Below are 111,124 nucleotides of genomic sequence, written 5' to 3'. Positions count from 1 at the left end.
GCCGACACCGGCCTGGCGCCGGCCGGGCCGGCACCGGGAGACCGCCGCCCGCCGGCCCGGGGTGGCGTCAGCGGCTGAGCCGCTGCCAGCGGCGTACCGCCAGGGGCAGGAACACCGCGACGAGCACCAGCGGCCAGGCCACCGCGAGGGCCACGCTGTGCTGGGCGGGCCAGGAGGTGGCGTCCCAGCCGGGGTTGCCGAACAGCTCCCGGCACGCGCCGACGGTGGCCGACAGCGGGTTCCAGGCGGCGATCGTGGCCAGCCAGTCCGGCATGGTGGCCGGCGCCACGAACGTGTTGGAGGCGAAGCCGAGCGGCCAGACCAGGGTCTGCAACGCGGTCACCGCCTCGGGGCGGCGCAGCAGCAGCGCCAGGTACACCCCCAACCAGATCATCGCGAAGCGCAGCAGCAGGAGCAGCCCGACCGCCGCCACGGCCAGCGCCGGCCCGCGCCGCGGCTGCCAGCCGATCAGCACGCCGCAGCCGAGCACGACCGCCAGCGCCATGGCGCCGTGCAGCAGGTCGGCCAGGGCCCGCCCGGTCACCACGGCGGCGCGGGCCATCGGCAGCGCGCGGAGCCGGTCGGTGACGCCCCGGGCGGTGTCGGTGGCCACCGCCGTGTAGGTGGTCTCCACCCCGAAGAGCATGGTCATGGCGACCATGCCGGGCAGCAGGAACTCCCGGTAGTCGGCGCCGTCGGGCACGGCCATCGCCCCGCCGAACAGGTAGCCGAACATCAGCACCAGCAGGACCGGGAAGAGCAGCACGACCAGCAGGTCACCGGGGCGGCGGGCCCAGTGGGCCAGGGCCCGGCCGGTGAGGGTGGCGGTGTCGGTGAACGCCCAGCGGGCGCGGTGCATCGGCAGGCTGGTCACGCCGCCACCTCCTGGCCGGCGCCGGTGAGCCGCAGGAAGACCTCGTCGAGGGTGGGGCGGCGCACGGCGACGTCGCCGACGGACAGGCCGGCGGTGTCGAGCTCGCGCAGCACGGCGGTGAGCGCCGCGACCCGGTCGGTGACCGGTACGGACAGCCGCAACGCCGCTCGGTCGGTGGCCGGGACGGCGCCGGTGGCGGTGGTGACCGCCGCCACGGCGGCCGGCAGGTCGCCGGCGTCGTGCAGCAGCACGTCGACCCGGTCGCCGCCGAGGGTGGACTTGAGCGCTTCCGGGGAGCCGGCGGCGGCGACGCGCCCCTGGTCGAGGACCCGGACGGTGTCGGCGAGCCGGTCGGCCTCCTCCAGGTACTGGGTGGTCAGCAGCACGGTGGTGCCGCCGGCGACCAGGTCGCGGACCGCGTCCCACACGGCGGTGCGGGCGCGCGGGTCGAGTCCGGTGGTCGGTTCGTCGAGGAACAGCACCGGCGGGTCGACGATCAGCGCGGCGGCCAGGTCCAGCCGGCGCCGGGTGCCGCCGGACCAGGTGCCCACCGGGCGGTCGGCGACCTCGGTGAGGCCGAAGCGGTGCAGCAGCTCGTCGGCGCGGGCGGCGGCCCGGCCGGGGGAGAGGTGGTGCAGGCGACCGAAGAGGATCAGGTTCTGCCGGCCGCCGAGGATCTCGTCGACGGCGGCGTGCTGGCCGACCAGGCCGATGTGGGCGCGTACCCGGTCGGCCCGCCGGCGCACGTCGAAGCCGGCGACCCGGGCGGTGCCGCCGTCGGGTCGCAGCAGGGTGGTCAGCACCCGCACCAGGGTGGTCTTGCCGGCCCCGTTCGGGCCGAGCACGGCGCAGACCGTGCCGGGCGGCACGCTCAGGTCGATCCCGTCCAGGGCGGCCCGGCCGCCGTAGCGTTTGCGCAGGTCGTGGGTTTCGATCGCCGGTGTCTCCGGTCGCATCTCGCGTCTCCCTCGGGGTGGTACGACATACCGTACGCCGTACGGCGAGCTACCGTACACCATACGGCAACCCGCTCGGTACAGTCGGGCGCGTGACCACGGAGTACAGCGGCACCGGCGACCCCGCCCGCAGCCTCGCCCTGCTCTGGCGGACCCGCGACAAGCCCAGCCGCAAGGGCGGCGACCTGTCCGTCGGCCGGATCGTGCACACCGCCATCGAACTGGCCGACGCCGAGGGCCTGACCGCGCTGTCCATGCGCCGCGTCGCCGAACGCCTCGGCGCCGGCACCATGAGCCTCTACACCCACGTGCCCGGCAAGGGCGAACTGCTCGACCTCATGCTCGACACCGTCTACGGCGAGACCGCCCGCCCCGACGACGTGCCCGGCGGCTGGCGCGGCCGCCTCGAACTGGTCGCCCGGGAGAACCGCGCGCTGTACCTGCGCCACCCGTGGCTGCTGCAGGTCGCCACCACCCGCCCCCCGCTGGGCCCGAACCTCATCGCCAAGTACGAGTACGAACTGCGCGCCGTCGACGGCATCGGCCTGACCGACCTCGAGATGGACGCCGTGGTCACCCTCGTCGACAACTACGTGCACGGCGCGGTGCGCGCCGCCGTCGAAATGGCCCAGGCCGCCCAGCGCACCGGCCTGACCGAGCAGCAGTGGTGGCACGCCCACGCCCCCTACCTGGAGCGGGCCCTGGACGCGCGGCGATTCCCCCTGGCCGCCCGCGTCGGGACCGCCGCCGGCGAGGAGTACCAGGCCGCCGCCGACCCGCAGCGGGCCTTCGAGTTCGGGCTGGCCCGCCTCCTCGACGGCGTACAGACGCTGATCGGACAGCGCCACGCCGGCTGACCCACGGGTGCGCACCCCGCCCCGGGTAACGGACGGATAGCCTTCCGGGCATGACTATGCGCCCGATCCGGATCATCGGCGACCCCGTGCTGCGTACCCCCAGCGAGCCGGTGACCAGCTTCGACGCCGACCTGCGCGCCCTGGTGCAGGACCTGATGGACACCCTGCTCGGCGCGCCCGGCCGCGCCGGAGTGGCCGCCCCGCAGATCGGGGTCAACGCCCAGGTGTTCGTCTACGACGCCGACGGCCACCGCGGCCACATGATCAACCCGACGCTGGAGCTGTCCGAGGAACGCCAGGACGACGACGAGGGCTGCCTGTCCATCCCCGGCCTGTACTTCCCGACCCCCCGCGCCCTGCAGGCCACCGCGCACGGCTTCGACCAGCACGGCGAACCGCTGACCATCTCCGGCCGGGGATTCCTGGCCCGCGCCCTGCAGCACGAGACCGACCACCTGCACGGCCGCCTCTACGTCGACACCCTGCGCGGCGACACCCGCCGCCGGGCGCTGCGCGAGATCCGCGCCGGCCGGTTCCACTCGCCCAGCCGCGGCCTGTGACACGCGGGCGGGGGTGACCGGCGCCGCCGGCCACCCCCGCGTCAGCGCGCAAACCTCACTTCGGCGGCGGAGCCACCAGGCAGATCGCCGTCGAGGCGTTACCGAAGTTGTCCACCGCGGTGATCACCGCGTCGCCGCGCAACGTCACCTTGTAGTCGATGTCGCCGGTGCCGTCCTTGACCCGCGACTGCGCACCCGGCGCCTGCACCAGCTTGATCTTCGTACCGGCCGGGAACGGCCCGAACCGCACCGACGGGTCCGCGGCGTCACCGATGAACACGTCCACCCGGGTGTCGACGACGTCCGTGGCGGTGAGCTGGTAGAAGCCGTCCGGGTTGTAAGAGCCGGGCTCGTTGTCGCCACCGGGGTTGTTCGTCGGCACGCACGCCGTGCTCGGCGCGGTGGTGTCGACCACCCGCATCACCGCGGTGTCACTGCCGGTGTTGCCGGCGGCGTCGGTGGCCGTGCAGGTGACCGTGGTGGCGCCCAGCGGGAAGGTGCTGCCGGGCGGCGGCGCGCAGCTCGGGGTGAGCGGACCGTCGACGTTGTCGGTCGCGCTGGCCGGGTAGGCGATCACCGCGCCGGCCGGGCTGGTCGCCTCCACCGTCCGGTCGTCGACAACCACGGTCGGCGGGGTGACGTCGTTGACCGTCACGGCGATGTGCTCGACGAACGCGGCCCCGCCGGACAGGCCGTTGAGCAGGAAGTCGACCGTGCAGTGCAGGGTGGCGCCCTGCGGGGCGTCCCCGGCCACGGTGATCGTCTCGGCGAACGGCACGTCCGTGCCGCTCTGCTGCGTCCTCGACGCCGCGTCGAAACTCACCGACAACCCGGCGTCGCAGACCACCTGCGGGGTGACCGTGACGTCGAGGTCCCGCAACCCGGACAGGATCGCCGCGGTGACCGTGTCCGGGGCGCTGCCGACCACCTGACCGCCGGTGGCGGCGACCACGTCGGTGGCCTGGCCGGACGCGTCCAGGCCACCGCCCCCGCCGCTGACGTCGACCGCGAGGACCCGCGCCTCGTCGGCCAGCAGCGCGGCGCTGGCCTGCGCCAGGGTGTGCCCGGCGCTCGGGTCGTGGCTGGGAGCGTCACCGACCAGCACCACCAGGCGGCTGCTGCCGGACCGGTAGGTGATCGCGCCGTCGGAGACCTGGAACAGGGCGTTCACCCAGGCCTCCGGGGTGTCGCCACCCCCGGCGGCGTCCAGCCCGTCGACCGCGTTCTGCAACGCGGTCGCGTCGCCGGTGAGGTCCTGCCGGACCCGGAACAGCTCCGACCCGTCACCCTCGTCCCGGTACGAGGCGACCGCGAACTCGGCGCTGGGCTGCGCCCCGCGCACATTGTTGATCACCTGTTGCAGGTTGGTGCGGACGTTGGCGATGGCCGGGCCCATGCTGCCGGTCGTGTCGACCACCAGCACCACGTCCGGCTTCGGCGGGATCGGCGGCGTCGAGACCACCTTGCTGATCGCGATCGTGCTGCCCGGGTCGGCGGACCGGTCCACCGTGGCCGGGTCAACGCCCGGCGCGGCCCACGCGGGCGCCGCCACCGCCGTCGTCAGCGCGGTCACGGCGGCGGCCACGGTCACCGCCCTTCGTCGCCCTCGGGGCACTGCTGTGAAACCCATCGTGTCTCCTCCAGCTCCGCCGCGCCCGCCCCGGGCGCGGCCTCGGAGGCTGACGCTAAGGGCCCGGCCGGCCCCGGCCGGTCCGACATCAGCGCAGCTCACGGTCGGGTTGTTGACCCGGCGTGGCGGCTGGACAAGACAGACTGACCGATCAGGCCGTCACAGTCGGCGACGCAGCCCGCACTCGGTGAACTCGGCGACCCGGGTGAAACCCAGCCGCTCGTAGAGCCGCACCGCCGCGGTGTTGTCGGCCCGCACGTTGAGGGTGACATGGTCGACCGTGTCCGCCAGCCGGGCACACAGCGCGGCCACCACGCCGGCGGCCAGGCCCCGGCCGCGCACCCGCGGATGGGTGGTGACGTTGCCCAGCGCGGCCACCCGCCAGGTCGGCGACCACACGTGCACCCCGGCCACGGCCACCAGCTCACCGCCGTCGTCGACGCCCACGTACTGACCGGTGTCCACCATCCGCGGGTCGAACCAGTTACCCGGATACCCGGCGGCGTAGAGACGGCGCAACGCCGGCAGATCGCCGCGATCCAGCGGCCGCCCGAGCGGGCTGGTCCGGGCCAGCCGGGCCCGATCGGTCAACGCCATCCGGTGATGCGCGGCGGCGTCGGACAACTCGTACCAGCGCGCCACCGTGGCGTCCAACCGGGGGGACAGGTGCGCCCACAGCCGCGCCGGCAACACCGGCGCCAACTCCGTCACCAGCTCCGCCAACTCCCCGGTACGCTCCGGCGCCGCGAACGCCAGCAGCGTCGGCAGGTCAACGCCGTGATACAGCAGCGCCACCTCCTCGCCGCGGCGGAACCACGACGTGAACGGCCAGAAGAAGTCGTCCAGATCCCCGAGCTGGTAGGCGTGCAGCACCGGATCCCGGCTCAGCAGCCCGGCCAGGACCGACCGGTCGTGTTCGGCGCGTACGGGCACCCGCTGATGATCACACAGCCGGCCGTCGGCCCACCGTCAGCCCGCCAACCACTGGTCGTAGCCCAACTTGGCCACCAGCGCCGCCACCACCACCAGCAGCACCACCCGCACGAAACCCGAACCCCGCCGCAACGCCATCCGCGCGCCCACCGCCGCCCCCGCCACGTTGCACACCGCCATCGCCGCCCCCAACAGCCACCACACGTGCCCCGTCGCCGCGAACACCACCAGCGCACCCAGGTTCGTACCCGCGTTGACCACCTTCGCCATCGCCGAGGCATGCACGAAATCCGCCCCCACCAGCGCGGTGAACGCCACCACCAGGAACGTGCCGGTGCCCGGACCGATCAACCCGTCGTACAGGGCGATACCCAACCCCGCCACCGCCACCGCCACACCCACCCGCGCCGCGGTACGCCGGTGCGGCCGCGCCACCACCCCCAACCGCGGCCGGGTCAACACGAACACCGCCACCGACAGCAACACCACCAGCACCACCGGCCGGTACGCACCCGCCGGAACGGCCCCCGCCAACGCCGCGCCCAACCCCGCCGTCAGCACCGCCAACCCGGCAGACGGCCCGGCCACCACCCAGTCCAGCTTCGTGCGCCGCGCATACGTCACCGCCGCCGTGGACGTACCGAAGATCGCCGCCAACTTGTTCGTGCCCAACGCCGTGGCCACCGGCACCCCCGGCGCGGCCACCAGCAACGCCGGCAGCAACAACAACCCGCCACCGCCGACCACGGCATCCACCCAGCCCGCCAGGGCGGCCGCGGTCAACAGGGTGCTCAGCGACAGAGGATCCACGGGCCGCCATTCTGCCCACCCACACCGGCCCACCGAGCCGCCCTGTGGCCAGCCTCACCGCCCCCCACCAGGACGGCGACCCCACTCACCAGCGGCGCCGACGCCGCAACCACAGGCCCAGCCACGCCACCGCCACGAACACCAGCATCGAACAGACCAGCGCCTTCAGCACCCGGCAAGCCTGCCACAGCGACGTAGGGTGTCCAGGTGCGCCTGGCCACCTTCAACCTGCTGCACGGCCGCTCCCTCACCGACGGGCTCGTCGACCCCGACCGGCTCGCCGCCGCCGTCACCACCCTCGACGCCGACGTCCTCGCCCTGCAGGAAGTCGACCGGGACCAGTCCCGCAGCGGCAACCTCGACCTCACCGCCATCGCCGCCCGCGCCCTCGACGCCCCCGAACACCGCTTCGCCGCCGCCGTCGTCGGCACCCCCGGCGAACGATTCCGCCCCCTCACCCACGACGACGACGGACACGGCGAACCCCTCTACGGCGTCGGCCTGGTCAGCCGCCACCCCGTACGCACCTGGCAGGTCACCCGACTGCGCCCCGCCCCGGTCCGCTCACCGATCTACGCCCCCGGCCCCGGCGGCGGACTGGTCCTGCTGCGCGACGAACCCCGCGTCGTCCTCGCCGCCGTGCTCGACACCCCACACGGCCCACTCACCGTCGCCGCCACCCACCTGTCCTTCGTCCCCGGCTGGAACATGCTGCAACTACGCCGCGTCGTGCGCGCCCTGCGCGCCCTGCCCGCCCCACGCATCCTCCTGGGCGACCTCAACCTCCCCGCCGGCGCCGCCCGCCTGCTCACCGGCTGGCGGCCGCTCGGCCGCCGCCCCACCTACCCGGCCGGGCAGCCCCGCGTCCAACTCGACCACGTCCTCGCCGACCGCCGCGGCCTCGACCGGCTGCCACCCGTCACCGCCGTACACACCCCGCTGTCGACCATCTCCGACCACCGGCCCCTCATCGTCGACCTCGGCTGACGGCACCACGGGACCCACCCGGGCCGGCCCCGTGGCCTCGCCACCTCAGCCCAACCCGGACGCCCGCTGCGCCGCCCGCACCGCGTTCCGGAACAACATCGCCACCGTCGTCGGACCCACCCCACCGACCCGCGGCGTGATCGCCCCCGCCACCTCGGCACACGACTCGTCCACGTCCGGCAACAACCGCCGCCCCTCGTACCGCACCCCACCACCGACCACCACCGCACCCGGACGCACATGCTCCGGCTGGACGATCCCCGGCACCCCCGCCGCCGCCACCAGGATCTCCGCCCGCCGCGTGTACCGCGGCCAGTCCGCCACCCCGGTGTGCACCACCGTCACCGCGGCGTTCGCCGTCGGCCGCTTCTGCGCCAACAACATCGCCAACGGCCGACCCAACGTCGCACCCCGACCCAGGATCACCACCTCGCGCCCCGACACCGGCACCCCGTGGAACGCCAGCAACGCCTCGATCCCCGCCGGCGTACACGGCAACGGACCCGGCAGCCCCAACGCCAGACGCCCCATGTTCACCGGGTGCATCCCGTCGACGTCCTTGTCCGGATCCAGCACGGCCAACCCCCGGTCATAGTCCAGGTGCCCCGGAATCGGATACTGCACCAGCACCCCGTGCACACCCTTGTCCGCGTTGAAATCCTCCAGCACCGCGTGCAGATCCGCCTGCGACGCCGACCCCGGCAGATGCACATGCGGCGACGCGAACCCCAACTCGGCCGCCTGCCGCTGCTTGATCCGGATGTACCCGGCGCTCGCGTCGTCGTCACCCACCAGCACCGTCGCCAGCGCCGGCGTCACCCCCGACGCCCGCAACCCGGCCACCGCCTCCGCGACCTCCGCCAGCACCTGCTCCGCCACCGGCCCACCCGGCAACAACCGAGCCGTCGTACCCGAAGAAGACATGCCACACCCCCCGCGGAGGCCCAGGCGGTCGACCCCCACGACGAGCTCCCCGATGGTTGCTGCCATCCCCGTGCCGCCAGTCGCGTCCGCCCTCAGCCTGCCACAGCCCGCCGCGCCACCGCATCCGCCACCACCTGCCACCGCGGCAACGACCCCAGCAGCGCATCCGCCCGCCGCCGCCGCGCCACCGCCGACCCCACCCCCAGATCCGCCACCGCCGCCGCGAACCGCGGCCGCAACACCCGCTCCCGCCCCGGCGCCACCGCCGCCAACACCGCATGACACCGCGCGTACGTCACCACGATCCAGAACATCGCCTCCCGGTGCGCGCCCGCACCGATCAGCTCCGCGCTGCCGTCCACCACCACCGGCCGCCCCGCCGCACTCAGATCCGCCCTAAACGCGAACCCGGTACCCGCCGCCACCCGCGCCGCCTCGTCGAACGTCCCCGCCAACCCCGCCAGGTGCTCCCGCACCCGACCCGCACCCACCCCGCCCCCGTCCAGCGACGCCAGCAACTCCTCGTACCGGTCGGCGAACCCGTACCCGGCCAACACCTCCCGCGCCCGCACGTACCGCCGCCGCACCGTCGGATCCCGCAACCCCGCCACCACCGGCAGCAACGCCAACACCGACGTCGGGAACACCCACGCCAACACCTGACCGTGCAACGGCCCGTCGCCGTCCAACCGGGCCAGCCCCTCCTCGACGCGCCGCCGCACCCCGGCCACCCGCCGCCGCACCCACACCGGATCCGCGAAGGCCGCCGACACCCGCTCCCGCAGCACCGCCAGCCGCCCCGTCGGATCCACGATCACCGCATCGGTACGGAAGAACGGTGCGAACACCCACGACCCCAGGACGTCCTGCGGCGAACCCAGCTCACTCCAGCCGACCGTACTGACCTCCAGCAGCACCCCCCGATGCCGGAACTTGCCCAGCTTCCCGCCCGGACCGTCCCGCACCAGCAACACGTCCACATCCGACGACTCCGGCAGCACCGCGTCATCCGGCAACCCCACCGTCGAACCCGAGAAGAACGCCCCCTCGATCCCGCCGTCCCGGCGGACCTGCTCCCGCACCCAGTCGACCGCCACCGCCCGCGCCTCACCCACCCGCACCTGACCATGCTGCCAATCAAGACGGCCGACTCGCCACCGACTATCACCGATACGGTCATCCGCCGGCTACCCGGCGTTCACCCGTCCGGCCGATTACACACAGAAAGCCGCCATCAACACTGGGTGCATGAGTCCTGAGGTGAGGACCGCCGGCGAGCAGTACGACGAGTTGCTCGCTGGCTACCTGGACAACGACCGGCCCACGCTCTACGAGAACCTTGCCGCCCTAGATTTCGCACTGCGATTCGTCATGCTCTGCGCCGCCGCCACCATGAACGACCGCGACCCCCAACAGGTCAACATCGCCCGCGCTCCCGGATTCGGCGGCTATCTCGCCTACCTCAAGACAGCACACTCCCTGCTCGGCAGCACCGCCGACCCGCAGTATGCGTCCACCCTGGAACTGCTCCGGCACACCCTTGGCGTCGTCCGCGCCTACCGAAGCGGCAGCCCTGAGTTCGCCACCCTCGAACAACTTCGCAACCACACCAGTCACGGTGGGCCAATCCCCACTGGGCCGAGGAGGGACGAGCTCACCAAGCAGGTCGAGGAGGTACTCCTAGCCGTCAACGTCGCTGTACGTGCCTTCCTCGACAGGGCCACGATCGACGTGGATGCTCACGCCACCGAGCGTGCGTTCCGGCGACTCGCCCTCCGCTGGCCAGATCGGCGACTGGCACTGTGGCCATTCATCGTTGCCGACCACCTCGGCCGCTGGTGTCTGTATGCCCAGTACACCTCCCATCACCCGGTCTATATCCGTCCCGGCCGCAGCGATGTCCGCGTGCCCGGACGCGACGACGACCTCGTCAACGGACTGAACAATGCCCGCACGCCCCGGCCAGAGGACAGCGCGTTCGCCGCGTTCGTGGAGGGTTTGCGCCACGACCTTTCCGGATTCAGGGACCCCGACTTCGAACTGCATCACTACGAGAGCGGCGGCATTGTCACCTTCTTCTGGATGAAGCGGCGCGAAGCCGGTGTAGAAGAACGCGTCGACAGCTTCCGGCTCGGTCCGGGCGAGGTTCCCCAGTGGCGTGCAGAGGACACCGTCTGGCTGCCCTACGCCTCCTTCCTGCGGCACATCACCAACTGGCCGATGGTGGCCAAACGCATCCGCCAGTACTTGCAAGGCCTGGAACGGCAGATGCTCACCGAGGAGCAGGCCCTGCTCGGCTGGTCCCGGCCATCGACCACCCAGATCGAGCCTTGGGTCCAGATGACTGATCTCGGGGGATCGGCTCTGCCCGACCGCTCCAAACCCTTCACCGCACTTATTCAAGACATCGACGACCGACTGGACGTCCGCGGCCCCCAGACCGAGGTTTTCTTCGTGGCCGGCGAGGCCGGCATTGGCAAGACCCGTGCCCTGCTGCGAACGACCTTGGAACGCGCCAGGCTGGTCGAAGGTGAGGCCGACGACCCCGCTTCGGGGGAACAGATGCCCCTGTTCCTCTACGTCCGATCGACCGGCCTGGACGACCTCCAGAAGGCGGTGGGCTCCGCCGTCGTGGACGTACCGAACGTCAACGACGAAGCGGTCCGCGCCCTCTGCCGCAACGGCTTGATGGCCGTGTTCATCGACGGCTTTGATGAACTGCGCGGCGGCATCGGGTACGGCGACGCCCTGAGTTCACTGCGCGCTTGGATCGCCGACCTCGGCGGCCGCGGCGTCCTCGTCGTCTCGGCACGCTCCTCCTACTACCTGAGCCAGTACCGCTTCGACCTGCAGAACAACGCCCAGAACCTCGACCTGGCCGTCACCCACCGGGTGGCGCTGGTTCAACGGTGGACCGACGAACAACTACAGGAGTTCCTGGTCCGACACGAGGTCGCCCCGCAGGTGCTCGACGGGATTCCGCCCGACGACCGCGATCTGCTGTATCTGCCATTCTTCGCCAAGGTTTACGTCGAGGCGTATCGGCCGCGGCTCCGGTCCGGAGCCTCGACAGGCAAGGGCATCGCCGACGAGCTTCCTGACCTGGTTCTCGACCAGTACATCAGCCGCGAATCACTCAAGCTTTCCGCCGGCGGGGACCAGGGCTCCCTCATGTCCATGGCCGAACTTCGGTGCCTATTTCAGACTCTCGCCGAACTCATGGCAGTCGAGCACGAGCGACTGGTTACCACCACGGAGCTGGAGCTGGCAGCCACGATCGCGATTGGTGACGAGGACCTCGACCAGCGCCGTGGCCTCCGACGACGACTCACCGCGCTGTGCGGCATGGCCGTCACCTCCGCCGGCAGCGAGCGCCGCTTCGCCTTCTCCCACGAACTGTTCTACGACTACTTCCTCGCCGACGCCATGCTCGCGTCCCTCCAAGAGGGCAACATACGACAGGTCGTCGGCGCACTCGGCGCCTCACAGTGGCGAACCGCCACCATCAAACGCATCGTCAGACGGGCGCCCGACGCGGCCCTCCAGACGCTGCGCGTGGCCAACGGCCAAGCCGGGACGCTCAGCGAACAGCGCGCCGCCGCATTCCGTGCCAACATCGGCGCACTCTGGACCTCCCTCATCGACCAGACCGGTCAACTACGCAACGAGACCATCCACGACGCCGTCTTCGACGTGCTCGACCTCACCGCGGTCGACTGTAGGTTTTCCCGCTTTCAGAACTGCCACTTCCAGAAGCTCTCCATGCCGCCCAGCGGCACCTGGGATATCGGGCTGGAAGGGTGCAGGCTGGAGATCCTCGATATCCGCTCTCGCAACGCCGACCTCAGCGGCCTCAGAGGTGCCGCCACATCTACCATCGTCCAGGTCGTCGCTGCGGGAGGGCAACTAAGCGACACTCCGCGCGAGGTCAAGGCCGCGCTGCGCACCCTCGGCGTCGAGCTCCCAAGCCAACCGGAGAGCGAAGTGCTCAGCCCGTTGACCGAGGCCGTGCTCTACTACCTCGGCCGGATCGTCGAGCGCGGCGACACCATCGTCGTCAAACAGGACTACTCCGTGGTCAACGAGCACGTCACCTGGACTTCCAAGTACGGATACTGGTCGGAGTTCGTCAAACTACTTGAGCGCTCCGGCGTCGCCGTCCTGACCCAGATCCAGGCCGGCGGCTCCCGCAAATTCCGGCTGCGCTTCCAGACCCTCCCCATCGCCTTGCTGCAACGGGACCCGGAACTGGCGCCCGTCACCCGGTTCTGGGCACTGGTCGATACCTCGTCCTCGCGATAAATCAGACCGGTCGCCCCTTAACAAGCATGGCCAACGCCTGATTGGTGCGGTTCGACCGCACCGCCGCGCGCTGCTGACCCGCCGTCACCTCGATGTACGTCTGCGACGACGCCAACGACGCGTGCCCCAGCAACCGCATGATCTCCGCCGCGCTCGCCCCGTCCTCGGCCAACCGGGTGGCGAACGTGTGCCGCAACGCGTGCAGCCGCGCCCCCTTCGGCACCCGGTCACCGATGCCCGCCCGCCGGTAGCACGACTCCACCAGGTACTGCAGACCGCCCCGGCGCAGCGGCTCACCCCGCCGGTCCACCAGCAGCGGCGAGTCCGGGCGTACGCTGCGCGCCCCGAAACGCCGCCGCCGGCTCTCCACATACTCCGCGAGCACCCGGTCCACCCCGGCCTCGATCGGCACCGTACGCGGGCGCCCGCCCTTGCCGGCCACGTCCACCCGCCGCTCACCGTCCCGGCCGGCCACCGACGCCACCCGCAGCGCCAACAACTCGGACAGGCGCAGCCCGGCACAGAGCGCCAGGGCCAGCACCGCCAGGTCCCGCTCCGGCCACGGGTCACGCTGCCGGCCCGGCTCGCGCGCGACGGCGGCCAGCAGTTCCTCCGGCGTGTCCTCGCCGCGCAGCGGCTTCGGGCGGGGGAGCGGCGCGCGCGGCCGGCCCACCGCCGGCATCGGATTCCCGGCTACGACGCCCTCGGCGACCAGGAACGTGAAGAAGCTGTTCCAGGTGGACCAGGCCCGGTGCACCGACGCGATGGCGCGGGGCACCGCGAACCGGGCGAACGCCCGCCGCATGACCTGGGGGGAGAGGGCGGTGATCGACACCCGGTCGAGGGGGAGGGGAGTGGTGCCGTCCGGGCCGGTCAGCGCCGCGACGATGGTCAGGTCCCGCCGGTAGGCCGCGAGGGTGTGCGGGGAGGGCTTGCGGGTGGCCCGGTCGGTCAGGAACTCCTCGATGAACCTGGCTACCGATCCGTCCACGATATCGTGCATAAGGGACATTATGCACGAATATTCATATTCACGTAGGGCTGGGTGGCAGGGGAGCGGTCACAACCGGTAGAACCGGCGCTGTGATCACGTTGCGGCCGGGCATCGAGGCGGTAACCGGAGGATGGCTGACGCTGGGACCGCAGTGCCCGACGCAGGAGATCGAACTGTTCCTGGCAAGCCTGGCCGCCCAGCTCGACGTCGAGCCGCCCGGCGGCCGGGACCAGGTGGTGGACACCCTGCTGGGCGAGGAACTGCTGCTGGCCGCCGGCGGACTACGCCTGCATGACACGGCCACCGGGGCGTCGGTGACACCCGGCTGCTGCGCCGGGCTGGAGGACTGGCGGGAGTGGGCGTCCGTCCTGGACGGCGGCCAGCCCTGGCTGGGACACGATCCCGGCCCGGAGGTCGAGGTGTGCGGCGCGCTGATCCGCGTATGGCAGCACGGCGGCCCGCGCCGGAGCGGACCGGTTGTCGAGTTCGCGGGGGCCGACCTGCCGGGACTGCTGGCGCGCGTCCACGCCGACCTCGTGGGATTTCTCGACCGGCTCGACGCGTGGACGCGTACCGCCGGCCTGGACGCGAGAGGGACGGCTCTCGCCGCGGCCATCGACCGGGACTTCCAGATCTCCGCCCCGCTGATCCTGCCGGAGGAGGGTCGGTTCCTGGTTACTTGACATAATGTACATTATCGAATCACTGGTGGGCCGCCTGTTCGCCGACGTCGTGCGGCACGGCACGTGCATCTCGGGCCCCTGCCCAATCGGCACCGCGCAACGGATGTCGAGGATTCGACGGCGCCGCACCGACCGACTTATCCGGCTTCTACGGGTCGCTGCAGCGCGGGCTTGCGCGCCGAATCCCCAGGCCCCCGGGCGGGCCGGTCCAGTCGGAGGCTCCCTCCTGGCCGGCCGCGCTCGTCCCGCCGCTCTCCAAGGTCAACCACTCCCCCCGTGGCGACGTCGCGCCTGCCTCGTCTCGTCCTTCCGGTGGCTGCTCGAGCCGGCGGGCAGATGGCAGGTGCCTGGCTGGCGATCTCGCCGTCGTCGTTGCGGAGCCGGGCGGGTCGGACGCCGCCCATCCGCTCGCGGTATAACTGGCCTATCGGGTCCATTCTTGCGGTCAGGCGGATGCTACGCTCGGGGCGGCCCTGCTAGGCTCACCTGCTGCGACGGCATAGGGAGCGGACGTTTGCGGAGGATCTTCGACGGACCGTATGGTCCACGTAGTGGAGATCCCCGCGGGAATGCAACCGGCTCGCAGGGCGTCTATAGATGTGTCACGACGGCGCCGTACGGGCTGGTCGCGCTTCACCGAAGCCGGTCGCCACGACGAGCGTCGCCGAGGGCGAAGACTCTGGCCGCCGGATGATCGGGACTGAGGCCTGCCCCCCCGCACGGAGGCAGCCACCTCGGGCACGTCTCCAACGACGGTCCCCGGCACGGGGTGGACTGCGTTACCGCATCGACTCCTGAGGCGGTGCGGTTGCTCCACCTCGACGACCTGAAGGACGCAGGCCACGGCGAATACCGGGCCTGTTCACGAGTGACACCGACAACATTCAAGGGGGACGGCGTGAGCACTGAGCGGGCGATTCTGGCCGGGGGCTGTTTCTGGGGTATGGAGGAGTTGTTCCGGCACCAGCCCGGCGTGGTGTCCACGCGGGTCGGTTACAGCGGTGGTGACGTGCCGAACGCGACCTACCGCAACCACGGCGGCCATGCGGAGTCGATCGAGGTGGTCTACGACACCGGGAAGACCGACTTCCGGGCTCTGCTCGAGTTCTTCTTCCAGGTCCACGATCCGTCGACGAGGAACCGTCAGGGCAACGACATCGGTACCAGTTACCGCTCGGCGATCTTCTACACCAGTGACGAGCAGAAGCGGGTCGCCGAGGACACCATCGCCGACGTCGACGCCTCGGGCCTGTGGCCCGGCCCGGTCGTCACCGAGGTCACCCCGGCGGGTGACTTCTGGCAGGCCGAGCCCGAGCACCAGAACTACCTGCAGACCTACCCGCACGGCTACACCTGCCACTTCCCCCGCCCCGGCTGGAAACTCCCGAAGCGGACGACGGCCTGACACCGGCGGTGCGCGGACCCCGGGTCCGCGCACCGGCCCGGGCCGACGTGGGTCGGGCCAGGACGGCCGCTTATCAATGAAAGTTGACGCGCGCTGGTCTCCGGCGCGCTGCTCACCATGCGCGGCTCCGGTGCGGCAGCGCTGGCACGGCGGGGACGAGATCCCGACTCTGCTGACGCACTGCCTCGACGACGTGCACCTGACCGCCGTCGATGTTCCGGTCCCCGATCTCGCATCAGCGCTCAGCGACCTTGCGAAAACAGCGGCTTGGCCGGTCGGCCCCGCGCCCTGATCGACCGCACTGGAAGGAACGACATGCCCGGTTCTGAGCTCTACGAGACGTTCATGGCCTTGCACACCCGAGACGGGGGCCTGGTCATGCCGAACGCCTGGGACGGCGTGTCGGCACTGGTGCTGGCGGCTGCCGGCTTCGAGGCCATCGGCACGTCGTCGGCGGCACTGGCGGCCGCGCTCGGGCGGGTCGACGGACGCCACAGCGTCACCCGTGACGAGCACCTCGACCACGCGCGGTTGCTCGGCCGGGTCACGGGGTTGCCCGTCAACGGTGACTTCGAGGACGGCTACGGCCGCACCGCCGAGGACGTCGCCGTGACGGTGCACCGCGCCGTCGCGAACGCGCTGGCCGGCATCGGGATCGAGGACACCACCGGGAATCCCGACGACCCGATCCGCGACTTCGACGACGCGGTGGGACGGGTTCGCAGTGCGGTCGGCGCGGCGAAGCGACGCATCGTCGTCACCGCTCGCACCGACAACTTCATCCAGGGGCGGCCCGACCTCGACGACACCATCCGACGGCTGACGGCGTTCGCCGAGGTCGGCGCCGACGTGCTGTACGCGCCGTTCCCGCCCGACCTGGAGTCCCTGGTCGCGATCGTCACCGCCGTCGCGCCGACACCCGTGAACGTTCTCATCTCACCGGCGGACCAGGTGCTGACCGTCTCGGACCTGCAGAAGGCCGGGGTCAAGCGGATCAGCCTGGGTCCTGCGCTCTACACGCATGCGATGGGTGCTCTCGAACAGGCGGCCATCGCGCTCAAGGCCGGCGACATCGCCTCGGCCACGACAGGCATCAGCTTCGACCGGGTGAGTGAACTCCTCGCCCGCAAGCCGTAGCCGACTCCACCATCGACAACCCGCCAATCCGTCACGCACAGAAAGCACGATGACATGGATCTCGACAAGCTCATGAGCAAGCACCTCAGCCGGTATTTCGACGGCAGCAGGACGATCCCGGAGGAGACTCTTCAGCAGCTGCTGAGGTTCCTGCGCTCGGCTCCCACGTCGACGAACATCCAGCCGAATCACTTCTACGTCGTGTCCACGCAGGAGGGCAAGGAGCGGCTGGCGACCAACCTCGGCGAGCGGTTCCAGGACAACGCCGAGAAGATCCTCAAGGCCTCGCACACCATCATCCTCACCACTCGGGCCGATGTGCCCGAGGACCACCTCGAAGCGGTGTTCGCCAAGGAGCGGGCCGACGGCCGGTTCGCCGACGCGGCCAAGCACGAGCGGTGGGAGTCGATGACCCGTGACTTCGTGAGCTTGCGCAAGTACAGCTACAAGGACACGTACCACTGGATGGAGAAGCAGACCTACATGGTGATGGGTCTGACGATGATGGCCGCCGCCGAGCTCGGCGTCGAGGCCATGCCGCTGGAAGGGTTCGACCCGATCACCGTGGACAGGGCCTTCGACATCCGCGCGACCGGATACACCACCACGGTGCTGCTCGCGCTCGGCTACCCCGACGAGGCGAAGCAGTACAAGACCCCGGTGTCCCGGTTCGAGCCCGAGCGTTTGTTCACCTTCGCCTGAGCGGCCCGGGCGGCGAACGGTCGCGGTGCGGGTGGCCCGGATGCCACGCCGGTGTCCGCACCAGACCGCGCCTCGCCGGAGCGCCGCCTCGGCTCGACCGCCGGTATGAAACCTGTGAAACAGACCCGGGAGGGGTTGATCAGCGATGGACGGACAGGAACTTCAGAAGGTCGCGAACGAGTACGCGACGGGGCTGCCGGACGTGACGTTCGAGCATCGTGTCGGCCCGAACTGGGAGCTGTACAAGGTGGGCGGCAAGGTCTTCATGCTCATGACCGACCTGCCGGGACACCCCGTCGTGATCCTCAAGGCCGATCCGGACGAGGCCGTCGGGCTGCGCGAGCGGTACGCGGAGATCACGGCCGGCTACCACATGGACAAGAAGCACTGGATCACGGCAGCGGGTGGGCCCAGCCTCGACGAGAACCTGGTGAAGGAACTCGTCACCGACTCCTACCGGCTCGTGGTCGACAAACTCCCGACGTCCAGGCGGCCCGGGGGCCCGGGCCCGGCCGCCTGACACCCGCAATCGCCAGGACGACAGGAAGGCGTGCTCGATGCTCGACACGGCGCCGGTGACCGACGTGGCCGGCCGGGGCGGAATGCTCCGGCTGGCCTTCATATCCGCGGTGGTCTCCCTGGTGGCCGCGTTCGCCGCGGTCGGCTCGACGATCCCGCTGTTCAACATCTATCGGGCCGAGGACGGGTTCACCAACGCCGGTATCTCGATGACCGTCGTCGCGTACTCGGTCGCCACCCTGGCCACGCTGCTGCTGCTGGGGAGGCTGTCCGGTCATCTGGGCCGGCGGCCCACCTCGATCGCCAGCCTCGTCCTGCTCCTGTTGGGCTGTGTGCTGCTGTTGAGCGTGCACGACATCGGCACTCTGATCACCGGCCGTCTCCTGATGGGTCTTGGTGCCGGGCTGGCCAGTAGCAGCCTCACGGCGTACATCGTCGATGCCGCGCCCGCCCGGCCCGCCTGGTTGGCCGCTGTCGCCTCCAGCCAGACGGTCATGCTCGGCCTCGCCGTCGGCGCGGTGGCCTCTGGGGCCCTGGTTCAGTTCGGGCCGTGGCCACGCGACCTGGTCTTCCTGGTGGTCATCGGTCTTCTCCTGCTGTCCGTCGGTCTGCTGGCCGTCAGTCCGGAGACCGTGGCGCGGATGCCGGGTGCTTGGCGATCGCTGCGCCCCCGCGTCCACGTGCCGGTCCGGGTCAGGCATCGGCTCCCCGTCGCGGCGGCGGTGTTCCTGGCCACCTGGGCGGCCGGGGCCTTCTATCAGGCGTTCGTGCCGGCGCTGGTCGAGGATGAGCTGCACACCAGCAGCCCCCTCATCGTCGGGTTGGTGTTCGCCGCCTACCTGGCTCCCGGTGTTCTCGGCGCTCCCCTCGGCGGCCGGTTCACCACGACGGCAGGCCAACGTCTCGGCATGGTCGCCTTCCTGGCCGGAATGATCGGCATCAGCACCGCGATCGCCACCGGCGCACTGGTGTTGTTCGTCGCCGCGACGGTCGTCGCCGGTGTCGCGCAAGGGATCGCGGTCAGCGCCGCCACCCGCGCTCTGCTGCACGGCAGCACACCGGCCGACCGGGCATCGATCTTCAGCGTGATCTATCTGCTCTGCTACAGCTGCGCCACGGTCCCGGCCCTCATCGCCGGCGAGCTTTCCCACACCTTCTCGCTGCCGCAGATCGCGCTCGGTTACGGTGCTCTTGCCCTCGTCGCCACCCTGTTCACCGGCATCGCCCTGCGCGGCGCGCGGACCGACCCGGCCGGGAACGGCCGGCACGGTGAGTGATCATGGGACGACGGACCTGATCGCCGTCCCGACCTCACCGGGCCGTGGGCGCGGCGCTGACCGTTTTCGTCGACACCCACCCTCGGGTGGGTCGGCGTGCTGGCACAGACCCGGGCCGGCGCCCTGTTCCTGCCGTACGCGCGGTGCGCGACGGCGGCCGCGGCCAGTCACCGGCGCCGTGGCCACCCTCGATGATGCCGTCGCGCCCTCAGCGCGACCGAGCGCGTCAAGGGGAAAGACGATCATCATCCGGGTACGCCCATGAGAAGGCGGCACGCCGGGACGCAAGCGGGCCGATCCGATGACCATCAACGAAGGGACACCCACATGACCAGCTCAGCCGAGCCGACCCGTTACGCCTCCGAGCACCCCGACGAGGCCGTGCACCCCGACGGGAAAGGCACCCTCAGCCAGGACCAGGCCGTCGTCATCGACGAGGTCCTCGATGATCCCCACGCCCCCGCATTCGACTTCACCGTCGTCAAGGACGAGGAGAAGGGCATCTACGACGCCGTCGCCGGCGATCGTGAGATCGGCGGGCTGACCTACAACGTCGCCGGCGATGACCGACTCGTGCTGCTGGCCGCTCTGGTGTACCCCGAGTTCCGCAAGAAGGGCATCGCCACCGAACTGATCCGACGGGTGCTGGACGACGTGCGCGCGCAAGGCAAGACCGTCACCATCCTGTGCCCGATCGTGCGCACCTTCATCGAGCACTACCCCGAGTATGCCGACCTCATCGATCCGGAGCACCCGGGAGTGACCAAAGGGTTCACGCCGGTCCCGAACCCAGGTGTCAGCTCGCCGAAGGGGGCGCGACGATGACGATCGATCGTGCGGTCGGGGCGGCCGCCCGTGCGGAGAACAACGCGGCGATCATCGCCGCTCTCGGCAGGTCCGGTCTCGGCGAGAAGGAGTCCAGTTGGGAGCTCGATGTCGTCAACGACGCGGAGCACGGGCGATGGGTCGCCGCCCTCGGTGCCGAAGCGATCGGCGAGCTGTCGTACCGGTTGGTGGGCGGCCGGGTCGTTCTCCTGACGACCTGGGTGGATCCCGCCTACCGCAACCATCGGGTAGCCACGGAACTCGTCTCTCGCGTCCTGGACGAGATCCGCGAGAGCGGGAAGAAGATCACGATCAGCTGCCCGGTCGTGGGTGAGGTCATCGCCCGCAACCCGGAGTACGCCGACCTCATCGACAAGGTTCATCCCGGCTCCGGCGCCCCACGCTGAACGCGTCCCGGATCACGGTGGTGATCCGGGACGGAGGACCGGATCACCACCCGGCCCGGCAGGGGCGACCGTGCGGGCGCCCGCCCTGGGCGCCCGCACGCGGTCGGTTACGCCCGCTCAGACCCGCTGCACGTAGGCGGCCCGCCACTGCGGCGACGGGTCCGAGCCCAGGCACGTCCAGTACTCGCGACCGTCGACGACCTTTCCGTCCCGTACGGTCCAGAACGAGGCGACCCGGTGGACTCCCATGGTGTCGTGCGGGACCTCCACCTCGGAGACCACCACCTCACCGTCTGCCACGATCCGGAGCACCCTGATCGACCACCCCTCCGGATACTCCGCGTTGATCATCACGTAGTTCTCGCGGCCCACGATCCGCTCCGCGCTGACCGGCCACTCCACCACCAGGTCGTCCGCCAGCAACTCGCCGAGCCCGGGCCAGTCCCGGGCCTGCATGCGGTCCCACAACTGTTGAACGATCTCTGTCGGCTCCATGGGCGCATCCTGGCAGGGGCCACTGACAAGACACCCGCGAGCAACCGCACCAGGAACATCACCCCGCCGGGCGTGGAGGTCCGCTGCCGTCCGGGCCGGGGCAGGTCCGCGCGCGGAAGGTGCGGCGGTAGGTGTCCGGGGGTACGCCGACCGTGCGGTTGAAGTGTCGGCGCAGGGTGGTGGCGGTGCCCATGCCGGTGGCCGCCGCGATGCTGTCGATGCTGTCGTCGCTGCTCTCCAGCAGTTCCTGGGCGTGGCGGATCCGCTGGGTGAGCAGCCATTGCAGCGGGGTGGTGCCGGTCACCGACCTGAAGTGGCGGCCCAGGTTGCGGGAACTCATCCGGGCCTGGCGGGCCAGGTCCTCGACGGTCAGCGGGTGGTCCAGCCGCTGCATCACCCAGGGGAACAGGTCGGCGAGCGGGTGGTGATCCGGGGCGGGCACGGGGGTGGTGACGAACTGGGCCTGGCCGCCGTCGCGGTGCGGCGGCACGACCAGGCGACGGGCGACCGCGTTGGCGACCGAGGAGCCGTGGTCGAGGCGGACCAGGTGCAGGCACAGGTCCATGGCGGCGGCCTTGCCGGCGGAGGTGAGCACGCGGCCGTTGTCGACGTACAGGACGTCCGGGTCCACCTGCACGTGGGGATAGCGGGTGGCGAGGTCGCGGGCGTGGGCCCAGTGGGTGGTGGCGCGCTTGCCGTCGAGCAGGCCGGCGGCGGCGAGCACGAACGCGCCGGTGCAGAGGGAGGCGACCCGGGCGCCGGCGTCATGGGCGGCGCGGACGGCGTCGACCAGGTCGGCGGGTGGGGCGACGTCCACGTCGACCCAGCCGGGGACGATCACGGTGTCGGCGTGCGGGAGATGGTCGAGGCCGTGATCGGGTTCCACCCGGAACCGGCCGGCGCGTACCGGGCCCGGACCGCAGACGACGAGGCGGTACCAGTGGTCGACGATGCCGGCGGCGGTGAGGTCGGCGCCGAAGACCTCGTAGGCCAGGGAGAGCTCGAAGTGCAGCATGCCGTCGGTGACGGCCAGCGCGACGGTGTCCACGTCCGGAATTGTACGGGTGATGGCGTTCCGGACACTCGTGGGGATCGTCGCCGGCCGCGAGGATGGTGGGGACGGTTGATCTGAGCACAGGAGAAGACGATGACTTCGGGGCTTGCGGTGGCGGTGTTCGGTGCGTACGGGCACACCGGGCGGTTCGTGGTGGCGCGGTTGCGCGAACGCGGCTTCGTGCCGGTGCTGAGCGGACGGGACGCGGACAAGCTGAAGGCGCTGGCGTACGAGTCCGGGCTGGAGGCCCGCCCGGCGTCGGTGGACGACCCGGCGGCGCTGGACCGGGCGCTGGCCGGCACGTCGGCCGTGGTCAACTGCGCCGGGCCGTTCGCGACGACGGCCGCGCCGGTGATCGAGGCGGCGCTGCGGGCCGGCATCCCGTATGTGGATGTGGCGGCCGAGATCGAGGCGAACCTCGACACGTTCGCGCACTTCGGCGAGCGGGCGCGGGCCGCGGGGGCGGTGATCGTGCCGGCGATGGCCTTCTACGGCGGTCTGGGCGATCTGCTGGCCACCGCCGCGCTGGGTGACTGGTCGGCGGCCGACGAGGCGCACGTGGCGTACGGGTTGAGCAGTTGGCACCCGACGCCGGGGACGCGGGCCGCGGGCGTGGTCTCCCGGCAGCGCCGCGACGGGCGGCGCGTCCGGTACGCCGGCGGGCGGTTGGAGTACCGCGACGACGCGGCGCCGACGCTGGACTGGTCCTTCCCCGACCCGCTGGGTTCCCGGGCCGTCATCGGGGAGTTCTCGATGGCCGACGTGGTCACCATTCCCAGTCACCTGGCCATCCCCGAGGTGCGGACCTACATGACGGTGGAGGCGGCCCGGGACCTCGCGGCCCCGGACACGCCGGGGCCGGCGCCGGCCGACGAGAGTGGGCGGTCCGCGCAGACGTTCCTGGTCGACGTGGTGGTGCGCGCCGGCGGCCGGGAACGGCGGGCGGTGGCGTCCGGGCAGGACATCTACGCCGTCACGGCGCCGTTGGTGGTGGAGGCGGTCGAGCGCATCCTCACCGGGCGGACCAGGACGGTCGGGGTGGCCTCCGCCGGGGAGATCTTCGACGCGGCCGACTTCCTGCGGGCGCTGTCGCCGACCGTGTCGGTGGACCTGCGTCCGTAGCGCGGTGTGCCGGGGGCCGGTTGCGGGGCGCGGGTGAGCCGCTCCCCCGGCCGTGCCGGTGCGGGTGGCTCCCGACCGCGCCGGGTGTGCGGGGTCGCCTGCTGCTAACCGGGTGTGCGGGGGTCGCCCGCCGGGAGCCGGGTGTGCGGCACCCCGGAGGGGCGCCGCACACCCGCTCGTCTCAGGCGCGGTTGCCGACGTAGGCCGCGAGGTGTTCGCCGGTGAGGGTGGCGCGGGTGGCGACGAGGTCGGCGGGGGTGCCTTCGAAGACGACCCGGCCGCCGTCGTGGCCGGCGCCGGGGCCGAGGTCGATGATCCAGTCGGCGTGCGCCATGACGGCCTGGTGGTGCTCGATGACGATGACCGACTTGCCGGCGTCGACGAGGCGGTCGAGCAGGCCGAGCAGTTGCTCGACGTCGGCGAGGTGCAGGCCGGTGGTGGGTTCGTCGAGGACGTAGACGCCGCCCTTGTCGGCCATCCGGGTGGCCAGCTTGAGCCGTTGCCGTTCGCCGCCGGAGAGGGTGGTGAGGGGCTGGCCGAGCCGCAGGTAGCCGAGACCGACGTCGGCGAGCCGGTTGAGGATGGCGTGTGCGGTGGGGGTGCGGGCCTCGCCGTCGGCGAAGAACTCCTCGGCCTCGGTCACCGACATGGCGAGGACCTCGCTGATGTCGCGGCCGCCGAGGCGGTATTCCAGCACGGAGGCCTGGAACCGCCGGCCCTCGCACTCCTCGCAGGTGGTGGCGACCCCGGCCATCATGGCCAGGTCGGTGTAGATGACGCCGGCGCCGTTGCAGGAGGGGCAGGCGCCCTCGGAGTTGGGGCTGAACAGGGCGGGCTTGACGCCGTTGGCCTTGGCGAAGGCCTTGCGGACGGGCTCGAGCAGGCCGGTGTAGGTGGCCGGGTTGCTGCGGCGGGAGCCGCGGATCGCGGTCTGGTCGACCGACACGACGCCGTCGCGGCCGGCGACCGAGCCGTGGATCAGGGAACTCTTGCCGGATCCGGCCACGCCGGTGACCACGACGAGCACGCCGAGGGGGATGTCGACGTCGACGTCGCGCAGGTTGTGGGTGTCGGCGCCGCGTACCTCGAGCGCGCCGGAGGGGGTGCGTACCGCGGGCTTGAGGGCGGCCCGGTCGTCGAGGTGCCGGCCGGTGCGGGTGCCGCTGGCGCGTAGGCCCTCGATGGTGCCCTCGAAGACGACTTCGCCGCCTTCGGTGCCGGCGGCGGGGCCGAGGTCGACGAGGTGGTCGGCGATGGCCATGACTTCCGGTTTGTGTTCGACCACGAGGACGGTGTTGCCCTTGTCGCGCAGCCGCAGCAGCAGGTCGTTCATCCGCTGGATGTCGTGCGGGTGCAGGCCGATGGTGGGTTCGTCGAAGACGTAGGTGACGTCGGTGAGCGCGGAGCCGAGGTGGCGGATCATCTTGGTGCGCTGGGCCTCGCCGCCGGAGAGGGTGCCGGAGGGCCGGTCGAGGGAGAGGTAGCCGAGTCCGATCTCGACGAACGAGTCGAGCAGGTGTCGCAGGCCGGTGAGCAGCGGGGCCACCGAGGGTTCGTCGAGGCCGTGGACCCAGTCGGCGAGGTCGCTGATCTGCATGGCGCAGGCGTCGGCGATGTTGATGCCCTTGATCTTCGAGGAGCGGGCGGTCTCGTTGAGCCGGGTGCCGGCGCAGTCCGGGCAGGTCGTAAAGGTCACGGCCCGCTCCACGAAGGCGCGGATGTGGGGTTGCAGGGTGTCGACGTCCTTGGCCAGGAACGACTTCTGGATCTTGGGGATCAGGCCTTCGTACGTCAGGTTGATGCCCTCGACCTTGATCTTGGTCGGTTCCTTGTGGAGCAGGTCGTGCAGTTCCTTCTTGGTGTAGGCGCGGATCGGCTTGTCCGGGTCGAAGAAGCCGCAGCCGCGGAAGATGCGCCCGTACCAGCCGTCCATGCTGTAGCCGGGGATGGTCAACGCGCCCTCGTTGAGCGAGAGGCTGTCGTCGTAGAGCGCGGAGAGGTCGAAGTCGGTGACCGAGCCCATGCCCTCGCAGCGGGGGCACATGCCGCCGGTGACGGTGAAGCTGCGCCGCTCCTTGACGGTCTTGCCGCCGCGTTCGACGCTGACCGCGCCGGCGCCGCTCATCGAGGCGACGTTGAAGGAGAAGGCCTGGGCCGAGCCGATGTGCGGCTGGCCGAGGCGGCTGAACACGATCCGCAGCATGGCGTTGGCGTCGGTGGCGGTGCCGACCGTGGAGCGGGCGTTGGCGCCCATCCGTTCCTGGTCCACGATGATCGCGGTGGTGAGGCCGTCGAGGACGTCGACCTCGGGCCGGGCCAGCGTCGGCATGAAGCCCTGCACGAACGCGCTGTAGGTCTCGTTGATCATCCGCTGGGACTCGGCGGCGATGGTGCCGAACACCAGCGAACTCTTGCCCGAGCCGGAGACCCCGGTGAAGACCGTGAGCCGGCGCTTGGGGATCTCGACGCTGACGTCCTTGAGGTTGTTCACCCGTGCGCCCTGCACGCGGATCAGGTCGTGGCTGTCGGCGGCGTGCCGGGCGGGCGACCGCTCGGTCCTCGTGGCGCTGCTCATTCCGGTCTCCCTGTGTGCGGCGGGCCTGCGGCTTCCCGGGCGGGGCCCGGGACGGTCCGGAGTCAGGCTAGTCGCGGCCCCGCGGCCTGCGCTTCTCGATTCCTGACCGGCCGGGTGACCTGCTTGGCCAGGCACGCCGGCAGGCCGGCGGTGGCGCGGGCGGCGTCGTCGCGGTAGACGCTGGGCGGCACGCCGACCAGCTCGCTGAACCGGGTGCTGAACGTGCCCAGCGAGGAGCAGCCGACCGCGAAGCAGACCTCCGTGACGCTCAGGTCACCGCGGCGCAGCAACGCCATGGCGCGCTCGATGCGCCGGGTCATCAGGTACGAGTAGGGGGACTCCCCGTAGGCGGCGCGGAACTGGCGGCTGAGGTGCCCGGCGGACATGTGCACCCCGCGGGCGAGCGCCTCGACGTCCAGCGGCTGCGCGTACTCCCGGTCGATCCGGTCGCGGACCCGGCGCAGCCGCGCGAGGTCGTGCAGGCGCTGCTCGGCGTCGGGTCTGCTGGTCACCTTCGTGATCGTGCCACGGCGGGCCCGGGTTGCCCACCACCGGGCGGGCCGCGTCGACCGTCGTGTCCGGCGTGCGGCGGCCTGTCCGGTTCGCCGGGGTGCTAGCGCAGCCGGCGGGCGGTGAACCGGGTGGGCGGGTCGGCGATGGCGTCCTGGGCGGCGACCAGTTGCAGCTCGCGGGTGCCCGCCGCGAGCGTCGCGTCGAGCACCGCGAAGATCGAGTTGGTGGTCTTCTCCAGCGCCGCGGCCGGTGACCCGGTGCTGCACAGGTGGGCCAGGTACAGCGCGGCGGTGACGTCGCCGCCGCCGTTGGGGGTGATCGGCAGCAGCGGGGTGGTGACCGCCCAGGCGCCCTCGTCGGAGACGGCGACGACCTCCAGGTGGCCGGCGGGCAGGTCGCCGTGCAGGACGCTGGTGACCAGCACGTGCCGCGGGCCGGCGGCACGTACGGTGTCGACGGCGGCGAGCAGGTCGGCGAGGGTGTCGGTGCGGCGGCCGGCGAGGAACTCCAGCTCGAACTGGTTGGGGGTGACGATGTCGGCGCGCGGCACGACGGTGTCACGCAGGTACTCGGGGATGCCGGGGCGGACGAACATGCCGCGGCCGACGTCGCCCATCACCGGGTCGCAGCAGTAGACCGCGTCGGGGTTGGCGGCCTTGACCCGGTCGACGGCGTCGAGGATGACCGCGCCCACCGCCGGGTCGCCCTGGTAGCCGGAGAGCACCGCGTCGGCGGTGCCGAGGACGCCCCGGTCCTCGATGCCGGCGATGACGTCGGCGACGTCGGCCGGGGCCAGCAGCGGGCCGCGCCAGGCGCCGTAGCCGGTGTGGTTGGAGAAGTGCACGGTGAGCACCGGCCAGACCTCGTGCCCGAGTCGTTGCAGGGGGAACACGGCGGCGGAGTTGCCGACGTAGCCGTAGGCGACCGAGGACTGCACGGACAGGATCTTCACCCGCTCATCGTCGCATCCCGCGGTTTCCGGGTCGCGCGAGCGGCAGGGTTGCCGGGATCACGTGTCGGTGCGCAGGCGGGCGTGCAGGTGCATGTCGTGCCAGCCGTCGGCGTGCCGGGCGCCGCCGCGGTTGGTGCCCTCGGCGGGCAGGCCGGCCAGCTCGGCGACCCGGCAGGACGCCGGATTGGCGGTGGAGTGGCGCAGCCAGATCCGGTGCAGCCCGAGCCGGTCGAAGCTGAAGGTGGTCAGGGCGCTCAGGGCGCGGGCGGCGACGCCCCGGCCGCGGGCGGCGGGCAGCACCCAGTACGACACCTCGCCCTGCGCATCGTCGAGGTCGATGGCGCGCAGGCTGATCTGGCCGAGCACGCCGGAGTCGTCGGTGACGGCCCAGCCGGCGCCGGTCTCCTGCTGCCAGCGGCCGGGCCAGGCGGCGATCCAGGCGTGCGCCTCGTCGTCGGTCAGGGTGCGGCAGTGCCAGCGCTGCACGGCCGGGTCGGCGTAGGCGGCGACGACGGCGGGGTGGTCGGTGGGCTGCCAGGGCCGCAACCGCAGGTCGCCGGCGTCGATGGTGGGTTGCGGGTGGCGGGCCAGGGCGCCCCGGGCCAGTGCCGGGGTGGTCAGCAGGGGCATGGGTCGATCATCGCGGACGTCGGCGGGCCGGTGCCGGTCAGAGGCCGCCGGCGATGCGCAGCACCGCGCCGGTGGTGTAGGAGGAGTCGGGGCCGAGGAGGAAGGCGATGGCGCCGGCGATCTCGTCGGGCTCCCCGGCCCGGCCCAGCGGGATGCGGCCGGCGGCGGTGTCGGGCCGGTCGGGCACCCCGGAGAGGGCGTGGATCTCGGTGCGGATGATGCCGGGGGCCACGGCGTTGACCCGGATGCCGCGGGGGGCGAGTTCCTTGGCGAGGCCGACGGTGAGGGTGTCGGTGGCGGCCTTGACGGCGGCGTAGTGGACGTATTCGCCGGGGCTGCCGAGGGTGGCCGCGGCGGAGGAGACGTTGACGATGGCGCCGCCGTCGGCCATCCGGCGGGCCGCCTGCTGGGCGCAGAGCACGTACCCGACCAGGTTGACGTCGACGACGCGGCGCAGGTCGTCGGCGCGCAGGTCGGTGAACGGGCCGATCGGGCTGGTGATGCCGGCGTTGTTGACCAGGCCGGTGAGGGGGCCGAGGTCGGCGGCGGCGTCGAAGAGACGCCGCACCTGGTCGGGGTCGGTGGTGTCGGCCGCGACGGCCACCCCCCGGCCGCCGGTGGCCTCGATGTCGGCCAGCACCGCCCGGGCGGCGGCGTGGTCGCTGCGGTAGCCGATGGCGACGCGGTGGCCGGCGGCGGCCAGCCGCCGGGCGGTGGCGGCGCCGATGCCACGGCCGCCGCCGGTGACGATGGTGACGGACGTCAATGCCCTCTCCCCTGCCCCGATGGTGGAGGTGACGTTACCGTGGCCGGGACGGGACACGGGTGGAGAGGACGGTCACACCATGACGCGGGCGTTGGTGCTGGGCGGTGGCGGGGTGACCGGCGTGGCGTGGGAGTTGGGGCTGCTGGCCGGGCTGGCCGAACGGGGGCTGGACCTGGCCGGCGCGGACCTGGTGGTGGGCACCTCGGCGGGCTCCGTGGTCGGGGCGCAGGTGTGCTCCGGCACCCCGCTGGCCGAGCTGTACGCGGCGCAGTTGCGCCCGCCGCGCGGTGACCCGGCGGCCCGGCTGGGGGTGGCGGTGCTGCTGCGCTGGGCGTGGGCGGGCGGCCGGGGCGGGGACCCGGCGCGGGCGCGGGCCCGGGTCGGTGCGATGGCGCTGGCGGCGCGTACCCCGTCGGAGGCGTCGCGGCGGGCGGTGCTGGAGGCCCGGTTGCCGGTGCGTGACTGGCCGGCGCGGCGGCTGCTGGTGACGGCGGTCGACGCGGCCTCGGGTGAGTTCGTGGTCTTCGACGCCGACGCCGGGGTGTCGCTGGTGGACGCGGTCGGGGCCAGCTGCGCGGTGCCCGGGGTGTGGCCGCCGGTGACCATCGGGGCGCGCCGCTACGTCGACGGCGGCGTGCGCTCGTCGGTGAACGCGGACCTGGCGGCCGGCGCGGCGGCGGTGCTGGTGCTGGCGCCGGTGACGGCCGGGTTCGGTCCGGGGCCGCGGCTGGCGGCGCAGGTCGCGCAGCTGCGGTCGGCCGGGTCGCGGGTGGCGGTGGTGACCCCGGACGGCGGGTCGCGGCGGGCGATCGGGCGTAACGTGCTGGATCCGGCGCGGCGGGCCGGGGCGGCGCGGGCCGGGCACGCGCAGGCGGCGGCGGTGGCCGCCGAGGTGGCCGCGATGTGGGGTTGATCGCCTAGGCTCACCGGGTCGGCGCGACGGCGGAGGTGCCAGGTGGGTGTGGGTGTCGGGGATCAGGTGGCGGATTTCGCGCTGCCGGACGAGACGGGCACGCTGCGGCGGTTGTCGGAGTTCCTGGCGGCCGGCCCGGTGGTGCTGTTCTTCTACCCGGCGGCGATGACCCGCGGGTGCACGGCGGAGAGCTGCCACTTCCGGGATCTGGCGGCGGAGTTCGCCGCGGTCGGCGCGCAGCGGGTGGGGATCAGCCGGGATCCGGTGGACCGGCAGGCGGAGTTCTCCCGGCGGCACGGCTTCGACTATCCGCTGCTGTCCGACGTCGACGGGACGGTGGCGGACGCGTTCGGGGTGCGCCGGCGGCTGCCGCTGGGGGCGTTGAGCACGCGGCGGATGACGTTCGTGATCGGGCCGGACCGGCGGGTGCTCGCCGTGGTGCACAGCGAGCTGAGTATGAACGAGCACGCCGACGCGGCGCTGCGCGCGCTGGGGGGTTGATCTTCCGGTTGTCGCAGCTGGCTGGTATCAAGGCTGCAATCAGACAGGTGTACGGAAGAGGGCGTGATGGCGGGTCAGGGTTTGTCCACTGACGAGGTGCAGGGCATCCGGGAAGCGTTGGCGGCGGGCCGCAAGCCGCGGGTGGTGTTCACGGCGGCGGCGGGTCAGATGGCCGGGCAGCTCGGGCAGGTGGTGGAGCTGACCGACCCGGAGCTGTCGGAGGAGTTCGTGGTGGTGCGCTTCGGCCGCGACGAGTTGCCCTTCTCCCCCGCCGACGTGGCGATCGCGCCCAAGGGCGCCGGGCGTAAGCCGGCCGAGGCGAAGCCGCCGGTCGAGGAGCCGCCGGCGCCGGCGGAGCCGGAGTTCGTGTTGGACGCGCCGCCGGTGCCGGCGCCGCGCCGGGAGGAGCCGAGGGTGGAGCAGCAGCAGGCGGAGCCGAAGCCGGCGCGGCGGGCGGTGAAGGCGGCGAAGCCGAAGGGCCCGGCCGGGCTGACCGTGACGCTGGCGTACGCCGAGGGCGAGTGGACGGTGGCCGCGCAGCAGGGCGCCAAGGCGCTCGCCAAGCCGTACGTGGTCAAGCCGGCGGAGGCGCTGCGGATGGTGGCGCTGGTGGACGTGCCGGGGGTGCAGGAGGCGGTGGAGCAGATCCTGGCCGCCGAGCGCGCCGAGGCCGAGCAGCAGGCGGAGAAGCTGCGCGCCGAGCTGGCCGAGATCGAGGCCCGCCTGGCGGAGCTGCGCGAGGCCCACTGAGGGCCGGCGGAGCGGGGCCGGCGCGAGGGATCGCGCCGGCCCCGCCTTGTCGTGGCCGCGGGTCGGATCAGTGTTGCGGGATGTGCCGCACCCCGATCCGCTTGCGGAACACCCAGTAGGTCCAGCCCTGGTAGGCCAGCACGATCGGGGTGAAGATCACCGCCACCCAGGTCATGATCTTCAGGGTGTAGGGGGTGGAGGCGGCGTTGGTGGCGGTCAGCGTGCCGGCGGCGTCGAGGGTGGACGGCAGCACGTTCGGGAACAGCGCCGCGAACAGGGTCGCCACGGCCAGCGCGATGGCCAGGGCGGTGCCGGTGAACGCCCAGCCCTCCCGGCGTGCCGCGGCGGCGGCCAGACCGCCGAGCAGGGCGAGCGCGGCGGCGACGGCGAGCACGACGGCGGCCGCGCTGGACCGGATGGTCAACGTCCAGGTCAGGAACGCCACCGCGATCACCGCGGTGCCGACGCCGAGCTTCACGGCGAGGGCGCCCGCGCGCCGGCGGATGTCGTCGGTGGTCTTGAGGGCGATGAACACCGCGCCGTGGGTGAGGAACAGGCCCAGGGTGGTCAGGCCGCCGAGCAGGGCGTACGGGTTGAGCAGGTCGGTGAGGCCGCCGACGTACTCGTGCTGGGCGTCGAGCGGCACGCCGCGCAGGATGTTGGCGAAGGCCACGCCCCACAGGATCGCCGGGATCAGCGAGCCGAAGAAGATGGCCTGGTCCCAGCGGCGTTTCCAGGACGCCTCGGGGCGCTTGTGCCGGTATTCGAAGGCCACCCCGCGGGCGATGAGCGCGAGCAGGATGAGCAGCAGCGGCAGGTAGAACCCGGAGAACAGGGTGGCGTACCACTCGGGGAAGGCGGCGAACATGGCGCCGCCGGCGGTGATCAGCCAGACCTCGTTGCCGTCCCAGACCGGGCCGATGGTGTTGATCAGGACGCGGCGTTCCCGGTCGTCGCGGCCGAGCACGGGCAGCAGCATGCCGACGCCGAAGTCGAAGCCTTCGAGGATGAAGTAGCCGGTGAAGAGCACGGCGACGAGGAGAAACCAGATGGTGGTCAGTTCCACGATGGGCTCCGGGGGTCAGTAGGCGAAGGCGAGCGGGCGCTCGGCGTCGTCGGTGTCGTCGTCGGTCGGTTGCGGGGCGTCGTCGGGCACGCCGGCCTTGGCGTAGCGGACCAGCAGTTTGAACTCGATCACCGCGAGGGTGGCGTAGATCAGGGTGAACGCGGTGAAGGAGGTGAGCACCTCGGTCAGCGAGACGCTGCGGGACACGCCGTTGCGGGTGAGCATCTCGCCGAAGACGATCCACGGCTGGCGGCCCATCTCGGTGAAGATCCAGCCGAAGGAGTTGGCCAGCAGCGGCAGCACGGGCATGACCAGGCCGGCGCGCAGCAGCCACCGGCTGCGCGGGGTGCGGCCCCTGCGTTGGCTCCAGAGCACCAGCAGCGCGATCGCGGCGGCGGCCAGCCCGAAGGCGATCATGAAGCGGAAGCTCCAGTAGGTGACCGGGATGATCGGGGTGTAGCTGCCGGCGCCGTACTGGCTGGCGTACTGGGCCTGCAGGTCGTTGATGCCCTGCACGGTGCCGTTCGGGTCGCCGGTGCCGAGGAACGACAGCAGGTACGGGATCTTGATGGCGAACAGCTCGCGGCTGCCGTCGAGGCTGCCGACGGTGAGCACGGAGAACGAGGCGGGGCTCTCGGTGGTGTAGAGGCCCTCGGCGGCGGCCATCTTCATCGGCTGCACGTCGGTCATGATCTTGCCCTGGATGTCACCGGTCAGGATGACCAGCGCCGAGGAGATCAGCACCACCCAGGAGCCGAACCGGGTGGCGAAGCGGTAGCCGCCGGTGTCGGCGCTGCCCCGGTTGCGGATGACGTGCCAGAGCCCGACGGCGACGATCAGCGACCCGGCGACCAGGAACGACCCGGCCAGGGTGTGCGGGAAGGTGATCAGGGCGACCTTGTTGGTGAGCACCGCGACGAAGTCGGTCAGCTCGGCGCGGCCGGTGTCCGGGTTGATCCGGTAGCCGACCGGGTTCTGCATGAACGAGTTGGCGGCCAGGATGAAGTAGGCGGACAGGTTGGTGCCGATCGCCGCGGCCCAGATGGCGGCCAGGTGCAGCCGCTTGGGCAGCCGGTCCCAGCCGAAGATCCACAGGCCGATGAAGGTGGACTCGAGGAAGAACGCGACCAGCGCCTCGATCGCCAGCGGCGCGCCGAAGATGTCGCCGACGAAGCGCGAGTAGTCCGACCAGTTCATGCCGAACTGGAACTCCTGCACGATGCCGGTGACCACGCCCATCGCGAAGTTGATCAGGAAGAGCTTGCCGTAGAACTTGGTGAGCTTGAGGTAGCGCTCGTTGCCGCTGCGGTGCCAGAGGGTCTGCAGGATGGCCACCAGCACGGACAGGCCGATGGTCAACGGTACGAAGAGAAAGTGGTAGACGGTGGTGACACCGAACTGCCAGCGGGCGACGTCCAACGCGTCCACCTGAAACCCCCAGCTGTGCATACTACGAGACGTAGTAAATACTACTCGCCGTCGTAGAAGAATCGGCAGGGCCGTGGGGCCCGATCCGACCCGGGACCAATGACCCTGATCACCCGGGGCCGGTGGACCAACCGGTCAGGATTCGAGAAGCGCGGTTCCCGGGCCGCTCCGTAGCGTGACTGACGTCTGGATGATCAGAAAGCACGGAAAAGGAGACAAGGTATGAAAGCGCACGTGAGCGCGATCCTCCTCGGCGTCCGGGACATGGAGCGGACCAAGCGGTTCTACACCGAAGGCCTCGGCTGGCAGGTCGCGCAGGACTACGGCGTCTCGGTGTTCTTCGCCTCCGACGGCGGCTCGCCGGTCGGCTTCTACGGCCGCGACGGCCTGGCCGAGCAGGTCGGCACGAGCCCGCAGGGCAGCGGCTTCAGCGGGCTGGTCCTCACCTACGTGGTCCGCAGCGAGGCGCGGGTCGACGAGGTCATGGCGGAGGCCGAGAAGGCCGGCGCCACGATCCTCAAGCCCGCCGGCCCGCTGCCCTGGGGCGGCTACGGCGGCTCCTTCGCCGACCTCGACGGCTACATCTGGAGCCTCGGCTACAGCGCCCAGGGCGAGAACCAGCCCTACGCGGAGTGACCCCGGAGACGAGGCGGTCGGCGCGCCCTCGCGGCCGCACGCCGACCGCCTCGCCCGCCGCGAGCCCCGCGGGTGACCGGGATCGGGTGCCCCGCTCACCCCGGCGCGTGCGACCATCCAGCACTGATGAACAGCACCCCATGGCAGCCACCCCTGGTCTGGCGCGCCGCCCAGGCACTCGCCCGCGCCGTCGTCGGCCTGCTCGGCCGGCTCGAGGTCACCGGGGACGTGCCGGACGCGCTGCGGCGCGGACCGCTGATCCTGGCCGCCAACCACATCAGCCCGTTCGACCCGGTGGTGCTCGCCGCCGCCTGCCGGGCCCGCCGCGTCGCCCCGCGGATCATGGCCACCGGCGGGCTGTTCCGCGCCCCCGTCGTCGGGCCGCTGATGCGCCGCGCCGGACACATCCGGGTCGACCGGGGCACCGACGCCGTGCACCACTCCCTGCCGGCCGCCGCCGACGCGGTCGCCGCCGGGTCGGTGGTGCTGGTCTACCCCGAGGGGCGCATCGGGCTGGATCCGGGCATGTGGCCCGAGCGCGGCAAGACCGGCACCGCCCGCCTCGCCCTGGCCTGCGGCGCCGCCGTCGTACCGGTCGCCCAGTGGGGCTCGCACGAGGTGCTGCCGTACCGGACGCCCAAGGGGATGCTGCGCGGGCTCGCCCGCGCCGTGGCGCGGCGGCCGGTGATCCGGGTGCACTTCGGCGCCCCGGTGCCGCTGCGGGACCTGCGCCCCGACACCCCCGGGGCCGCCCGGCGGGCCACCGACCGGATCATCGACGCGATCACCGACAGCCTGGCCCCGCTGCGCCTCGACGAGCCGGACCGGCCCCGCCACGTCGACCCCGGCCGCCCGGTCGACACCAGCCGCAGTCACCGCCGCCGACCGGCCTGAAATCCGCCGGTACGGCCCGCGCCGACGCCCGACCGGCGCCGGGGTGCGCCGAGGGTCAGCGCCAGGCCCACCAGTCCCGCTCCGGCAGCCGCACCCAGACGTCGGGCGGGCCGGTGACCGCCCGCGCGTCGGTCAACCGCAGCCCGGCGTACGCGCAGCTGTAGGCCTCCGCCCGGTGCCGGTAGAGGTAGGAGGCCAGCACCAGCTCCGGCGGGTCGTCCTCGCCGGCCCAACCACCGGGGTGCAGGTCCCAGCCCTCGATGACGCCGTCCACGGCGATGCTGCCCTGGTTGCCGCTCTTCGGGTTGGCGTACAGGCCGTAGCAGCGAGTGCCCACCGAGAGGGCCCCCAGCACGCCCGGCTGCTGCGGGGCGTAACCCCACGGCTGAGTGACCACACAGCCGCCCGGCACGTCGGTGACCCCCACGATGTCCAGCGTGGCCGCGTCGGTCGCCTCGGCCTCGGGCACCGGGGTCGCATCGAGCCGGCGCACCGCCTCTGCCGCGTCGAGCCGCGCCACGCAGGCCAGGCCAATGCCGTCGTACCAGATCTCGCCCATGGCGGCGGTCAGCCGGCGGGCCTCGACCACGGCGTCGCGCTCGGCGTCGGTCAGCCCGGCGCCGGGCGGCGGCGGGCCGAACAGCTCCGGCTCCGGGCCGGCCAGCGCCAGCCGCCCCGGCGACCAGCCGGCCATCATCGGCAGCCACGGATCCGCGCCGGCCGCGGCCAGGGCGCGGGCGTTGTCGTGGCGGCCGTCGTCGACCGCCTGCCACAGCGCGGTCCGGCCGGCGCGCAGGGCATCGACGTCGCGGACGCGGGCGGCCAGCAGCGCGATCACCTCCGGCGTGCCCGTGACGGCGGCCCGGTGCAGCGGCGTGTCGCGCCAGTCGAGCTCCGCGTCGGGGTCCGCGCCGGCCGCCAGCCGGTCCCGGACCTGCGCCGCGTCCGCCCAGGACCGGTAGCCGAGCCCGGTCCAGCCCGGTCCGTCCACCATCGTGTCGCCTCCCCGTCCGGTGGGTTCGGACCGTACCGCCCGGGGGTGACATCGTGGGGTCAGCCCGGAGCCCGGAGCCGCCCGTCGAGGGCGGCCAGGTCCGGCACGAACCAGACGTGGTCGTGCCGGTTGGACTCGGCGACCAGGGCGCGCAGCGCGGCGCTGGCCGCCAGGTGGGTGCTGATGTCGCCGACGACGACCAGCCGCAGCCGGTAGTTGACGAACTTCTGCATGATCTCCCCGGCGAACCGGTTGCCGAGGGAGAAGAAGGCCGGATCGAGCCGCTCGGCGGGCACCACGACCACCTCGGCGCCGGCGAAGGCCGCGCCGATCAGGTCCAGGGCGTCGCGCTCGGTGCTCAGCGGCGGGCCGGCCGGGTCGCAGACCAGCACCGGCACCCCGGCGCGCTCCTCGATCAGGTCAGGCATCGCGCACCGTCGCGGTGAGCAGGCCGCCGTCGCGCAGCACGGCGTCGACCAGCCGCAGCAGGTCGGCGGTGGCGACGGCGTCGCCCAGGATCACGATCGTCATGCGGTGGCGCTCCTCGTCGTGGACGGTCTGCACGCGTAGCGGGTGGGCGGGGTCGTGGCCCGTGTTGGCGGCGGCGTGCACCAGGGTGGTGATCCGGTCGACGGTGCGCCGGTCCACGCCGTCGACCCGCACGACGCTGGACACCTCCAGCGCGGCGGTCCCGGCCGGCGGTCCCGGCCGGCCGGTCAACGCGTCGAGGTCGGCCCGGGCGATCCGGTACTGCTTGCCGATCCGCACCGCGCGCAGCCGGCCGGTGCGGATGTAGCCGCGCACGGTGCGTACGTGCAGGCCGAGCAGGTCCGCCACCTGCTCGGCCGAGTACAGGTCATCACTCATTGCTCCCTATCCTAGGCAGGATAGGGAAGGATAGGGAAATTGGTTCGGGTGACACCGGCCGGTCACTAGCGGGCCACCCGGACCCGGCATACTTCCGGCGTGCAGCCCCGTCACGGCTACCTCGACGCCCCGCCGCCGCTGGCCTTCGCCCACCGGGGCGGCGCGGCCGACGGGGACGAGAACACCGCCGCCGCGTTCGCCCGGGCCATCGACCTGGGCTACCGGTACGTGGAGACCGACGTGCACGCCACCGCCGACGGGGTGGCGGTGATCTTCCACGATCCGACCCTGCGCCGGGTCACCGGCGAACCCGGCCGCATCGCCGACCTGCGCTGGTCCGACCTCGCCTCGGTACGCGTCGGCGGCGCCGCCGTCGTCCCCCGCCTGGACGAGGTGCTCGCCGCCTGGCCGGAGGTCCGGTTCAACGTCGACGTCAAGGCCGACGGCGGCGTCGAGCCGACCGTCGACACGATCACCCGCACCGGCGCCGCCGACCGGGTGCTGCTCGCCTCGTTCAGCGACGCCCGGCTGGCCCGGCTGCGCGCCCTGGCCGGCCCGAAGGTCGCCACCAGCCTCGGCATGCGCGGAGTGGCCCGGATCCGGATGGCCAGCCTGCACGGGCGCTCGCTGCGGCTGCCCCCGTCCGTGGTGGCCGCCCAGGTGCCGCCCCGGTACGGGCGCATCCCGGTGGTGGACCGGCGGTTCGTCGCGTACTGCCACCGATTGGGGTTGCAGGTGCACGTCTGGACGATCGACGAACCCGCCCAGATGCACCACTTACTTGATCTTGGTGTGGATGGCATCATGACCGATCACGTCGGCGTGCTGCGCGACGTCTACCGCAGCCGCGGCCACTGGGCCGCCTGAGCCCCGAGGACCCTGATGGCCGAAACGGTCACCCCCGCCGTCGCCGAGCCCGCCCGCCCGGGCAGTACCCGCCGCGAACGCACCGGCTGGTACCTCTACGACTGGGCGAACTCCGCCTTCCAGACCACCGTCATCACGGTGTTCCTCGGGCCGTTCCTCACCACCGTGGCCGAACTGGCGGCCGGTTGCGAGCTGGGCGCGGACAGCTGCGACGGGTCCGTGCACCCGCTGGGCATCCGGGTCGCCGCCGGCTCCTACTACCCGTACCTGATCTCGCTGTCGGTGTTCCTGACCGTGTTCGTGCTGCCGGTGGTCGGTGCGGTCGCCGACCGCTCCCGGCACAAGAAGCGGCTGCTGGCCCTGGCCGCGTTCACCGGCGCGGCGGCCACCATCGGCTTCGCCTTCGTCACCGGCGAGCGCTACCTGCTCGGCGGCGTGCTGTTCCTGATCGCCAACATCTCCTTCGGCGCGGCCGTCGTGGTCTACAACTCGTTCCTGCCGCAGCTGGGCGGCCCGGACGAACGCGACGCCATCTCCAGCCGCGGCTGGGCCATCGGCTACCTCGGCGGCGGCCTGCTGCTCGCGCTGAACCTGGTGGCGGTCACGCTGCTCAGCGAGGAGGGCAACGACCAGCGCACCCTGGACCTGGCCCGCTGGTCGATCGTGTCGGCCGGGGTGTGGTGGGCGGCGTTCACCCTGCTGCCGCTGCGCTGGCTGCGCGAGCACCCCACCGCCGCCGCGCTGCGCGGCGGCGGCAACGTGCTCACCGACGGGTTCCGCCAGCTCGGCCGCACCCTGCGGGAGATCAAGGCGTACCCGCTGACGCTGTTCTTCCTGCTCGCCTTCCTGGTCTTCAACGACGGCATCCAGACCGTCATCACCCTGGCCAGCCAGTACGGCACCGAGGAACTGCGGCTGGAGCAGAGCACCCTGATCGTGACGATCCTGCTGGTGCAGTTCCTGGCCTTCGGCGGCGCGCTCGCCCTGGGCGCCCTGGCCCGGCGCATCGGCGCCTGGAAGACCGTGCTGCTGTCGCTGGTGCTCTGGACCGGGGTGATCATCGCGGCGTTCCGGCTGCCCGCCGAGGCGCCGGTGCCGTTCATGATCCTCGGCGGCTGCATCGGCCTGGTGCTCGGCGGCAGCCAGGCGCTGAGCCGGTCACTGTTCAGCCAGCTCATCCCCACCGGCAAGGAGGGCGAGTACTACGGCTTCTACGAGATCAGCGACAAGGGCACCAGCTGGCTCGGGCCGCTCGCCTTCGGCCTGGTGTTCCAGCTCACCTCCTCCTACCGGGTGGGCCTGGTCTCCCTGCTGATCTTCTTCGTGGTCGGGTTCGCGCTGCTGGCGGCCGTACCGATCCGCCGGGCCATCATCGCGGCCGGCAACACCCCGCCCCGGGTGCTGTAGCCGGACGCCGCGCCCGCAAGATCCTCTCGCGTCGATGGGCTAGGCTGCCCCGACGTGACCGACGACGCCGCCCCGATCTGCCTGGCCCGGCCCCTGCCCCGTTCCGGTGGCGACGGTGCCGGCGGCTGCGCCGCCGCGCGCGGCGTGCACGGGCGCCCGCTGCACGCCGCCGCGTTGAAGTTCTTCTGGGGGCCGATGGACTGCGGCAAGTCCACCATGGCCCTGCAGATGAACTACAACCACGGCCGGCAGGGCCGCCGGGGGCTGGTCACCACCCGCATCGACCGCTCGCTGGGCCCGCAGGTCACCACCCGCATCGGGCTGGCCCACTCGGCCATCGAGGTCACCGACGAGCTGGACCTGCGCGACCTGGTCCGCGACGGCCTCGCCGACGGGGTACGCGTGGACTACCTGATCTGCGACGAGGCGTCCTTCTACAACCTGGAGCACATCGAGCAGATGGCCGAACTGGTCGACGAGTACGACGTCGACGTGTACGCGTTCGGCCTGGCCACCGACTTTCGCTCCTGCCTGTTCCCGGCCGCGCAGCGGCTGTTCGAACTCGCCGACGAGGTGGCCCGCATCCAGGTCGAGGTGCTCTGCTGGTGCGGCCGGGAAGGGCTGCTCAACGCCCGGGTCGTCGACGGGCGGGTGGCCCGCGAGGGCGAGCAGGTGGTCATCGGCGACACGGTGGACAGCGCCGACGTGCGCTACCAGGTGCTCTGCCGCCGGCACTACCGCTCCGGCGACCTGGGCCCGCGCGGCTGAGCCGTCCCGCCCTTCAGAACGGATCCCCGCAGACCCGCCACCGGCCGTCCTCCTGCACCACCGGCAGGTCCCGCTGCTCGCTGGCGCCGCCCTCGCGGGTCAGCCGCACGGTGACCGTGCCGCGCGGGCGCCCGCCCCGGGTGGCGACCGACACGTCGACGATCTCGTAGCCGGTGACCTGCGGCGGGGTGCGTACCCAGCTGGCGAAGCCGACCTGGCTCCACTTGCCGCGCGCGTCGCGGCACAGCTTTCCGTACGCCTGGTCGGGGTCGCCGGTGACGATCTCCTGGAAGAACGTGTCGGCGGTCTCCCGGACCGGGCCGTGGGCCTGCAACACCAGCTGCACGTTCCACAGCCCGAGGCCGGCCACCCCGACCAGGCAGGTGCCCAGCCCCAGGCCGGCGACCAGCACACCGCCGCGTACCGGCCGGCGACGCCGGGCCGGCCGGTGGTACGCCCGCTCCCTGCCCATCACCTGTAGACGGTAGAGACCCGAACCGGGTGGGCGCAGGAACTTGCCGCCCAGGTACCTGCCACAGGGTGTCAGGTACCGCCGGGAGGATGGCGGCATGACGATGCACGCCGACCTCGCGATGGTCAACCTCGACAGCTCCGACCCGGCCGCCCACGCCAGGTTCTACTCCCGCGTCCTCGGCTGGGAGGTCACCCACAGCCACGCCGAGTACGCGATGATCAGCAAGGACGGGACCTCGATCGGCTTCGGCCTGGTGCCCGGGTACGCGCCGCCGGGCTGGCCGGACGAGGCCGCCGGCAAGCGCTACCACCTCGACTTCCACGTCGACGACGTGACCGTCGCGGAGAAGGAGTTCCTGGCCGCCGGCGCGACGAAGCCGGAGTTCCAGCCGGGCGGCGAGCGGTGGACCGTGCTGCTCGACCCGATCGGCCAGCCGTTCTGCCTCTGCCCCCGCCCGCAGGGCTGAGCGCCGACCGGGCACGCCGGCGGCCCTGGCCCCCGGCGTGCCCGGCATCGGGCCTGGCCCGCTGAGCGTCCCGGCCGCCGCCAGCCCCCCAGGTACCGGCGCCCGGCGCGACGGGCGTGCGACAGGATCAGCCGCGCCGGCGGGCCCGGGCCGCCCAGATGGCGTACGCCGGGTCGCGGTCCAGGTTGTGCCGGTCCCGGTCGTAGCGGCGGGTGGTGCGCGGGTCGGCGTGCCCCATCGCGTCCTGCACGTCCTCCAACGGCACCCCCTCGGCGCGCGCGGTGGTGGCGAACGCGTGCCGCAGCGAGTGCGGCGACAGCTTCGCCCAGGCCGCGATGCCGGCGGTGCGGGCCAGCCGGCGTACCAGCCGGAACACCGAGTGCCGGTCCAGCCGGGCGCCGGTGGCGGTGACCAGCAGCGGGCCGGTCAACTCCGGCACCGTCACCCGCTGGGCGGCGGCCCGCGCGGTCAGGTAGGCGTCGACCGCGTACGCGGTGCCGGGGGTCAGTGCCCGGCGGCGCACCTTGCCGCCCTTGCCGACGAACCGCACGCTGCGGTGCCCGCGTTCCGTCCCGAGGTCGGCCACGTCCAGCGAGATCAGCTCACCGACCCGCAGCCCCAGGTCGGCCAGGAGCGCGATGGCGGCACGGTTGCGCGCGGCCGTCGGGCCGGTCTCCGCCTCGGCGGCCGCCAGCAGCGCGTCCACCTCGTCGGGGGTCAACCCGACGGTGGCCGAGTGGTCCCGGTCGACCCGGGGCCGGTCGGCGGCGGTGACCGGGTTGGCGTCCACCGCGCGCAGCTTGACCAGGAAGTCGTACCAGCTGGACAGGGCGGACAGCCGGCGGGCCACGGTGGCCGGGGTGAGCGGCCGGCCGCTGCGCGCGGCCACGGTGGCCTCCAGCGCCCGGCCGTAGGCGTTGACGTCCAGGAAGGTGGCCCGCAGCGGGTCGACCTCGTGCCCCGCGCACCAGGCCAGCCACCCGCCGACGTCCCGCCGGTACGCGTCGCGGGTGTGCTCCGACAGCCGGCGGTTGCGCAGCCACGCCTCGGTGAAGTCGACCGGGCCGCCGGGCAGGGCGGGCCGCGCCGACCCGCGGGGTAGCACCTCGGGACGCAGCATGTGAAAAAGGCTCTCAGTCGGCGGGGCGATTCGCGACGAGGCGCGCCCGACGGAATGCGACAGCCGGCACACCGACTCGTCCGGTACGGCAGCGGATCAAGGGGCGCCGGCGCGGACGGCGGTGGTCGCCAGAGTGGTGTAGTGCATCGTGAAGCGGCCGCCCAGCGCGTCGACGGCGGCCCCGACCGCGCCTAGTATCTCGTTCAGCTGGTCGGACCGCAGTCGGGTGAGGCCGCCGGTGGTGGGGAGCAGTTCCAGCCACTGGTCGCGGGTGTAGGACCGTTCCCAGTCGACCTGCCACTGCTCCGGGTCTTCGAACCGGCCCGTCTCGCGGATCTGGTCGGCGATCTGTGCGTACCCCGCTTGGTAGATCTCCAGTGGACGTCGCGCCGGCTGCCTGCCGAACGGGGAGTCGGGCGCCACCCGCCGGTAGGCGGCGGCGAAGGGCTCGGCCACCTCCACAGGCGGTTCGAATACGTGCCCGAAGATCGCCAGCCGCCCGTTCGGACGCAGCACCTGGGCCGCCTTCACCGCGCCGACGACGGGATCCACCCAGTGCCACGACTGGGCGGCGATCACCGCGTCGAACGTCCGGCCGGCCGGCTCCCAGGCTTCGAAGGTCGCCACCTCGACCGGCAGGCCGCGGGTGTGCGCGAGGTCGGCCATCCGCGCATCCGGCTCGATGCCGAGCACGGCGCAGCCGGCGGCCTGGAACTGGCGGGCCGCGATGCCGGTGCCGCAGCCGACGTCGAGCACGTCCGGCCCGGGACTCCCGGCGACGATCCGGGCCACCAGGCCCTCGGGGTAGCCGGGTCGGGCCTGGTCGTAGCGGCGCGCGTCGGTGCCGAACGATTCGGCCGTCTGCCGGGCCTGATGCGGCTGCGCCGGCTCCGGCTGCGTCCCCGGTAGAGTGGGCATGCGTTCACTTTAGTGGGCAAGCGCCCACTACGGCAACCGATGCCGGGCGCCGCACGGGACGAGAGGATCTGACAGTGCCGACCGGGATGCACCTTCGCGACGCGCGGCAACAGCTGTTCGACGCCGCCGAGCGCGTGCTGCTGCGCGCCGGCCCGAACGGGCTGACCAGCCGGGCCGTCACCGACGAGGCGGGCTGCGCCAAAGGCGTCCTGCACCGGCACTTCACCGACTTCGACGCCTTCCTGGCCGAGCTCGTGCTCGACCGGGCCGCGCAGCTGGAGAGACAGGCGGATGCGCTGCGCGCGGCCGCCGGCACCGGCACGGTGGCCGACAACCTGACCGGCGCGCTGACCACCCTGTTCGGACCGGTTCCGGTGGCGATCATCCCGCTCATCACCTTCCGGGACGAGCTGCGCGCCCGGCTGCGGCAAGCCCGGCCCGGAGGCGGCATCGCGATCCTCGCCGAGGTCACGACCGCGGTCGCCGCCTACCTGGCCGACGAGCGCGAGCTGGGCCGGATCGCGGCCGACGCCGACCTCGACTCCCTCACCCTCTCCCTGGTCGGCGGCGGGCATCTGCTGTTCGCGGACCGCGACCCGGACCCGCCGACCACGGCCACCGTCAACAAGCTCGTGACCACGGTGCTCGCCGGTGTCCTGCCCCGGCGGCCACGCCGAGCTTGAGGGGTAGCCGAAACACCGCCGCCCGTCCGCGGGCCGGACCCCGACCGGTGTTCCTGGCGCGTTACCGTCGGCGGGTGCGTGCCAGCCGCCTGGTCTCCCTGCTCCTGCTCCTGCAGACCCGGGGCCGGATGACCGCCCAGGAGCTCGCCGACGAGCTGGAGGTCTCCGTCCGGACCGTCTACCGGGACGTGGAGTCGCTCGGCGCGGCCGGGGTGCCGGTGTACGCCGACCGGGGACCGGCCGGCGGCTACCGGCTGCTCGACGGGTACCGGACCCGGCTGACCGGGTTGACCGCGCCGGAGGCCGAGGCGCTGTTCCTGGCCGGCATGCCCGGCCCCGCGGCCGAGCTGGGGCTGGGCCCGGTGGTGGCGGCGGCCGAGCTGAAGGTGCTCGCCGCGCTCCCCGACGAGCTGGCCGACCGGGGCGGCCGGATGCGGCAGCGGTTCCACCTCGACGCGCCGGGCTGGTTCCGGCACCCCGAACCCACCCCACACCTGGCCGCGCTGGCCCGCGCCGTGTGGGAGGACCGGCTGGTGCAGATGCGCTACCGGCGGTGGCGGGCGCCGCGCGAGGTGACCCGGGTGGTGGCCCCGCTGGGCGTGGTGCTCAAGGCGGGCCGCTGGTACCTGGTGGCTCGCTGCGACGAGCAGGTCCGCACCTACCGGGTCGGCGCCGTGCTGGACGTGCTGCCGCGCGACGAGCGGTACGAGCGGCCGGCCGACTTCGACCTGGCCGGCTACTGGCGGGACTGGACCCGCCGCTACGAACAGGACGTCTACCGCGCCCGGGCGCGGATCCGACTGACGGTGGCCGCCCTGGAGTTCATGCCGTACGTCTTCCCGCCGGAGATGAGCCGCGCGGCCCGCGCGGCGGCCGGCCCGCCCGACGAGCACGGCTGGCTGGAGACCACCGTGCCGATCGAGTCGGTCCGCCACGCCCACACCGAGCTGCTCAAGCTCGGCGCGGAGGTGGAGGTGCTGGAGCCGGCCGAGCTGCGGGACCAGCTGGCCAGCACCGCGCACGCGCTGGCCCGGCTCTATCCGGCCGCCCCGGACCCGGCGGTGGGGACGTCCGTCGAGGACGCCCCCACCGGTCCCGCCGTCGGGCGCTGATCCCCCGGCGGCGCCCCATCGGCGCTGCTGCTCCTGCCCGCGCCCTGGCGGCGCCGCGATCCGGACCGGCGCCCGGTCAGGTGCGATCTCCCAGCCGGCGCCCGGTCGGGCGCCGGTCTCCCGGCCGGCGCCTGGCCCGGCGCTGAATCACCCGACCGGCGCCTGGTCAGGCGCTGATCTCCCGGCCGGCGCCCGGTCAGGCGCTGATCTCCCGGTGGCCGTTGCCGGTCGTGGAGACGCTGATCCGGCGCGGCTTGGCGCGTTCGGCGATCGGGATGCGCAGGGTCAGTACGCCGTTCTCGTAGCCGGCCTCCAGCTTCTCGGTGTCGAGGGTGTCGCCCAGGAACAGCTGCCGGGTGAAGGTGCCCATCGGCCGCTCGGCCGCGACCAGCTCGACACCCTCGCCGCTGGGCCGGCGCCGCTCGGCGCGCACCGTCAGCACGTTGCGCTCGACCGTGCAGTCGATGCTGTCCGGGTCGACGCCGGGCAGGTCGAAGGCGGCGTAGAAGAAGTCCCCGTCGCGGTAGGCGTCCAGGTGCATGACCGCCGGCCGCGCGGTGGTGCCGAAGAGCTGCTCGGCGAGCCGGTCGATCTCACGGAACGGGTCGGTACGCATCAACATGGCGGTGCCTCCTCGGTTCTCCTCAACCCAGGGTGTCAAGTTGAGTCTGGTTGACTCAAGTTCCCGATTTCTTGTTTAGCGCGCCCGGACGGCGTCGTCAACCCGGGCCGGCGGGAGCGGCTGCCGGGCGTACCGGGAGCGGCTGCCGGGCGTACCGGGAGCGGGCCGGATCCGGCGTCCGGGGCGGGAGGCCGCCGGGCGGGGCGCAGGCGGGACGGCCGGTCCTCGCCGGACGGTCAACGGGCCGGCGGGGGGTCAGGGCCGCCAGTAGACGCCGTGGTCGCGGCTGAGCAGCCGCTCGTCGACCAGGTAGCGGCGCAGCGTGACGTGGTCGGCCGCACCGCCTTCGCACCAGCCGCGCAGCGCGTCGTCGACGGCGCGTTCCGGATACCGGACGCCGGGTTCGAAGGACCGCTCGGTGATGTGCTCCAGCAGCACGCGGCGGCGGCCCCGCTGGGCGGGCAGCCGGGTCAGCGCCCCGTCGCGCAGGAAGGTGCGCAGGATCGACTCCCGGGGATTCGCGGCGGGTGCGGCGGTCGCCGGCGCGCTCGCCCTGGCCTGCTCGCGCAGCCACCGCCCGTCGACGCGCAGCCCGGTGCCGTTGTCGGTCACCACGCCCAGGTCGGCCAGCCGGCGAACGGCGGTGGCGGCGTCGCGGGTGGACAGCTCGGCACGGGACGCGACGGCGGGCAGGTCGGCCGCGCCGAGCACGATGGCGGCGAAGACGGCACGGCGGCGGTCGTCGGCGAGCGCACCCGCCAGGGCCTGTGAACTCATACGCCGCAGCCTGGCAGCCGCGCCCGCCACCGGCCAGGCAATTTCGCCGGCCGGTCAGGTCCGGGCCGGGACCGCGAAGTCGACCTCGGCGGTGTCGACGGTGCCGGCGGTGCGCCCGGGCGCGCGGTGCTCTCCCCAGTACAGGTTGGTGTGGGCGATGACCTGGTCCGGCGGCGGCGCGCCGTAGTCGCTGAGGTCCTCCGTGGTGTGCGCGTCGGCGACCAGGGTGGCGTCGTAGCCCCGGGCGATCGCGCCGTGCAGGGTCGATCGGATGCACGCGTCGGTCTGCGCGCCCGCGACGACGAGCCGGCCGATCCCCCGCTCGGCGAGCACCCGCTCCAGGTCGGTCTCCTCGAAGGAGTCGCCGTACGCCTTGTGCACGAGCGGCTCGGCGTCGCCCCGCACCAGCTCGGGTACGTATTCCCAGGGTTGGCTGCCGGTGGGCAGGTCGTCGCTGCGGTGCTGCACCCAGACGACCGCGACGCCGGCGGCGCGGGCCCGGTCGACGAGGGTGGCGATGTTGGCCACGACCCGGTCCCGGTCGTGGGCGTGGGCCACCACGCCGTTCTGGACGTCGATGACGAGTAGGGCGGTGTGCGGCCGGTCGGCGAGTGTGGTCATGGCGACTCCTCGGACGGGACGGCTGGGCCTGCCAGGGCCAATCTAGACCCGGCCGCCGACACTTCCCGGCCCCGGCGCGCCCTCGGCGGCCCGGCAGACCCGGCGCAGCAGGTCGGCCAGGAGACGCCGCTCGTCCGGGCTGAGCACGCCGAGCACCCGCCACTCCTCGTCGCCGACCACCTCCATGCCGCGCCGCCAGGCGTCCCGCCCGGCGGCGGTCAGCTCCACGTCGATGCGCCGCCGGTCCACGGTCGAGGGGATCCGCCGCACGTACCCGCGGCGCACCAGCGCGTCGACCCGGGCGGTGATCGAGGCGGGCGCCATCCGCAGGTCGTCGGCGATCTCGGAGGGCGCGGCCCGGCCGCCCCGACCGGCCAGGGCGTGCAGGGTGCCGTACTCCTTCTCCTGGAGGTCCAGCTCGGCCAGCGCGCGGTCCTTGACCTCGCGCAGGTGGCGGGTGAGCACCGACATGCGGGTGACCGCGCCCTCGACGTCCGGGTCCAGGTCGGGCAGGACGGGCAGCCAGCGTTCGACGTGTCGGTCGGTGCGATCACGGGCGGTCACCCGACCACCGTACGCGCACGTGCAATATTTCGTTGACGAAATATTCGACGTCGAACTAGCCTCCGGTCATGACGTCTCCCCTCCGACTACCCGCCTTCCGTCTGCTCTTCCTCGGCCGCACGGTCTCCGCCGTCGGCGACGCGGTGGTGCCCACCGCGCTGGCCCTGGCGGTGCTGCGGGCCACCGGCTCCACCGCCGCACTCGCCGTGGTGCTCGGCTGCGCCATGCTGCCCCGACTGCTGCTGCTCCCGCTCGGCGGGGTGGTCGCCGACCGGTTCGACGCCCGCCGGGTCGCCCTCGTCACCGACCTGGTGCGCTGCGCCGCCCAGCTGGTCGTCGGCGCGGAGCTGCTCGGCGGCGCGCCCGCCCTGGCCCACCTCGCGGCGGCCTCCGCCCTCGGCGGCGCGGCCTCGGCGTTCGCCATGCCGACCGCGTCCCCGCTGGTCGCCGGCACCGTCGACGCCGCCGGCCGGCAGCGAGCCAACGCCCTGATGGGCGTCACCGCCAACGCCAGCCGGCTCGCCGGTCCGGGCCTGGCCGGCCTGCTGATCTGGACCGTCGGCCCGGGCTGGGCGTTCGTGATCGACGCGGCCACGTTCGCGGTCAGCGCCGCGGCGCTGTCGCTCATCCGGGTCCGGCACGTGCCCGTGCCGCGCCGGTCGCTGCGCGCCGACCTGACCCTCGGCTGGCGGGAGGTGCGGTCCCGGGACTGGTACTGGAGCAGCCTGCTGGCCCACGGGGTGTGGAACGGCGCCGCCGCGGTGCTGCTCACCATCGGTCCCGTGGTCGCCGTGCAGCGGCTCGGCGGCGAGGGGGTGTGGGTGCTGCTGCAGCAGGTGGGCGCCGTCGGCATGCTCGCCGGCTCGCTGCTGGCCGCCCGGCTCCGCCCACGCCGGCCGGTGCTGCTGGGCAACCTCGCGCTGGCCGCGTACGCGGCCCCGCTGCTGCTGCTCGCCGGGGCGGCACCCGCCCCACTGGTCGTCGCCGCCTACTGCCTCGCGTTGACCGCCCTCGGGTTCCTCAACCCGGTCTGGGAGACGGTGGTGCAGGGACAGTTCCCGCCGGCGGTGCTCGCCCGGGTCACCTCGTACGACTGGCTGATGTCGCTGGGCGCCATGCCGCTCGGGTACGCCCTGGCCCCGCTCGCCGCCCGCGCCTGGGGACCGCCGGTTCCGCTGGCCGTCGCCGGGGCGCTGGTGCTGGTCGCCTGCGCCGGCACCGCCCTGGTGCCCGGCGTACGGCGGATCGGCTGGCCGGCGCCCGCGCCGGTCACGTCGCCGACGCGGGCGCCGGCGGCGCGCTGAGCCCGCTGGTCAGAGCCGGTGCCCGGTGGTGGCGTCGACGTGCCCGGGCACCTCCTCGTGCCGGTCCCCCACCGAGGAGGTGCCGGACGGCTCGAACATCAGGATCGAGGCCCCGTCCGGCGCGGACGGCCGGTGCTCGACCCCGCGCGGCACCACGTACACCGCACCGCGGGGCAGCACCACCTCCCGCTGCCCGCCGTCGGCGCCGTCGCGCAACGCGATGCGCAACTGCCCGTCGAGCACCAGGAAGAACTCGTCGGTGTGCTCGTGGGTGTGCCAGACGTGCTCGCCGGCCACCTTGGCGACGCGGACGTCGTAGTCGTTGACGGTGGTGACGATGCGCGGACTCCACAACTGGTCGAAGCGCGCCAGGGCGGCGGCCAGCTCGATCGGTTCACTGCTCATCCGCCCATGATCGCCCATCCTGGCCAGTCACAGCCGACGGTGCAGCACGTGCAGCCCTACCCGGCCCTCGACCGGATGCGTGAACGCCTCGGGCACGGTGCCGACCACGGCGAACCCGACCGAGCGGTACAGCGCCACGGCCGCCACGTTCGTCTCCGCCACGGCGTTGAACTGCATGGCCGCGTAGCCCTCGCGGCGCGCCCAGTCCAGGGCGTAGCCGACCAGGGCGCGCCCCACGCCGCGCCCCCGGGCCGTGCCGGCCACCATGAAGCTGGCGGTGGCCACGTGCGAGCCCGGGCCCGGCCGGTTCGGGCCCATCTTGGCGGTGCCCAGAATCGTCCCGTCCTCCTCGGCGACCATGGTGTGCCCCGGGGCCCGCTCCACCCACACGTCGTGCAGGACGTCGGCCGGCCAGGCCGGGTCGTACGGGAAGGTGTCGCCGGCCGCGACGACCGCCTCGACGATCGGCCCGACCTGCGCCCAGTCGGCCTCGGTGAACGCACGCATCCGCATCCGGTGCAGGCTAGTGCGGCGCCCGCCCGCCGGTCACCGGGTTTCCGGCGCCGGCGTGCCGCACCGCCCGGTGCCCCCCACGGGCGGCGCCGGAGGGCCATGATGGACGGCGTGGCCGAACCCGTCACCGACCTCGACCGCCCCGCCCCGGCGCCGTCGTCCCCGACGCCACCGCCGCCGGCCGGGCCGCGCACCGTCGGGCCGTGGCTGCTCGGCCTCGCCGCCAGCGCCGTGCTGCTGCTGCTCGCCGGCCGGTACGGCTACCACCGCGACGAGCTGTACTTCCTGCTCTGCGGCCGGCACCTCGACTGGGGCTACGTCGACCAGGGGCCCCTGGTGCCGGCGCTGGCCCGGCTCGCCGACACCGTCGCACCCGGCAACCTGGTGGTGCTGCGTACCCCGTCGGCGCTGCTGGGCGGGGCCGCGGTGGTGCTGGTCGCCGCGATCGCCCGCGAACTCGGCGCCGGCCGGGCGGCCCAACTGTTCGCCGCGTTCCTCGCCGCCACCGCCGGCATCGTGCTGGCCGGCGGGCACCTGCTCAGCACCACCACGGTCGACCTGCTGGTCTGGCTCGTCGCGGCCTGGTGCGCGATCCGGATGCTGCGCACCCGGGACACCCGGTGGGCCCTCGGCATCGGCCTCGCGCTCGGCGTCGGCCTGCTCAACAAGCTGCTGCCCGGGCTGCTCGGGATCGGCCTGCTGGCCGGGGTGGCGATCGCCGGCCCGCGCCGGCTGCTGCGGGACCGCTGGGTGCTGGCCGGCGCCGCCGTGGCCGCCCTGTTCGCCGTGCCCTACCTGGCCTGGCAGGCCGCCCACGGGTTCCCGCAGCTGTCGGTGGCCGCGTCGATCGCCGGCGGCGACAGCTCCTACAGCGGCCGGCTCGACGCGGCCGTGCTGCAACTGATGATCATCAGCCCGTACGCGACGCCGATCTGGATCGCCGGGCTGGTGGCGCTGCTGCGCCGGCCGGCCTGGGCGGCGTACCGGGCGCTGGGCTGGGCCTGGCTGGTGGTCTTCGCGCTGGTGCTGCTCGTCGGCGGCAAGGGCTACTACGACGCCCCGCTGCTGCTGGTGCTCACCGCCGCCGGGGCCGTGGTGACCGTCGACTGGGCCGCCCGGCGCGGCGCGCCCCTGCGGCGAGCCCTGCTGGCCGTGGGCGCCGCGGTCACCCTCGCCGGCAGCGCGGTGCTGCTGCTGCCCACCCTGCCGGCGCAGCGGCTGCCCGGCTTCGTGGTCGACGTCAACTACGACGCGGGCGAGACCATCGGCTGGCCGGCGTTCGCCGACTCGATGGCCGCCGTGCACCGCGCCCTGCCGCCGGCCGAGCAGGCCCGGGCCGTGCTGCTCACCGGCAACTACGGCGAGGCCGGGGCGCTGGCCCGGTACGGGCCGGCCCGGGGCCTGCCACGGGCGTACTCGGGGCACAACAGCATGACCCGCTTCGGCCGGCCCCCGGACGGTGCCGACGTGGTGATCGCCGTCGGCTGGGAGCGCCCCGACCAGCTGCGGACCTGGTTCACGGAGGTCACCGAGGCCGGCCGGGTCGACCAACGGGTGGCGGTCGACAACGACGAGAACGGCCTGCCGATCTTCGTCTGCCGGGGCATGCCTCGACCGTGGTCGCAGATCTGGGACACCGAGGTACGGCACGCTTCCTGATCATGGTGGTCGGCCGCCGCCGGCGCTCCGCGCCGCCGCGCGATACTTGGCGCCATGCTCTGGGGTGTCAGCGGACCGCTCTTCCTGCTCGACTACGTCACGGCGGTCGCCGCGGCGCTGGCGATCGCCCTGGCGGTACGCGAGCTGACCGGCCGCCGCGCCCGGGGCGAGCGGCCGGACACCATCGAGCTGGCGTACCTGACCGACCGGGCCGGCCTGGCCTGCCAGGTGGGCGTCGCCGTGCTGCGCCGGGCGGGAGTGGCGCAGCTCGGCGAGCTGGGCACCCTGTCGGTGGACGGCCCGCTCCCGCCCCGCTCGGCGGCGCTGGTCCGGGCCCTGCACGCCGCGCTGCGCCGGCCGCAGACCTGGGCCGCGACGCTGGCCGACCCGCACGTCGGCCGGGCGCTGCGCCGCCTGGTCGGTCGGCTGGTCCGCGACGGCTGGCTGCTCACCCCGGCGCAGCGGCGGCGCGTCGCGCTGGGCACGCTGCCGCTGTTCGCGGTCGCCGCGGTCGGGCTGACCCGGCTGGTGGACAGCGCCGTCGAGGGCCGTGACGCCGGCGGGCCCGCCTCGGTGGCCGGCCTGCTGCTGTGCTGCCTGGCCACCGCGCTCGGCGGCTGGTGGCTGTGCGAGGTGCCGGAGACCGGGGCGGCGGCCCGGCGGCTGCTGCGCCGGATGCGCCGGGCGCACGCCGACCTGGACCCGGAACTGCGGCCGGCGTGGAGCGAGCGCGGCACCGACGAGTTGCTGACCGCGATGGCGCTGTTCGGGCCGCGCCCGCTGCTGGCCGTCGATCCCCGGTTCGCGGTGCGGGTCGGCGTCGATCCGGAGGGCACCCGGCCGAGGCAGCCGCCGAAGCTCGCCCGGCGCTGACCGGCCGCTGTCCGGCGCACCTGCCGCCCGCGTCGGGTCCGCCGCCGTACCCGACGGTCACCAGCCGATTCTCGCGGCCACCGGCAGGTGGTCGCTGCCGGTGGCCGGCAGCACCCACGAACTGGTCGGCGTCACGCCGCGGACCAGGATCTGGTCGATCCGCACCACCGGGAACCAGGCCGGCCAGCTGAAGCCGAAGCCGTCCCCGGCCGCGTCCTGGACCGGGCGCAGGTGCCCGGTGATGCCGGCGAACGCGCGGTCGTCCGTGGTGCCGTTCAGGTCGCCGAGCAGCACCACCCGCTCGCTCCGCTCGGCGGCGAGGGCCTCGCCGAGCGCCTGCGCGTTGCGGTCCCGGTGGGTCGTCCAGAACCCCGCCCGCGGATTGACCCGGGCCGAGCCCAGGTGGGCCACGTACACCGTCACCGGACCCCGGCCGGTGTTCACCGTGGCGGCCAGCGCCCGGGTGTAGGACATCGTGACCTCGGCCGGCTTGGTGGCCGCCAGCGGCCCGTAGTCCATCTTGATGTCGACCGGCCGGGTGTCCGACAGCGGCAGCCTGCTCCACAGCCCGACCGTGCCCTGCACCGTGTGGTACGGGTACGCGGCCGCCAGCGCCTCCTCGTACGTGCCGCGGGCCTGCTCGGTCAGCTCCACCAGGGCCAGCACGTCCAGCCCGGAGGCGGCCAGGTCGCGGGCGGTGCCGGCCGGGTCGGGGTTCTCCGCGCCGACGTTGTGCTCGCCCAGCGTGAGATAGCCGCCCGGCCGGGACCGGTCGCCGAGCAGCCCGCCGAAGAGGCTCAGCCACACCAGGGCCGGCAGCAGCAGCGCGGCCACCGCGGCGGCGGACCGGCGCCACAGCGCCCCGGCCAGCAACACCGGGATGAGCAGGCCGAACCACGGCAGGAACGTCTCCACCAGGCTGCCGAGGTTCCCGATCCGGTTGGGGATCCTCGCGTGCAGCAGCAGGACCAGCCCCAGCAGCAGCGCCGCCGCGGCCAGCAGCCGACCGCGCCGCCAGGGGCCGGGCCGGGCGGCGGCGCGTACCGCCCGCCGGATGCCGGCGCGCCACGCCCCGGCGCCGCCGGCCCGACCGCCACCGGCCGGGCGGATCTCCGCCGTGTCCAGTTGTCCCCGCTCGGCGCCGGTCACCGCGGCGTCCCCGGTTCCGGACGGGGCCCGCGCGCCGGGCCGGGCAGCCGCGGCGGGCTGGCCGACGGCGCGGCGCCGCCGAGTCCGGCGGGCCGAGGCCGCTTTCCGGCGGAGGCCGGGGCGGGCCGACGAACTGGTTGGTCCTCGACAATTGACACGCGCATGGACCTGACCCTACGAACCGTCACATATGGGCGGCATAAAGAGCCGGCATCGCCCCGCCGGCCCGCCCGGTGATGAGTTGTGCCGCCCGCGCCCGTCACACCTGTGACAGGACACGACGGGACGGAAGGATGGCCCGGGATGAGGCTGGACACACGGCTGGAGGAGCTGGGCGTGAGCGGGTTGGGCGAGGTCGACGAGCCGGCGTTCTCCGGGCTGGCCGAGCGGCACCGGCGGGAGCTGCACGTGCACTGCTACCGGATGCTCGGGTCGTTCGAGGACGCCGAGGACGCCGTGCAGGAGACGTTCCTGCGCGCCTGGCGGCGGCGGGAGACCTTCGAGGGGCGCGCGCCGTTCCGGGCCTGGCTGTACCGGATCGCCACCAACACCTGCCTGGACCTGCTCGCCCGGCGCCGCCCGGAGCCGGCGACCGGCGGCGAGGTGCGGTGGCTGCAGCCCTACCCGGACCGGCTGCTCGACGAGCTGCCCGCGGCCGACGCGGACGAGCCGGAGACCGTCGCCCTCGCCCGGGAGACGATCGAACTGGCGTACCTGGTGGCGGTCCAGCACCTCGCGCCGCGCCCGCGGGCCGTGCTGATCCTGCGGGACGTGCTCGGCTGGCCGGCCCGGGACGTCGCGGAGCTGCTCGGGGACTCCGTCAACTCGGTGAACAGCGCGCTGCAGCGGGCCCGCGCCGGCATGCGGGAGCACCTGCCCGCCGAGCGGCAGGACTGGACCGGCGCCGAGGACGACGCCGGCACGCGGGAGCTGGTGCGCCGCTTCACCGACGCCAGCGTGGCCACCGACATCGCCACGCTCAGCACACTGCTGCGCGACGACGTCCGCTCCGCGATGCCACCCACGCCGGGCCTGCAGGTCGGCCGGGACGCGGTGGTGACCAACTGGATCGCCGACGGCTTCGAGGGCATGACAGGACTGCGCGCCGTCCCCACCGCGGTGAACCGGCAGCCGGCCATCGCCTTCTACCACTGGCGGGAGTCGGCGGGCGGGTACCTGCCGCTGACCATCGACGTGCTGCGCATCACCGGCGGGGCGATCACCGAGATCATCATCTTCCACGCCGACCAGTTCCCGCGGCTCGGGCTGCCGCAACGCCTGCCCGCGGACGGCACCGAGTGACCCCGCGCCAGGACCCTCCCCCGCCCGTCCACCCACTCCGACCCCCGCGACCGACCGGGAGCAGCGCCATGGACAGCAGCAGCGACACCATCGCCGGCCCGGCCCCGCGCCGGGCCTACCGCGGCCACCGATTCCGCCGGCTCGCCGGCACCGGCCTGATCGCCGCCCTCGCGGCGACGGCCGCCACCACCCTCGCCGCCGCGCTCGCCCGGGCCGGCGGCGTCGACTTCGAGATCCCCGCCGGCGGGGAGGCGATCCCGCTGCCCGGCTTCGCCGTGGTGACCGGCTTCTTCTCGATCGTGGGCGTGGTCATCGCCGCCGCGCTGCTGCGGTGGGCCGCCCGCCCCGCCGAACGGTTCCGGTGGACGGCGGTGGCGCTGACCGCGATCTCGCTGGTCCCGCCCTTCCTCTCCGGGGCGGACACCGCCACCGTCGCCACCCTCCTCGGGCTGCACCTCGTCCCGGCGGCGGTGATGATCCCCACCCTGGCCCGGAGCCTGCGCGCCGGGACCGGCTGAGGACCTCACCCCCGGCGCCGGCGCCCGGGCTACCGGCGCAGCTCCTCGGCCGCCCGGATGGTGCGGGCCAGTTCCCGCACGTCCGGGTCCTCGGTCGCGGTGGCCGCGCGGTCGGCGATCGTCGCCAGGTCGCCCAGCCGCGGCTGCGCGCCGTCGTCGGAGCCGCGCAGCGCCTCGGCGAAGAAGGCCGCCGCGTAGCAGGTGCGCAGGCGCGGCGACGCGGCGTCGAAGGCCGGGTCGAGGTCGGCGACCCGGACCGACTGGTACGTCTCGGCCGGCCGGTGGTCGCCCGGATCGGTCCAGCGCACCTGCACCCGGGCCGCCCGGGCCGAGGCCGGCGCGCCCTCGGCGAGCTGGACGGCGTACAGCGCCGTGACGCTGTGGCCGGGGCCGACCTCGCCGCCGTCCGCCCGGTCGTCGCGGAAGTCCTCGTCGGCGACGGCCCGGTTGTCGTAGCCGATCAACCGGTAGGAGCGCACCGCCGCCGGGTCGAAGCTCACCTGCACCTTGGCGTCGAGGGCCCGGACGCTGAGGGCGGCCGGCAACTGGTCCACGAACATCTTCCGGGCCTGCTCGCGCTCGCTGACGTAGACGACGAACCCGTCGCCCCGGTCGGCGAGCTGCTCCATCAGCCGGTCGCCGTAGTCGCTGCCGACCCCCACGCCGAGCAGGGCGATCTCCTTCTCCGCCTCGTCGCGTACCCGGCGCAGGATGGGTTCGGCGTCGGTGCTGCCGACGTTGGCCAGCCCGTCGGAGAGCACGATCACCCGGTTGGTCCGGCCGGCGCGGAACCCGTCGCGGGCCACCCGGTAGCCCAGCACCAGGCCCGCCTCGAGGTTCGTGCTGTCCCGGGTACGCAGCGAGTCCACGGCGTCGTGCAGCCGCCGCGCGTCCGAGACGGGCGTCATCTCCCGCAGCACCCGGGCTTCGCTGCTGAACTCGACGACCGCGATGGAGTCGGTGGGGCGCAGCTGGTCGACCAGCGTGTGCAGGGCGTCCTTGACCAGGTCGAGCCGGCCGGGTTCGTCCATCGACCCGGACACGTCGATGACGAAGGTGAGCGCGGCGTCCGGCCGGGATGCCCGGTCCTCGGCGCGGGTCTGCAGCCCGACCCGCATCAGCCGGGTGCCGTCGCCGCCCTCCCGGGTGCGGGGCGGGCGGGCGCCGTCGACGTGCACCGCGAAACCGTCGCCGGCCGGCTCGGAGTAGCCCTGGCGGAACGAGTTGACGAACTCCTCGGGCCGCACGGAGGTCCGCTCCGGCAGCCGGCCGTCGGCGATGAGCCGCCGGGCGTAGCCGTAGGAGGCGGTGTCGACGTCGACGGCGAAGGTCGACAGCGGGTCCCGCTCGGTGGAGGTGTCGGCGCCGCCCGACCAGGGGGTGCCGTCGTACGGGCGGGGCGGTGCCCCGGCGGTGCCGCTGTGGGCGCCGGTGTCGGCGGCGGTGCAGGCACTGATCGCGGTCGCGGCGACCAGCACCACCAACAGCAGCGGTGACCGTCTCCAGTGGAGCATCAGATCCTCCCGGCGGGGTTGGGGGTGGGTGATCCGGCCGGGGCGCACCGGATCCGTTTCGGTCATTGACGCAGACCGACGTGCTGGCGGCTCCCGCCGTGGCCGAGCCGAGACCCAAGCGTGAGCCTGGCGCCCGGACCGAGACCCGGACGTGAGTTCCGTGACCATTTCGTGCGCGGGCCGTTACCTCGCCCCGGGCGGGCCCGGCTGCGGACCCGCCCGGGATGGGGCAGAGTGGGCCCCGGCGTCCGGGACGACGCGAGGAGGGCGAGCGTGGAAGGGCCGAGCGGGGTGGTGTTCCCCGAGACCGGTGGCACGCGCAGCACGAGCGCGCTGGGCCGGACCGTGGTGGCCGACGCGCTGCGCGCCGTCGACCCGGTCGGTGCGCGCGCCGCCGAGCACGAGACCAACTGGCGGCACGGCTACCTGGGACACTTCCGGCGGCTGGTCGAGGCCGGTCTGCCCGCCCGGGAGTCGGCGATGACCATCGCCCGGGACGGGCTGGCCGCCCTGCACGCGCGGATGCGCTACCTGCCCGCCGGTGGCCCGGAAGTGCCGCTGGGCGAGGCATTCGACCTGGCGGAGGCGGAGCCGCTGGAGACCGCCACGGTGGTCGGGGCCGGCGAGGTGGAGCGGGAGCTGTCCGTGCCGTACCGGGGCCAGCGGCTGCGCGGCGACGACCTGCGCCGGCGGCTCGACGCCTGGGTGGCCGCGGGGGTGGTGGAGCCGAGCTGCGCCGAGGCCGTCGGCGCGGTGCTGGCCAACCCGGACTGGCTGGACCTGCGCGACCAGCAGGTGGTGGTGCTCGGCGCGGGCGCCGAGATGGGTCCGTTGCCGTCGCTGCTGCGCTGGGGCGGTGACGTGGTGGCGGTCGACCTGCCCCGCCCGGAGATCTGGCGCCGGGTGCTGCGCACCGCGCACCGGCACGGCGGTCGGCTGCACCTGCCGGTACGCCCCGGCACCGGCCGGGACGACGCCGCCCTGACCGCCGGCGCCGGCGCGGACCTGCTGCACCGCCTCCCCCAGGCTGCCGCGTGGCTGCGCGGCCTGGACGGCCGGCTGGTGCTGGGCAACTACGTGTACGCCGACGGCGCCACCAACGTCCGGGTCGCCACCGCCGTGGACGCGCTCACCGTCCACCTGCGGCAGCAACGCCCGGACGTCGCGCTCGCCTTCCTGGCCACCCCCACCGACGTGTACGCCGTCCCGGCCGAGGCCGTCGCGCACGCCGAACGCGGCTACGCCGCCCGGGGGCCGGCCCGCCGGTCGCTGCGGGTGCTCTCCGGCGGCCGGCTGCTGCACCGCAACTATCCGCCGCAGGCCGACCCGGGCATCAACGACAGTCTCGTGCCGCAGCAGGGGCCCAACTATGCGCTGGCCAAGCGGCTGCAGCGGTGGCGGGCGGCGGTGGCCCGCGACGCCGGGGCGACGGTGTCGTTCACCGTGGCGCCGCCGACCCGGACCCGGTCGGTGTTGCGCAACCGGGTCCTGGCCGCCGCGTACGCGGGCGCGCACCGGTTCGGCATCGAGGTGTTCGAGCCGGCGACCAGCAACACCCTGATGACGGCCCTGCTGGTGCACGACCTGCGCACCGGGGGCGGTCCGGCGCACGAGCACCCGTGGCGGGACGAGGCGTACGCGGCCGCGCACGGCGGGCTGTGGCGGGTGCCGTACGCCCCGCGCAGCGCCCTGGGCCTGGCGGTGCTGCTCGGCCTGGGCGGGGCACGCGCCTGAGCGGGGCAGGTTTCCGCTGCCGGCCCGGCGGGAAGCCACCGGCATGGCCGAGACCTTCGCTGATCAGGACCTGACCACCCTGCGGTCGATCGCGCGCGGTGCCGGCATTACGGACACCGAGCGCATGCCGCACGATGAGCTTGTCGACATGTTGCGCCGGGCCGGGCTGGCCGATCCGGACAGCCGACCGGTGGACACGAGCCTGGCCGACCCGGGTGATCCGGGCACCGACGCCGGCCGGTACCACGCGCGAGGTGCCGGACGCCGCGAGTCCGTCGGTGGCGCCGGCGCGCAGAACGCCGACTGGCCGGACCAGCCGACGCAGGACCCGGCGGGCCTGTCCGGTCTGCCCCGCAGCAGCCTGACGCTGGGCGACGAGAGCACCGGCGGGCGCGCCGCGGAGGAGGCGATCGGCGCCCGACCCGGGGAATCGGGCACGGAGATCGAGGATCGCCGCCAGGACGACCGGGGCGTGCAGGGCGAGATCCGGGATCCGGCCGGGCTGGCGGGCCTGCCCCGCAGCAGCCTGACGCTGGGCGACGAGAGCACCGGCGGGCGCGCAGCCGAGGAGGCGATCGGCGCCCGGCCCGGGGAGTCCGACACCGAGATCGACGACCGTACGGAGAGCTGAGCACACCGGCGCCGCTCCGGGGTCGGTACCCGGGGCGGCGCCGCGTCGATGGAGAAAGTGCCCCGCCGTCCTGTTTGGTCCATCGCGGCACGACTGCGTCCTGTGGGGCCAAAGAGCTTGATCATCCTGATATGCGAATAGTGAAACATTCGGCGTGATCCGCACGTTTAAATCAGCACATTCAGTAACAACCTCACCAATAACCTCAGCGGGTGTCATCTCCCGAGTGGTTCGACGCCGCCGCCGGCGGCCAGCCCGCCATCCCCGCAGCCGTCCCGCCCGCCCGACCGGTGTTCGTGGACGCGACCGGCTCCCGGCGCCGACGGGTCCGGCGCACGGGCGTGCTGGTCGCCGTGGCCTCCCTGAGCTACCTGCCGATGGCCGCGAGCGGCCTGCTCCCCGCTCCCGCCGCGCCGTTGCTGCCCGGCCGGCTGTCGGTGGGCGGCACACCGGAGACCCCACCGACGATCCAGCCCGGTCCCACGCCATCCCCATCGGACGTTCCGAGCCCCGAGCCGGAGCAGGGGGACACCCGGCACGCACCCGGTCCGGCACTCGCCGCGCCCCGGCCGACCACGACCCGGAAGACCAGCCCGCCGCCGGTCGCCGGCGCCGGGATCCCCGCCCCGGTGGTGCCGCCGGTGAAGGTGCCGCGGGTGCCCGCCGTACCGCCGGTGCGGCTGCCCGAGAAGCCCGCACCGTCGGCCACCGCGGCACCCACCACGCCGCCGCCAGCGGCCGACTCCGCCCCGTCGTCGCCGCCTGACGCCGGAACCGCGGGATGACCCGGCCGAGAGGTCGCCTCGCCGGCCGGTTCGTCTGCGCCTCCCTGGCGCTCGTGGTCGGGTCCGTGCTGCTGGTCGAGGCGTACGCCAACAACCGGTTCCGGCCCGACCAGGTGCGCGCCGCCGAAGACCAGGGCACCGTGCCGGCGGAGGTCCTGCGCGGCGGGCCGGTGCTCGACGCCCGCAGCGACCCGCCGCGCTCGTACCGGCTGCCGGCGCGGACCATCGCGCTGACCTTCGACGACGGACCCGACCCGGTCTGGACCCCGCGGGTGCTCGATGTCCTGCGCCGGCACCGGGCCCCGGCCACCTTCTTCGTGATCGGCTCGGAGGTCGCCCGCCACCCGGACCTGGTCCGGCGGATCGCCACCGAGGGCCACGAGCTGGGCGTGCACACCTTCACCCACCCGGACGTCACCCTGCTGCCCGGATGGCGGCGGCGGATGGAGTACGCACAGACCCAGATGGCGATCGTGCACGCCGCCGGGGTGCGGACGAGCCTGCTGCGCTTCCCGTACTCGTCAATGCCCAGTGCGGTCGACGACGCGAACTGGCCGGTGATCCGCGAGGCCGCCCGGCTCGGCTACCTGTCGGTGGTCAACGACCTCGACGGCGAGGACTGGGCCCGACCGGGCGTGGACGCCGTGGTGCGGAACCTGACCCCGGTGGGCGACGCCGGGGCCGTGGTCCTGCTGCACGACGCCGGCGGCGACCGGTCGCAGACCGTCGCGGCGCTGGACCGATTCATCCCGTTGATGCAGGCCCGCGGCTACACCTTCACCACCGTCAGCGGTGGCATGAACCAGGCGGGACCGGGCCCGTTGTTCGCCGGCAACGTCCCGGCGTCGACGATGGACCACTGGCGGGCAGCCCCGGTCATCTGGGCGATCCGGCTGGCGGACCTGATCCTGGGCGGCCTCACCCTGCTCTTCGTGGGGGTCGGGATCCTCGTGCTGGCCCGAACGCTGCCGCTGCTGCTGCTCGCCAGCCGGCTCGCCCGGCGCCGCCGGGCGCACCGCTGGCCCTGGGGCGTGACCAGCGCGCCGGTGTCGGTGATCGTGCCCGCGTACAACGAACGCGCCGGCATCGTCGCCACGGTCCGGTCGCTGGTGGCCAACGACCACCCCGGCGTCGAGGTCATCGTGGTCGACGACGGCTCCACCGACGGCACCGCCGACCTGGTCGACGCGCTGGGCCTGCCCGGCGTCCGGGTGATCCGCAAACCCAACGGCGGCAAGGCCAGCGCTTTGAACACCGGCCTCCTGTACGCGTCACACGACATCATCGTCACCGTCGACGCCGACACCGTCTTCGAACCGGACGCGATCCGGCGGCTGGTCGAGCCGTTCACCGATCCGCGCATCGGTGCGGTGGCCGGCAACGTCAAGGTGACCAACCGGCGCCGGCTGCTCGGGCAGTGGCAGCACATCGAGTACGTCGTCGGCTTCAACCTGGACCGCCGCTTCTACGAGATGCTGGGCTGCATCCCCACCGTGCCCGGCGCCATCGGCGCCTTCCGCCGCCGCGCCCTCACCATGATCGGCGGCATGAGCGGCGACACACTGGCCGAAGACACCGACGTCACCATGGCGATCCTGCGGGCCGGGTGGCGGGTGGTGTACCAGGACCGGGCCCGCGCCTGGACCGAGGCGCCCGCCTCGCTGAGTGACCTCTGGCGGCAACGCTACCGGTGGAGCTACGGCACCCTCCAGGCCATGTGGAAGCACCGCGGCGCGGTGTTCGACCGGGGCGCCTCGGGCCGGTTCGGCCGATTCGGCCTGCCGATGCTCGCCCTCTTCGGCGTGCTGCTCCCGCTGTTCGGCCCGGTGCTCGACCTGCTCGCCGTCTACGGCCTGTTCTTCCTGGACACCCGCAAGACGGCGGTGGCGTGGCTGGTCATGCTCGCGGTGCAGGCCGCCACCGCCCTGATCGCCTTCCGGCTCGACCGGGAACCGGTCCGCCCGCTGCTCACCCTGCCGTTGCAGCAGTTCGCGTACCGACAGCTGATGTACCTGGTGCTGGCCCGGTCCCTGCTGACCGCCCTGACCGGCCGGCGGTTGGGCTGGCGCAAGCTGAAGCGGGCCGGTGACGCGGTGGGGCACACCCGTCCCGCCGGGACGCCGACCGCCACCGCACCGGGCGGACGGGACCGCTGGTTCGACACCCTGCGGGCGTTGGCGCTGGGTCGGGTCATCGCGTACCACATGTTCGGGGCCGCCTGGCTGAGCTTCGCCTTCCCCGCGATGGGGGTGATGTTCGCCCTCGGCGGCTCGCTGATGGCCGCCTCGCTGGACCGCTCCCCGGAGCGCGCGGTCGGCAGCCGGCTGCGCCGCCTGCTGCCGGCGCTCTGGGCGCTGGGGCTCGTGCTGGTGCCGCTGATGCTGTGGCACGGCTGGTCCGACCGGCCCGCCTGGCCGGCACTGCTGACCTGGGTGGTCCCGCTCGTGCAGCCGCCGGGCAGCGGCTGGGCGGCCGACGTGACCGGCGTGCTGTGGTACCTCGTCACGTACCTCTGGCTGGTGCTCCTGTCCCCCGTGTTGCTGGCGCTGTACCGGCGGTGGCCGGTGTGGTCGGTGCTGGTCCCGCTGGGCGGTGTGCTGCTGCTGCAGACGGCGGTGTCCACGACGGATTCCCGGGCCGAGTCGGTGCTCACCGACCTGGCCACCTTCGGCGCGTGCTGGATCGCGGGCTTCGCGCACCGGGACGGGCGGCTGCGGCGGATCGCTCTGCCGGCCCTGCTGGCCGGGTCGGCGCTCTGCCTCGCCATCGCGGCCGGCTGGGTCCTCACCCACCCGGCGGCCGGTCGCGACCTCAACGACATCCCGGTGGCGCAGGCGTTCTGGTCGCTCGGGGTGGTGCTGGTGCTGCTGCGCGGCGCTCCGCCGATGGGCTGGCTGGCCCGGATCGGACCGTTGGACCGCCTGGTCACGGCGCTGAACAGCCGCGCCCTGACCATCTACCTCTGGCACAACGCCGCCATCGCGGTCTGCTTCGCCGTGGGGGACCTCGCCGGGATCTGGCGGATCGGTCAGCTCGGCTACCTGGCGGTGGCGCTGGTGCTGCTCACCGGCCTGGTGCTGGCTCTCGGCTGGATCGAGGACCTGAGCGCCCGACGGGCTCCCCGGCTGCTGCCCTGGCCGCGCCCGGTACGCCCGGACGCGCGGGGGCCGGAGCATCCGCTTGCCCACCCCGAACGGCGGGAGGCCGACATGACCGCCCTCCGCTGACGACCCGACACGCGAACTCGTGGCGTTTCAAATCGTCATAATTCGTTAAAGATATCGCATACTTGATTCACCTTGGCGACTCCCGGGACCGCGGAATCCCGGCTCGCCACCCGGACACCCGGCAGACGGTGTCCGACATGGACCCTCGCCGGCGCAGGTCTCCCGGACACCATCCGGTCGACCCGGCGCCGGCGGGAGAACGGTGATTGGGGTGATCACCGCGGCCGGCACGGGTCTCGCCCTCCTACGGGCCCGTGCCGGCCACCCTCGAACCGGCCGGGATCACGGTCGCCGCACCCCGGACAGTCGCCAGAAGCGGAGCAGAGATGGTGCTGAGACAGCCGCCGTCCCCGGCGGAGCAGGAACTGTGGAACGCCGTGGTCGCCGGCGCACGCGCGGCCGACGATTCGGACGAGGCGGGCGTGCGGGCCGCCGTCGGCCGGTTGTCCCGGCTGCCCCATCCGTGGACCTGCCGGGTCCTCGAGGACACTGCCGCCCTGCTGGTCGAGGAACTCGACCCGACCGGGGAGGAGCTCTGGCCGTTCCTCATCGCACCCGCCGCCGACCTCCCGCCGCCCCGCAGCGACGGGACGCACCGGAGGTCGTACCAGCTCGGCGCGCGCCGGCCGCCGGCGGTCGAGGTGGCCGGCCCGCCCGAACAGCTGCGGCGCCGACTCCTCCTGATCCACCGCCTGGCCGACGCCATCCAGGTCGGCGTGGGTGCATTCCTCGATGTGGCGCTGGCGGAGAACCGGCGGCGCGAGCACCGCGCCCCACCCGGATCGGTGCCCCACTGCCGCCTCGGCAGCTGACGCCAGCAACCAACGCACCCGGCTCTCCCCGAGGTTGCGGAGCGCTGCTCGCGTACCCCTCAAGCGTTACTGGGTATCTTCTCCGGGCGCCGGCTACCGACCCGGCGGCGGGAACCCAGGCCGAAAGCGACCCCGCCCGACGCGGCCGCCACCGCGCAGAGCAGCAGCGTCGTCCGATAGCCGAAGTGCTCGACCGCCACCCCGGACAGGATGCCGGAAACCAGGAGCCCGGCGGTGGACGCGTTGGCGAAGAGCGTGGTGGCGCGGCCGGTCGCCGGGGCGAGGACGTCCTGGAAGTAGCGGATGCCGGCCGCCCCGACGATCGCGATCCCCACGCCGCGCAGGACCTGCCCGAGCAGGAGCATCGGCAGGCCCGAGGACACGACGGTCAGCACGTGATAGCAGGTGAGCGAGCCGAAGCCGCCCAGGATCAGCATTCGCTGATCGACCCGGGCGGGGGCGACGGCCAACCCCAGCGTGGCCACCACCTCGACCGCGGCGCAGGCGCTGAACAGCACGCCGACCGACGCGGGCTGCTGATGCAGGGCACGGGTGACGTACAGCGGCAGCGCCAGACCACCGGCGAACATCGCGGTGAAGAAGAGGGTGACGCTCACGGTGAGCAGGATCGGCGTGCCGCCCGGCGACGCGTTCGCAACCGCCACCGACCCGGGCCGCGGCACGACGACAACGGTCAGCGCGGCGGCGACGAACACCCCGGCGGCCGTCCACATCAGCCACGAATAGCCACCCCTGGACAGCACGAGCGTGCCCAGCAACGGCCCGACGGCCCACGCGAGGGACCAGGCCGAGCGCAGCAGCGGCGCGGAACGCTGCCCGGCGCCCTCGCCGAACACCGCGCGGGCCAGGGCGAACAGCTGCGGAAAGGCCGCCCCCATCGCCCCCAGCACCGTCGCCGCCATCAGGAGCAGCACGGGAAAGCTCGAAACCTCGGGCAGCAGCAGGTAACCCGCCGCGCCCAGGAGGATCACGATGATCGCGTACGTTCGCGCGGGCCGGCGGTCGAACAGCCGTCCCAGCCACCAGCTGATCGTGATCCCGGCGATGGCGGCCACCGAGGCCCACACGCCGATCTGCAGCGGCGTCAGTCCGACCGCATCGGCGCCGAACAGGACGAGGTAGGAATTGACCATCGAGTCCGCGATGCCGAGCAGCAGGACGGCGGTGGCGAGCGCGAGGACGGGCACCGGATCTTCGTACCGATCACCGCTCGTCAGCGACATCGATTTCCCGCCCCGGTACGGACCGTCAAGCTGGGCCTACGCCGAAGAGCTTCGGTCACCTTCGCCGAGGAGTCGCTGCGCCTCGCTGGTGACCTGCGGGGAAGCGATCGGTGCCCAGGCGGCGAACAGCGAGCGGAAGTACTCGCCGTACCGGTCGGCGGTAGCCGGATCCTGCTCGATGACGTCCAGCTCGTTGACGATGCTGAGATCCACGAAGGGTCGCACCTGCCCGGGGCCGAGGGTCCAGGTCTGGTCGGTGAAGCGGTCGACGACCTCACCGGTCGCTGCCAGCTTCCGCCAGGTCCGCCCGCGGTCGCAGGCCCCGTACAGGTAGACCAGGGCCTCCGCGTCGTCGCCGATGAGCTCTCGCAGCGTGGCTCGGTCGGTCCGGTCGAGCAGCGTCACATCGAAGCCGTCCGTGCCGTAGACGGCGTGCGCGAGACCGGCCAGTTGCGCGTCAACGCCACATCCCAGCTCAGCCAGGCGGTCGTGCACCCGGCACAGGTGGGTGTAGAGAGTGCCGCCGGGGTGCGGGATCGTCTCGGCTCCACGCTGCCGGAGCCAGCGCCGCACATCGGAGTCCGCGCCCATGGCCTGACCTTACGTAGGCCCCGTCCGACCGGCAGCCCTTCAGCGTGGGCGGTTCGTCACACCGCCGTACCCTTGCCGCCTCGGGTGCCCAGGCAGTTGGGTGACAGGCATGGCGCGAATCGCGTACGACACTGCGGGTGCCGCAGCGTTCGAGGCGACCCGGCACCTCAGCGACGACGGGCTTACGGCCTGGCGGGAGGCGGTGACCCGGCACCTGGATCCCCCGCCGGGCATGCGGCTGCTCGACCTGGGTTCCGGCACCGGGATGTGGGCGCGAGCCTTCACCGCCTGGTACGACCGCATCGAGGTCATCGCGGTCGAGCCCGCCGAGGCGATGCGCGCCCGCTCGGTGTTCCAGCCGGTGGTGCCGGGCGACGCCGAGCGCATCCCGCTCGACGACGGCAGCGTCGACGCCGCCTGGATCTCCACGGTCATCCACCACGTGCCGGACCTGACCCGTGCGGCCCGGGAGCTGCGTCGGGTGCTGCGCCCCGGCGGCCGGGTGCTGATCCGCGCCGCGTTCGCCGGCCGACACCAGGCGATCACCCTGTTCCGCTACTTTCCCGAAGCCGTCCGCGTGCTCGACGGCTACCCGAGCGTGGCTGAGGTCGAGGCGGCCTTCGCCGCGGCGGGGTTCGGCACCGTCGGCCTCGAACAGGTCCCGCAGGTGAGCGCCGCCTCCCTGCGCGAAGCTGCGGCGGCGCTGCGCCGGGAGGCGCACACCCCGCTGCAACTGATCAACGACGACGAGTACGCCGCGGGCATGGCCCGGTTGCGCGCGGCGGCGCAGTCCGAGACCGGTCCCGTGGTGGACGCCCTGGACCTCCTGGTCCTGTCCCGCGGCAGCTGACATTCCCGGTACGGCAGAACGTGCTGCTGCCCCGCCGGCTCAGCGAGTTTGCCTGCGGGCAGCAGAACGCGCCGACCAGGGGCCCGTGGCGGCACGGCCAAACCGGACGGCAGTGCCGTCGCGCTGTCCGCGACACCCTCCTCATGCCTCTGACGTTATATCTTCGCACCCGATATATTAATGGCGTGGAGACACCAGTACGCGAACCCACATTCCTGATCCTCACGGCGTTGGCCGCCGAGCCGCTTCATGGCTACGGACTGATCACCGAGGTGGCCCGGCTTTCCGACGGCCGCGTGTCGCTGCGCCCCGGCACGCTCTACGGCGCCCTCGACCGGCTGCTCGACGCGGGTCTGGTCACCGTCGAGCGGGAGGAAGTGGTGGACAGCCGGCTGCGCCGCTACTACCGGCTCACCGAGCACGGCGGGGACCTGCTCGCCAGCGAGACCGAGCGGATGCGCCGCAACGTCGAGGCCGCGACCGCGCGGTTGAACACACGTACCCGTCGAGGCACGCCTCGACTCAACGGAGGGATCGCATGAGCGACCTGGAGCGCCGCTACCTGCGACTGGTCCGGATCTTCTATCCGGCCGGCTACCGAGACGCGCGCGGCACCGAGCTGGTGGGTACGTACCTCGCCCTGTCCTCGCCGGACCGGCGGTGGCCGTCCATCGCCGACGTGACCGACGTGGCCGGCGGCGGGCTACGCCAGCGCCTGCGCGGGATCGGCGCCACCGGAATCGACCCTGGAGTGCGGCTGGCCGCGACGCTGGCGTTGTTGACCGCCACGGCTCTTGCCGGCGGCTGGGCCGTGCTGGAGCTCAATCCGTGGACGACGGCGTGGTTCGGCTTCGAGCAGCACGGCACGTCCGTCTCGCTCGGTCTCGGCGTGTGGACGGCATGGCTGCTCGCCGCGGTGGTGCACGTGGTGACACCCGGCCGGTGGACCCGCCTGACGATCGGTCTCGCCCTTGTCCTCACCGTCGGCGTCGTACCGCTTGCCGCCGTCGTCGACCGGTCCCGGCCTCCGCTGTTCGTCCTACTCGCACAGATCTGCCTCGGACTGGTGGCGCTCGGCGTTCCCGGCCAGCCGCCCGTGTGGCTTCGACTGGTGCCCGTGGCCGGCATCGCCGCGGCTCTACCCGTAGCGGCGACGTTTGCCCGTAACGGTGGCGACGTGCTCACCGGGTACTACGGCTGGCCGGCCGTCCAGGTCCTGCCCGGCGCGGGGACGGCACTTTTCCTGGTGACGTTGCTGGTCGGCGTAGGGCTGGCGGCGCGCAACGACCTTCGTGGCGCTTGGGCACTGCTGGTGCTGCTCTGCCCGATCGGCATGCTGTGGCTGCATCCGCTGGCCGAAGAACTCGCCGTCATCTCGTACGGCGGTGGACCGAATGCGGACTGGACGACGCTGACCGCAGCGGCGAGCCTCGTGGCGGCTGCGGCGGCGATCGTCATGTCGGCCGCGCTGATGGTGCAACGACGGGTCGCCTTCACCCAGGCCGCCGTCGAGCGTGGCACGGCGGGTGGCTCCCTCACCACCGACAGCGCCAAGCGATAGCAGCCCGTCGCGCACCACGTCACCGGTCGACCGTCGTCGACGCACTGCCTCGCCGCCGACCGGGCGATGCACATAACTGTCATTATGGTGTAGCGCCGTTCTGTCCCTTTTGTGGAGACCAATTATCGGATTGATGTAACCGGTTATCGAGCAATGCCGGCACAGTTGTCCCCGGGCGTCGTGAGGGGCGTCACTGTCACACCGGCCGCTCCCCTGGTGTCCTGAGGGCGTACCCCAGCGAAGCGGAGGCCTCCGGATGACCGGCGACACGAGCGACCACGCCACCGACGCGGCGACCGACGCCTTCGTGGCGTACCGCAACCTGCTCTTCACCGTGGCGTACGAGCTGCTCGGCTCGGCGGCCGACGCGGAGGACGTCCTCCAGGAGACCTGGCTGCGGTGGGTCACCGTGGACCTGGCGCGGGTGCGCGACCAGCGGGCGTACCTGGTCCGGATCACCACCCGGCAGGCGCTGAACCGGCTGCGGACGATGAAACGCCGCAAGGAGGCATACGTCGGCTCCTGGCTGCCCGAGCCGCTGCTCACCACCCCGGACGTGGCCGAGGACGTCGAGCTCGCCGAGAGCGTGTCGATGGCGCTGCTGCTCGTCCTCGAGACCCTCTCGCCGACCGAGCGCGCCGTGTTCGTGCTCCGCGAGGCCTTCGACGTCGACTACGACGAGATCGCGGCCGCCGTGGACAAGAGCCCGGCGGCGGTCCGCCAGATCGCGCACCGCGCCCGCCAGCACGTCGACGCCCGCCGCCCCCGGCAGGTGGTCTCCCCCGGCGAGGCCCGCGTCGTGCTGGAGTCGTTCCAGCGCGCGCTCGAAACCCGGGACCTGCAGGGCCTGCTGGACGTGCTCGCCCCGGACGTCGTCCTGGTCGGCGACGGCGGCGGCGTGAAGCAGGCGGTGCCGCGACCGGTCAGCAGCGCCGGGAAGGTGGCCCGCATGTTCGTCGGCGGGCTGGGCAAGCTCACCGGCACGATCACCGCCGGGCCGACCGTGGTCAACGGCAGCCCGGCGCTCGTCGTCCACCTGGACGGCGAGCTCGACGGCATCATGGCGGCCCGGATCGAGGGCGGCCGGATCACCGGCCTCTACTACGTCCGCAACCCGGAGAAGCTGACCCGCGTCGGCGCCGAGACCGCGCTCACCCTGCGCTGAGGGCGCGGGCCGGCCCGTCCGTCAGCGGCGTCGCCAGGGCAGCCGCCACCAGCGCCGTCGCCCGGCCTCCCCGGGGGTCCGCTCGACGTACGGCGGCGCGGCGTCCGAGGCGGCCAGGGCAGCCGCGGCGTCGCCGGCGGCCGGCGTCGCGGTGGTCGCGGGACGCTGTCGGTCGGCGCGCCAGCGGCGTACGGTCTCGTCGGCGTTGACCGGGCGGACCGCCACCCGCGGCCCGGTCGGGGTGCGCAGCCAGGACACGATCTGCGTGTTCAGCTCGGCCACGTACGCCCGGACCGACTCCTCGGTGGGCAGGTCGCGCACCTCGTCGGGCAGCCGCTCGACCCGGCGGCGCAACTGCAGCGGCGTGGGCAGCAGCAGGTCGCCGGGGAGCTTCTCCCGCTCCAGGAAGCTCTTGATCCACCAGGACTCGTCGTACGGCAGGTCACGCCCGGGGATCGGCTTGCCGGCGCCGGGCAGGTTGTCGAACTCGCCCCGCTCCTGGGCCGAGCGGATCTGCGCCTCGACCGCCGCCTCCCAACCAGTCGGCACCCTGTCACCTCCACGTACCACCGTATCCGCTGGTCCTGACCAGGGTCAGCGCCTGCCGGAGCCCCGGCATTCCCGCCGCGCGGGTGGGTCCGGCGCGGCGTACATTCCGGGTGGGCCGGTGAGCGGCCGTACCCCTGCGGGAGGACCGACGGTGTGGCGCGACTGGCTGATCGGGCTGGCGGTGGCGGTGGCCGGCCTGCTGGCGAGCTGGGCGCTGCTGGTGCTGCTGGCCCGCCGGCTGCCGCCGGGCCTGCTGCGGGACCTGGCCGCGTTCATTCCCGACTGCCTGACCGCGGTGCGGCGGCTGCGCCGCGATCCCCGGGTGCCCCGCCGGGCCAGGGTCGCCGTCGTGCTGGCCGGGCTCTGGCTGGCCAGCCCGATCGACCTGATCCCCGAGTTCCTGCCGGTGATCGGCCTGCTCGACGACATCGTCGTGGTGGCCCTGGCGCTGCGCTACGCCGGCCGGCGGGTGCCCCGCCCGGTGCTGCTGGAGGCGTGGCCGGGCGAACCGCGGCTGCTGCTGCGCCTGCTCGGCCCGGCGCGCGCCATCGACGCCGAGACCGGTGCACCGACCGCTGACCGCTGATCCACCCGGGCCCAGGACCGGCGGCGGCGCTCAGGGCCGGTGCCGGACGTGGCGGTGCCCGTCGCGGGGAAACGGCGGCCGGGCCGGCAGCACCTCGGCGAAGGCGTACCCGCTCTTCTGCGCCACCCGGCAGGAGGCCGGGTTGTCGACCTGGTGCAGCAGTTCCAGGCGGGTCAGCCCGGCGGCCGCGAAGCGGGCGAACGCCCAGGCGCTGACCGCGTCGACGGCGCGCGGCGCCACCCCGCGCCCCCGGGCCGGCGCCGCCGTCCAGTAGCCCACCTCGGCGTACGGCCGGCCCGGGGTGACCTCCTTGAGCAGCACGTGCGCCACCAGCCGCTCCCCGGTGTCGGTCGGTTCCAGCACGGCGAAGCTGAACCGGCACCCGGCGGCCCAGCCCTGCCGGCTGCGCCGCACGAACGCGCGGGCCTCGCCCCGAGTGGTTACCGGATTCCGGGTCCAGTTCAGCAGCACCGGGTCCCGGTACGCGACCAGCAGCGCCTCGACGTCACCGCCGCACCACGGCCGCAGCAACAGTTCGGGAGCGACGGGCGTAGCCGGGGCACGCAGGAGGATCGACACCCTGGCATTCTCACCCCGGCCGGCTCCTGGCAGGCAACGGTGGCCGGGGCACGGCCCCGGGTGCCGCGGCGGCAGTCGCGTGAAGATCGTCATAGTGGGCGGGACCGGACAGACGGCTGTCCTAGAGTCGTTACCACATCCACGGGAAACGGGGGTCGTCGTGGTCGCTGCCGGCGCGGTGGTAGGTATCGCCCTGGTGGCGTTGGGTCTGGTGCTCACCCCCGGCCCGAACATGATCTACCTGGTCTCCCGGTCGATCACCCAGGGGCGCCGGGCCGGGCTGCTGTCGCTGCTCGGAGTGGCCGTCGGCTTCCTGATCTACCTGGTCGCCGCGGCCGCCGGGATCGCCACGGTGTTCGTGCTGGTGCCGCCGCTGTATCTGGCGGTGAAGCTGGGCGGGGCGGTGTACCTGCTGTGGCTGGCGTGGCGGACGCTGCGCCCGGGCGGCACGTCGGTGTTCACTCCGACGCCGCTGCCGCCGGACCGGCCCCGCCGGCTGTTCACCATGGGCCTGGTCACCTGCCTGCTGAACCCGAAGATCGCCATCCTGTACGTGTCGCTGCTGCCGCAGTTCGTCGACCCGGTGCGCGGTTCCGTGGCGGTACAGAGCCTGTTGCTCGGGCTGACCCAGATCATCGTCGCGCTGACCGTGAACGGGCTGATCGTGCTCAGCGCCGGCAGCGTCGCCACCTTCCTCACCCGCCGCCCGACGTGGGCGAAGGTGCAGCGGTACGTGATGGGCAGCGTCCTGGCCGGCCTCGCGGTGCGGATCGCCGCGGACCGCTCCCGCGCCGTCGCCGCCCCCTGACCGGGTCCGCGCCCGTCAGCTCACCGCGGCGGCTCGCGGAGCACGGCCACCCCGCCGGCCGGGACGGTCAGCGCCTCGTCAACCTGTTCACCGGTGACCAGTTCCGTCCCGGTGGCCGGGACCCGCTGCGGCCGGTCGGTGTGGTTGAGCAGGAACAGCCAGCTGCGGTCACCGTCGTGGCGGCGGACCGCCTCCACCCCGGGCGGCACCGCCGGGCAGACCGGAGCGACGCCGGCGTCGCGGGCCGCCCCGGCCAGCAGCCGCTGGTAGGTGCCGTCGTCGGGGCGGGTGGAGACGTACCAGGCGAGCGCGTCGCCGCGGCGGTGCCGGGTGATCGCGGGTCGGCCGTCGAGCACACCGCCGCGGTACCCGGCGACCGGCTCGGCCCCGGCGAGGTGGACGGTCTCGGTCCAGAGCTCGCCGTACCCGCCGCCGGTCAGCGCGACCCGGTCGCCGTCGGCCAGCGGGTGGAACTCCTCGACCCGGACGCCGAGCAGGTCGCGGAACGCGCCGGGGTAGCCGCCGAGGCGGATCCGGGCGTGCTCGTCGGCGACGCCGCTGAGCCAGGTCACCAGCAGGTGCCCACCGGCGTCGACGTGCCGGCGTACCCAGTCGACGGTGGCGTCGGCGGCCAGGTAGAGGGCGGGCAGCACGAGCAGTCGGTGGCCGTCCAGCGGGTCGCCGGGCGGTACCAGGTCGCAGGCGACGCCGGCCCGCCACAGCGCCCGGTGCGCGGCGGCCACCTCGGCGTGGTGGTCGGGCGCCCGGGACGGCATGCCGGGGTGGCGCAGCGCCCAGGCGCTGGCCGCGTCCCAGCCCAGCGCCACGGCGGCGGCCACCCGCCCGGCGGTGGCCTCGGTGATCCGGCCGAGCAGGTCGCCGAGCTGTGCCGCCTCCCGGAACACCCGGCTGTCCGGTCCGGCGTGCGGGACCACGGCGGAGTGGAAGCGTTCCGCGCCGCCGGCCGGGGCGCGCCACTGGAAGAACATCACCCCGCGAGAGCCGCGGGCGACGTGCCCGAGGCTGTGCCGGGCCAGCCGGCCGGGTTCCTTGGTGTGCATCCGACCGGCGGTGTGGATCTGGTTGGGGGCGCTCTCCATCAGCAGCCACGAGTCGTCGCCGGCCCCGCGCCGGTACGCGCCGTGCCGGGCCCAGCCGCGCGCCAGGTCGGCGGCGAGCGCGGTCTGCTCCTCCGCGCCGCCGTCGACCGCCGACGGGTAGTGGTCGATGGCGACGAGGTCCACCTCGGACGCCCAGCGGGCGTGGTCGACCGGCACCCAGTCGCCGAGGACGTAGTTGGTGGTGACCGGCACCGCCGGGTTGGCCGCCCGCAGCAGGTCCCGCTGCTCGGTGTACGCGGCCAGCAGGGTGTCCGACCAGAACCGGCGGAAGTCGAGCAGCTGGCCCGGGTTGCTTAGGTACTGGGTGGCGCGTGGGGTGGCCAGCTGCGCCCAGTCCGAGTAGTGCTGGCTCCAGAAGCTGGTCACCCAGGCGGCGTTGAGCGCGTCGAAGTCGCCGTACCGGTCGGCCAGCCAGCGGCGGAACGCCGCGTCGGCGTGCGGGCAGTGGCAGCTGGTGCCGTACTCGTTGTGCACGTGCCACAGGGCCAGGGCGGGGTGGTGGGCGTACCGGTCGGCGAGGAACCCGGCGATGTCCCGGGCGGCGGCCCGGTACGCGGGCGCGGCGGCGCAGTAGGTGTCGCGGCTGCCGTGGTGCAGGCGTACGCCGTCGGCGGTGACCGGCAGCGCGTCGGGGTGGGCCAGCGTGAACCACGGCGGCGGGGCGGCGGTGGGGGTGGCCAGGGCGGCCCGGATGCCGTTGTCGTGCAGCAGGTCGAGCACCCGGTCGAGCCAGTCGGCGGTGTGCCGGCCGGGGGTCGGTTCGAGCCGGGACCAGGCGAACACGCCGACGGTGACCAGGTTGACCCCGGCGCGGCGCATCAGCGTGACGTCCTCCCGCCACACCTCGGCCGGCCACTGTTCCGGGTTCCAGTCCCCGCCGTAGCAGAGCCGCTCGCCGTCCCACACCGGGTTGGTTGACATCCCGTACAAAGTAGAAACCGCAAGGGGGCAAGTCAATGCGCTACAACATTGACAGTTAGTTGGGAGTCCAAAGAAACTGGCGGTACCGCCCCGGCCGGCCTTCGAGGAGACGCCCATGCCGTACCGCCCGCCCCTGGTCCCGTATGAGACCTTCGTGGCCGACCCGCCCGAGCTGCCGGCCCGGGCGCCCGGCGAGCAGGGGGCCGCCGTCGTCACCCGGGCCGAGGTGGTCGGCACCGACCCGCACGGGGTCACCCTCGCGGCCACCACCGACGACGGCGCCACGCTGGCCGCCCGGGTGGAGTCCGCCGGGGACGGGATCATCCGGGTACGCCTCGCCGAGGACCTCGCCGCCCGCAGCCGCTCGGCCCGCGCGCTCACCCTGGTCCACCCCCAGCCCGGGCCCGCCCGCGTCACCGTCGGCGGCGGGTACGTGCGCGTGGACGCCGGCGGCGTGCTCGCCGAGATCCGGCTCGACCCCTGGGGGCTGCGGTTCCTCGCCCCGGACGGGCGGCTGCTGCTCGCCGCCGACCCCGGCACCCACGACATCAGCGGCCGCCGGCGCACCCTGCCGCTCGGGCGCTCGTACGTGGCTGGCGCGCCGGCGGCCTGGCACGAGAGCTTCACCGCCCCCGGCGACGAACGGTTCGTCGGGTTCGGGGAGAAGTTCACCCCGCTGGACAAGCGTGGCCAGCGGCCGCTGATGTGGAACTTCGACGCCTTCGGCGGCGAGTCGGACCGCTCGCACAAGAACGTGCCGTTCTACCTCTCCGACCGGGGCTACGGGGTGCTGGTCGACAGCGGGCTGCCGGTGCAGTTCGACGTCTGCGCCACCACCCACAGCAGCGTGCAACTGCTGGTCCCCGACGACCTGCTCGACTACTACGTGCTGGCCGGGCCGACCCCGGCCGAGGTGCTGGACCGGTTCGACCGGCTGACCGGTCGGCCGTACCTGCCGCCGCGCTGGGCGTTCGGCGCGTGGATCTCCTCCGGCTTCTTCCCCGACAGCCAGCAGCGGGTGCTCGAACGGGCCCGGCTGATCCGGGAGCGGGACATCCCCTGCGACGTGCTGCACCTGGACTGCTACTGGCAGGTCGCCGGGAACTGGTCGGACCTGCGCTGGGACGAGGAGGCCTTCCCCGACCCGGCCGGGATGCTCAAGACCCTCAGCGAGCAGGGCTTCCGGGTCTGCCTCTGGATGAACCCGTACCTGATGACCGGCAGCCCGCTGTACGCCGAGGCGGAGGCCGCCGGCTACTTCCTGCGCCGCGCCGACGGCAGCACGTACGTCGCCGACACCTGGCACGGCAGCTATCCGGTCTGCGCCATCGTCGACCTCACCAACCCGGCGGCGGTGCGCTGGTTCACCGGGCTGCTGCGCCCGCTGCTGGAACAGGGCGTGGCCGTGTTCAAGACCGACTTCGCCGAGGGGGTGCCCGCCGACGCGGTGGCGCACAACGGGATGACCGGCGTCGAGCTGCACAACGTGTACGCGCTGCTCTTCAACGACGTGGTCGCCCGCGTCACCGAGGAGGTGGCCGGGCACCGCACGGTGTGGGCGCGCTCCTCCTACCTGGGCGGGCAACGGCACAGCGCGCAGTGGAGCGGCGACGTCAACGCCACCTGGCCCGGCATGGCCAGCACGCTGCGCGGCGGCCTGTCGCACGGGCTGTCCGGGGTGCCGTTCTGGAGCCACGACACCGGCGGCTTCCACGGCACGCCCGAGCCGGACCTGTACGTGCGCTGGACCCAGTTCGGCGCGCTGTCCCCCCTGGTCCGGCTGCACGGCACCACCAGCCGGCTGCCGTGGGACTTCCCGCCCGAGGCGGAACGACACGCGGTGGCCGCGCTGCGGCTGCGCTACCGGCTGCTACCGTACCTGTGGTCGGCGGCGGTGGTGGCCGCCCGGACCGGCACGCCGATGCTGCGGGCGCTGCTGCTCGACACCCCCGAGGACCCGACGGCCTGGACCGTCGACCTGCAGTACCGGCTCGGCGCCGATCTGCTGGTCGCCCCGGTGCTCGACCCGTCCGGGCGGCGCGACGTCTACCTGCCCACCGGTGCCGACTGGCTCGACGCGGCCACCGGACAGCGCCATCCCGGCGGCCGTCACCTGCGCGTCGACGTGCCGATCGACCGGCTGCCGCTCTACGTCCGCCATGGCGCGCTGATCCCGGTGCTGCCCCCGGCCGGCACCGTCGCGGAGGGTCCGTTCCGGGACGTCACCCTGGTCTCCTGGGGTGGGGTGGACGGCCGCGCCGTGGTCTCCGACGAGGGCGGTGACACCCTGGTCACCGCGGTTCGCGACGGGGACACCCTGCGGGTACGGGTCGACGGTCCGCTGGACGTACGCCGGGTGAGCGTGGTCGGCGGGGACACCCCACGGCGGGTGCTGCTCGACGGCTCGCCGGTGCCGGTGACCCCGTTCGACGGCTGGTTCCCGGCCTGACGCCCGGGTGGCGCCCGACGCCCGGACGGTCGGGCGCCACCCGGGCCGCTCAGCCCTTCACCGCTCCGGTGATCACACCCTTGGTGAAGTGTCGCTGCACGAACGGGAAGACGATCACCGCGGGAATCACGGTGACCACCACGACGGCCATCTTCACCGCGAGCGTCGGCGGGTAGGCGGTGATCCCGGGCAGGCTGACCGCGCCGCCGGAGACGCTCGGCGGCTGCCCGGCCAGGATGTAGCTCTGCAGCACCCGCTGGATCGGGAACATGTCGTTGTCGTCGATGTAGAGCACCGAGTTGAAGTAGGCGTTCCAGTAGCCGACGGCGTAGAAGAGGCCGACCACGGCGACCACCGCCCGGGACAGCGGCAACGCGATCCGCCAGAGGATGCGCAGCTCCCCGGCCCCGTCGACGCGGGCGCTGTCGAGCAGCTCGGCGGGGATGTTCAGGAAGAACGCCCGGATGACCACCAGGTTGAACACGCTGATCGCGCTGGGCAGGATCAGCGACCAGATGCTGTCCTTGAGGCCGAGCCCGGCGACCACCAGGTAGCTGGGCACCAGCCCCGGGAAGATCAGGAAGGTCAGCAGGAAGAAGAAGAGCAGCCCCCGGTGCCCCACCGAGCCGGGCCGGGACAGCCCGTACGCGGCCAGCACGGTCAGCGTCAGGCTCAGCGCGGTGCCGACCACGGTGACCAGCGTGCTGATCCAGACCGCCCGGCTGATCTGCCCGCCGTTGAAGATGGTCAGGTACGCCGACGGGTCGACCTCGCGGGGCACCAGCACCATCCCGCCGGCGGCGTCGATGGTCTCCCGGGAGGCGAGGCTGGTCACCAGCACCGCCCACAGTGGCACCAGCACGGCCGCCACCAGCAGGGCCAGCAGCACCGCCTTGCTGGCCGCGCCGAGCGGCGACGGGGGCTCCTCCCACGGTGCTCGCCCGGACCGCGGACGTCGCCGCGCCGCGGGCTCGGTGGTCACAGTCATGATTTCGAGTACACCCCCTGCTCGCCGAGCCGGTGCGCGACGTGGTTGGCGGTGAGGATCAGCGCCAGGCCCACCACCGCCTTGAACAGGCCGGCGGCCGCGCCCAGTCCCCACTGCTGGGTGACGATGGCCTGGTAGTAGACGAACGTGTCGAGCACCTCGGCGGCGTCCCGGCCGACTGCGTCCCGCTGGAGGATGAACTGCTCGAAGCCGACCGACAGGGCGTCGCCGAGGCGCATGATGAGCAGCAGCACGATCACCGGCCGCAGGCCGGGCAGGGTGATGTGCCACAGCCGCCGCCACCGTCCGGCGCCGTCGGCGGCCGCCGCCTCGTACAGGTTGGGGTCGATGGCGGCGAGGGCGGCCAGGAAGACGATCGCGCCCCAGCCGAGGTCCTTCCACACCGCCTCGCCGGTGACCAGGACGATGAAGGTGTCCGGGTTGGTCATGATCGCCCACGGCTGCATCCCGAGCTCGCGCATCTGCTGGGCGAGCAGGCCGGCGCCGCCGAGCATCTGCACGAAGAACGTGACCACCAGCACCCAGCTGAAGAAGTGCGGCAGGTAGACCACGCTCTGCACGAAGGCCCGCACCCGGCCGGAGACCACGCTGTTGAGCAGGATCGCCAGCAGGATGGGCAGCGGGAAGAAGAACACCAGCTGGAACGCGGTGATGGTGAGGGTGTTGCGGACCGCGTCCCAGAACAGCGGGTCGGTGAAGAGGACCTCGAAGTTGCCGAAGCCGATCCACTCGCTGCCCAGGAACGCGTCGAGCGGGCCGTCGCCGAGGAACGGGTTGTAGTCCTGGAAGGCGATGACATTGCCCAGGGTCGGCAGGTAGTGGAAGACCAGCAGCAGCGCGGCGGCCGGCGCGGTCATCGCCAGCAGCGGCCAGTCGCGGGCCAGCCGGGCCCGCAACCGGCGCCGCCGCGGCCTGGGTCGCGGCGGTACGGGCACCTCGGTCGCCGGCGTGTCGACCACGCCGGCGGTCCCTCGGGCGCTCATGCGGTCACCGCACGGCGCCCGGCGACCGCCGGCGCGGCCAGGAGCAGGGTCCCGCTCATCGGCCGTTGTCGGCGAGCGCCTTCTCGTGGAACGCGCGCCCCTCCTCGCCGCCGGTGGCGAAGAACTCCTTCTTGACCGCCTCCAGGTCACTGAGAGGCCGCCGCCCGCGCAGGATGTCGCGCAGCTTGTCCTCGGTGGGCTGGAGGAGCTTCGACCAGTTGGCGGGCAACTCCAGCTTGATCCCGGCGAACAGGTCCTTCTCCATGAGCCCGATGTTCTTGTTGTAGTAGCCGAGGTACTCCTGCACGTAGTTGGGGGTGTCGGCGCTGCGTACCTTGACCGGGACCCGGCCGCCGATGTGGGTGTACTGGGCGCCCATCTCCCGGCGGCCCAGTTCGGTCAGCGCCGGGCTGCCGTCGGCCGCGCGGGTGAAGTGCTTGCCCTCCACGCCGTACTCGCGCAGCTCGAACTCGCGGCTGCCGAACGGGGCGGCGCACCAGTTGAGCACCCGCAGCAGCTCCTCGGTGCGGTCCTTGCCGAGGCCCTTCTTGACGAAGGTGAAGAAGATCGGCTTCTCGCTGCCCCAGATCAGCGGCTTGTTCCCGTTGGCGCCGAAGACCGGCAGCGGCTGCATGTTGAAGCTGGGCAGCACCTTGGTCTGCTCGCTCTGCATGCCCTGCCAGGCACCGAGGCCGTCCTGGAACATGGTGATCTTGCCGGATTTGAACAGCTGCTTCTCGTCGGCGCCCTTGCTGGACACGGTGTCCGGGTGGACCAGGCCGTCGGCGAACAGCTTCGCGGTGAACTCCAGCGCGGCGGCGAAGGCCGGGTTCTCGTACTTGTGCTCCAGGCCGCCGTCGGGCTTCTTGCGCCAGATCTGCTGGCAGCCGAAGAACTGCTGGACCATGTCGAACACGGTGCCGAAGGCCCACACACCCTTGGCCGGATCGGTGAGCTTCCTCCCCAGCTCGTGCAGTTCCTCGGGGGACGTCGGGGCGGCCAGCCCGGCCTTGTCGAGCAGGTCCTTGCGATGAAACAGCGCCCAGCCGAACGGCCCGTCGGTGGGGAACGGCACCGCGGCGAGCCGGCCGCCCCACACCGAGTACTCCCAGGCCCCGGTGGGCAGCGACGCCAGGTACGGGTACGTCGCGGCGGCGTCGCCCTTGAGGTGGTCGGTGAGGTCCTCGAAGAGCGCCTTGGCGGCGTCGGAGAACCGGGCGATCTTGTCGACCTCCCAGTTCGGGATGCTGAGCAGGTCCGGTACGTCGCGGGCGCCGAGCATGGCGTTGAGCTTGTCGGCGTAGGTGGTGCCGTCCTGCAGGCTCGGGTCGACGTCGACGCCGAGCTTGGCGTTGACGGCGGCGAGGTAGGAGTTCTTGCCCAGGGTCGGCGGGGTCGGCCCCCACCAGGGGCTCATGGTGCGGATCGCCGGGCCGCCACGGCCGGGCTGTTCGGTGACCGCGTCCACGAGCTGGCGGGGGTAGGCGAGGTAGCCGTCGGGGATCGGCCCGTCGCCCGGGATGTCCGGCTTGAGCAGCTCGGCCGGCTTGTAGGTGGGCAGCACCGACCGGATGGCGTCGGCCTTGGTGGCGGTGCCCTTGCTGCCCGCCTCCTTGCTGCAGGCGGCCAGGGTGCCGCCGCCCAGGGTGGCGGCGGTGCCGAGGCCGATCAGCCGCAGCACGCTCCGGCGGTCGGTGGATACGCCCGGCAGGGACGGCTTCACGGCGCACTCCCTTCGTGGGTACGGGTTTCGTGAGGACTGGGGATCCGCATAGGATTAGTTGGGGTTCTAGCCGAACAAATTAGACGACGGTGATGCCGCCCACAAGACAGCCGGTGGTGGCGGGCCCGGGTCGGCCACGGAGGTAGGCGATGATGAGGTCCGCACCACCGGGACCGTCGGCGCAGGAAGCGGGCAGCGCGTGATCAGCATCCACACCCCACCCCGAGCCACCGACCTGGGCGATGTGCGGGTGGCCAACCGGGCCGTGGTCCTGCGGCACGTCCGCCTGCACGCCCCCTGCTCGCGGGCCGACATCGCGGCGCACACCGGCCTCAACAAGGCCACCGTCTCCAGCCTGGTCACCGAGCTGATCGACCGGCGGCTGCTGCGCGAGACCGGGCTGACCGAGAACCGGGTCGGCCGCCCGGCCACCATGCTCGTCCTCGACGGCGCGCCGTACGCCGGGCTCGGCCTGCAGATCGGCGCCGACGAGCTGGTGGTGGTCGCCGTCGACCTCGGCGGCAACCGGCTGCTCACCTGGCGGCGGGCCTTCGCCGCGCCGGCCGCCACCGCCGCGGAGACCGTGCAGGCGCTCGCCGCGCTGGCCCGCCGCGCGATCACCCGCATCGGCGGGCAGGGCCGCACCGTGCTCGGCCTCACCGTCGGCGTGCCCGGACTGGTCGACACCGACGACGCGGTGCCGCTGGCGCCCGCCCTGGGCTGGCGGGACGTGCCGCTCGCCGCCGAGCTGCGCCGCGCGCTGCGGCAGCCGGGCTTCACCGTGGCCGTCGACACCGACGCCAACCTCGCCGTGCTGGCCGAGCAGCGCCACGGCCGGTACGCCGGCACGGCCGACCTGATCCACCTGACCGGCGGGGTGGCGGTCGGCGCCGGCCTGGTCAGCGGCGGCCGGCTGCTGCGCGGTGGCCGGGGCTTCGCCGGCGAGATCGGGCACGTGCCGCTGGACCCGGCGGGGCCGGTCTGCGCGTGCGGTCGGCGCGGCTGCCTCGCCGCGCTCACCGGGGTGGACGCCGTGGTCCGCCGCCTGCTGCCCGACGCCGAGCAGGACGGGCCGGTCATCGACTACCTGCCGGAGCTCGACCGGATCCAGGCCCTGGCCCGCGGCGGTGACGACGCCGTGCTGGCCGGGCTGACCGAACTCGGCCGACAGCTCGGGCACGGCGTCTCCGTCCTGGCCAACCTGCTCGACCCGCGGGTGGTGGTGGTCGGCGGGCACTTCGCGGCCCTCGCGGAGTGGCTGCTGCCGGCCGCCCGCGCCGAGCTCGCCGCCCGCACGCTGGCCCCGGCCGAGGGCGGCTGCCGGCTGGAGGCGAGCAGCCTCGGCTCCGCCGCGACCGCGCTCGGCGGGGCGACCGCCGCACTGGCCACGGTGGAGGCGGGCCGGCTCCCGGCCGGCTGACCCGCCGAACCGCCCGGAGGTGGGCCGCTCCGACTGCCGTCGCCCCTCTTGACCGGGCGGCCCGGGGGTGCCAACCTCGGTAGCGCCGGCTCTGGCAAGGGCAGCCCGAGCGGCATCTTTTTCCGCGGTTGTCGAAGCGCTTCACCAGCGTCCGGGCCGACCACCGCTCCCGCCAGCACGCGCGCCGCCGCTCGTCGGCACGGTCGTCGAAGCGCTTCGACCCCGCCGGACGGCACCGCACGCCACGGAAGGCACCCCGCCCATGACCGACCGCACCCCCCACCGCCCGGACGACCTACTGGCCCGGCTCACCCTGCCGGAGAAGCTCGGCCTGCTGCACCAGTGGCAGGCGCCGGTGCCCCGGCTCGGCCTGCCCCCGTTCCGCACCGGCACCGAGGCGCTGCACGGCGTCGCCTGGCTCGGCCCGGCGACGGTCTTCCCGCAGGCGATCGGGCTGGCCGCGACCTGGAACCCCGAGCTGATCCGGGCGGTGGGCGCCGCCGTCGGCGACGAGGTCCGCGCCAAGCACCAGGCCGACCCGGACCGGGTGGGTCTGAACGTGTGGGCGCCCGTGGTCAACCCGCTGCGCGACCCGCGCTGGGGCCGCAACGAGGAGGGCTGGTCCGAGGACCCCTGGCTCACCGGCCGGCTGGCCACCGCGTACGCGCGAGGGCTGCGCGGCGAGCACCCGACCCGGCTGCGTACCGCGCCCACCCTCAAGCACTTCCTCGGCTACAACAACGAGACCGACCGGGCCACCACCTCCAGCGACCTGCCGCCCCGGGTGCTGCACGAGTACGAACTGCCCGCCTTCCGGGCCCCGCTCGAGGCCGGCGCCGCGGTGGCCGTGATGGCCTCCTACAACCGGGTCAACGGCATACCCGCGCACCTGAGCCCGCTCATCGAGGCCGAGCTGCGCGGCTTCGCCGACGGCGAGGTGCTGGTGGTCGGCGACGCCGGCGCGGTGGGCAACATCGCCGGCGTGCAGCGGCACCTGCCCGAGCACGTGGCGGGCTTCGCCGCCGCGCTGCGCGCCGGGATCGACAGCTTCACCGAGGACGACGCCGACTCCGGCCCCACCGTGCGGCGGCTGACCGACGCGCTGCACCGTGGCCTGATCAGCGAGTCCGACGTGGACCGCGCGGTCCGCCGCGTCCTCGGCCTGCGGTTGCGCCTGGGCGACCTCGACCCGCCCGGCGACGACCCGCACGCGGGCGTGCCGGCCGAGGTGGTGAACTGCGCGGCGCACCGGGAACTGGCCCGCGCGGCGGCCCGCCAGTCGGTGGTGCTGCTGCGCAACGACGGCCTGCTCCCCCTCTCCCCCGCCACGCCACCGCGGGTCGCGGTGCTCGGCCCGCTGGCCGACGCCGTGCACACCGACTGGTACTCCGGCACCCTGCCGTACGCGGTCAGCGCGTACGCCGGGCTGGCCGCGCGGCTGCCCGAGGTCAGCACCCACCCCGGCGCCGACCGCATCGCGCTGCGCCTCGGCCAGCGGTACGTGCGCTGCCCGGACGGGCCGGACGGTGGGCCGCTGGCGCTCGGTGACGAGCCCACCTGGTTCGACGTGTTCGACTGGGGACGCGACGTGGTGGCGCTGCGCGCGGTCGGCAACGGCCGGCACGTCGGCGCCGACGACAACGGCGTACTGGTCAACGACCGGTCCGGCCCGGGCGGCTGGGTGGTCCGGGAGACCTTCCGGTTCCAGCACCGCGCCGACGGCACCGCCCTGCTGCACCACCTGGCCACCGACCGGTACGTCACCGTCGACGCGGCGGGACGGCTCACCGTCACGGCCGACCGGGACAGCGCCGCGACGGTCGTCGCCGAACTGGTCGCCGACGGGCCCGCCGAGGCCGCCGCGCTGGCCGCCGCCGCCGACGTGGCCGTGGTCGTGCTCGGCAACCACCCGATGGTCAACGGCCGGGAGACCGAGGACCGGGCCGACCTGGCCCTGCCGGGCGGGCAGGAGGCGCTGCTGCGGGCGGTGCACGCCGCCAACCCGCGCACCGTGCTGGTGGTGACCAGCAGCTACCCGTACGCGGTGGGCTGGGCGCAGGAGCACCTGCCGGCGGTGCTGTGGTGCGCGCACGGCGGGCAGGAGCACGGCAACGGGCTGGCCGACGTGCTGCTCGGCGACGCCGACCCGGTGGGCCGGCTCACCCAGACCTGGTACGCCGACGCCGCCGACCTGCCCGACCTGCTCGACTACGACATCATCGGCGCGGACGCCACCTACCTGTACCACCGGGGTGAGCCGCTGTACCCGTTCGGGCACGGGTTGAGCTACGCCCGCTTCGACTACGCTCGGCTCCGCCCGGGCGCCGCCGCGGTGCGCGCCGGCGAGGAGGTCGAGGTGCACGTCGAGGTCACCAACACCGGCTCCCGTACCGGCACCGAGGTGGTGCAGCTCTACACCCGGCAGCGGCGCTCCCGGGTCAAGCAGCCGCTGCGGCAGTTGCGCGACGCCGCCCGGGTCACCCTCGCTCCGGGCGAGCGGGCCACCGTCACCCTGCGGCTGCGTACCGCCGAGCTGGCCTGGTGGGACGCCGACCGGCAGGCCATGGTGGTCGAGGACGCCACCCACTCGCTGCTGGTCGGCCGCTCGGCCCGGGACGTCCGGCTGGTCGGCGCGGTCACCGTGCACGGCGGCGCCGCGCCGGCCGGCGCGGTCACCGGTGACGGCCTCGGGGCGGCCCGATGAGCGGCCGCGCCGCCGGGGAGCAGGTCACCATCGCCGACGTGGCCCGGCACGCGGGCGTCGCGGCGAGCACCGTGTCGTACGTGCTCAGCGGCAAGCGGACCATCTCGGCGGGCACCCGGGACCGGGTGCTGGCCAGCGTGCGCGCCCTCGGCTACCACCCGAACGCCGGGGCCCGGGCACTGGCCAGCCGCAAGGCCAACGTGATCGCCCTGGTGCTGCCGCTGCGCACCGGGATGCAGGTGCCCGTGGTGATGCAGTTCGCCACCGCCGTGGTCACCACCGCCCGCGGCTACGACCACGACGTGCTGCTGGTGACCTCCGACGAGGGGCCCGCCGGGCTGCGCCGGATCGCCGGCAGCGCGCTGGTCGACGGGGTGCTGCTGATGGACGTCGAGCTGGAGGACTCCCGGGTGCCGCTGCTGCGGGACCTGGCGCTGCCCAGCGTGCTGATCGGCCACCCCACCGACCCGACCGGGCTGGCCTGTGTGGACCTGGACTTCCACCGGGCCGGGGAGGTCTGCGTGGAGCACCTGGCCGGCGCCGGGCACCGGCGGATCGCGTTGCTGGGCGCCCCGGGCGCCGTCTACGCGCGCGGCACCGGCTTCGCCCACCGCACCCGCGCCGGGGTGGTGGCGGCCGCCGCCCGGCTCGGCGTCGAGGCGGTCACGCTGCCGGTCGAGGAGGGCCCGGCGGCGGTCCGCCGGGACCTGGCGGAGCTGCTGGAGCGCCACCCGGACGTGTCCGCCCTGGTGGTGCAGAACGAGTCGGCGGTCGCGCCGGTCCTGGCCACCCTGCCGCTGCTGGGCCGCCGGGTGCCGCAGGACGTGTCGGTGGTGGCGATCTGCCCCGACCAGTTCGCCGAGCAGTCCGGGCTCACCTGCGTGCCGGTGCCGGCCGAGGAGGTGGGCCGGCAGGCGGTGACCCTGCTGATGCGGCGGCTGCGGGAGGAGCCCGTACCGCGGGTGACGCTGCTGGAACCGCGGCTGACCGTGCGGGACAGCACGGCCCCGGCCGGCCGGTGACGGCCGGCGCTCAGAGGTTGTCGGGCTGGCCCAGCGCCGGGTGGCGCTCGCCGGGCGTGGCGTGCCAGGCGGTCTGCTCCGGGCGCAGCGCCGTGGTGATCCGCAGCCGGGACCAGTCGTCCAGCTCCGGCAGCTGATCGGGGGCGAACCAGCCGACGGCGAGGGACTCGTCGCCGTCCGGGGTGGCGGTGCCGCCGACCGCCCGGCAGCGGAACCAGACGTTGAGGTATTCGCAGGCGTCGCCGTTGGGGTAGACGACCGGGTGGGTGGCCACCCCGGCGACCCGCTCGATCTCGATCCGGATGCCGGTCTCCTCGTGGACCTCGCGGACCAGCGCGTCGGCCGGCTGCTCGCCGGGGTCGACCGTGCCGGCCGGTACGGACCAGCGGCCGTTGTCGCCGCGTCGGGCCAGCAGCACCTGTCCGGCGTCGTCGGTCACCACGGCGCTGACGCCGTAGAGCAGGAGCAGCTCGGGTCCGATGTGCTGGCGCATCCGGGCGATGTAGGGCGACAGGGGCATGGCGGCACCCTACCGGCGGGCCTCCCGGTGCCGGGACACCATGCCGGCGGCCAGCGGCGCGCCGTCCAGGTCGCCGGCGGCGATCCGTCCGGCCACGGTACGGCGTACCAGCCGGTCGGCGAGGGCGGGCGCGTGCCGGGCCAGGGCCAGCTCGACGCGTCCCCGCCCGGTGGTGGCGACGTCGCGGGGCGCGCGGCGGGCGGTGGCGGCGTGCAGGATCGCGGCCACCACGCCCTCGACCGGTTCCGGCCGGGACACCCCGTTCAGGGACAGTCCCGCCTCGACGGTGCTGTCGTGGATCGGTGAGGCGACCATGCTCGGGTAGACGACGCTGACCCCGACGTGCGTGCCGACCTCGTGGCGCAGCGCGTCGGCGTACGCGACCAGGGCGCGCTTGCTGACCCCGTAGGCGGCGGCCAGCGGCAGCGGCAGCACGGCCATCCGGCTGGCCACGAAGACCACCCGGCCGCGGTCGGCCACCAGGGCGGGCAGTGCCGCCGCGGTGGTCCGCCAGGCGGCGAGCAGGTTGACCTCGAGCTGCTGCCGGACCACCTCGTCGGGCGGCAGCTCGGCCGGCGCGGGGCCGCCCACCCCGGCGTTGTTGACCAGCAGGTCCAGCCCGCCGAGCCGGTCGACGGCGGCGGCCACCGCCGGCGGCACGGCGGCCGGGTCGGTCAGGTCGCAGCCGAGCACCGGCACCTCGGCGTCCTGGTCCGGGTGCAGGTCGAGCCCGACCACCCGGGCGCCGGCGCCGGTCAGCGCGGCGCTCAGGTGTCGGCCGAACGTGCCCCGCGCGCCGGTGACCAGCACCCGGCGGCCGGCCAGCCCGCTCATGCCGGCACCTGCGCCCGGCGGCGCCCGGCGGCCAGTTCCCGCCCCAGCTCGGCCAGGTACGCGTCGAAGTCCACCCGCATGTGCGGGCGGCGCTGGCCCCAGCGGGCGGTGGCGGCGCGCAGTTCGGCGCGGCAGGCGGCCGCCTGCCGGTCCCGGTCCGGTGGCGTCCAGGTGCCGGCGAGCCGTCCGGCGACCAGCCGCGCCTGCGCTTCGACCAGCGGGAACGCCGAGCCGGTGGACTGCATCAACCCGACGAAGGCCAGGCCGGGGGCGTCGAGGTGGAACACGTGCCGGTACAGCGGCAGCCGGTCGGCGCCGTCGCCGAGCAGCTCGGGGGCGAGCAAGGGGATCTCCACCCGGTAGCCGGTGCACCAGACCACCAGGTCGATCTCGTCGGTGCGCCCGTCGGTGAACTCGACCCGGTTGCCGGCGAAGCGGGCGATGCCGGGGCGGGCCTCGACGTCACCGTGGGTGAGCCGGGACAGCAGCCCGTCGGAGAGGGTCGGGTGGTCCTGGAGGAAACCGTGGGCGGGGTCGGGCAGCCCGTACCGGCCGGGTCGGCCCACCGTCGCGGTGATCATCGCCTGGCTGATCCGCTGGCGCACCCGCCAGGGCAGCCGGCGGGCCAGCGCCCCGTTGAGGGTGTCCGAGGGGCGGCCCAGCAGGTACTTGGGCACCACCCAGACGCCGCGGCGCAGCGACAGCAGGGTGCGGGTGGCCGCGTACGAGGCGTCCACGGCGATGTCCATGGCGGAGTTCCCGCCGCCGACGACCAGCACCCGCCGCCCGGCGAGCTGTTCGGGTCCGCGGTAGTCGTGGCTGTGCAGTTGCTCGGCGGTGCACTCGCCCGGGTACGCCGCCGGCAGCCGGGGCACCCGGTTGTGCCCGTTGGCCACCACCACGGCCGGCACGTCGACGCGGACCGGCCCGTCCGGTCCGGTGGCGTGCACGGTCCAGCCGCCGTCGACCCGCTCGACCCGGTGCACGGTGTGCCGCAGCCGCACCGCCTCGCGCAGCCCGAACCGGTCGGCGTAGTCGGCCAGGTAGCCGGCGACCCGGCGGTGGTCGGGGTAGTCGGGCCAGTGCGCGGGCATCGGGTGGTCGGCGAACTCGGTGCGGCCCCGGCTGGTGTTCAGGTGCAGCGTCCGGTACGCGGGCGAGTCGGGCGCGCCGTACACCCAGAGGCCGCCGACGGTGTCGGCGCTGTCGAACGCGACGGCCGGTACCCCGGCGTCGGCGAGGGCCTTGAGGGTGGCCAGCCCGGCCGCGCCGGCGCCGACCACCGCGACCGTGGGTGCTGCCGTCATGCCCGCCTCCTTAATCCAACGCCCGATGGATAATCCCCGGCGCGGCGACCGGCGTCAAGGGGTGGCCGGCGGGTACAGCCCGTCGAGCAGGCGGTGCACGAACGCCCGGAACTCCCGCCGCTCCCGGGCCCCGGAGCCACCGCCGGCGGCGAGCGCCACCACGTGCCCGTGCACCGCCCAGACCAGGCTGCGCACCGTGACGTGCGGGGTGGGCTCGACCAGCGCCCCGCCGGCCGCCGCCGCGGCCAGCAGCCGCTCGACCAGCGTGTAGAGCGGCTCGGCGTAGCGCTGGTCCAGCTCGGCGTGCCGCTGCGGCTCCAGCCAGCGGCGCAGCCACAGCGCGGTGGTCTCCGGCCGGTCCTCCAGGAAGTCCACGAACACGTCCACCAGGTCGTGCAGGGCCCGCAGCGCCCGGGCCGGCCCGGCGGCCAGAGCGGCCCGGGCCCGCTCGCCGGCGGCCTCGACGACCTGCCGCTCGGCGGCGAAGACGCGGGCGAAGCAGGCGTCGTAGAGCTGTCCCTTCGTACCGGTGTGGTGGGCGACCGTGGCCACGTCGACGCCCGCCGCGGCGGCGACGTCGCGCAGGCTGACCGCGTCGAAGCCGCGCTCGGCGAAGAGCGCGGTGGCGGCGGCGAGCACCAGGTCGCGGGTGGGTCGCTGGTCGTCGCGGCGCGGCCGGCCCGGCCGCCGTCGGGGCATGGTCATCCCGCCATTGTTCCCCCTACAATCCATCATCCGTTGGATTGGGTGGGGCGTGTGCCCGGGGAGGACACCGACATGACCGGGCTCGACCAGCGGCACGCCGCCGCGACCCTGCCCCGCGGGCCGCTCGCCGGCTTCGCCACCGGCTCGCTCGGCATGGGCGTCTGGCTCACCGTACCCGGCCTGCTGCTGCTCTACTTCCTCACCGACATCCTCGGGGTGGCCCCGTGGCTGGCCGGGCTGACCCTGCTGCTGCCCAAGATCGCCGACGTGCTGCTGCACCCGTGGATCGGGCACCGCTGCGACGTCGAGCAGGCCCGCCGCGGCCACCGGCGACGCCTGCTGCTGGCCGGCTGCGCACTGCCGCTGGCCTTCGCCGCGCTCTTCGCGGTGCCCGGCGGCCTCACCGGCGCGCCCGCCGCGGCCTGGGTGGCGGTGCTGTTCATCGCCGGCAACCTGCTGTTCGCCGCCTACCAGGTGCCCTATCTGGCCACCCCGGCGGACCTGCGGATCGGCTACCACGAACGCACCCGGCTGATGGCCTTCCGGATGGTGGTGCTCACCGTCGGCATCCTCGCCTCCGGGCTGCTGGCGCCGCTGCTGACCGGCGGGGACACCGCCAGCCGCGCCGGCTACCTGCGGATGGGGGTGGTGCTGGCGGCCGGGATGCTGGTCGCCATGCTGGTCGGCGTCGGCGGGATCGGCCGGCTGCGGCGCACCGCCGCGGCCCCGGCCGCCCCGCACGCGCCCGGCGGCTGGCCGGCGCTGGCGGCGAGCCTGCGCGACCGGCAGTTCCGCTGGCTGGTCGCCGCCTACCTGGCCATGTCCACCACCACCCACCTGGTGCTCGCCGGGACGCCCTACTACGCCGAGTACGAGCTGGGCCGCCCGACCCTGACCACGGTGCTGATGGCCGCGTTCCTGGCGCCCGCGCTGCTGGTCACCCCCGCCTGGCTCGTGGTGGCCGGCCGGATCGGCAAGCAGCGGGCGTTGCTGGCCGCGCAGTCGGTCTTCGCGGTCGGCTCGCTGGTGCTCGCCGTCGGCCGGCCGGCCGGGCTGCCCGTGCTGGTCGCCGTGGTGGCGGTGCTCGGGGTGGCCTTCGCCGGCATGCAACTGCTGCCGTTCTCGATGCTGCCCGACGTGATCCGGGCCGCCGGCGGCGACCGGGCCGGCACGTACACCGGGGTGTGGACGGCCGTCGACGCCACCGGCGGCGCCCTCGGCGCGTACGCCTACGCGCTCTGCCTGGCCGCCGGCGGGTTCGTCGCCTCCACCGCCGGGCAGACGGTGATCCAGTCGCCGGCCGCGCTGGCCGCCATCCGGTACGGCTTCGGCCTGCTGCCCGCCGCGCTGATGGTGCTGGCGGTGCTGCTGCAACGCCGCTACACACTGGACTCGGCGGCCCGCGCCGACGCCGACCGGACGGCACACGCCGACGCCGGCGCGGCGGCCGCCGGCTGACCGGGCGGCACCCGCGCACCGCCGCGACGGCCCGGGACAACTAGACTTCGCCGCCGATGGACGCCCAGCCCGCCCCCGAGACCCGTCCCTGCGCCCACTGCGGACGGGAGGTGCCGCAGCGCCCCGGCGCCGGCCGGCCGTTCCGCTACTGCCGGGACAACGACGGTGCCTGCCAGCGGGCCTCGCGCAACTCGCGGATGCGCCACCGCAACGCCCCGGGCCTGCCCGGGCAGGTGGCCCGCACCTGGGAGGCGGTGGACCGGCTCGACCAGATCGTGGCGACGCTCACCGAGGCGCTGCACGCCGAACTCTCCCCCGCCGGCGTGGAGCGGCAGCTCGCCGAGGTCCGCGCCGAGACCGCCGCCCAGGTCGCCGCCGCGCACACCGAACGCGACGAGGCCCGCCGCGACGCCGAGGACGCCGCCGCGAGCGCCGCCCGGACCCGGCAGGACGCCCAGACGGCCCGCGCCGAGCGCGACGCCGCCGCCGAGCGGGCCGAGCGCGCGGAGGCGTCGGCCACCGCGGCCGTCGACCGGGCGGCCCGCGCCGAGGCCGCCCGGGACGAGGCCCGCGCCGAGGCCGGTGCCGCGCAGGCGCTGCGGGCGCAGGCCGAGCGGGACCGGGACGCGGCCCGCCACGAGCTGCGTACCGGGCGGGCGGAACTGGAGGGCGAGCGCCGGCGCGCCGCCGACCTGACCGCCGAGCGGGACGCCGCCCGCGGCGACGCCGAACGGGCCACCCGCTCGGCCGCCGAGGCCGTGGAGCGCGCCGAGCGGTGGCGGGCCGAGGCCGACCGGGCCCGCGACCACGCCGAGGCCGCCCGGACGGCGGCCGAGCAGGCCCGCGCGGAGGCCGCCGGGGCCCGGCGGGCCGGCGCGGAGGCCCGAACCGCGCGGGACCGGGCCGAGGCCGACCGCGCGGCCGCGGTCGCCGCCGTCGCCGCCACCCGCGAGGAGTTGGCGGCACGCGCCGCTGAGCGGGACACGCTCGCCGCCGACCTGACCGCCGCGCGGCAGGCCACCGCCACCGTCGAGGCCCGGCTGGCCGAGCTGACGGTACGGCTGACCGCCGCCGAAGCCGACCGCGACGCCGCCCAGCGGCGGGCCGCGCAGCTCGCCGACCAGGTCAGCGACCTGGCCACCGCCCTGGCCCGGCTCGGCTCCCACCCCAGCGGGCCCACCTAGGCCGGTGGCCGGGCATCGGCGGGACCACCGCCTCGGGGGCGCCGACGGGGTGGCTGCGGCCCCCGCCGTCGACGGCTCAACCCGCGGGACTGCGCTGCTCGTGTTCGACGATCGTGATGATGCCGCTCGGCTGGTTGAGCGCCGCGACGGTGCGTGCGGCGGCGGCGTCGACGTGAATGCGCGGGGCACCCGGCGGCGCGTCGGGGTAGAAGGTGCCGGGGCCGTAGAACTGGCCGTAGCGCAACACGACCCCGCCGAAACCGAGGACGGCGTCCTCCAGGGTCTGCACGGCGGCGGCGCCGTCCCCGGGCGGTAGCGCCCAGGCGATGCTCTGGGCGAGAAGCCGGGAACACCCGCTCGCGATCGCCGCGTCGATGAGGTTGCGCGTCCCCTCGACCCGGATACGGGCGTTTCCGGCGCGTCGGGCCGGCAACTCCTCGGCGGTGTCGGGCAGATCCGTGAGCTCGTGCAGCAGCAGGTCGGGCCGGAACCTCTCGACAGCGGACGTGAGGGCACCGGCGTCGTACACGTCGCACACGACCGGTTCGGCGCCGAGGGACCGGACCAGCTCGGCCTTCCCGGGGGTGCGGGTCATCCCGGCGACGGTGTGTCCGGCCCGCGTGAGCAGGGGCAGAATGCGGGCGCCGAGCACGCCGGTCGCACCGGCGACGAAGACCCGTACGGGCGGGACCGCCGCGGTGAGATCAGCGGGCCGGTCGGCGATCCTGCCGCGTGGTGCGTCCTGCATGCACCAGAACCTACTCGTGCGCCCGGCTCAGGAGATGCCCCGGCACCGGCCACTACCTGGGACGGGGCAGCGCCAGCAGCCGATCCCGGAGGATGATCAAGGCGTGGGCAAGACGTATGAGCGAATCGACGGCCGGCTGCGGACCTTCATCGAGGCGCAGCCGATGTTCTTCACCGCCACCGCCCCGCTCGCCGGCGACGGCACGGTCAACCTCTCCCCCAAGGGCCTGCGCGGCTGCTTCGCGGTCCTCGACGAGCACACCGTCGCCTACCTGGACTTCGCCGGCAGCAACGCCGAGACCATCGCGCACCTGCGGGAGAACGGCCGGATCACGCTGATGTGGTGCGCGTTCGACGGCCCGCCGAACATCGTGCGGGTGCACGGGCGCGGCGAGCCGGTGTTCCGCGACGATCCCCGCTGGCCGGCGCTGCTGGCGCACTTCGCCATCGACCCGAGCGAGCACGGCCTGCGGGCGATCATCCTGGTGCGCGCCGAGCTGATCCGCGACACCTGCGGGTACGCGGTGCCGCTGATGACCTACCAGGCCGACCGGGACCTGCACGGGCGGCGCTTCGCCCGGGAGGACGACGCGTCGCTGAGCGCCTACTTCGCCGGCAAGGAGCACGTGGCGAGCAGCATCGACGGGCTGCCCGGCCTGCCGCTGCCGCTGCCGCCGGCCCCGGCCGCCTGATGGCCGCACCGGTCAGTGGATGCCGGCCATCAGGCCGCGGATCTGCCGGGTGAACATCACCGCGGCCAGCCCCAGCACGACCGACGCCAGCCCGAAGGTCAGGAAGTACGTCGGCTCGGACCAGCTCTGCGCCAGCCGGGCCACCTGTCCCCCGATCGCGTCGCCGACGGCGGTGGCCAGGAACCACAGGCCCAGCATCTGGCTGGCGTACTTGACCGGGGCCAGCTTGGTGGTGGCGGACAGGCCGACCGGGCTCAGCGACAGCTCGCCGGCGACCTGGATGGCGTAGACGGCGACCAGCCACCACGGGGAGACCAGGTCGCCGCCGACGGCGGCCTGCGCGGCGGCGGCCATGAGCACGAACGACAGGCCGTTGAGCACCAGGCCGACGGCGAACTTCATCGGCGTGGACACCCGGTGGCCGAGCTTGAGCCAGAGCCAGGCGGCCAGCGGCGCACCGATGATGATCAGGATCGGGTTGACCGACTGCAGCCACGAGGCCGGGAAGGTGAAGCCGCTCACGTTCCGGTCGGTCCGGTCCGCGGCGAAGATGTTCAGCACCGATCCGGCCTGGTCGTAGATCAGCCAGAACGCGGCGGCGAAGACGAACAGCCACAGGTACGCCTTCATCCGGCTGCGCTCGGTCCTGCTGATCTCCCGGTCGGTCAGGATCCGGGCGAAGTACGCGATGGTCACCAGCACGGTGACCAGGGTGAGCAGGTTGACCACGGTGTCGACGGTGAACAGCCCGATCAGCGCGAGCACGGCGAGGACGACCAGCACCGCGACGGTGACCACCGCGATGCGGGTCAGCGCCCGCCGCCGGTCCGCGCCAAGCAGCGGGTCGGCCGGCCGGGCGCCGGCGTCGCCGAGGTTGCGCCGGCCCAGCACGTACTGGATGACGCCGAAGGTCATCCCGATGGCCGCCGCGCCGAAGCCCAGATGCCAGTTGATCTTCTCGCCGAGGAAGCCGGTGATCAGCGGGGCGATGAACGCGCCCAGGTTGATGCCCATGTAGAAGATCGAGAAGCCGGCGTCGCGGCGCGGGGAGTCCCGGTCGTACAGGTCGCCGACCATGGTCGAGATGTTCGGCTTGAGCAGGCCGGTGCCGAGCACGATCAGCGCCATGCCGGCGAACACGCTCCACCGGGTGGGCACGGCCATCACGTAGTGGCCGGCGGCGATGACCACGCCGCCCCAGAGCACGCTGCGCCGGGCCCCCAGCAGCCGGTCGGCGATCCAGCCGCCGGGCAGCGCCATCAGGTACACCATCGCGTTGTAGGTGCCGTAGACGGCGTTGGCGGTGGACTCGCTGATCCCCAGGCCCTCGTCGGCGACCGACGCGGTCAGATACAGCACCAGGATGGCCCGCATGCCGTAGAAGCTGAACCGCTCCCACATCTCGGTGAGGAACAAGGTCGACAACGCCCGGGGGTGGCCGAAGAAGGTCTTTCCCCCGGGCGGTCGGGCCTCGATCGGCGCGTCACTGCTCATCGTCACCTCCGCACCCGTCCAGGCGGTTAACATCCCCGTTGGCAGTCGAATCACTCCACCTATTCGCCCGGCCGGGGACGAGCCCGCCGGGCCGCCGTTCTGTCCGGCTACCCTTGCAGGGTTCCGACCCGCGCGGACCTTGCCCGCGTGGGCGGGAATGGCCCGGCGGAGACGGACCGTTACACCGAGAAGACCAGCACCACGAGCGAGGGGAAGTCGATCATGGGCGAGCGCATGCTGCGCGGGAGCCGCCTGGGCGCGGTCAGCTACGAATCCGACCGCAACACGGAGCTCGCGCCGCGTCAGACCCGCGAGTACCTCTGCGCCAAGGGCCACCAGTTCGAGGTGCCGTTCGCCGTCGACGCCGAGGTCCCGACGACCTGGGAGTGCAAGTTCGACGGCAGCGTCGCCCGGCTGGTCGACGGCAGCGAGCCGGAGCAGAAGAAGGCCAAGCCGCCGCGTACCCACTGGGACATGCTGCTGGAGCGGCGTTCGATCGCCGAACTGGAAGACATCCTGGCCGAGCGGCTGCAGGAGGTTCGCACCCGCCGCGGCCGCGCCTGAGCGCACCGGTCAACCGAAACGCCCCCGGGGATCCCCCGGGGGCGTTTCGTCATGTCCGTACCGGTGTCAGGACCGGCCGGGCTCGATGATCTCGCCCTCGATGGCCCGGCCCGGCTCCACCGGCTGTGCCACGCCCGGCACCGCACCGCCCGGCTGCCCCGCCGCGGGCGGCGGCGGCCCGGCGTCCGACGGCGGGGCGTCGCGGCGCACCCGCACCCGGCGCGGGCCGAACAGGTCACCGGCGACCACCGACGACACCCGGCGCTCCGCGGCGCGCTGCGCCCCGCCCCGGGCCAGCCGCCGCAGCGGCGGCACCAGCAACAGCAACCCCACCACGCCGCTGACCAGGCCGGGCAGCGCCAGCAGCAGCGCACCGACCAGGCCCACCAGACCGTCGGTGACCTGCTGGCCGGGCGGCTGCCGGGACTCCACGGCGGCCCGGAAGCCCCGCCACGCCCGCATCCCCTCGCGACGCAGCAGCACCAGGCCCAGCAGCGACGCCGCGAACACCAGCAGCACCGCGGCGCCGAAACCCACCGCCCGGCCCACCAGGATGAACACGGTCAACTCCAGCACCGCGAGCAGCAGCAGGGCCGGTGGTACGTACCTCAGTCCTCGGCGCATCTCACCTCATCAGCCGGCGGTGTCCTCACGCCCCTCCAGCATGACACGCCGGCGGGTCACGGCCACCGGGCCAGCGCGGCGGGACGGCGACGCGCCACGACCCGCCGGTCCCGCAGCGCCCAACTGGTGATCCGCCACAGCGCCTCGACCACGATCAGCGGGCTCATCTTGCTGTCGCCGTGCTCCCGCTCGGCGAAGGTGATCGGCACCTCGACGATGCGCGCCCCGGCCCGGTGCGCCAGCCGGGACAGCTCCACCTGGAACGCGTACCCCTGGGAGCGCACCGACGCCAGGTCGATGGCGTCCAGCGCGCTCGACCGGTACACCCGGTAGCCGCCGGTGGCGTCGGAGACGGGCATGCCCAGCGCCAGCCGCGCGTACAGGTTGCCGCAGCGCGACAGCAGCAGCCGCCGCAGCGGCCAGTTCACCACCTGCGCGCCCCGGGTCCACCGCGAACCGATCACCACGTCGGCGTTACGGGCGGCCGCCAGCAGCGCCGGAAGGTCCTCCGGGGCGTGCGAGCCGTCGGCGTCCATCTCCACCACGGCGTCGTAGCCGCGCCGGCGGGCCCAGGCGAACCCGGCCAGGTACGCCGCGCCCAGCCCTTCCTTGCCCTGGCGGTGCAGCACGTGCACCTGCGGGTCGCCGCCGGCCAGCGCGTCGGCGATCGCCCCGGTGCCGTCCGGGCTGTTGTCGTCGGCGACGAGGATGTCCACCGCCGGGGCGGCCGCCCGGATCCGCGTCACGATCCGGCTGACGTTGTCGGCCTCGTTGTAGGTGGGGACGACCACCAGCACCCGCCCCACCCCGGGATGGCCGGCCGTCCGCCTGTCGGCTGCCACGCCCACCGTCGTACCGCCTCCCCGCCGGCGTACCGGCACCGTCGTCCTACCCGGGGGCGACCTCCCGGCGGCGGCGCAGCACGGCCGCGCCGGCCAGGGCCGCGACGGCGAGCGCCGCGAGGGCCACCTCCGGCCACACCCCCGCCCGGGTGGCCGGGGTGGAACCGTCACCGAGCCGCATCTGCCGCACCACCACCTCGGCGGTGTTGAACCCGGTCGCCCCGTCTACCCGCCCGTCGGGGGAAACGAACCCGGACACCCCGACCGTGGAGGCCATCAGGGCGGCCCGGCCGTGCTCGACGGCACGCAACCGCACCATGGCCAGTTGCTGGCGGGCCTCCGCCACGTCGAAGGTGGCGTTGTTGGTCTGCACCACGAGCAGTTGCCCGCCGCCGGTGACGGTGTCCCGGACCAGGCCGTCGTAGGCGACCTCGAAGCAGATCACGTCGCCGAGGGTGACCGCGCCGGCGTCCAGGACCCCGGCGCGCTCCCCGGGGACGAAGTCGGAGCGGACCCGGTCGACCTCGGCGCTGACCATCCGGGCGATGCGGCGCAGCGGGATGTACTCGGCGAACGGCACCGGGTGGCGTTTGGTGTAGAGCTGGTCCAGGTCGGCGCCGCTGCCGGGGCGCCACAGCAGGCCGGCGTTGCGGACCTGCCCTTCGCCGGGTCCGAGCAGCACCGCGCCGACCAGGATCGGCGCGCCGACCGCGTCGGCGGCCTGGGAGATCCGCGCCCCGGCGTCGGGGTTGCGCAGCGGGTCGATGTCGCTGGAGTTCTCCGGCCACACCACCAGGTCGGGGCGGGCCCGGGTGCCGGCGGTGACCTCGGCGGCCAGTTTCAGGGTGGCGTCGACGTGGTTGTTTAGCACCGCCTGCCGCTGGGCGTTGAAGTCCAGCCCCAGGCGGGGCACGTTGCCCTGCACGATGGCCACCGTGACGGTGTCCCCGCCGCCGCGTACCCCGGTGGGCACGCCGCCGGCGGCGGCCAGCAGCGTGGCGAGCGCGGCGGCCAGGGCGGCCACCGGCCGCCACTGTCCGGCGGGGCGCCGCCAGTCCCGCCAGGCGGCGGTGAGCAGCAGCCCACCGGTGAACGCCACGGCGAAGGTGACCAGCGGGGCGCCGCCCAGGGCGGCCAGCCGCAGCAGCGGGGAGGTGTCCTGGCTGAACGCCAGCCGCCCCCACGGGAAGCCGCCGAACGGGGTGCGGTCGCGCAGCGCCTCCTGCCCCACCCAGAGCAGCCCGGTCAGCGCCGGCCAGCCCCAGCGCCACCGGTCGGCCAGCGGCGACGCCCAGGCTCCGGCCGCGCCGAGCAGCGCCAGGTAGCCCGCCTGCAACAGCGACAACAGCAGCCACGGCAGGTAGCCGGTGTGCAGGTTGGTCCACTCCAGCAGCGGCGCGAACAGCGTCACCCCGGCCAGGAAACCCAGCCCGGCGCCGGCGCGCAGCCGCCGCCGGTGCGTCGCGGCGGCCAGCAGCGCCACCCCGACCGGCGCGAGCGCCCATTTGCCGTACGGGGGGAACGCGGCCAGCAGCGCCACGCCGGCCGCGAGGGCCATCGGCAGGGCCGCGGCCAGCGGCAGCGGGCGCGGGTCCGCGCCGTCGCGTGCCCCGGCGGTGGCACGGGGCTGTTCCCGGTCGAGCGTCGTCACCGGCACCTCACCACGATCACGCGCCGAAGGCTACCCGGCCGGTCGGCGCGTCCGCCCGCGGTGGGCTGGTGGGGCCCGGGCGGGTGCCGCGCGGGCCGCCGGTGGGTGGGCCGCCAGGGTCGCTGAAGGGCGCGGCGGGTGGCGCGGCGGCGGGTCCGGGAGCGGGTCAGCGGTTCAGGTAGGCGCCGAGGCCGCCGAGGTCCTCGTTGGCGATGAAGACCGAGCGCACGTTGATGATGGCTTCCTCGACGTGGATGGGGCAGCCCCACGCCGAGTCGCCCCACGAGTCGGCGATCTTGATTTCGGCCGGTGCGGTGCAGCCGGCGGCGCCGCCGAGCTGGCACTGCTCGGGGCGGGGCCGGGCGGCCTGCGCGGCGGCGGCGGCGCGCATCCGCGCGGTGAGTTCCGCGGCGGCGGCGGCCCGCTGCTCGGCCTCGGCGCGCAGCTCCCGCTCGGCGCGTACCACCCTGGCCAGTTCGTCGTGGGCGGCTCGGGCCCGGGCGTCGGCGGCCGCCTTCGCCTGTTCGATGTGGTGGCGTTCGATGGCCAGCGCCGCGGTGCCGGCGAAGACCCGGGCGAGGGCGAGGTCCGCGTCCTGCGGCACCCGGGGGGTGCGGTGGTACATGGCGAAGGTGCCCAGCAGGCTGCCGTCGCGGGCCAGGATCGGCGTCGACCAGCAGGCCGCCACCCCGGCCTGCTGCGCCAGGTCCCGGAAGTCGTCCCAGAACGGGTCGGTGGCGATGTCGGTGACGATGACCGGTTCCCGGCGGTGCGCCGCGGTGCCGCAGGAGCCGACGCCCTCGCCGGTGGCGATGCCGTCGATGGCCTCGTTGTAGAAGTCGGGCAGGCTGGGCGCGGCGCCGTGGCGCAGGTGCCGGCCGTCGGGGTCGGCCAGCAGCACCGAGACGAGCACCTGGTGCGGGGCGAGCTTCTCGATGCAGCGGGCCATGCCGTCGAGCACCTCGGCCAGCGGCGCCTGCCGGGCGATCTGCTCCACCAGGGCGCGGTGCTCGGCCATCAGCCGTTGGGCCTGCTTGACCTGGGTGGTCTCCACGCCGATCACCCGGATCCCGGAGACCGTGCCGTCGGCGGCGCGGCGCGGCTCGTAGGTGAAGTCGAAGTACGCCTCGCGGGCGCGTAGGCCGGAGCCGAGCACGACCCGGACGTCCCGGCCGGTGTAGGGCTCGCCGGTGCGGTAGACCTCGTCCAGCAGCGCGATGAAGCCCTGATCGGACAGTTCGGGCATCAGTTCGGCGAGGGCGACTCCGGTGCGGGCCCGCTCCTCGCCGATCGTGGCGAAGAACGCCGGGTTCGCGGTCTCCACCCGGTGCGTCGGCCCGGCCAGCGACGCGAACACGGCGGTGGACTGCCCGAACAGGGCCCGCAGATCCTCCTCGGCCCCGTGCCGGGCAGCGGCCGGATCCGCGGCGGCACGCCGCTGGCCTGACACCGCCGCCATGCTGTCCTCTGCCTCTCGTCGCCGACTGACCGGGGGCCGGCGACCGCGTTGTGGATCGAGACCCCGGTGATGCGGATGAGGGTAACGGATGAACCGGGCCCACCGCACAACTCGCCCCGGCGCCGGCTCGAGCCCCGCGAACCGACCGGTCAGGTCGGCTGGACCTGGTCGAAGACGGCGAGGGCGTCGGCGGGGTCCGGGCTCACCAGGCGTTCCAGGCCGGCCGCCGTGATCTGCGCCCACCCGCCGGCCCGCGCGCACATCTGTTCCTCGAAGGCGCGCACCACCTCGTCGAGGTCCGCGGGGTCGGCGGCGATGGCCTCGGCGAGTTCGGCGCCCTCCAGCATCGCCAGGTTCGCGCCCACCCCCAGCGGGGGCATCAGGTGGGCGGCGTCGCCCAGCAGCGTCACCCCGGGCACGTGCGGCCAGGTGTGGCCCACGGGCAGGACGTAGAGGGGCCGGTGCGCGAACGCGGTGCCGTGGCGGAGCAGGTCGAGGGCGGGCGCGGCCCAGCCGGGGAACAGCGCCGTCAGGTGCGACCGCACGGCCTCGACGTCGGCCAGGTCCAGGTCGGTGTGCCAGTCCAGCGGCGCGCGGAACCGGGCGTACACCTTGACGTGGCCGCCGCTGTTGCGCTGGGCGACCAGCGACCGGTTCACCCCGTACACGGCCACCGAGCCGTCGCCGATCAGCCGGGCCAGCTCCGGGTGGCGGGTGTCGACGTCGTCGAGGGAGGTCTCGACGGAGGTGACGCCGGTGTAGTGCGGGGTCGCCGGGGAGACCGCCGGGCGGGTCCGGGACCAGGCGCCGTCCGCGCCGACGACGAGGTCGAACGTCTCGGCTCGCCCGTCGGCGACGTGGACCAGGACGCCGTCCGGTGTCCCCGGCACGACCCGCGTGACGGCCCGCCCCCACTGGACGTCGAGGGGGCCGAGCAGCAGGTCCCGCAGCTGCCCGCGGTCGATTTCGGGATTGGCCCGCTCGTCGGGGCCGGGTCGCCAGTCGCGCAGCACGGTCCCGTCCGGGTCCAGGATGCGCATGGCCTGCCCCTCGGGACGCGCCAGGGCCTGGAACTCGGCCAGCAGCCCCGCCTTGTCCAGCGCCCGCTGGCCCAGCCCTTCGTGCAGGTCCAGGGTGCCGCCCGGCGGGCGGGCGTCGGGGGCGGGGTCGCGTTCGAGGACGGTGACGGGGTGGCCGTGGCGGTGCAGGACCCGGGCGAAGGTGAGGCCGGCGGGACCGCAACCCACCACGGCGATACGGTGTCTCATGCCGATACACTGTATTGGCTGGGTTGGGGTGCGGCCAAGAAGAGGGGTGACCGTGACTGTCTGGGACCGGCCGGAGCCGCCGACTCCCCCCGTGCCGCTGGACCGGCAGCGGATCGTCGCCGCCGCCGTCGCGCTGGCCGACGAGGGCGGCCTCGCGGCGGTGTCGGTGCGCAAGGTCGCCGCCCGGCTCAACGCCGGCCCGATGCGCCTGTACGGGCACATCGCCACCAAGCAGGAGTTGTTCGACCTCATGCTCGACGAGGTCCAGGCCGAGATCCTCCCCGAGGAGCAGCCCGGTGACTGGCGGGAGGCGCTGTCCGTGCTGGCCCACCGCACCCGGCAGGCCGCGCTGCGCCACCACTGGCTGGCCGACCTGCTCGGCGGCCGCCCGGCCCTGGGCCCGCACGGCCTCGCCGTGACCGAGGCCACCCTGGCCGCCCTCGACGGCCTGGCCGACATCGACACCGTGCTGCGCGCCGTGGAGACGGTGGCCGCCTACTTCACCGGCGCGATCCGGCGCGAGATCGCGAACCTGCGGGCCGAGCGGGCCACCGGTCTGTCCGAACGCGACTGGCAGCGCGCCCACGGCCCGCACGTGACGAGAATGTTGGCCACCGGCCGCTACCCGACCCTGAGCAAGGCCGTGCACGACGGCACGGACGTCGCCCCCGACGTGTCCTTCGCGACCGGTTTGGACTGGGTCCTCGACGCCGTGGCCGCCAAACTCACCGGCCCACCGGCGTGACCGTCACCCCGCTGCCGGCCGGGCAGCGCCCGCAACGGCGGGCCGGAACGGAAATCGGGGCGCGGCTCGCGCCGCGCCCCGATGCTCCCAGGCCCTTCCCGGCCGGTGGGGCGAGGAAAAGCGACGGCGACCTTCGGACCGACCCGACGTGGACTGGCTGCCCCCGCCTGGCCGTTGTCTACTGGCCGTGCCGCTCATCCTGCCCGTACACCGGTAACCGCGGCCGGTCCGCGCCGCCCCGCCGACCCCCGCCCGCTGGACCTGGCCGCCGCAACCTTCCGGTCACTCGGCCAGCAGGCGAAGGGACGAAGCGAACAACAGCCGCTTCCCGTAGTAGGACTCAAAGACGGTACGGCGTCGACCCCCGCCGCTGTCAACCCACCCGGGCCTGTCGTGTGTTGCACCACGGCGTGTCGCGTCGGCGCGTCTCGATGCGTGGCCGCGCCGGCGGCTCAGCCGCCGAGGTGACGGTGCAGCAACGCCGCCGCCGCCCGCGGATGATCCGCCGCGAGCAGCCCCCCGGCGGCCAGCACGTAGTCGACGTCGACGACCGGGCGGGCGGCGCGCGGCAGCGGCCACCCGCCGGCGTGGTCGGCGAGCACCGCGGCCAGCACACCGGCGGCGTCCCCCGGGTCGGCGTGCCGCAGCACCCCGCCCGAACCCACCATCAGCCGCACGTCCCGCAGGTCCCGACCGGCGCGTTCCCCGGTGGCGGCGCCCCGGGCGTGCCGGCGCACCGCCACGGTCGCGGCCAGCGCGGCGATGCGCCGCTCCGCGGCCCGCTCGGCCGCGTCGGCGGGCAGGAAGCCCGGATCCGCGGCCCGCACCGCCGCCGCGGCCGCCAACCCGTCCTGCTCGCCCGGCGTCAGCAGGCGCTCCTCGGCGGCGGCGCGGACCACCCCGGGGGCGCTCCACCGCATGCCGAGATCGCCCTCCACGGTGCGGGCCCGCCACAGCGTGCCCGCCACCTCCTGGCCGGGGCCGCTGTCCCGCTCGTCGGGGGTCAGCACCGAGTACACGTCGGTGGTCGCCCCACCGACGTCCACCACGGCCAGGTCACCACCGAGCGCGTCGGCCAGCACCTCCACCCCGGTGAGCACCGCGTCCGGGGTGGCGGCCCGCACCAGGCGGGCGAACCGTGCACCCCGGGACAGCTTCTTGCCGCCGATGACGTGCCGCAGGAACACCTCCCGGATCGCCGCCCGGGCCGGCGCCGGGGCCAGCACTCCGATGCGGGGCAACACGTTGTCCGCGACCGTGACCGGCACCCCCGCCGCCGCCAGCAGCGCCCGCAGCCCGTCGCGGGCGTCGGCGTTGCCGGCGAGCACCACCGGCACCCGGAACCGGGCCCGGGCCAACCGGGTGGCGTTGTGCGTCAGCGTCTCCGCGTCACCGCCGTCGGTGCCCCCGACCAGCAGCACCACGTCCGGGCGGGCGGCGCGCAGCCCGGCCAGCTCGGCCCGCCCGAGCCGCCCACCGGCCACATGCACCACGTTCGCCCCCGCCGACAGGCCCACCCGCCGGCCCGCCTGCGCGGTGACCAGCGGCTCGTAGCCCACCACCGCCAGGCGCAGGCCACCGCCGGCCGACGAGCAGACGTACCACGGCACGTCGCGCACACCCAGCCCGGCGGTGGCCGCCGCGACGGCGGCGTCGAGGCCGTGCAGCACGTCGCTGCCCACCGTCGTCGGCGCCGACGCCGCCGCGACCAGCCGGCCGCCGTCGAGGTCCACCACCGCGGCCTTGGTGTACGTCGACCCGACGTCGGCGCAGACCGCGACGTTCACGCCGCCGGCGGCACGACCACCGTGCCGGTCGCGGTGACCGCCACGATCGGCTCCGCCAGCACCTGCGCGGCCGACTCACCCCGCTCCGGTCGGCCCCGGCACACCACCCGCGCCTCGAAGTCCAGGGTGCGGCTACGCGTGCCGACCCGGGTGACCGTGGCCACCACCTCCAGCACGTCCCCGGCCTTCATCGGCGCCCGGAACTGCACGTCCGAATAGGAGGCGAACAACCCCTCGTCGCCGTCGGTACGGATACACACCTCCGTGGCCACATCCCCGAACAGACCCAACGCGTACGCCCCGTCGACCAGGTTGCCCGCGTAGTGGGCGTGCGAGTACGGCACATACCGTCGATGGGTGACCGTCACACCCAGCCGCGCGTCGCTCATGCTCTCGCCTTCTTCTCCGTGATCAGCGCATGGACCAGATACGACGCCACCTCACCCGGCGTGGTGCCCCGACCGAAGATCCGGTCCACCCCCAGCTCCCCGGTCATCGACTCGTCGAAACGCGGCCCACCCACGATCAGCAGGGGCCGCCGCCCGGCCGGCATCGCCTCCCGGAACGCCGCCGACATCTCCCGGGTGTTGTGCAGGTGCGCGTCGCGCTGGGTGACCACCTGCGACACCAGCACCGCGTCGGCCCGCTCCCGCCGCGCCGCCTCCACCAACTCCGGCACACTCACCTGCGCGCCCAGGTTCGTCACCTTCAACTCCCGGTAGTACTCCAGGCCCTTCTCCCCGGCGATGCCCTTGACGTTGAGGATCGCGTCGATGCCGACGGTGTGCGCGTCGGTGCCGATGCACGCCCCCACCACCGACAACTTGCGCCGCAGCCGCTGCTTCACCACCGCGTTGACCTCCTTGGCCGACAGCAGCGGAAAGTCCCGCTCCACCACCTGCACCGCCGACAGGTCCACCAGGTGGTTCACCCGGCCGTAGACCACGAAGAAGCTGAACCCGTCACCCATCTGCTTGCCGTGCACCAGCATCGCCGGGTCGATGCCCATCTTGTTGGCCAACTGCACCGCCGCGCCCTCGGCGCGCTTGTCCAACGGCACCGGCAGCGTGAACGACACCTGCACCATGCCGTCACCGGTGGTGTCCCCGTACGGCCGGACGATCTTCTTCTCCCCCGACGCCGTCACGCCCGCTCCCCTTCCAGGATCTCCGTGGCCGGGTTGTAGTAGTCGGCCTCGTGCCGCGCGACACCGTCGAGGCCCTTGCCTCGATCCGCCGGCCGCTTCATGATCCCGAAGGTGCCCTCGGCGATCGCCGTCAGCAGCGACTGGTCCCCGATGCGCGCCAACAGATCCACCGCCTCACCCAGCACCCGGTGCGCCCGCTGCTGGATGAACCCGCCCGGCGCCGGCACGAAATCCTCGTGCAACCCCCCGGCCGCGCCCAACACGTACCGCACGTTCTGCAACGCGATGTCCCGGTCCGACAGCCACGGCGTCACCACCGCCTCGGTCATCATCCCCACCAGCAGGATGCCCTGCCCGGTCATGGCGCCCACCAGGTTGAAGAACCCGTCGAGCAGGTTGCCCCGGAACACGTCCCCGGTCATGTGCTTCGTCGGCGGCATCCACTTCAACGGCGCGTCCGGGAACAACTCCCGCGCCAGCAACGCGTGCGCCAACTCCAACCGGAACGACTCCGGCAGATCCGGGTTGATCTCGAACGCGTGCCCCAACCCCAACTGCCAGTCCGCCAACCCCGCCTCGTGCGCGAAATACTCGTTGAGCAGCTGCGACACCGTCACCGTGTGCGCCTCGTCCACCGCGTCCGCGGTGGTCAGGTAGTTGTCCTCACCGGTGTTGATGATGATCCCCGCCCGCGCGTGCACCTGCCGCGAGAACCGCTGGTCCACGAACGTACGGATCGGGTTGATGTCGCGGAACAGGATCCCGTACATCGAGTCGTTGAGCATCATGTCCAGCCGCTCCAGCCCCGCCAGCGTGGCCATCTCCGGCATGCACAACCCCGACGCGTAATTCGTCAACCGCACGTACCGGCCCAACTCCTTCGACGACACGTCCAACGCCGCCCGCATCAACCGGAAGTTCTCCTGCGTCGCGTACGTGCCCGCGAAACCCTCCCGGGTCGCCCCCTCCGGCACGTAGTCCAGCAACGACTGCCCCGTCGACCGGATCACCGCGATGACATCCGCCCCGGCCCGGGCAGCCGCCTGCGCCTGCGGAATGTCCTCATAGATGTCGCCCGTCGCCACGATCAGATAGATCCACGGCCGCTGCTTCGGATCCCCGTACCGCTTCACCAGCCGGTCCCGCTCGACGCGGCGCCGATCGATCTGCCGCACCCCCGCGGCGACCGCCCTCCGGGCGGCCCGGCGGGCCGCGGTAGCGGCCCTGCCGGTGGGCTGCGCGAACCGCACCGACCCCGCGGCGGCCTTCTGCGCCAACAACGTCACGTCGCCGATCTGCTCCCGGGCCAGGGCGTCGAACACCGGCGCGGCCACCCCGTGCCCGAGACCGACGTCGGCCACGACCGCGTCGACGAGCCGGTTCACCCACGGGATGCCGTCCGGGTCGGCGCCGCTCACCCCGGCCAGCCGCAGCACCGCCCGCTCCACCGACACCGTGGTGTGGCTGCGCGCCAGATCCACCACCGGCTGCCCGGCGCGGCGCGCCAACTCCCGCGCCCGCGCCACCAACGCCGGATCCAGCCCAAGCTTGCCCGTCACGCCGTCACCCTCGCTCCGCTCGGCGACGCCGTGCCGGCGCCACCCCGTGCCGATCGCCCGCTCGCCCACTCGCTCACGAAACGCCTTTCTGATAGATCACGTCACCGCGCAGCACCGTGGCCCGGCACACCGGCAACGGCGTCGGATCCTCCGCGCCCCGCGCCTCCGGATCCTCGGCCTGCAACACCGGCAGACCCCGCTCCACCCCCGCCGGGGCGTCCCACACCGCGAACGTCGCCGGCGCGCCTAGCGCGAGCACCCCCTCGTTGTCCAGGTGCACGGCCCGCCACCCGCCCCGGGTGTGCGCCGCGAACGCCGACCGCACCGTCATCCGCTGCGCCGGACTGTGATGCGCCACCGCCGCCCGCACCGACCCCCACGGATCCAGCGGCGTCACCGGCGAGTCCGACCCGAACGCCAACGCCACGCCCACCGTGTGCATCGCCCCCATCGGGTTGGACTCCAACGACCGCGCCAGCCCCAACCGCGCCTCGTACATCCGCCCCGCCCCGCCCCACAACCGGTCGAACGCCGGCTGCATCGACGCCACGATCCCGTACTCCACGAACCCGGCGATGAGCCGCTTGCTCATGATCTCCGCGTGCTCCACCCGGTGCCGGGCCGCCCGCAGCCGATCCACACCCACCGTCCGCGCGGCCAACGCGAACCCGTCAAGCACCGTGCCGATGGCCGCGTCACCGATCGCGTGGAAACCGCCCTGCAACCCATGAGCCGCGCAGTCCAGCAGATGGTCACGCACCTGCTCCGCGGTGACGTAGCCGTGCCCGCAGGCCCCGGGCTCCCCGTCCAGGTAGGCCGCCGACACGTGCGCCGTGCGGGAGCCCAGCGCCCCGTCGGCGTACAGGTCACCGCCGGCGCCCACCGCGCCCAACTCCCGGGCCTTCGCCGCGCCCAGCAGCTCACCCCAGTACCCGTACACCTCGGGCACGCCGTCGCCGGAGATCGCCAACAGGCCGGTGAAGTCGCTCTCGTCGGAGGTACCCGGGCCGCCGCACTCGTGCACCGCCGCGATGCCCAGCGACGCCGCGTGCCGCAGCGCGGCACGCTGCGCGGCCACCCGCTGCGCCGTGGTCACCGAGCCCAACGCCGCCGCCCGCACCACGTGGTGGGCGTCGCGGCGCAGCCAGCCCGACGGGTCGTAACCGGCGGCGGCCGCCGCGTCCGGGCAGGCCGCCAGCAGCGCCGCCGACACCAGCGCCGAGTGGATCGACGCCTGCGACAGGTACACCCGTCGGCCCCCCGCCGCCCGGTCCAACGCGGCCGCGTCGGGCAGCGCCGGCTGCGGCCAGGACGACTCGTCCCAGCCGTGTCCCAACACCACCGCGTCCGACGGCAGGCCGGCCGCGAACGCCGCCACCGCGTCCAGTAGCCCGGCCGCGGACCGCACCGCCGACAGGTCCAGCCCCGACAGGGCTAACCCGGTGTCCGTGGCGTGCACGTGCGCGTCCACGAACGCCGGGGTCACCAGCGCCCCGCCCAACTCCACCACCCGATCGGCGGCCGGCGCGTCGGCGTCGGCGCCCAACCAGGCGATCCGCCCGTCACGCACCAGCAACGCCGTCGCGCTCGGGTCGGCCGGACAGTGCAGCACTCCGCCGCGGTACAGGGTCGAGGGGTTCGTCATGACGCTCAGTCTGCCGCCAGCCGGGCCTCGAACAGACGACGCACCCCCGGCTCGCCGCGCAGCAGGTCCAGCGCCAGGGCGGCGTGCCCCGGCACGTACCCGTTGCCGACCAGCATCGTCACGTCCGCCGCCAGGCCCTCCGCACCCAACGCCGCCGCCGCGAAACTCGTCGCCATCGAGAAGAAGATCACCGTGCCGCCGTCCTCGGTGGCGAGCACCGCACCGTGCTCGCAGCCCGGCACGTCCACGCAGACCACCGTGACGTCCGCGGGGGCGTTCAGCGCCCCGGTCACCGCCGTGGACAACCCCACCGGATCCCGCGCGTCGGCCAGCGCCACCACATCGGCCAGGCCGGCCGCCTCCAGCGCGTCCCGCTCCGCCGCCACCGGCACCACCCCGACGGTACGGCCGGCGCCGGCCCGCCGCGCGGCGGCCAGCGACAGCGAGCCGCTCTTGCCGGCGCCGCCGATCACCGCCACGCTCACCGGCCGGGGGTCCCCCTCGCGGCGGCGCCGCGCCACCTGCTCGCCGACCACCCGGGCGGTCAGCGCGGGCGCCCCGCACACGTCGAGCACCGCCAGCGACAGCTCCGGGTGCAGGTCGTCCGGGAGCACCGCGGCGATCGACCGGGCGAACAGGATCGCGTACCCGTCGCACGGCACCTGCTCGCTGCGCCCGTCCCAGGCCGCCAGCCCGTCCAGGATCGTCAGCGGGGTCAGCGTCAGCGACACCAGGGTCGCCACCCGGTCACCCGGGCGCAGCCCCAGCGGGGACCGCTTCCCGGCCTCCTCCACGGTGCCGATGAGCATGCCGCCGGAGCCGGTCACGGGGTTCTGCATCTTCCCTCGGGTCGAGATGATCTCCAGCACCTCGGCGCGGACCTTCTCCCCGTCCCCGCCGTGCTTCTCCGACAGCTGCCGGAAGCTGGCCGCGTCCAGGTTCAGCCGCTCCACCCGGATCCGCACCTCGTTGGCGGCGATCCGCGGGTCGGCGTCCAGCCGCCACGCCGCCTGCGGCAGCACCCCCGCCGGTTCCACGACTCGGTGCAGACCCACCGGTGACGTCACGCCGACCCCCTATGTCCAGCCGCCCGAAACCCCGGTCTGGGCTCGCGTCGCGGGAAAACTTACGGCAGACTAATTTCTTCACCGGATATTTTCCAGTAGCCTTCGAGATCGTTGATCACCCGCAGCACCTCAGGAGGGGCCGTGACCCAGACCCAACCGGTTGAGACCATCCCTCAACCCCGTCACGCCCCGGTCGCCGTTCCGACCGCCGGGCAGCCGTACGAATACCGCCGCAGCCCCCTGGTCGAACCCGACTGGACCCGCTTCCCCGGCTGGCGCCACGTCACCCGGGACCAGTGGGAGAGCGCCCAGTGGCAGCGGGTCAACTGCGTCAAGAACATCAAGCAGCTGCGCACCGTGCTCGGCGACACCGTCGACGAGCGCTTCTACGCCGACCTCGAGGCCGACCAGAAGGCCCTGGCCACCATGTCCATGCTGGTGCCGCCGCAGATGCTCAACACCATGGTCCCGCACCAGCCGATGAGCACCGAGGCCTTCCTCGCCGACCCGATCCGCCGCTACATGATCCCGGTCGCCTCCGACCGGCGCACCGACTGGCCCTCCCACCCGTATGCCAGCCGCGACAGCCTGCACGAGCACGACATGTGGGTCGCCGAAGGCCTCACCCACCGCTACCCCACCAAGGTCCTCGCCGAACTGCTCTCCACCTGCCCGCAGTACTGCGGGCACTGCACCCGGATGGACCTCGTCGGCAACTCCACCCCCGCGGTCGACAAGCTCAAACTCTCCCTCAAGCCGGTCGACCGCTACGACGCCCACATCGGCTACCTCAAGGCCCACCCCGGCGTCCGCGACGTGGTCGTCTCCGGCGGCGACGTCGCCAACGTGCCGTGGCGCAACCTCGAGTCCTATCTGATGCGGCTGCTGGAGATCGAAACCATCCGCGACATCCGGCTCGCCACCAAGGCCCTCATGGGCCTGCCGCAGCACTGGCTCCAGCCCGACGTCGTCGAGGGCCTCGAACGCGTCGCCCGCACCGCCGCCCGCCGCGGCGTCAACCTGGCCATCCACACCCACGTCAACCACGCCCAGTCGCTGACCCCGCTGGTCGCCAAGGCCGCCCAGACGGCCCTCGACGTGGGCGTCCGTGACGTACGCAACCAGGGCGTGCTCATGCGCGGCGTGAACGCCACCAACGCCGACCTGCTCGACCTCTGCTTCGCGCTGCAGGGCGAGGCCGGCATCCTGCCGTACTACTTCTACATGTGCGACATGATCCCCAACGCCGAGCACTGGCGGGTCCCCGTCTGGCACGCCCAGCAGCTCCAGCACGACATCATGGGCTACCTGCCCGGCTACGCCACCCCGCGGATCGTCTGCGACGTCCCGTTCGTCGGCAAGCGCTGGGTGCACATGCTCACCGACTACGACCGCGACCGCGGCATCTCCTACTGGACCAAGAACTACCGCACCTCGATCGAGTCCGCCGACCTCGAAGCGCTCAACAAGCGCTACGCCTACTACGACCCGATCGACACCCTGCCCGAGTCCGGCCAGGCCTGGTGGGCGGCCCACCGCGACGACTGACCCCCGCACCGACCACGGCGCCCGGCACCCCGTCCAGGGGTGCCGGGCGCCGTCGTCTGCGCCGCCGCGCGCCGGTCACTTCTCGAACGCGTCCTTCACGTCGCGGCCGGCGCCCTTGACGTTCTCCCCGGCCTGCCGGGCGCGCGCCGTGCTCTGCTCGTTGGCACCCTCGGCCCGCAACCGTTCGTTGTCGGTCACGTCGCCGATCCGCTGCTTGGCGGCGCCGCTCAGCTCCTGGGCCTTGTTCTTCGCCTTGTCGGTGAAGCTCATCGGATTCCCCTCGCTGCCGGTACGCCGGGCCAGCCGGCCCGGTCCCCCTGTCGCGTCCCCGCCGGCTCGGTGCCGAAACCCGGTTGGTTTCGGTGACCGGCCGCACTACCCGTAAGGCATCCTAGGATACTAGGGGAAGTGTGGGAGCGGAGTGGCTGGTTAACTGGGCGGCATGGGAGAGATCCTGCTGATCCGCCACGGTGAGACCGCCTGGAGCGCCAGCCGGCGGCACACCTCGTACACCGATCTGGAGCTCACCCCCCACGGCGAACGACAGGCCCGCGCGCTCGCCACGGCACTGGCCGGACGCGACCTGGCCCGGGTGCTGGCCAGCCCCCGCCGGCGCGCGCTGCGCACCGCGGACCTCGCCGGCCTGCGCATCGACGCCACCGATGAGGACCTCGCCGAGTGGAACTACGGCGACTACGAGGGACGCACCACCGCGGACATCCACCAGACCGACCCGGGGTGGAACATCTGGACCGACGGCTGCCCCGGCGGTGAGTCACCGGCGCAGGTCGGTGAGCGCCTCGACCGGGTGCTCGCCCGGATCACTCCCCTGCTCGACGCCGGCACCGTCGCCCTGGTCGGGCACGCGCACAGCCTGCGGGTGCTCGGCGCCCGCTGGATCGGGCTGCCACCGGCCGCCGGCGGGCTGCTGCGGCTGGACACCGCCACCCTGAGCCTGCTCGGTCACGAGCACGGCCGGCGGGTCATCCTGCGCTGGAACCAGCCGGTTCCGCAGCCCCCCGCAGCCGCCCCCGACCGGGCTGCTCGGCACTGATCCGGGGCGGCCGGTTCTCGTACGGCGTGGAGAGCACCACGGTCGTGCGGGTCGTGACGTTGGCGGCCGTACGGATCTCCTGCAGCAGCCGCTCCAGGTCCGTCGGGCCGGCCACCCGCACCAGCAGCAGGTAGAAATCCTCCCCCGCCACCGAGTAGCACGAGTCGATCTCCG

General features: G+C 73.8%; 110 protein-coding genes (2 of these 110 only partly in view). 52 read left to right on the top strand and 58 right to left on the bottom strand.

Annotated elements, in window-relative coordinates:
- Positions 1-78: the 3' portion of a MarR family winged helix-turn-helix transcriptional regulator gene (locus ACIBPB_RS13245; RefSeq protein WP_396839828.1), read on the top strand. It extends 453 nt beyond the left edge of the window; only the last 78 of its 531 coding nucleotides appear in the window; its start codon lies beyond the left edge, outside the window; its stop codon occupies positions 76-78.
- On the opposite strand, the gene ACIBPB_RS13240 is transcribed toward ACIBPB_RS13245, so the two are convergent.
- Positions 68-874, bottom strand: a complete 807-nt coding sequence (locus ACIBPB_RS13240) for an ABC transporter permease (RefSeq protein WP_396839827.1) — start codon at positions 872-874, stop codon at positions 68-70. The two genes, ACIBPB_RS13245 and ACIBPB_RS13240, sit on opposite strands and share 11 nt — an antisense overlap.
- Positions 871-1,830, bottom strand: coding sequence for an ATP-binding cassette domain-containing protein (locus ACIBPB_RS13235; RefSeq protein ID WP_396839826.1), 960 nt, complete (start codon positions 1,828-1,830; stop codon positions 871-873). Before ACIBPB_RS13235 ends, ACIBPB_RS13240 begins: the two co-directional genes overlap by 4 nt.
- Positions 1,831-1,922: 92 nt before the next feature.
- Here ACIBPB_RS13235 and ACIBPB_RS13230 point away from each other — a divergent pair, with 92 nt between their 5' ends.
- Positions 1,923-2,687: a TetR/AcrR family transcriptional regulator gene (locus ACIBPB_RS13230; RefSeq protein ID WP_396839825.1), complete on the top strand. Its 765-nt coding sequence runs from the start codon at positions 1,923-1,925 to the stop codon at positions 2,685-2,687.
- A gap of 50 nt (positions 2,688-2,737) precedes the next feature.
- Positions 2,738-3,247 (top strand): peptide deformylase, encoded by a 510-nt coding sequence (gene def, locus ACIBPB_RS13225; protein ID WP_396839824.1) that lies wholly within the window; start codon positions 2,738-2,740, stop codon positions 3,245-3,247.
- 55 nt (positions 3,248-3,302) lie between these two features.
- Here def and ACIBPB_RS13220 read toward each other — a convergent pair whose 3' ends face one another.
- From ACIBPB_RS13220 to ACIBPB_RS13210, 3 genes are all read right to left on the bottom strand, one after another.
- Positions 3,303-4,877 (bottom strand): VWA domain-containing protein, encoded by a 1,575-nt coding sequence (locus ACIBPB_RS13220; RefSeq protein ID WP_396839823.1) that lies wholly within the window; start codon positions 4,875-4,877, stop codon positions 3,303-3,305.
- Between the two features lie 159 nt (positions 4,878-5,036).
- On the bottom strand, positions 5,037-5,810 hold the full coding sequence (locus ACIBPB_RS13215) for a GNAT family N-acetyltransferase (RefSeq protein WP_396839822.1): 774 nt from the start codon (positions 5,808-5,810) through the stop codon (positions 5,037-5,039).
- Positions 5,811-5,846: 36 nt separating this feature from the next.
- Positions 5,847-6,620, bottom strand: coding sequence for a sulfite exporter TauE/SafE family protein (locus tag ACIBPB_RS13210; protein WP_396839821.1), 774 nt, complete (start codon positions 6,618-6,620; stop codon positions 5,847-5,849).
- Positions 6,621-6,827: 207 nt separating this feature from the next.
- Between ACIBPB_RS13210 and ACIBPB_RS13205 the strand changes: the two genes are divergently transcribed.
- On the top strand, positions 6,828-7,607 hold the full coding sequence (locus tag ACIBPB_RS13205) for an endonuclease/exonuclease/phosphatase family protein (RefSeq protein WP_396839819.1): 780 nt from the start codon (positions 6,828-6,830) through the stop codon (positions 7,605-7,607).
- A 45-nt stretch (positions 7,608-7,652) separates the two neighbouring features.
- Here ACIBPB_RS13205 and ACIBPB_RS13200 read toward each other — a convergent pair whose 3' ends face one another.
- Both ACIBPB_RS13200 and ACIBPB_RS13195 read right to left on the bottom strand, forming a co-directional pair.
- Positions 7,653-8,531: a bifunctional 5,10-methylenetetrahydrofolate dehydrogenase/5,10-methenyltetrahydrofolate cyclohydrolase gene (locus ACIBPB_RS13200; RefSeq protein WP_396839818.1), complete on the bottom strand. Its 879-nt coding sequence runs from the start codon at positions 8,529-8,531 to the stop codon at positions 7,653-7,655.
- A gap of 92 nt (positions 8,532-8,623) precedes the next feature.
- Entirely contained in the window at positions 8,624-9,652 is a 1,029-nt protein-coding gene (locus ACIBPB_RS13195) for a hypothetical protein (protein ID WP_396839817.1), read from the bottom strand.
- Positions 9,653-9,779: 127 nt separating this feature from the next.
- Between ACIBPB_RS13195 and ACIBPB_RS13190 the strand changes: the two genes are divergently transcribed.
- The gene (locus ACIBPB_RS13190; RefSeq protein ID WP_396839816.1) at positions 9,780-12,833 is read left to right on the top strand and encodes a hypothetical protein; all 3,054 of its coding nucleotides are present in this window, start codon (positions 9,780-9,782) and stop codon (positions 12,831-12,833) included.
- Between the two features lies 1 nt (position 12,834).
- Here ACIBPB_RS13190 and ACIBPB_RS13185 read toward each other — a convergent pair whose 3' ends face one another.
- Entirely contained in the window at positions 12,835-13,836 is a 1,002-nt protein-coding gene (locus ACIBPB_RS13185; RefSeq protein ID WP_396839815.1) for a tyrosine-type recombinase/integrase, read from the bottom strand.
- Between the two features lie 80 nt (positions 13,837-13,916).
- Between ACIBPB_RS13185 and ACIBPB_RS13180 the strand changes: the two genes are divergently transcribed.
- The 8 genes from ACIBPB_RS13180 to ACIBPB_RS13145 all read left to right on the top strand — a co-directional run bounded on the left by ACIBPB_RS13180 (position 13,917) and on the right by ACIBPB_RS13145 (position 20,782).
- Positions 13,917-14,510: a hypothetical protein gene (locus ACIBPB_RS13180; protein ID WP_396839813.1), complete on the top strand. Its 594-nt coding sequence runs from the start codon at positions 13,917-13,919 to the stop codon at positions 14,508-14,510.
- Positions 14,511-15,408: 898 nt separating this feature from the next.
- A complete protein-coding gene (gene msrA / locus ACIBPB_RS13175) occupies positions 15,409-15,915 on the top strand; it encodes a peptide-methionine (S)-S-oxide reductase MsrA (protein WP_396839812.1) in 507 nt (168 codons plus the stop codon).
- A 267-nt stretch (positions 15,916-16,182) separates the two neighbouring features.
- A complete protein-coding gene (locus tag ACIBPB_RS13170; RefSeq protein ID WP_396839811.1) occupies positions 16,183-17,052 on the top strand; it encodes an isocitrate lyase/phosphoenolpyruvate mutase family protein in 870 nt (289 codons plus the stop codon).
- 54 nt (positions 17,053-17,106) lie between these two features.
- Positions 17,107-17,754, top strand: coding sequence for a nitroreductase family protein (locus tag ACIBPB_RS13165; protein WP_396839810.1), 648 nt, complete (start codon positions 17,107-17,109; stop codon positions 17,752-17,754).
- A gap of 145 nt (positions 17,755-17,899) precedes the next feature.
- On the top strand, positions 17,900-18,274 hold the full coding sequence (locus ACIBPB_RS13160) for an MmcQ/YjbR family DNA-binding protein (RefSeq protein ID WP_396839809.1): 375 nt from the start codon (positions 17,900-17,902) through the stop codon (positions 18,272-18,274).
- A gap of 121 nt (positions 18,275-18,395) precedes the next feature.
- The gene (locus ACIBPB_RS13155; RefSeq protein ID WP_396839808.1) at positions 18,396-19,550 is read left to right on the top strand and encodes an MFS transporter; all 1,155 of its coding nucleotides are present in this window, start codon (positions 18,396-18,398) and stop codon (positions 19,548-19,550) included.
- Positions 19,551-19,877: 327 nt separating this feature from the next.
- Positions 19,878-20,375, top strand: a complete 498-nt coding sequence (locus ACIBPB_RS13150) for a GNAT family N-acetyltransferase (RefSeq protein WP_396839807.1) — start codon at positions 19,878-19,880, stop codon at positions 20,373-20,375.
- Positions 20,372-20,782, top strand: coding sequence for a GNAT family N-acetyltransferase (locus ACIBPB_RS13145; RefSeq protein WP_396839806.1), 411 nt, complete (start codon positions 20,372-20,374; stop codon positions 20,780-20,782). Before ACIBPB_RS13150 ends, ACIBPB_RS13145 begins: the two co-directional genes overlap by 4 nt.
- 117 nt (positions 20,783-20,899) lie before the next feature.
- Here ACIBPB_RS13145 and ACIBPB_RS13140 read toward each other — a convergent pair whose 3' ends face one another.
- Together ACIBPB_RS13140 and ACIBPB_RS13135 are read right to left on the bottom strand one after the other, a co-directional pair.
- The gene (locus ACIBPB_RS13140) at positions 20,900-21,277 is read right to left on the bottom strand and encodes a nuclear transport factor 2 family protein (RefSeq protein ID WP_396839805.1); all 378 of its coding nucleotides are present in this window, start codon (positions 21,275-21,277) and stop codon (positions 20,900-20,902) included.
- 58 nt (positions 21,278-21,335) lie between these two features.
- Complete coding sequence (locus ACIBPB_RS13135) at positions 21,336-22,325, bottom strand: helix-turn-helix domain-containing protein (RefSeq protein ID WP_396839804.1); 990 nt, start codon at positions 22,323-22,325, stop codon at positions 21,336-21,338.
- Between the two features lie 99 nt (positions 22,326-22,424).
- Between ACIBPB_RS13135 and ACIBPB_RS13130 the strand changes: the two genes are divergently transcribed.
- On the top strand, positions 22,425-23,453 hold the full coding sequence (locus tag ACIBPB_RS13130) for a saccharopine dehydrogenase family protein (RefSeq protein WP_396839803.1): 1,029 nt from the start codon (positions 22,425-22,427) through the stop codon (positions 23,451-23,453).
- A 181-nt stretch (positions 23,454-23,634) separates the two neighbouring features.
- Here ACIBPB_RS13130 and ACIBPB_RS13125 read toward each other — a convergent pair whose 3' ends face one another.
- The 5 genes from ACIBPB_RS13125 to ACIBPB_RS13105 form a co-directional block, all read right to left on the bottom strand.
- The gene (locus ACIBPB_RS13125; RefSeq protein WP_396839802.1) at positions 23,635-26,028 is read right to left on the bottom strand and encodes an ATP-binding cassette domain-containing protein; all 2,394 of its coding nucleotides are present in this window, start codon (positions 26,026-26,028) and stop codon (positions 23,635-23,637) included.
- Positions 26,029-26,090: 62 nt separating this feature from the next.
- Positions 26,091-26,540 (bottom strand): helix-turn-helix transcriptional regulator, encoded by a 450-nt coding sequence (locus tag ACIBPB_RS13120; protein WP_396839801.1) that lies wholly within the window; start codon positions 26,538-26,540, stop codon positions 26,091-26,093.
- Positions 26,541-26,641: 101 nt separating this feature from the next.
- On the bottom strand, positions 26,642-27,493 hold the full coding sequence (gene pdxY, locus ACIBPB_RS13115) for a pyridoxal kinase PdxY (RefSeq protein ID WP_396839800.1): 852 nt from the start codon (positions 27,491-27,493) through the stop codon (positions 26,642-26,644).
- Between the two features lie 57 nt (positions 27,494-27,550).
- Positions 27,551-28,123, bottom strand: a complete 573-nt coding sequence (locus tag ACIBPB_RS13110; protein ID WP_396839799.1) for a GNAT family N-acetyltransferase — start codon at positions 28,121-28,123, stop codon at positions 27,551-27,553.
- Between the two features lie 37 nt (positions 28,124-28,160).
- Positions 28,161-28,889, bottom strand: coding sequence for an SDR family NAD(P)-dependent oxidoreductase (locus tag ACIBPB_RS13105; RefSeq protein WP_396839798.1), 729 nt, complete (start codon positions 28,887-28,889; stop codon positions 28,161-28,163).
- A gap of 79 nt (positions 28,890-28,968) precedes the next feature.
- Between ACIBPB_RS13105 and ACIBPB_RS13100 the strand changes: the two genes are divergently transcribed.
- The 3 genes from ACIBPB_RS13100 (at position 28,969) to ACIBPB_RS13090 (ending at position 31,053) form a co-directional block, all read left to right on the top strand.
- Positions 28,969-29,802 (top strand): patatin-like phospholipase family protein, encoded by an 834-nt coding sequence (locus ACIBPB_RS13100; protein WP_396839797.1) that lies wholly within the window; start codon positions 28,969-28,971, stop codon positions 29,800-29,802.
- Positions 29,803-29,844: 42 nt separating this feature from the next.
- Positions 29,845-30,303: a peroxiredoxin gene (locus ACIBPB_RS13095; RefSeq protein ID WP_396839796.1), complete on the top strand. Its 459-nt coding sequence runs from the start codon at positions 29,845-29,847 to the stop codon at positions 30,301-30,303.
- A gap of 66 nt (positions 30,304-30,369) precedes the next feature.
- Positions 30,370-31,053: a hypothetical protein gene (locus ACIBPB_RS13090; protein WP_396839795.1), complete on the top strand. Its 684-nt coding sequence runs from the start codon at positions 30,370-30,372 to the stop codon at positions 31,051-31,053.
- A 67-nt stretch (positions 31,054-31,120) separates the two neighbouring features.
- Here the strand turns inward: ACIBPB_RS13090 and cydB are convergent, their stop codons facing one another.
- Both cydB and ACIBPB_RS13080 read right to left on the bottom strand, forming a co-directional pair.
- Entirely contained in the window at positions 31,121-32,119 is a 999-nt protein-coding gene (gene cydB, locus ACIBPB_RS13085; RefSeq protein ID WP_396839794.1) for a cytochrome d ubiquinol oxidase subunit II, read from the bottom strand.
- 15 nt (positions 32,120-32,134) lie between these two features.
- Positions 32,135-33,547, bottom strand: coding sequence for a cytochrome ubiquinol oxidase subunit I (locus tag ACIBPB_RS13080; protein WP_396839793.1), 1,413 nt, complete (start codon positions 33,545-33,547; stop codon positions 32,135-32,137).
- Positions 33,548-33,769: 222 nt separating this feature from the next.
- Between ACIBPB_RS13080 and ACIBPB_RS13075 the strand changes: the two genes are divergently transcribed.
- Positions 33,770-34,183, top strand: coding sequence for a VOC family protein (locus tag ACIBPB_RS13075; RefSeq protein WP_357320279.1), 414 nt, complete (start codon positions 33,770-33,772; stop codon positions 34,181-34,183).
- 126 nt (positions 34,184-34,309) lie between these two features.
- Complete coding sequence (locus ACIBPB_RS13070) at positions 34,310-35,077, top strand: lysophospholipid acyltransferase family protein (RefSeq protein WP_396839792.1); 768 nt, start codon at positions 34,310-34,312, stop codon at positions 35,075-35,077.
- A 55-nt stretch (positions 35,078-35,132) separates the two neighbouring features.
- Here the strand turns inward: ACIBPB_RS13070 and ACIBPB_RS13065 are convergent, their stop codons facing one another.
- From ACIBPB_RS13065 to ACIBPB_RS13055, 3 genes are read right to left on the bottom strand one after another with little or no spacing between them, the layout of a single operon-like run.
- Complete coding sequence (locus ACIBPB_RS13065) at positions 35,133-36,071, bottom strand: ankyrin repeat domain-containing protein (protein ID WP_396839791.1); 939 nt, start codon at positions 36,069-36,071, stop codon at positions 35,133-35,135.
- Positions 36,072-36,130: 59 nt separating this feature from the next.
- On the bottom strand, positions 36,131-36,499 hold the full coding sequence (locus ACIBPB_RS13060) for a DUF4180 domain-containing protein (RefSeq protein WP_396839790.1): 369 nt from the start codon (positions 36,497-36,499) through the stop codon (positions 36,131-36,133).
- On the bottom strand, positions 36,492-36,938 hold the full coding sequence (locus tag ACIBPB_RS13055; RefSeq protein WP_396839789.1) for a helix-turn-helix domain-containing protein: 447 nt from the start codon (positions 36,936-36,938) through the stop codon (positions 36,492-36,494). The genes ACIBPB_RS13060 and ACIBPB_RS13055 overlap by 8 nt, the downstream gene beginning before the upstream one ends.
- Positions 36,939-37,037: 99 nt before the next feature.
- Between ACIBPB_RS13055 and ACIBPB_RS13050 the strand changes: the two genes are divergently transcribed.
- From ACIBPB_RS13050 to ACIBPB_RS13040, 3 genes are read left to right on the top strand one after another with little or no spacing between them, the layout of a single operon-like run.
- Complete coding sequence (locus ACIBPB_RS13050; protein ID WP_396839788.1) at positions 37,038-37,805, top strand: glycerophosphodiester phosphodiesterase; 768 nt, start codon at positions 37,038-37,040, stop codon at positions 37,803-37,805.
- Positions 37,806-37,820: 15 nt separating this feature from the next.
- A complete protein-coding gene (locus ACIBPB_RS13045; RefSeq protein ID WP_396839787.1) occupies positions 37,821-39,212 on the top strand; it encodes an MFS transporter in 1,392 nt (463 codons plus the stop codon).
- A 54-nt stretch (positions 39,213-39,266) separates the two neighbouring features.
- Positions 39,267-39,980, top strand: coding sequence for a thymidine kinase (locus ACIBPB_RS13040; RefSeq protein WP_396839786.1), 714 nt, complete (start codon positions 39,267-39,269; stop codon positions 39,978-39,980).
- A gap of 13 nt (positions 39,981-39,993) precedes the next feature.
- On the opposite strand, the gene ACIBPB_RS13035 is transcribed toward ACIBPB_RS13040, so the two are convergent.
- Positions 39,994-40,452, bottom strand: a complete 459-nt coding sequence (locus ACIBPB_RS13035) for a hypothetical protein (protein WP_396840099.1) — start codon at positions 40,450-40,452, stop codon at positions 39,994-39,996.
- A gap of 97 nt (positions 40,453-40,549) precedes the next feature.
- On the opposite strand from ACIBPB_RS13035, the gene ACIBPB_RS13030 reads away from it, so the two are divergent.
- A complete protein-coding gene (locus tag ACIBPB_RS13030) occupies positions 40,550-40,921 on the top strand; it encodes a VOC family protein (protein ID WP_396839785.1) in 372 nt (123 codons plus the stop codon).
- Positions 40,922-41,048: 127 nt separating this feature from the next.
- Here ACIBPB_RS13030 and ACIBPB_RS13025 read toward each other — a convergent pair whose 3' ends face one another.
- Both ACIBPB_RS13025 and ACIBPB_RS13020 read right to left on the bottom strand, forming a co-directional pair.
- A complete protein-coding gene (locus ACIBPB_RS13025; protein WP_396839784.1) occupies positions 41,049-42,041 on the bottom strand; it encodes a tyrosine-type recombinase/integrase in 993 nt (330 codons plus the stop codon).
- A gap of 96 nt (positions 42,042-42,137) precedes the next feature.
- Positions 42,138-42,959 carry a class I SAM-dependent methyltransferase gene (locus tag ACIBPB_RS13020; RefSeq protein ID WP_396839783.1) on the bottom strand — a complete coding sequence of 274 codons (822 nt, stop codon included), beginning with the start codon at positions 42,957-42,959 and terminating at the stop codon, positions 42,138-42,140.
- A 74-nt stretch (positions 42,960-43,033) separates the two neighbouring features.
- Between ACIBPB_RS13020 and ACIBPB_RS13015 the strand changes: the two genes are divergently transcribed.
- Both ACIBPB_RS13015 and ACIBPB_RS13010 read left to right on the top strand, forming a co-directional pair.
- Positions 43,034-43,642, top strand: a complete 609-nt coding sequence (locus ACIBPB_RS13015; RefSeq protein WP_396839782.1) for a TetR/AcrR family transcriptional regulator — start codon at positions 43,034-43,036, stop codon at positions 43,640-43,642.
- 74 nt (positions 43,643-43,716) lie between these two features.
- Entirely contained in the window at positions 43,717-44,754 is a 1,038-nt protein-coding gene (locus tag ACIBPB_RS13010; RefSeq protein ID WP_396839781.1) for a helix-turn-helix transcriptional regulator, read from the top strand.
- 196 nt (positions 44,755-44,950) lie between these two features.
- Here ACIBPB_RS13010 and ACIBPB_RS13005 read toward each other — a convergent pair whose 3' ends face one another.
- The 4 genes from ACIBPB_RS13005 to ACIBPB_RS12990 all read right to left on the bottom strand — a co-directional run bounded on the left by ACIBPB_RS13005 (position 44,951) and on the right by ACIBPB_RS12990 (position 47,338).
- Positions 44,951-45,376, bottom strand: coding sequence for an Hsp20/alpha crystallin family protein (locus tag ACIBPB_RS13005; protein WP_396839780.1), 426 nt, complete (start codon positions 45,374-45,376; stop codon positions 44,951-44,953).
- A 255-nt stretch (positions 45,377-45,631) separates the two neighbouring features.
- Positions 45,632-46,153, bottom strand: a complete 522-nt coding sequence (locus ACIBPB_RS13000) for a DUF2087 domain-containing protein (protein ID WP_396839779.1) — start codon at positions 46,151-46,153, stop codon at positions 45,632-45,634.
- Positions 46,154-46,207: 54 nt separating this feature from the next.
- Positions 46,208-46,774 (bottom strand): isochorismatase family protein, encoded by a 567-nt coding sequence (locus ACIBPB_RS12995; protein ID WP_396839778.1) that lies wholly within the window; start codon positions 46,772-46,774, stop codon positions 46,208-46,210.
- 42 nt (positions 46,775-46,816) lie between these two features.
- A complete protein-coding gene (locus ACIBPB_RS12990; RefSeq protein ID WP_357320233.1) occupies positions 46,817-47,338 on the bottom strand; it encodes a MarR family transcriptional regulator in 522 nt (173 codons plus the stop codon).
- A gap of 68 nt (positions 47,339-47,406) precedes the next feature.
- Between ACIBPB_RS12990 and ACIBPB_RS12985 the strand changes: the two genes are divergently transcribed.
- Positions 47,407-48,642 carry an MFS transporter gene (locus tag ACIBPB_RS12985; protein ID WP_396839777.1) on the top strand — a complete coding sequence of 412 codons (1,236 nt, stop codon included), beginning with the start codon at positions 47,407-47,409 and terminating at the stop codon, positions 48,640-48,642.
- Positions 48,643-48,651: 9 nt separating this feature from the next.
- Here ACIBPB_RS12985 and ACIBPB_RS12980 read toward each other — a convergent pair whose 3' ends face one another.
- Entirely contained in the window at positions 48,652-49,047 is a 396-nt protein-coding gene (locus ACIBPB_RS12980) for a cupin domain-containing protein (protein WP_396839776.1), read from the bottom strand.
- 27 nt (positions 49,048-49,074) lie between these two features.
- On the bottom strand, positions 49,075-49,560 hold the full coding sequence (locus ACIBPB_RS12975) for a GNAT family N-acetyltransferase (protein ID WP_396839775.1): 486 nt from the start codon (positions 49,558-49,560) through the stop codon (positions 49,075-49,077).
- A 111-nt stretch (positions 49,561-49,671) separates the two neighbouring features.
- On the opposite strand from ACIBPB_RS12975, the gene ACIBPB_RS12970 reads away from it, so the two are divergent.
- Both ACIBPB_RS12970 and ACIBPB_RS12965 read left to right on the top strand, forming a co-directional pair.
- On the top strand, positions 49,672-51,219 hold the full coding sequence (locus tag ACIBPB_RS12970; protein WP_396839774.1) for a glycosyltransferase family 39 protein: 1,548 nt from the start codon (positions 49,672-49,674) through the stop codon (positions 51,217-51,219).
- Between the two features lie 54 nt (positions 51,220-51,273).
- Positions 51,274-52,092, top strand: coding sequence for a TIGR04222 domain-containing membrane protein (locus ACIBPB_RS12965; protein ID WP_357320218.1), 819 nt, complete (start codon positions 51,274-51,276; stop codon positions 52,090-52,092).
- A 57-nt stretch (positions 52,093-52,149) separates the two neighbouring features.
- Here ACIBPB_RS12965 and ACIBPB_RS12960 read toward each other — a convergent pair whose 3' ends face one another.
- Positions 52,150-53,148, bottom strand: a complete 999-nt coding sequence (locus ACIBPB_RS12960; RefSeq protein WP_396840098.1) for an endonuclease/exonuclease/phosphatase family protein — start codon at positions 53,146-53,148, stop codon at positions 52,150-52,152.
- 396 nt (positions 53,149-53,544) lie between these two features.
- Between ACIBPB_RS12960 and ACIBPB_RS12955 the strand changes: the two genes are divergently transcribed.
- Both ACIBPB_RS12955 and ACIBPB_RS12950 read left to right on the top strand, forming a co-directional pair.
- Positions 53,545-54,543 carry an RNA polymerase subunit sigma-70 gene (locus ACIBPB_RS12955; RefSeq protein WP_396839773.1) on the top strand — a complete coding sequence of 333 codons (999 nt, stop codon included), beginning with the start codon at positions 53,545-53,547 and terminating at the stop codon, positions 54,541-54,543.
- A gap of 68 nt (positions 54,544-54,611) precedes the next feature.
- Positions 54,612-55,061 carry a DUF6069 family protein gene (locus ACIBPB_RS12950; RefSeq protein ID WP_396839772.1) on the top strand — a complete coding sequence of 150 codons (450 nt, stop codon included), beginning with the start codon at positions 54,612-54,614 and terminating at the stop codon, positions 55,059-55,061.
- Between the two features lie 29 nt (positions 55,062-55,090).
- Here the strand turns inward: ACIBPB_RS12950 and ACIBPB_RS12945 are convergent, their stop codons facing one another.
- Positions 55,091-56,575 carry a von Willebrand factor type A domain-containing protein gene (locus ACIBPB_RS12945; RefSeq protein ID WP_396839771.1) on the bottom strand — a complete coding sequence of 495 codons (1,485 nt, stop codon included), beginning with the start codon at positions 56,573-56,575 and terminating at the stop codon, positions 55,091-55,093.
- Between the two features lie 273 nt (positions 56,576-56,848).
- Between ACIBPB_RS12945 and ACIBPB_RS12940 the strand changes: the two genes are divergently transcribed.
- The 5 genes from ACIBPB_RS12940 (at position 56,849) to ACIBPB_RS12920 (ending at position 63,764) form a co-directional block, all read left to right on the top strand.
- Positions 56,849-58,309, top strand: coding sequence for a hypothetical protein (locus ACIBPB_RS12940; protein WP_396839770.1), 1,461 nt, complete (start codon positions 56,849-56,851; stop codon positions 58,307-58,309).
- 43 nt (positions 58,310-58,352) lie between these two features.
- On the top strand, positions 58,353-58,940 hold the full coding sequence (locus ACIBPB_RS12935) for a hypothetical protein (RefSeq protein ID WP_396840111.1): 588 nt from the start codon (positions 58,353-58,355) through the stop codon (positions 58,938-58,940).
- Between the two features lie 212 nt (positions 58,941-59,152).
- Positions 59,153-59,725, top strand: a complete 573-nt coding sequence (locus ACIBPB_RS12930; RefSeq protein ID WP_396839769.1) for a hypothetical protein — start codon at positions 59,153-59,155, stop codon at positions 59,723-59,725.
- Positions 59,722-62,952, top strand: a complete 3,231-nt coding sequence (locus ACIBPB_RS12925) for a glycosyltransferase (protein ID WP_396839768.1) — start codon at positions 59,722-59,724, stop codon at positions 62,950-62,952. Before ACIBPB_RS12930 ends, ACIBPB_RS12925 begins: the two co-directional genes overlap by 4 nt.
- Before the next feature lie 326 nt (positions 62,953-63,278).
- A complete protein-coding gene (locus ACIBPB_RS12920) occupies positions 63,279-63,764 on the top strand; it encodes a hypothetical protein (protein WP_396839767.1) in 486 nt (161 codons plus the stop codon).
- 59 nt (positions 63,765-63,823) lie between these two features.
- Here the strand turns inward: ACIBPB_RS12920 and ACIBPB_RS12915 are convergent, their stop codons facing one another.
- A complete protein-coding gene (locus ACIBPB_RS12915) occupies positions 63,824-65,008 on the bottom strand; it encodes an MFS transporter (protein ID WP_396839766.1) in 1,185 nt (394 codons plus the stop codon).
- Between the two features lie 36 nt (positions 65,009-65,044).
- On the bottom strand, positions 65,045-65,599 hold the full coding sequence (locus tag ACIBPB_RS12910; RefSeq protein ID WP_396839765.1) for a DUF6817 domain-containing protein: 555 nt from the start codon (positions 65,597-65,599) through the stop codon (positions 65,045-65,047).
- 109 nt (positions 65,600-65,708) lie between these two features.
- Between ACIBPB_RS12910 and ACIBPB_RS12905 the strand changes: the two genes are divergently transcribed.
- The 4 genes from ACIBPB_RS12905 (at position 65,709) to ACIBPB_RS12890 (ending at position 69,175) form a co-directional block, all read left to right on the top strand.
- Positions 65,709-66,449 (top strand): class I SAM-dependent methyltransferase, encoded by a 741-nt coding sequence (locus tag ACIBPB_RS12905; protein WP_396839764.1) that lies wholly within the window; start codon positions 65,709-65,711, stop codon positions 66,447-66,449.
- Between the two features lie 185 nt (positions 66,450-66,634).
- Complete coding sequence (locus ACIBPB_RS12900) at positions 66,635-66,991, top strand: PadR family transcriptional regulator (protein WP_396839763.1); 357 nt, start codon at positions 66,635-66,637, stop codon at positions 66,989-66,991.
- Positions 66,988-68,010 carry a hypothetical protein gene (locus tag ACIBPB_RS12895; protein ID WP_396839762.1) on the top strand — a complete coding sequence of 341 codons (1,023 nt, stop codon included), beginning with the start codon at positions 66,988-66,990 and terminating at the stop codon, positions 68,008-68,010. The genes ACIBPB_RS12900 and ACIBPB_RS12895 overlap by 4 nt, the downstream gene beginning before the upstream one ends.
- A gap of 256 nt (positions 68,011-68,266) precedes the next feature.
- Positions 68,267-69,175 carry an RNA polymerase sigma-70 factor gene (locus ACIBPB_RS12890; protein WP_396839760.1) on the top strand — a complete coding sequence of 303 codons (909 nt, stop codon included), beginning with the start codon at positions 68,267-68,269 and terminating at the stop codon, positions 69,173-69,175.
- 21 nt (positions 69,176-69,196) lie between these two features.
- On the opposite strand, the gene ACIBPB_RS12885 is transcribed toward ACIBPB_RS12890, so the two are convergent.
- Positions 69,197-69,724: a DUF1992 domain-containing protein gene (locus ACIBPB_RS12885; RefSeq protein ID WP_396839759.1), complete on the bottom strand. Its 528-nt coding sequence runs from the start codon at positions 69,722-69,724 to the stop codon at positions 69,197-69,199.
- Between the two features lie 151 nt (positions 69,725-69,875).
- Here ACIBPB_RS12885 and ACIBPB_RS12880 point away from each other — a divergent pair, with 151 nt between their 5' ends.
- The gene (locus ACIBPB_RS12880) at positions 69,876-70,310 is read left to right on the top strand and encodes a YkvA family protein (protein WP_396839758.1); all 435 of its coding nucleotides are present in this window, start codon (positions 69,876-69,878) and stop codon (positions 70,308-70,310) included.
- A 30-nt stretch (positions 70,311-70,340) separates the two neighbouring features.
- Here the strand turns inward: ACIBPB_RS12880 and ACIBPB_RS12875 are convergent, their stop codons facing one another.
- Positions 70,341-70,889 (bottom strand): GNAT family N-acetyltransferase, encoded by a 549-nt coding sequence (locus ACIBPB_RS12875; protein WP_396839757.1) that lies wholly within the window; start codon positions 70,887-70,889, stop codon positions 70,341-70,343.
- A 160-nt stretch (positions 70,890-71,049) separates the two neighbouring features.
- Between ACIBPB_RS12875 and ACIBPB_RS12870 the strand changes: the two genes are divergently transcribed.
- A complete protein-coding gene (locus tag ACIBPB_RS12870) occupies positions 71,050-71,697 on the top strand; it encodes a LysE family translocator (RefSeq protein ID WP_396839756.1) in 648 nt (215 codons plus the stop codon).
- Positions 71,698-71,717: 20 nt separating this feature from the next.
- Here ACIBPB_RS12870 and ACIBPB_RS12865 read toward each other — a convergent pair whose 3' ends face one another.
- Positions 71,718-73,739, bottom strand: coding sequence for a beta-galactosidase (locus tag ACIBPB_RS12865; protein ID WP_396839755.1), 2,022 nt, complete (start codon positions 73,737-73,739; stop codon positions 71,718-71,720).
- A gap of 115 nt (positions 73,740-73,854) precedes the next feature.
- Between ACIBPB_RS12865 and ACIBPB_RS12860 the strand changes: the two genes are divergently transcribed.
- A complete protein-coding gene (locus ACIBPB_RS12860; protein ID WP_396839754.1) occupies positions 73,855-76,188 on the top strand; it encodes a TIM-barrel domain-containing protein in 2,334 nt (777 codons plus the stop codon).
- A gap of 49 nt (positions 76,189-76,237) precedes the next feature.
- Here ACIBPB_RS12860 and ACIBPB_RS12855 read toward each other — a convergent pair whose 3' ends face one another.
- The 3 genes from ACIBPB_RS12855 to ACIBPB_RS12845 are packed head-to-tail and all read right to left on the bottom strand — an operon-like array spanning position 76,238 to position 79,903.
- Complete coding sequence (locus ACIBPB_RS12855; RefSeq protein ID WP_396839753.1) at positions 76,238-77,176, bottom strand: carbohydrate ABC transporter permease; 939 nt, start codon at positions 77,174-77,176, stop codon at positions 76,238-76,240.
- Positions 77,173-78,180, bottom strand: a complete 1,008-nt coding sequence (locus ACIBPB_RS12850) for an ABC transporter permease (protein WP_396839752.1) — start codon at positions 78,178-78,180, stop codon at positions 77,173-77,175. The genes ACIBPB_RS12855 and ACIBPB_RS12850 overlap by 4 nt, the downstream gene beginning before the upstream one ends.
- A 55-nt stretch (positions 78,181-78,235) precedes the next feature.
- The gene (locus tag ACIBPB_RS12845; RefSeq protein WP_396839751.1) at positions 78,236-79,903 is read right to left on the bottom strand and encodes an extracellular solute-binding protein; all 1,668 of its coding nucleotides are present in this window, start codon (positions 79,901-79,903) and stop codon (positions 78,236-78,238) included.
- 199 nt (positions 79,904-80,102) lie between these two features.
- On the opposite strand from ACIBPB_RS12845, the gene ACIBPB_RS12840 reads away from it, so the two are divergent.
- The 3 genes from ACIBPB_RS12840 (at position 80,103) to ACIBPB_RS12830 (ending at position 85,049) form a co-directional block, all read left to right on the top strand.
- On the top strand, positions 80,103-81,323 hold the full coding sequence (locus ACIBPB_RS12840; protein ID WP_396839750.1) for an ROK family protein: 1,221 nt from the start codon (positions 80,103-80,105) through the stop codon (positions 81,321-81,323).
- A 262-nt stretch (positions 81,324-81,585) separates the two neighbouring features.
- A complete protein-coding gene (locus tag ACIBPB_RS12835) occupies positions 81,586-84,027 on the top strand; it encodes a beta-glucosidase (protein ID WP_396839749.1) in 2,442 nt (813 codons plus the stop codon).
- On the top strand, positions 84,024-85,049 hold the full coding sequence (locus ACIBPB_RS12830; protein ID WP_396839748.1) for a LacI family DNA-binding transcriptional regulator: 1,026 nt from the start codon (positions 84,024-84,026) through the stop codon (positions 85,047-85,049). Before ACIBPB_RS12835 ends, ACIBPB_RS12830 begins: the two co-directional genes overlap by 4 nt.
- A 10-nt stretch (positions 85,050-85,059) precedes the next feature.
- Here the strand turns inward: ACIBPB_RS12830 and ACIBPB_RS12825 are convergent, their stop codons facing one another.
- The 4 genes from ACIBPB_RS12825 to ACIBPB_RS12810 are packed head-to-tail and all read right to left on the bottom strand — an operon-like array spanning position 85,060 to position 88,409.
- Positions 85,060-85,569 (bottom strand): NUDIX hydrolase, encoded by a 510-nt coding sequence (locus tag ACIBPB_RS12825; protein ID WP_396839747.1) that lies wholly within the window; start codon positions 85,567-85,569, stop codon positions 85,060-85,062.
- Between the two features lie 9 nt (positions 85,570-85,578).
- Positions 85,579-86,403, bottom strand: coding sequence for an SDR family NAD(P)-dependent oxidoreductase (locus ACIBPB_RS12820; protein ID WP_396839745.1), 825 nt, complete (start codon positions 86,401-86,403; stop codon positions 85,579-85,581).
- Entirely contained in the window at positions 86,400-87,710 is a 1,311-nt protein-coding gene (locus ACIBPB_RS12815) for a flavin-containing monooxygenase (RefSeq protein WP_396839744.1), read from the bottom strand. The genes ACIBPB_RS12820 and ACIBPB_RS12815 overlap by 4 nt, the downstream gene beginning before the upstream one ends.
- Positions 87,711-87,764: 54 nt before the next feature.
- Entirely contained in the window at positions 87,765-88,409 is a 645-nt protein-coding gene (locus ACIBPB_RS12810) for a TetR/AcrR family transcriptional regulator (protein ID WP_396840097.1), read from the bottom strand.
- Positions 88,410-88,487: 78 nt separating this feature from the next.
- Between ACIBPB_RS12810 and ACIBPB_RS12805 the strand changes: the two genes are divergently transcribed.
- Positions 88,488-89,873, top strand: coding sequence for an MFS transporter (locus ACIBPB_RS12805; RefSeq protein ID WP_396839743.1), 1,386 nt, complete (start codon positions 88,488-88,490; stop codon positions 89,871-89,873).
- Positions 89,874-89,929: 56 nt separating this feature from the next.
- Complete coding sequence (locus ACIBPB_RS12800; protein WP_396839742.1) at positions 89,930-91,057, top strand: hypothetical protein; 1,128 nt, start codon at positions 89,930-89,932, stop codon at positions 91,055-91,057.
- A 76-nt stretch (positions 91,058-91,133) separates the two neighbouring features.
- Here ACIBPB_RS12800 and ACIBPB_RS12795 read toward each other — a convergent pair whose 3' ends face one another.
- Positions 91,134-91,805 (bottom strand): NAD-dependent epimerase/dehydratase family protein, encoded by a 672-nt coding sequence (locus ACIBPB_RS12795; protein ID WP_396839741.1) that lies wholly within the window; start codon positions 91,803-91,805, stop codon positions 91,134-91,136.
- A 103-nt stretch (positions 91,806-91,908) separates the two neighbouring features.
- Between ACIBPB_RS12795 and ACIBPB_RS12790 the strand changes: the two genes are divergently transcribed.
- Positions 91,909-92,496, top strand: a complete 588-nt coding sequence (locus ACIBPB_RS12790; RefSeq protein ID WP_396839740.1) for a pyridoxamine 5'-phosphate oxidase family protein — start codon at positions 91,909-91,911, stop codon at positions 92,494-92,496.
- Positions 92,497-92,508: 12 nt separating this feature from the next.
- Here the strand turns inward: ACIBPB_RS12790 and ACIBPB_RS12785 are convergent, their stop codons facing one another.
- On the bottom strand, positions 92,509-93,990 hold the full coding sequence (locus tag ACIBPB_RS12785) for a peptide MFS transporter (RefSeq protein WP_396839739.1): 1,482 nt from the start codon (positions 93,988-93,990) through the stop codon (positions 92,509-92,511).
- Between the two features lie 222 nt (positions 93,991-94,212).
- Between ACIBPB_RS12785 and ACIBPB_RS12780 the strand changes: the two genes are divergently transcribed.
- Complete coding sequence (locus ACIBPB_RS12780; RefSeq protein WP_046564157.1) at positions 94,213-94,554, top strand: RNA polymerase-binding protein RbpA; 342 nt, start codon at positions 94,213-94,215, stop codon at positions 94,552-94,554.
- Between the two features lie 66 nt (positions 94,555-94,620).
- Here ACIBPB_RS12780 and ACIBPB_RS12775 read toward each other — a convergent pair whose 3' ends face one another.
- The 5 genes from ACIBPB_RS12775 to ACIBPB_RS12755 form a co-directional block, all read right to left on the bottom strand.
- Complete coding sequence (locus ACIBPB_RS12775) at positions 94,621-95,178, bottom strand: FxsA family protein (RefSeq protein WP_396839738.1); 558 nt, start codon at positions 95,176-95,178, stop codon at positions 94,621-94,623.
- 56 nt (positions 95,179-95,234) lie between these two features.
- A complete protein-coding gene (locus tag ACIBPB_RS12770; protein WP_396839737.1) occupies positions 95,235-96,026 on the bottom strand; it encodes a polyprenol monophosphomannose synthase in 792 nt (263 codons plus the stop codon).
- 40 nt (positions 96,027-96,066) lie between these two features.
- Positions 96,067-97,578, bottom strand: coding sequence for an apolipoprotein N-acyltransferase (gene lnt / locus ACIBPB_RS12765; protein WP_396840096.1), 1,512 nt, complete (start codon positions 97,576-97,578; stop codon positions 96,067-96,069).
- Positions 97,579-97,837: 259 nt separating this feature from the next.
- Positions 97,838-99,130 carry a GAF domain-containing protein gene (locus ACIBPB_RS12760; protein WP_396839736.1) on the bottom strand — a complete coding sequence of 431 codons (1,293 nt, stop codon included), beginning with the start codon at positions 99,128-99,130 and terminating at the stop codon, positions 97,838-97,840.
- A 149-nt stretch (positions 99,131-99,279) separates the two neighbouring features.
- A complete protein-coding gene (locus tag ACIBPB_RS12755; RefSeq protein ID WP_396839735.1) occupies positions 99,280-100,398 on the bottom strand; it encodes an FAD-dependent oxidoreductase in 1,119 nt (372 codons plus the stop codon).
- Positions 100,399-100,444: 46 nt separating this feature from the next.
- Between ACIBPB_RS12755 and ACIBPB_RS12750 the strand changes: the two genes are divergently transcribed.
- Entirely contained in the window at positions 100,445-101,143 is a 699-nt protein-coding gene (locus ACIBPB_RS12750) for a TetR/AcrR family transcriptional regulator (RefSeq protein ID WP_396839734.1), read from the top strand.
- 452 nt (positions 101,144-101,595) lie between these two features.
- On the opposite strand, the gene ACIBPB_RS12745 is transcribed toward ACIBPB_RS12750, so the two are convergent.
- From ACIBPB_RS12745 to ACIBPB_RS12720, 6 genes are all read right to left on the bottom strand, one after another.
- Positions 101,596-102,930 carry a glutamate mutase L gene (locus ACIBPB_RS12745; protein WP_396839733.1) on the bottom strand — a complete coding sequence of 445 codons (1,335 nt, stop codon included), beginning with the start codon at positions 102,928-102,930 and terminating at the stop codon, positions 101,596-101,598.
- Positions 102,927-103,319, bottom strand: a complete 393-nt coding sequence (locus tag ACIBPB_RS12740) for a hotdog domain-containing protein (protein ID WP_396839732.1) — start codon at positions 103,317-103,319, stop codon at positions 102,927-102,929. The genes ACIBPB_RS12745 and ACIBPB_RS12740 overlap by 4 nt, the downstream gene beginning before the upstream one ends.
- Positions 103,316-104,077: an OAM dimerization domain-containing protein gene (locus tag ACIBPB_RS12735; protein WP_396839731.1), complete on the bottom strand. Its 762-nt coding sequence runs from the start codon at positions 104,075-104,077 to the stop codon at positions 103,316-103,318. Before ACIBPB_RS12735 ends, ACIBPB_RS12740 begins: the two co-directional genes overlap by 4 nt.
- Positions 104,074-105,636 (bottom strand): lysine 5,6-aminomutase subunit alpha, encoded by a 1,563-nt coding sequence (locus ACIBPB_RS12730; protein WP_396839730.1) that lies wholly within the window; start codon positions 105,634-105,636, stop codon positions 104,074-104,076. The genes ACIBPB_RS12735 and ACIBPB_RS12730 overlap by 4 nt, the downstream gene beginning before the upstream one ends.
- A 73-nt stretch (positions 105,637-105,709) precedes the next feature.
- Positions 105,710-107,281: an amidohydrolase gene (locus tag ACIBPB_RS12725; RefSeq protein WP_396839729.1), complete on the bottom strand. Its 1,572-nt coding sequence runs from the start codon at positions 107,279-107,281 to the stop codon at positions 105,710-105,712.
- A gap of 5 nt (positions 107,282-107,286) precedes the next feature.
- Positions 107,287-108,336: a zinc-binding alcohol dehydrogenase gene (locus ACIBPB_RS12720; protein ID WP_396840095.1), complete on the bottom strand. Its 1,050-nt coding sequence runs from the start codon at positions 108,334-108,336 to the stop codon at positions 107,287-107,289.
- A gap of 153 nt (positions 108,337-108,489) precedes the next feature.
- Here ACIBPB_RS12720 and ACIBPB_RS12715 point away from each other — a divergent pair, with 153 nt between their 5' ends.
- Positions 108,490-109,896, top strand: coding sequence for a KamA family radical SAM protein (locus tag ACIBPB_RS12715; RefSeq protein ID WP_396839728.1), 1,407 nt, complete (start codon positions 108,490-108,492; stop codon positions 109,894-109,896).
- A gap of 75 nt (positions 109,897-109,971) precedes the next feature.
- On the opposite strand, the gene ACIBPB_RS12710 is transcribed toward ACIBPB_RS12715, so the two are convergent.
- Positions 109,972-110,166 (bottom strand): CsbD family protein, encoded by a 195-nt coding sequence (locus ACIBPB_RS12710; protein WP_396839727.1) that lies wholly within the window; start codon positions 110,164-110,166, stop codon positions 109,972-109,974.
- Positions 110,167-110,338: 172 nt separating this feature from the next.
- On the opposite strand from ACIBPB_RS12710, the gene ACIBPB_RS12705 reads away from it, so the two are divergent.
- A complete protein-coding gene (locus ACIBPB_RS12705; protein WP_396839726.1) occupies positions 110,339-110,950 on the top strand; it encodes a histidine phosphatase family protein in 612 nt (203 codons plus the stop codon).
- Here ACIBPB_RS12705 and ACIBPB_RS12700 read toward each other — a convergent pair.
- Positions 110,880-111,124 carry the 3' portion of an Lrp/AsnC family transcriptional regulator gene (locus tag ACIBPB_RS12700; RefSeq protein ID WP_396839725.1) on the bottom strand. The gene runs 262 nt beyond the window's last position, so 245 of the gene's 507 nt are visible here — the last part of the coding sequence; its start codon lies beyond the right edge, outside the window; it ends in the stop codon at positions 110,880-110,882. The two genes, ACIBPB_RS12705 and ACIBPB_RS12700, sit on opposite strands and share 71 nt — an antisense overlap.

Origin of the sequence: Micromonospora sp. NPDC049836, from assembly GCF_044465125.1 — a bacterium.
Taxonomy (GTDB): Bacteria; Actinomycetota; Actinomycetes; order Mycobacteriales; family Micromonosporaceae; genus Micromonospora.
The sequence above is the reverse complement of the archived record's forward strand: the minus strand, read 5'-3'. Positions and strand labels throughout refer to the sequence as shown.

Bases quoted from the DNA above. Each gene is read 5' to 3' on its own strand.
- ACIBPB_RS12725 (WP_396839729.1), bottom strand. From the start codon at position 107,281: ATGACGAACCCCTCGACCCTGTACCGCGGCGGAGTGCTGCACTGTCCG.
- ACIBPB_RS12955 (WP_396839773.1), top strand. From the start codon at position 53,545: ATGAGGCTGGACACACGGCTGGAGGAGCTGGGCGTGAGCGGGTTGGGC.
- ACIBPB_RS13235 (WP_396839826.1), bottom strand. From the start codon at position 1,830: ATGCGACCGGAGACACCGGCGATCGAAACCCACGACCTGCGCAAACGC.
- ACIBPB_RS13090 (WP_396839795.1), top strand. From the start codon at position 30,370: ATGGCGGGTCAGGGTTTGTCCACTGACGAGGTGCAGGGCATCCGGGAA.
- ACIBPB_RS12935 (WP_396840111.1), top strand. From the start codon at position 58,353: ATGGCCGAGACCTTCGCTGATCAGGACCTGACCACCCTGCGGTCGATC.
- ACIBPB_RS13065 (WP_396839791.1), bottom strand. From the start codon at position 36,071: ATGGTGGACGGACCGGGCTGGACCGGGCTCGGCTACCGGTCCTGGGCG.
- ACIBPB_RS13025 (WP_396839784.1), bottom strand. From the start codon at position 42,041: ATGCTGCGTCCCGAGGTGCTACCCCGCGGGTCGGCGCGGCCCGCCCTG.
- ACIBPB_RS12995 (WP_396839778.1), bottom strand. From the start codon at position 46,774: ATGACCACACTCGCCGACCGGCCGCACACCGCCCTACTCGTCATCGAC.
- ACIBPB_RS13200 (WP_396839818.1), bottom strand. From the start codon at position 8,531: ATGTCTTCTTCGGGTACGACGGCTCGGTTGTTGCCGGGTGGGCCGGTG.
- ACIBPB_RS13020 (WP_396839783.1), bottom strand. From the start codon at position 42,959: ATGCCCACTCTACCGGGGACGCAGCCGGAGCCGGCGCAGCCGCATCAG.
- ACIBPB_RS12905 (WP_396839764.1), top strand. From the start codon at position 65,709: ATGGCGCGAATCGCGTACGACACTGCGGGTGCCGCAGCGTTCGAGGCG.
- ACIBPB_RS13100 (WP_396839797.1), top strand. From the start codon at position 28,969: ATGACGCGGGCGTTGGTGCTGGGCGGTGGCGGGGTGACCGGCGTGGCG.
- ACIBPB_RS13030 (WP_396839785.1), top strand. From the start codon at position 40,550: ATGACGATGCACGCCGACCTCGCGATGGTCAACCTCGACAGCTCCGAC.
- ACIBPB_RS12815 (WP_396839744.1), bottom strand. From the start codon at position 87,710: ATGACGGCAGCACCCACGGTCGCGGTGGTCGGCGCCGGCGCGGCCGGG.
- ACIBPB_RS13055 (WP_396839789.1), bottom strand. From the start codon at position 36,938: ATGAGTGATGACCTGTACTCGGCCGAGCAGGTGGCGGACCTGCTCGGC.
- ACIBPB_RS13130 (WP_396839803.1), top strand. From the start codon at position 22,425: ATGACTTCGGGGCTTGCGGTGGCGGTGTTCGGTGCGTACGGGCACACC.
- ACIBPB_RS12895 (WP_396839762.1), top strand. From the start codon at position 66,988: ATGAGCGACCTGGAGCGCCGCTACCTGCGACTGGTCCGGATCTTCTAT.
- ACIBPB_RS12775 (WP_396839738.1), bottom strand. From the start codon at position 95,178: ATGCGCCGAGGACTGAGGTACGTACCACCGGCCCTGCTGCTGCTCGCG.
- ACIBPB_RS13045 (WP_396839787.1), top strand. From the start codon at position 37,821: ATGGCCGAAACGGTCACCCCCGCCGTCGCCGAGCCCGCCCGCCCGGGC.
- ACIBPB_RS12785 (WP_396839739.1), bottom strand. From the start codon at position 93,990: ATGAGCAGTGACGCGCCGATCGAGGCCCGACCGCCCGGGGGAAAGACC.
- ACIBPB_RS12760 (WP_396839736.1), bottom strand. From the start codon at position 99,130: ATGGCGGCGGTGTCAGGCCAGCGGCGTGCCGCCGCGGATCCGGCCGCT.
- ACIBPB_RS12910 (WP_396839765.1), bottom strand. From the start codon at position 65,599: ATGGGCGCGGACTCCGATGTGCGGCGCTGGCTCCGGCAGCGTGGAGCC.
- ACIBPB_RS13220 (WP_396839823.1), bottom strand. From the start codon at position 4,877: ATGGGTTTCACAGCAGTGCCCCGAGGGCGACGAAGGGCGGTGACCGTG.
- ACIBPB_RS13075 (WP_357320279.1), top strand. From the start codon at position 33,770: ATGAAAGCGCACGTGAGCGCGATCCTCCTCGGCGTCCGGGACATGGAG.
- ACIBPB_RS13110 (WP_396839799.1), bottom strand. From the start codon at position 28,123: ATGCCCCTGCTGACCACCCCGGCACTGGCCCGGGGCGCCCTGGCCCGC.
- ACIBPB_RS12705 (WP_396839726.1), top strand. From the start codon at position 110,339: ATGGGAGAGATCCTGCTGATCCGCCACGGTGAGACCGCCTGGAGCGCC.
- ACIBPB_RS12830 (WP_396839748.1), top strand. From the start codon at position 84,024: ATGAGCGGCCGCGCCGCCGGGGAGCAGGTCACCATCGCCGACGTGGCC.
- ACIBPB_RS13190 (WP_396839816.1), top strand. From the start codon at position 9,780: ATGAGTCCTGAGGTGAGGACCGCCGGCGAGCAGTACGACGAGTTGCTC.
- ACIBPB_RS13070 (WP_396839792.1), top strand. From the start codon at position 34,310: ATGAACAGCACCCCATGGCAGCCACCCCTGGTCTGGCGCGCCGCCCAG.
- ACIBPB_RS13060 (WP_396839790.1), bottom strand. From the start codon at position 36,499: ATGCCTGACCTGATCGAGGAGCGCGCCGGGGTGCCGGTGCTGGTCTGC.
- ACIBPB_RS12925 (WP_396839768.1), top strand. From the start codon at position 59,722: ATGACCCGGCCGAGAGGTCGCCTCGCCGGCCGGTTCGTCTGCGCCTCC.
- ACIBPB_RS12950 (WP_396839772.1), top strand. From the start codon at position 54,612: ATGGACAGCAGCAGCGACACCATCGCCGGCCCGGCCCCGCGCCGGGCC.
- ACIBPB_RS12810 (WP_396840097.1), bottom strand. From the start codon at position 88,409: ATGCCCCGACGGCGGCCGGGCCGGCCGCGCCGCGACGACCAGCGACCC.
- ACIBPB_RS12805 (WP_396839743.1), top strand. From the start codon at position 88,488: ATGACCGGGCTCGACCAGCGGCACGCCGCCGCGACCCTGCCCCGCGGG.
- ACIBPB_RS12835 (WP_396839749.1), top strand. From the start codon at position 81,586: ATGACCGACCGCACCCCCCACCGCCCGGACGACCTACTGGCCCGGCTC.
- def (WP_396839824.1), top strand. From the start codon at position 2,738: ATGACTATGCGCCCGATCCGGATCATCGGCGACCCCGTGCTGCGTACC.
- ACIBPB_RS12710 (WP_396839727.1), bottom strand. From the start codon at position 110,166: ATGAGCTTCACCGACAAGGCGAAGAACAAGGCCCAGGAGCTGAGCGGC.
- ACIBPB_RS12920 (WP_396839767.1), top strand. From the start codon at position 63,279: ATGGTGCTGAGACAGCCGCCGTCCCCGGCGGAGCAGGAACTGTGGAAC.
- ACIBPB_RS13160 (WP_396839809.1), top strand. From the start codon at position 17,900: ATGGACGGACAGGAACTTCAGAAGGTCGCGAACGAGTACGCGACGGGG.
- ACIBPB_RS12975 (WP_396839775.1), bottom strand. From the start codon at position 49,560: ATGCGGATGCGTGCGTTCACCGAGGCCGACTGGGCGCAGGTCGGGCCG.
- ACIBPB_RS13185 (WP_396839815.1), bottom strand. From the start codon at position 13,836: ATGCACGATATCGTGGACGGATCGGTAGCCAGGTTCATCGAGGAGTTC.
- ACIBPB_RS12795 (WP_396839741.1), bottom strand. From the start codon at position 91,805: ATGCAGGACGCACCACGCGGCAGGATCGCCGACCGGCCCGCTGATCTC.
- ACIBPB_RS12980 (WP_396839776.1), bottom strand. From the start codon at position 49,047: ATGAGCAGTGAACCGATCGAGCTGGCCGCCGCCCTGGCGCGCTTCGAC.
- ACIBPB_RS12820 (WP_396839745.1), bottom strand. From the start codon at position 86,403: ATGAGCGGGCTGGCCGGCCGCCGGGTGCTGGTCACCGGCGCGCGGGGC.
- ACIBPB_RS13035 (WP_396840099.1), bottom strand. From the start codon at position 40,452: ATGGGCAGGGAGCGGGCGTACCACCGGCCGGCCCGGCGTCGCCGGCCG.
- ACIBPB_RS12915 (WP_396839766.1), bottom strand. From the start codon at position 65,008: ATGTCGCTGACGAGCGGTGATCGGTACGAAGATCCGGTGCCCGTCCTC.
- ACIBPB_RS13125 (WP_396839802.1), bottom strand. From the start codon at position 26,028: ATGAGCAGCGCCACGAGGACCGAGCGGTCGCCCGCCCGGCACGCCGCC.
- ACIBPB_RS12860 (WP_396839754.1), top strand. From the start codon at position 73,855: ATGCCGTACCGCCCGCCCCTGGTCCCGTATGAGACCTTCGTGGCCGAC.
- ACIBPB_RS12855 (WP_396839753.1), bottom strand. From the start codon at position 77,176: ATGACTGTGACCACCGAGCCCGCGGCGCGGCGACGTCCGCGGTCCGGG.
- ACIBPB_RS13150 (WP_396839807.1), top strand. From the start codon at position 19,878: ATGACCAGCTCAGCCGAGCCGACCCGTTACGCCTCCGAGCACCCCGAC.
- ACIBPB_RS12890 (WP_396839760.1), top strand. From the start codon at position 68,267: ATGACCGGCGACACGAGCGACCACGCCACCGACGCGGCGACCGACGCC.
- ACIBPB_RS12965 (WP_357320218.1), top strand. From the start codon at position 51,274: ATGCTCTGGGGTGTCAGCGGACCGCTCTTCCTGCTCGACTACGTCACG.
- ACIBPB_RS13005 (WP_396839780.1), bottom strand. From the start codon at position 45,376: ATGTTGATGCGTACCGACCCGTTCCGTGAGATCGACCGGCTCGCCGAG.
- ACIBPB_RS12780 (WP_046564157.1), top strand. From the start codon at position 94,213: ATGGGCGAGCGCATGCTGCGCGGGAGCCGCCTGGGCGCGGTCAGCTAC.
- ACIBPB_RS13165 (WP_396839810.1), top strand. From the start codon at position 17,107: ATGGATCTCGACAAGCTCATGAGCAAGCACCTCAGCCGGTATTTCGAC.
- ACIBPB_RS12945 (WP_396839771.1), bottom strand. From the start codon at position 56,575: ATGCTCCACTGGAGACGGTCACCGCTGCTGTTGGTGGTGCTGGTCGCC.
- ACIBPB_RS12755 (WP_396839735.1), bottom strand. From the start codon at position 100,398: ATGAGACACCGTATCGCCGTGGTGGGTTGCGGTCCCGCCGGCCTCACC.
- ACIBPB_RS12800 (WP_396839742.1), top strand. From the start codon at position 89,930: ATGGACGCCCAGCCCGCCCCCGAGACCCGTCCCTGCGCCCACTGCGGA.
- ACIBPB_RS12850 (WP_396839752.1), bottom strand. From the start codon at position 78,180: ATGAGCGCCCGAGGGACCGCCGGCGTGGTCGACACGCCGGCGACCGAG.
- ACIBPB_RS13000 (WP_396839779.1), bottom strand. From the start codon at position 46,153: ATGAGTTCACAGGCCCTGGCGGGTGCGCTCGCCGACGACCGCCGCCGT.
- ACIBPB_RS12740 (WP_396839732.1), bottom strand. From the start codon at position 103,319: ATGAGCGACGCGCGGCTGGGTGTGACGGTCACCCATCGACGGTATGTG.
- ACIBPB_RS13145 (WP_396839806.1), top strand. From the start codon at position 20,372: ATGACGATCGATCGTGCGGTCGGGGCGGCCGCCCGTGCGGAGAACAAC.
- ACIBPB_RS12825 (WP_396839747.1), bottom strand. From the start codon at position 85,569: ATGCCCCTGTCGCCCTACATCGCCCGGATGCGCCAGCACATCGGACCC.
- ACIBPB_RS13140 (WP_396839805.1), bottom strand. From the start codon at position 21,277: ATGGAGCCGACAGAGATCGTTCAACAGTTGTGGGACCGCATGCAGGCC.
- ACIBPB_RS12865 (WP_396839755.1), bottom strand. From the start codon at position 73,739: ATGTCAACCAACCCGGTGTGGGACGGCGAGCGGCTCTGCTACGGCGGG.
- ACIBPB_RS12985 (WP_396839777.1), top strand. From the start codon at position 47,407: ATGACGTCTCCCCTCCGACTACCCGCCTTCCGTCTGCTCTTCCTCGGC.
- lnt (WP_396840096.1), bottom strand. From the start codon at position 97,578: ATGGCCCTCGCGGCCGGCGTGGCGCTGCTGGCCGCGTTCCCCCCGTAC.